We start from the raw sequence: 111,051 nt of genomic DNA on the forward strand, positions 1-111,051 counted from the left end.
AAAGCTACGACAGATATGACGCGGCCTTCATGCCGGTATTCGCCAAATTCCAAGGCAAGCTGCTGAGCGTCGATGAGAACCCCGACGTCCTCGAAGGCGCGTGGGAATTCACCCGTTCAGTGCTGATCGAATTCCCCGACAAGGCCGCAGCGACCGCATGGATGACCTCACCCGAATACCGCGCCATTGCCAAGGACCGGATCAGTGCCAGCGAAGGGCAGGTGATTATGGTCGAGGGCCTTACTCCGCCTCTTGCCCCGACGGGCGGGTGACCCACCCCACATAGGCGAAGCGCCTGTCGGCAAACGCGCCTGAGGGAACGCACACTTCGCGCACCTCGTGCATCGCATAAGACGGGAAAAACACCGCCATATTGTCCTGCGGCTCGATATCCACGCTGGCCTTCTGGTCGAGCGCATACAGCCGCAAATTGCCGCCGCTGAAGGCTTTGGGCTGGTTGTGGGCATACCACACGAGGCTGATCAGCCGGTGGTTGTTGCGCGCATCGCCGCGACGAATATCGCGATGGGCTCGGAAGAAATCGCCGTCACCATGCGCGACGCAGTGCCCTTCGGTGGCGTAATTTTCCGGTATGACGACGCCGAGCGTATCGAGCACGTGCGACATGTGCTCCGCCACGATGTCCCACAGCGCATCGGCGTGCGGACATGACCGCGAACTGCTCATCGAGCGCCGGGCCGCCGCATTCACCCTTCGATCGCGATCGGCATCTTCGGGCACACCGCCCCGCACGAGGCTCGGCTCCATCCCGGCTTCTTCGGACTGCATGAAGTCCAGCATCGCCTGATGCAGCTTCCCAGGCAGGAAATCGGGAATGCACAGATGCGCGGGGATGCGCGAAAAGGCGGACTGTTCGGATGCCATGGTGGGGTGAGATACGGGAAGTCGCCTCGGCGCGACAATGAAATTTTGCGCATTTGCCAATGACCTTGCTATGGGCGCTCGCAAAGCGCGCGTTCCGACGCGCTGTGCCATCCAGGGAAGTGCCAAGACGAATGACTGCACCTGTTCTCACTTCGACACTCGACCGCGAAGCACCCGATGTGAAGGCGCGGTTCGAGCATAATAAAGGCCTCGCTGACGAGCTGCGCGAGAAGGTTGCCGAGGCTGCGCTGGGCGGGCCCGAGCGGCATCGCGAGAAGCATGTTGCGCGCGGCAAGCTTCTGCCGCGTGAGCGGGTGGAGCGCTTGCTCGATCCGGGCTCTCCCTTCCTCGAGATCGGCCAGCTGGCGGCGAACGGCATGTATGGCGGGGACGTCAACGGCGCGAGCATGATTGCCGGGATCGGACGCGTGTCCGGCAGGCAGGTGATGATCGCCGCGAACGATCCGACGGTGAAGGGCGGCTCCTACTACCCGATGACGGTGAAGAAGCACCTGCGCGCGCAGGAGATTGCGCAGCAGAACCGCCTCCCTTGCGTTTATCTGGTGGACTCTGGCGGGGCGAACCTGCCGTTCCAGGCCGAGGTCTTCCCGGACAAGGAGCATTTCGGGCGCATCTTCTACAACCAGGCGCAGATGTCCTCGATGGGCATTCCGCAGATCGCCTGCGTCATGGGCAGCTGCACCGCGGGCGGCGCCTATGTCCCTGCGATGAGCGACGAGAGCGTCATCGTGAAGGAGCAGGGCACGATCTTCCTAGCAGGACCGCCGCTGGTGAAAGCCGCGACGGGCGAGGAGATTTCCGCCGAGGACCTTGGCGGCGGGGCGCTGCATGCGAAGAAATCGGGCGTGGTCGATCACCTGGCCGAGAATGACGAACACGCGCTCACCGTGGTGCGCGATATCGTCAGCCACCTCGGCCACAATGAAGGTGCGAAGCTGGACATACGCGAGCCGCGTGCGCCCAAATTCGATGCGGACGATCTCTACGCTATCGTGCCCGAGGATGTGCGCGCGCCTTATGATGTGCACGAGGTGATCGCGCGCATCGTCGACGGCAGCGAGTTCCACGAATTCAAGCGCGATTACGGCTCCACGCTGGTCTGCGGCTTCGCGCATATCTGGGGCATGCCGGTGGCGATCCTTGCCAACAATGGCGTGCTGTTTTCGGAGAGCGCGCAGAAGGGCGCGCATTTCATCGAGCTCGCCTGCCAGCGCGGCATACCGCTGCTGTTCCTGCAGAACATCTCCGGCTTCATGGTCGGCGGGAAATACGAGGCGGAAGGCATTGCCAAGCACGGCGCGAAGCTGGTGACCGCTGTCGCTACCGCGCAGGTGCCCAAGATCACCGTGGTGATCGGCGGCAGCTTCGGCGCGGGCAATTACGGCATGTGCGGGCGGGCATACTCGCCTCGCTTCCTGTTCACCTGGCCCAATGCGCGCATCTCCGTGATGGGCGGCGAACAGGCCGCATCGGTGCTCGCCACCGTCCACCGCGATGCCGACAGCTGGACCGAGGAACAGGCCGAGGAGTTCAAGGCCCCGATCCGCCAGAAATATGAGGATGAAGGCAACCCTTACTACGCGACCGCACGGCTGTGGGACGACGGCGTGATCGACCCGGTGCAGACCCGCGACGTGCTGGGGCTGAGCCTGGCCGCGTGTCTGGAAGCGCCGATACCGGAGCGCCCGCAATTCGGCGTGTTCCGGATGTGACGATGGTTACGCTTAATGAAATTCTGAACAATTTTCACGAAAGCGCGCCACAGTCGCTTGGCATGGCTGCGATAAGTGACCTCGAGAAGCAGGGCGGCATATCCCTGCCCCGGCCTTTGCGCGTCATGCTCCAGAATTTCAACGGCGGCCAATTGAACATCGGGTATACGATTCAGTGGCCAGACAGTGGCTTCGTCGGCGGCTTCGGCGCAGCACATCTTGTGCAATTCTACGGCATCGACAGGGCGGAACACCTCTCGATCAGGCCGCTGCAGGACTATTTCGATGCCACCGGACACGCTGTTTCTGGAGTGCCTGCCAGCAAGTACGTCTTCGCCGATGACTGGGGCGGCAATCCCATGACCTTTGATGCTATCGACGGTTCGATCGGTTCCGTCGATCATGAGACCTTTGGCGAGCGTTTCACCGATCCGGAAACCCACTGGACCATCGCCGAAGATTTTGCAGACCTCTTTCAGAAATTGTTCCCAGCCGAATGACCAAAGACACTCTCTTCATCCTCGAACGCAGCTACACATCGGACGATGGCGGCGAGTTCTTTTGCCGCGATTGTGTCGAGATCGACGGGCTGCTCGCGCTCTTCCCGGAGCTGGCGGAAAAACTGGATATTGTCCGCGTCCCCTGGGCGAAACCGCGCAAGGCGGTCGTCGAGGCTCTTGGCGAAGACAACCAGAATTGCCCCGCTTTGCTGTTCGCGGAAGGCGGCTTCGTGAATACGCAGGATGATCTGCTCGCCGCGCTTCACAAAAGGCACGGTTTTCCGCTGCGCAATTCCTGAAGCGCATCTGGCGCGTTTGTGTTCGCCCAATGCGCGATCCGTTTCGACCAGCGACATGACGCACCCTTGCAGCCTTGGCCCCGCTCTCCGATAAACGACTACAGATGTAGTCTTTCGGAGAGTGTCATGAAATCAGTTGTTAACACCGCCACCGCACTGGGCCTCGCATGCGTCGCAATCGGCTGTTCCAACGTCCAGGCGCAGGATGAAGGCGGCTGGCAGAGCGCCACCTATCAAGGCGGATCGGAGCAGATCGTCGGTTCCGGTAATGTCATTCAGGAAACGCGGGACATCGGAGCTTTCCGCAATCTCCGGACTGTCAGCGCCGTCGATGTGGTGATCCGCCAGGGCGCAACGGCAGACGCAGTGATCGAGGCGGAAGACAATCTCGTCGATCTGGTAGAGCTGCGGATGGAAAATGACGGGACGCTGGTCGTCGATACGTCGGGCAGCTTTCGCAGCCGCAGGGGGCTGACTGTCTACCTGACCGTGCCTGAAATCGAGAGCGTTGGCATCGCTGGCAGCGGAGACGTGAGCCTCGAAGACTGGTCGGCTGACCGGCTCACGCTCAACATCGGTGGCTCCGGCGATATCCGGCTCGATGGCGATGTGCGCGATGTCACTGCGTCGATTGCCGGTTCGGGCGATATCGACCTGCGCCGCGCGCGAATCGAAGATGCCAGCGCGCGCATTGCGGGATCCGGCGATATCCGCCTTGCTTCGCTGCGCAATCTGCAGGCCACCATCAACGGTTCGGGCGATGTCGATGTCGATGATGTCGACACCATCCAGGGAGTGGTGAACGGCACCGGCGAAATTGAATACCGCTCCGCACGCACCGTGACAGGCCAGTTCGGTCGGTAAGGTAATCTCACCGCTGCGCAATTCCTGATCGGCTTCCGGAAACAAGCGCCCGCTTCTTCGTTGGCAAGGTCAATGAAGGAGATATCACAATGAACAAACTGACAATTCTTGCCGCCGCAGCCCCGCTTGCCTTGCTGGCAGCCTGCGGAGACAGCGATACCGAAGAGAGCATGGCGGATGACGATGCCACCATGGGCGAGACGGCAGCGAACGATACCGCTCCGATGGAAGGCGAAAACGCCGACACCGCAACCGCAGTCGCCGATGCCGGCGATTATTCGGGCGTCTACAGCTACACCGGGGAAGACGGCAATCAGACCGCCTTCCGCGTCAATAGCACCGACATGACCTATGAATACGTAGGAAGCGATGGCGAAATGCGCAGCGGCACCTATTCGGTCGCCGAGGATGGATATCGCCTGCAAGTATCCGACTGGTATGGCGAGCCGGCAAATTTCGCCATTTCCAACAATGAACTTGTGCGCCTGCAGGGCGATCTGGAAATGACCAACAGCATGACGGCCGAAGGTGAACGGTATGCGCGCGCGCAGGAAGGCGATGCCGTGTTCTCACGCTTCCCCGAACCCGGCAGCCCGGTTGCCCCGCAGGACTGATGCGCCTCACCATTGTCGCTAACAGTAGTAATCCTCGCCCCGGCTGCTAGGCAGTCGGGGGGAGAGATTATGAAAGAAACGCGAAAGGCCAGCCTGCTGTCCCGCATCGTCTGGCGCCTGCTCAAGGCCCTGTATGACAGTCAGGGCTTCAAGCTGGAAAACCATCCGCCGAAGCTGAAGAAATTCATCCTCGCCGGATCGCCGCACACGACCAATTGGGATTTCATCTATTTCGCCGGCGCCGTGCAGGAAGTCGGCATCATGCCCAGCTTCATCGGCAAGCACACGCTGTTCAAATGGCCGATGACCAACTTCATGCTCGATATGGGCGGCATGCCCGTCGATCGCAGCGCGCCGCGCGGCTACGTCAATACAGTGGTCGACAAGATCAAGGCGGCAGACGAGATCGCGCTGGTTATTGCACCCGAAGGCAGCCGTACCTCCGACGGGCGCTGGCGCAGCGGATTTTACCACATCGCGCTGGGCGCGGGCATTCCGATCGTTCCTGCATGGGTGAATCATGAGACCAAGGCCGCAGGGTTCGGCGATCCGGTCATGCCCTCTGGCGATTTCCATGCGGACCTTGCCAAAATCGCTGCCTATCTGAAATCCCGCAGGCCTGATTGCGAGCGCTTCGATGTCCTCGCCGCCCAGGCGCGCGGAGAGCTCGAAGCACCGGGAAAGAAACGTGACTGAGCTTATTCCCAATGCCCTGGCGCTGCTCGCCGCGATGGCCGTTCTGTGGCTGATAGCTGCGACAATTGGCAAAGTCAGCTTTGTCGATTCGGTCTGGGGTTTCTCCATGGCCGCGCTGGCAGCACTCTCGCTTTGGCGCGCCGACGAGCCGGGGACGGCCGCCTATCTGCTCTGTGGCATGACCGTGCTGTGGGGAGTGCGGCTTGGCATTCACCTGTTGCGACGCTTCCTCGGTGGCGGGGAGGACAGCCGCTACCGCAAGATACTCCCCGATCCGGACGACCGGATGAAATATGCGCTGACGGCGCTGTGGAAGGTATGGCTGCTGCAGGCCGTGCTGATCATGCTGGTCAGCAGCCCTGCGCAGCTTGGCATCCTCGGCGCCGAAAACCCTCAGGACGTGAATGCGCTCACCATCATCGGCCTTGCGCTTTATGCTGTTGGCCTGTTCTTCGAATGGGTGGGCGATTGGCAGCTCGCACGGTTCAAGGCTGACCCGGCGAATGAAGGCAAGGTGATGAATCAGGGCCTGTGGCGCTACACCCGCCATCCCAATTACTTCGGCGATGCCTGCGTGTGGTGGGGCATCTGGATCGTCGCTGCCGGGGTGGATACCGGCATCGCGCTCTGGACGGTCGCCGGGCCGATCTTCCTCACTTTCACGCTCGTCAAATGGTCGGGCGCAGCGCTCACCGAAAAGGGCATGCGCAAGAAATATGGCGAGGAGTTTGTCACCTACGTTGAGCGAACATCCTCCTTCATCCCCATGCCGCCAAAATCGGAAAGCTGACGAATGCTCGTGACACCGATGCGCTCGCGTGAGACAGGCTGAGCCGTGACTATCTGGATCGCCCGCTTCGCCCGTCTGCTGATCATACTCGGCGTGATTGCGACGATCGTTGCACTGGTCGCGGCGGACAAATGGTGGATCCGCAGTTTCGATTTCCCGCGCTTGCAGATCGCTGTTCTGCTGGTGTTGGCGCTCGCCACGCTATTCGTGCTGCGCGCGAAGCGGCTGGTGATCTGGAGCGCAATCGGCGTGCTCGCGCTCGCCTTCCAGCTTTACCAGATATTTCCCTACAGCGCGCTCGCGTCCAAGCAGGCGGTCGATGCCGAGCGCTGCGATCCGGTCAACGCGCTGTCGATTGTTTCGCTCAATGTCCTGCAGAGCAATACCGATTACCAGCGCACGATCGATTACGTGCTCAGCGCCGATCCGGACATTTTCCTGGCGATGGAGAATGACCAGGCGTGGACTGACGCGCTCTCCGCCGCGCTTGACGAGCGCTATCCGCATTCGATGAAAATCCCGCTCGATAACACCTATGGCATGGCGCTGTGGTCCCGCTTCGAGCTGGTGGGTGCCGAGCGCAATCAGCTGGCGGGGGGAGGCACGCCTTCGATCCGCACGCGCCTGCGCCGCGAAGATGGCAGCCTGCCGACCCTGTTCGCGGTCCACCCGCGCCCGCCGAGCCCCGGGCAGGATAGCGGCCAGCGCGATGCCGAACTGGTGCTGCTCGCCGATCTCGTTCGCGAATCCGGTCGTCCGACCGTTGTGATCGGCGATTTCAACGATGTCGGCTGGTCACGCGTGACCGAGACGTTCCAGCGCATCGGCCAGGTCGTCGATCCGCGCATCGGCCGCGGCTTCCACGCCACTTTCAACGCCCGCAATCCGCTGATGCGCTGGCCGCTCGATCACGTATTTCACACCGATGATTTCGGCGTGATACGCTTTGCTGTCGGCCCCGATGTGGGATCGGACCATTTCCCGCTCGAAGTGGATTTGTGCCAGCAGCGCGCGCGCTTTTCCGGGCAGCAGGCAGCGCCCGAATTGACCGAAGAGGCGATTGATGATGCGCGTGAAGAACTGGAGGCAGCTTCAAAGGGCGGCGAAGGACCAGATGCGGAAAACCTCACGCTTCCCGATGGCGATGAAGATGAGGCTTTCAGCCCTGTCGATTGAGCGCGTATTTCAGGCTGAAACCTATCAGCGCGCCTGACATCGCGATAATCAGACCTGCCCATAACCAGTGCGGCAGGAATAGCGCCTGCTCCATGATCGCCGTGTCAGACGGCATGGCGCGTCCAGCGATCACCCCGCCTTCGGAGAACAGATAATCCCAATCGCGGAACATGCTGAGCGCGGCGAGCACGCCGAGGAATTGCAGCGAAAAGCGCTGCAGCCACGCTTTGCCCTTCAGCGCAATCCAGCCCAGCCCTGCGGCGAGAAGCGGCAGGACGACCAGCCCGGTCAGGCTGCGCACCCAAATGAGGACGGATAGGGCGATGATCGCTGCAAGGCCCAGCAGGGCCGGTTTCCACCACTCGCGCCGACTGCTGGCTATGATCAGGCCTGCGCCAAATACGCTCGGACCGATCGGGCCTCCCGCTGCAATCAGAGCCCGCGATGGGGCGGAGAGCGGACCGCTCGATGTGCTTTCGGCATAGCCGGAGCCGTTTGGCAGGAGCACCAGCCTTTCGAAATCGAGGCCCAGAAGCATGGCGGTCAGGCCATGGCCCATCTCGTGAAACCAGGTGGTGAGAATGGTGAAGGGGAAAAGCAGGTAATTGCCAAACGGCAGTGCCGGCAGGGCGACAACCAGCACTCCGGCAAGCACCAGCCTGCCGACCTGTTCTTCCTGACTGCCTTTGCGGACGCCGTAATTCATGGGCGCTATATCGGTATCTCACCTGCCAAGGTGCAAGGCCTGTTCTACGAAGTGGTCTCCACAGGCCGACCGGCGGCGGTTCCCTCTTCGGTGCGCATTTCGAGCAATATGCCCCATCCGGCGAGGAACAATCCGGCAGCCATCGGGCCGACCACGATCCCGGCAATGCCCATCGCCGCGATGCCGCCCAGCGTGGTGATCAGGATCATCCAGTCGGGGATGCCGGTATCGCGGCCGACCAGGATTGGGCGCAATACATTGTCGACCATGCCGATGATCGCGACACCCGAAATCAGCACGACCACGCCTTGCCAGATATCGCCCATCGCCAGCAAATATGCGGCCACAGGCACCCAGACTATGGCGGGGCCGATGGCGGGCACAAGCGAGAATAGCGCAGTCAGCAGGCCAAGCAGCACGACCGAGGGCATTCCCGCGATCCAATAGGTGATCGAGCCGAGCAGGCCCTGCACCAGCCCCACCACGACCGAACCCTTGATTGTCGCGCGTACGATGGAGAGGAAACGCTCTGCCAGGCGCTGGGCTACATTGTTGGCGAGGGGCAGGTGGGCAAGCACGCGCTCGCCGATATCCTTGCCATCGCGCAGCAGGAAATAAACGACATAGAGGCCCACACCGAAGGAAAGCACGAAGCCCACCGCGCTGCCGGTGATGGCAAGCGCCTCGCGCGCGATCAGGCCGGATGATTCAAGCGCCAATTCCTGTGCGCGTTGCTGGGCGAGTTCGGCAGTGCCCAGCCCCTCCATATCGAGATTTTCGCGCACCACGTCGGGCAGGGCTCCGTGCACGGCATTGAACCAGCCGATGAGGTCGATTTCGCCGCGCTGGAAAGCCAGCACCACCGCAGTCGCCTGCTCCACGACCACGCTGCCGATAAACAGCGCAGGCAGGATCACCGCGAAAGTGATGACCAGCAGGGTCGCAATAGCCGCACGATTGCCGCCGCCGCCAAGCTTCCTGAGGAACCATTGGTACAGCGGCTGGAACATGATCGCCGCCAGCGTTGCAAACAGCAGCGGCGACGCGAACGGCCATGAAACGAAAACAAAGCCGGCGGTTACCAGCAGCAGGAACAGCAGATAGCCGCCGGTTTCCAGATTTGCGCGACTGCCTGCCGAATTCACGAAGCGCTCCGCTTACACATCGAGGTTTGCGACATTCAGCGCGTTGTCCTGAATGAATTCGCGGCGGGGTTCGACGACATCGCCCATCAGGCGAGTAAAGATCTCGTCCGTTACATCGGCGTCTTCGACTTTCACCTGCAACAGCTCGCGATTGTCGGGATCGAGCGTGGTCTCCCACAGCTGTTCTGCATTCATTTCGCCCAGACCCTTGTAGCGGCTGACCGAGAGGCCCTTGCGCCCTGCGGCCAGCACCGCTTCGAGCAGCTGCGTCGGGCGCAGGATGGCGGTTTGCGGATCGAAGGCGGGCGCCTCTGCATCGGTTTCGTCCGCATCGGCGTCCACCGGCTGCGCATCGCCGGAGCCGATTTTCACGAGCCGAGCAGGGGACGCATAGGTTTCGGCCTGCTCCACCCCGCGGCGATGCAGCTTGCGCGCCTCCGCACTGTCGAGGAACTTCGCTTCGACCAGATGCACATCGGTGACGCCGCGCCATACGCGGTCGAACCGCACATCGCCCGCATCGTTGAGCTTGGCCGACCAGTCGGCTTCAGGGTCAGACTTCTGCATCTGGGCTGCGGCATCGGCAAGGCGCGCATTGCGCGTGTCGGTGCTGAGGTCCGGCTCGAGCGCGCCGGACATGGCCATCGCCTCGATCACAGCGGAATCATATTTGCGCGGCGCAAAGGCCAGCAGGTTCTTCAGCAGCAGCGCCTGCTCGACGAGATCGGCCAGATCGGCCCCCGAACGCGCGCCGCCAGCCGTTTCCAGCACACGGTCCTGTAAGCCGGCCTGCACCAGATAACGGTCGAGCGCTGGCTGATCTTTCAAATAGACCTCGCTCTTGCCTTTGCCGACTTTGAACAGCGGCGGCTGGGCGATGAAGAGGTGCCCGGCCTTGATTATTTCGGGCATCTGGCGGTGGAAGAAGGTCAGCAGCAGCGTGCGGATATGCGCCCCGTCGACGTCGGCGTCGGTCATGATCACGATCTTGTGATAGCGCAGCTTCTCAAGGTTGAACTCGTCGCGCAGGCCCGTGCCCATCGCCTGGATCAGCGTGCCGACTTCCTTCGATGAAATGATCCTGTCGAAGCGTGCGCGCTCCACATTCAGGATCTTGCCCTTCAGCGGCAGGATCGCCTGATATTTGGAATCGCGGCCCGACTTTGCGGAGCCACCGGCCGAGTCACCCTCGACCAGGAAGATTTCGGACTTCGCCGGATCGCGCTCACGGCAATCGGAGAGCTTGCCCGGCAGCGAGGCGACGGACATCGCACCCTTGCGGCTCATCTCGCGGGCCTTGCGCGCAGCTTCGCGCGCGGCGGCGGCATCGATAATCTTCTGGATGATCGTCTTCGCGTCGTTCGGGTTTTCTTCCAGCCACTCGGACATTTTCTCGCCAATCAGACTTTCCAACGGAGAGCGCACTTCGGAAGAGACCAGCTTGTCTTTCGTCTGGCTGGAAAACTTCGGATCGGGCAGCTTCACCGAAACGATCGCGGTCAAGCCTTCGCGCATGTCCTCGCCCGAAAGCGAGATCTTGCCGCTTTTCAGAAGGCCCGAGCTCGACGCGTAATTGTTGAGCGTACGCGTCAGCGCAGCGCGGAAGGCCGCAAGGTGCGTGCCGCCATCGCGCTGCGGGATGTTATTGGTGAAGGTAAGGACGTTCTCGTAATAGGAATCATTCCATTCGAGCGCGACGTCGATGCCGATGCCGTCCTTCTCGGCGGACACCGAAATCGGTTCGGGCACGAGCGGCTGCTTGTTTCGGTCGAGCCATTTGACGAAGGCTGCGATGCCGCCCTCGTAGAACAGATCGTGCTCCACCGCCTCTTCCGGGCGATTGTCGCGCAGCAGGATGCGAACGCCCGAGTTGAGGAAAGCCAGCTCACGGTAGCGGTGCTCCAGCTTCTCGAAATCGAATTCGGTGACGTTCTTGAACGTATCCGTGCTCGGCATGAAAGTGACGCGCGTGCCCTTTTTCAGGCCGTTCTCATCGCCGTTCGATGCAACCGGCGGCGCATCACCGACGATCTCCAGCGAATTGACCGCGTCGCCATGCTCGAAGCGCATCCAGTGCTCTTTGCCATTGCGCCACACGCGCAGCTCCAGCCATTCCGAGAGCGCATTCACGACCGAGACGCCCACGCCGTGGAGACCACCCGACACCTTGTAGGCGTTGTCGTCCGACGTGTTTTCGAACTTCCCGCCTGCGTGCAGCTGGGTCATGATGACCTCGGCAGCGGACACGCCTTCTTCCTTGTGGATGTCCACCGGGATGCCGCGACCGTTATCCTCGACCGAGACAGAGCCATCGGCGTTGAGTTCGATTAGCACCAGGTCGCAATGACCGGCCAGCGCTTCGTCGATCGCGTTATCCGAAACCTCGAACACCATGTGGTGCAGGCCTGACCCGTCATCGGTATCGCCGATATACATGCCGGGGCGCTTCCGGACGGCATCGAGGCCCTTCAGGACCTTGATGCTGTCAGAGCTATATTCGCCGTGACGTTTGTTGGGATTTTCTGCGGGAGTTTCCGGACCGGTTTCTGGTGTATCAGACATGGCTATTATATAGGCGCACGGGGGCGCTTTCGGAAGCTTTGCAGGGCATAACCCCCCGGTCTTTTCCACCGACCATCGCCAAATGGCCGCTGTTAAGCATTTTCGGGTGCAATTGATCCGATTTGAGACGCTCGGATTTCGTCCATGGCTTCCCAGGCCATCATCGGCCACCCCACCATCAGCGAATTGGAATCACGTCCGATGGGGGCAGAATAATGAAGACGAAACTTGCACTTTCCGGGGCTGCGCTGGCGATTTGCGCTGTTGCCACGCCCGCACAGGCCGATGTCCTGAACTACGGTGTCACCAATGCGACCGGCGGCTCATGCCCGCATGGTCTGTGGACCAACAGCCTCGATAGCGGCTGCTCGCGTTACTACTCCTTCCAGGAAGATGCGCGATTCTCGGTCGATACCGATGCTGGAACCGGTACCTTCACCGGCACTGCGATCAACCCTAACGGCGAAGTCGCAACGCTCGACCTCTCGCTCAGCGGTCTCCTCGATTCGCTCAACGGAACGGGCTTTGGATACAAGGCAGGCGGCGGAGCTTACGATCCTTCGGTCCAGGATTACTTCACCAATGCATCCGGTACGATCACCGTTGACGGCGTGACCTACACGCTGAACCCGAGCGATCCGTTCGCTGGCAACACCGTGTTCCAGTTCGGTACCGGCGCCAATGACAAGACCGGCGACTTCGGTGGGTCCTCCTGGCTCAACATGCTTGACCCGCACCTCAACAGCCTGCCGCATTTCGACATCAATTTCGATCTCGCACTGATCCCGGGCACGCCGGTTCCGGCACCTGCCGGCCTGCTGCTGTTCGGTCTCGGCCTTGCCGGTGCATGGGGCATGCGTCGCCGCAAGCAGCTCGCTGCAGCGTAACAAGACTTCAAACCAAACGATCAGGCGGCGGTGGCTCGAAAGAGCTGCCGCCGCTTTTGTTTGCGCCTCTCCTGCAAGCCATGCGCCTTTAGCGGCATTTTAAGACCCGGAAGCTACGGCGAGGGCATGAAAATCCGCCCATTCCTTCTCGCTTCAGCGCTTGCTGTGTCGGTTGCCGCTTGCGGTGTGCTCGACAATGCCGATCCGCTTGAAACAGGCCTCGCTGCCTTTGGAGAGCGGGACTATCAGACGGCGCGCGTTTCGCTCGCCAATGCGATGAACGCAGAGGGTGCCGATCCCCGCGCCGCCGAGTATTACGCCCGCACCTTGCTGGAACTGGGTGACGGCGAGTCGGCAGAGCGGATCATCGCCATGCTGCGGGATCGCAGCGATCCCCCTGCCGATCTGGACGGACTGTGGGCGCATGCTGCCCTGTTGCAGAACGATTATGATGCGGCGCTGGAGCGCGCTGAGGCGGCAGGCGACACGCCGCTGGCGCAATGGGTCGCCATCCAGTCGCTCGGCCAATCAGACCGGTTCGACGAAGCCCTGGCGCTCGCCGACAGCGCGATTGAAGCACATCCCGAGGATGCGCGCCTGCTCGCCCTGCGCGGAGCGATGGCGATTTCACAACGCCAGCCAGCCTTTGCCAAGGAAATGGCGGACCGCGCCCTCGCTGCCGATGACGAGAATCTGGAATCCTTGCTGCTCGCCGGACAATTGCGCCTGCTGCGTAGCGATTTCGCTGCCGCGCAGGAATACTACGAGCGCGCCGCAAGTGAGCATCCCTCCAGCATGCGCGCCCGCTTTGCCATCGCCGCGGTAGAAGCCGACCTTGGCGATTACGATGCCGCCGATGCGCATTTGCAGACCATCCTCGACACATCGCCCAACCACCCGCTCGCCCTGCTGCTGCAGGCGCGGCTGGCATTCGCGCAAGGCGAACTCGACGATGCCAACGACATCATCCAGAGCGCAGAGGCCGAGATTGGTGCGATCCCGCAGGGCCGCCTGCTGATGGGCGAGATTGCCTATCTGCGCGGTTTCCCGTCTTTGGCGATTGCCCATCTGCAGGACTTCCTCGGCCAGATGCCCGGGCACCAGCACGGCAGCACTTTGCTTGCGAGCGCCCTGGCGGAAGAGGGCGATGTGGATGAGGCATGGGACATCGCAGCCCCGCTTGCAGATAGCGCAACAGCAAGTCCGCAGCTGCTGGCGCTTGCGTCATCCCTCGCACAGGAGCGCGGGGTTGAGGATCGTTTCGCAGCGCGCCTTGCGCCCAATGATCTGCCCGACGACTTTGCGAATCGCGCGTCGGCTGCGCAGGCCGCGCTCAATGACGGGGATGATGCGGAGGCTGACCGGCTCTATTCCTCGCTGATCACAGACGGCGGCGATCGGATCGCCGTTATCATGAACAACGGTGCGCTGGCAGCGCTCGGGGCCGGACGCAATGCCGAGGCGCTGCAGCGTGCACGCGCCGCGCATGCCCTCGCTCCGCGCGATCCGCGGGTGCGCGACACGCTGGGCTGGGTTCTGCTGGAAAACGGTCAGGCCTCTGCCGGGCTGGAACATCTTTCCGCAGCCATCGACGGCGCGCCGGGCAATCTCCAGATCCGCTGGCACTACGCCAACGCCCTCGTCGCCAATGGCCGGAATGCGGAAGCGCGCGGGATTATTCGCGGCATTCGCGAATATGCGACGGCAGAACAACGCGCCGCGATGGACGCCCTGCTGGAGCGCATCTGATCTGTTGATTTTTCGGCTTGTCGGAGCCCCAAAGCAAAAATGGCCACCCCGAGGGGACGGGGATGGCCATTCTGCTTTGATCCGAAAAGCGGGAAGGGGGGAGAGAGAAGCCTTCCGGATCAGGGGTTCTGGTCCGACGCGCCGCTTACCCTTGGCGCGTCCGATGACCGCCAAATAGGCCGCGCAATAATATTGTGCAAATGCGAAATAAGCGACATGTGTTGCGTGTTTTGCAACAGATATGCTTGGAGCACCCAAAACTCTTATGTGACCAGTGCGGCAAAACGTTTTACATTTGCCCGCTGTGGTCCTTTAATTCTCACGATGGCGGTCGCTATCGGCGGCAGCCGCAGCTTTTTGCATGAGGCCGAATGTGGAAGGTGGCGTCGGTATTCTGATCTTTGGCGCGGCGCTGAGCGTCATCGCGATCATTGCGCTGATCGCCCTCTGGCGCCTGCCTTCCGAGCTTGCCGCGCTCCGCCGATCCAGCCAACGGACCAAAACCACCCTGCTTGCAGCCGAGCGGCTTGGCGGAATAGGCACATGGTCGATCGACTTGCAGACGCGCGAGGTCTTCTGGTCGAAACGTGTGTTCGACATTCATCGGCGTGATCCTGCCAAAGGCGCACCGGCAATCGATGCCGCCATTTCCTATTACCACCCTTTGGATCGCGACATGGTGAAGCGATCGGTCGATATGGCGCTGGCACATGGCGATGATTACGAATTTACCGCGCGGATCATTCGCGACGACGGCGTACAAAAGCGCGTCGTGTCGCGCGGTATGTGCCAGAAGAATGTTGCCGGCACGGTAGTCGCAGTCTTTGGCATTTTCATCGAAGCAGACAAAGTTCGCAGCCTTGAGGACGTGATCCGAAATGCGCCCGAGTCAGCCGGCACACCTCCAGCACAGCGGGGATAATGCGGCGCCTCGCCGGGCTTGGATGCTTGCCACTGCGGGCTTCGCGCCTTAACCCGCCGCAATGCAGCACGACCATCTCCCTGATTCCATCCTCATTGTCGATTTCGGCAGCCAGGTAACCCAGCTGATCGCGCGCCGCGTGCGCGAAGCGGGCGTCTATTCCGAAATCGCGCCCTTCAGCATGGCCGAAGAGGCGTTTCACCGGATGAAGCCCAAGGGGATCATCCTGTCCGGGTCGCCTGCCAGCGTTCCCGACGAAGGCAGCCCGCGCGCGCCGCAAGTGCTGTTTGACAGCGGCCTGCCGATCCTCGGCATTTGCTACGGTCAGCAGGTGATGAGCCACCAGCTCGGCGGCGAAGTGCGCCCCGGGCACGAGACGGGTGAAGGCGGCGAGTTTGGCCGGGCGTTTCTCACCGTCACCAAGGACTGTGCGCTGTTCGATGGTCTCTGGCAGGAGGGCGAGCGCCACCAGGTCTGGATGAGCCATGGTGACAAGGTGACGAAGTTTGCGCCCGGCTTCGAAATCGTCGCCACCAGCGATGGCGCGCCCTTCGCGGTGATCGCCGATGAGCGCCGCAAATATTACGGCACGCAGTTCCATCCCGAAGTCGTGCACACGCCCGACGGCGGCAAGCTCCTCGCCAATTTCGTGCACAAGGTGTGCGGCCTCGCCGGTGACTGGACCATGGCTGCCTACCGCGAGACCAAAGTCGCCGAAATCCGTGAACAGGTGGGTGATGGCAAAGTCATCTGCGGCCTGTCAGGCGGGGTCGATTCCTCGGTCGCAGCCATCCTCATCCACGAGGCCATCGGCGACCAGCTGACCTGCGTTTTCGTCGATCACGGACTGCTGCGATTGAACGAGCGCGAACAAGTCGAAACCATGTTCCGCGACCATTACAATATCCCGCTTGTCGTCGTGGACGCCGAGGAGCGCTTCATGAAGGGCCTCGCGGGCGAGACCGATCCCGAAAAGAAGCGCAAGTTCATCGGCGGCGAATTCATCAATGTGTTCGAGGAAGAGGCCAAAAAGATCGGCGGCGCGGATTTCCTGGCGCAGGGTACGCTCTATCCGGACGTGATCGAATCCGTCTCTTTCACTGGCGGGCCGAGCGTCACGATCAAAAGCCACCACAATGTCGGCGGCCTGCCCGAACGCATGAACATGAAACTGGTCGAGCCCTTGCGCGAGCTTTTCAAGGACGAGGTCCGCGAACTCGGCCGCGAGTTGGGGCTGCCCGATATCTTTGTCGGCCGCCACCCGTTCCCCGGCCCCGGCCTCGCGATCCGCATTCCGGGCGAAGTCACGAAAGAGCGCTGCGATATCCTGCGCAAGGCCGATGCGATCTATCTCGAGGAAATCCGCAACGCCGGATTGTATGACGCAATTTGGCAGGCCTTTGCCGTACTGCTCCCAATTCGCACGGTCGGCGTGATGGGCGACCACCGCACCTATGACAGCGTCTGCGGCCTTCGCGCCGTAACCAGCACCGACGGCATGACCGCGGATGTGTACCCCTTCGATGCGAGCTTCCTGACCGGCTGCGCCACCCGCATCGTAAACGAGGTGAAGGGCGTGAACCGCGTGGTCTACGACTATACGAGCAAGCCACCGGGAACGATCGAATGGGAGTGAGTTGGTGAACCGCCGCCAAACTCGACATTTTGGTAAAATTTACGCGCCAGAAACCGTTGACGAACTGCTTAAGCTTGTTCTGCAACCGGAGCACCGTGGCCGTGACAACGTATGGATGTGGCGTGGCCAAGCTAACATCGCTTGGCGCGTGGATAGCTCGGCCTATCGGAGGCTCAAGCTAACGAAGCGCAATCCATCTGACCGCGATCTCATTTCGTACGAAAAACAGCTTATAAAGAAGGCACGATATCGCGGCTATGATTTGCTCGAAGGTCAGCCGATGTCCGATTTCGACGTCTTGGCTCGTTTGCAGCATCACGGCGCGGCGACCCGACTGCTCGACGCGACTAGAAATGCGCTGATCGGATTGTATTTTGCCTCGGAAGCTCATGAGGACAAAGCCGGAGTTTTGCTTGGGTTTCATTGCTGGCACTTAGGCGGCTACGAGGATAACGGTGAGCCTCGAGGATACGACGAGGTGGTAGCAGAGTTGGGAGACCAACAGTATTCATGGACTTGGCAGCCACCAGACGTATCAAAGCGCATCGCTGCTCAGCATTCGCAGTTCCTGTATAGCTCAGTAAAAACCCAGGCGCATGGGAGCGTCGGGGTTGATGACGACAGCAACAGTATGGTGGCAATCGCTATTGAGCCGGATTTGAAGCATCAAGTTTTGAGCGTGCTCTCTGATACATTTGACATTCGATATCCAACCTTGTTCCCCGATCTTGAGGGCTTTTGTCAGTCAAATTCAGTTCGATATTCGGAATACCATTTCCATCGCTGGTAACGGATTTCAATCGCGCAAGAAACCTCTCAGTTACATGCCCACAATTATGACACACGCCATCGTCCCGCTCGCCATTGCAGCAGCGGCTGGGCCAACGCGCATTCCGGCGCGGGTGGCGTTGGCGGGCGCGGGGTTGGCGATGCTTCCCGATGCGGATGTCATCGGATTTGCGTTGGGTATCGAGTATGCCGATCCATGGGGTCATCGCGGGGCGAGCCATTCGCTGGTGTTTGCTGCGCTCACTGCTGCCGGGATTGCGCTCGTGTGGAAGCGGGCGCGCAAGGCATGGGCTTTTGCTTTTCTCGCGCTGGCGATGGCGAGCCACGGCCTGCTCGATACGCTAACCGATGGCGGACTGGGCGCGGCTCTCTGGTGGCCTTTCGACAATGCCCGCATCTTTGCGCCGGTCACCCCGGTGCGCGTTTCGCCGATCGGTGCGGGGTTCTTTTCAGCCCGCGGGCTCGAGACCATGCTGTCAGAGATAAAGTGGATCTGGCTGCCCTGCGCCCTGCTTGCGCTCGGCGGCTGGGCGCTGCGATCGCGGCGCGCGGCTGATCAGTCGGCTTCGCGGCGCACAAAAGTCTGATTGCCGTCGCTCGCGATCAGCGTGCCGTCTTCGCGATACTCGAAAGTGATCAGCTGCGCGTCGTTCGGATCGATCCAGCTGGCATTGCCGACGCGAACCATCGTCCAGCTCGCGCCGCTGGGTGCGGTGATGCGCAGCTCGCCATTCTCATCCGGGCGAATGGTCACGACGATGCTTTCATTGCCCTGCAATTCATACACGCCTGAGAATGCCTCCATCTCGGCCTCGCTTGCCGGAAGCCGGTCTCGCACAATCAGAGGCGTGGTCGGCCAATCGTAAGTGACATTCGCCGTCCGCCCGATATCGCCCATCAGCGGCCAGCCATTATCCGCCCCCGTCATAGTGACGATGACGCTGTCGGTGGCGGGATAGGCCATGAAATTGCTCTTGTACCCGCGATTGGAGCCCGAATGGCTGAGCCGCACGGCGCCGTCCATGTCGGAAACCCCGATGCCAAGGGCGTAGCCATCATCCACCACACGGGTCATCTCGCGGACCAGTTCCTCCGAAAGCACGGCATCGGGGTCGCCCTCCAGCGCATCCATCAGGCCGAGCGCAAACAGGCCGTATTCGCGCGGAGTGGTCCACAGGCTGGCCGCAGCGTGTTCGGGATAGACATTCCATCCGCCGGGAATTTCCGTGCCATCACCATTGTAACCCAGCGCGACATTCTCGCGCGGGAAGTCTCCCCGGCGCAAGGCTGCGAACAGGCTGCGCTCCATGCCCAAAGGCTCAAGGATGAGGCGATCCACGATTTCCGGAAAAGGCTCGCCCGTCACAGTTTCGGCCCAGTGCTGCGCAATGGTGTAGCCGCCGCCCGAATAGTTGAACGTGCCTTGCCGCTCGGATGAAATCACGACGCGCGCGGTATTGGTCGGCTCCTCGCCCATCACCACCTGCGCGGTGGTCGGCACATCGGTTCCATCGGCATAGCCGGGAAAACCCGATACGCCCGCGCCATTTGTGTGGGACAGCAGCTGCCGCAACGTGATCGGCAGGCCCGCGGGGTTGATCAGCTCCAGATCGAGTCCGGCAAGCTCGCCCGAAATATCCGCATCCAGCGACACACCGCGCTCCATTGCCAGCGCGATAATGCCGGCAGAGGCTACGGCCTTGGACAAGGATGCAGCCTGAAACAGCGTGTCGGGGTCGATGCCTTCGCCATAGCCGCGCGCCCATTCGAGCTCGCCATCGCGATAGACCGCGACGCTGGCATTGGCGATGCCGAGCTGCTCCATCCGCTCTTCAAGGCTGGGCCGCGCAGCTTCCTCCCCGCGGAATGTCACCAGCGGTGTCAGCGCGCTTTCGATCTCCACCTGTTCAGGCGGCGCATCCTGCGCATTCGCGGGCTGGGTCAGAACGAGCAGCGGAGCTGCGGCGAAGAGGATGGTATGTTTCGTCATGCGAGGATCATGGCGCAGCTGTATTGCCAATGCAAGACACCTGATGCGTAGCTGGCGGAGCATATTTGCAACTTTGGCTCGCCATCATCCGTATCTGCACCTACGCTCACAGACATTGAGGACGGAGAGGATCATGAGAAATCACATCGTTTCTGCGTTTGCGGCCATTGCCTGCACGCTTTCGCTGCCAGCACTCGCCCAGCCACTCGACGATGCGGAAAGCGCTGCAATCGACGAGGTGATGGGTGAACTGACCAGCGAAGGCGAGCCCGGCGTTGCAGTCGGCGTTGTGCGCGGCGGTGAAGTGATTCTGGAAGCCTACACGGGCGAAGCGGATCTCGCGCACGGCATCCCGCTCGGGCCGGAGACCCGGCTCAACATCGCTTCCAATGCCAAGCAATATGTCGCGCTGATGGCGCTCGATATGGCGAATCGCGGAATGGTGGATCTGGACGAGGATTTCCGCACCTACCTGCCCGGAGTGATGGAAGGAGTTGATCAGCGCATCACCGTTGCAGACCTGATCAGCCATACCAGCGGCATTCGCGACATTTACAATCTCTGGTCGCTCACCGGGGTTACCTGGTATGAACGCCCGTATCGCAATCGCGATGCGATGGAGCTGCTCAATCGCCAGACCGGGTTGAATTTCGATCCCGGCAGCGAGCATCTGTACAGCAATTCGAACTACATCCTGCTCGCCGAGCTGATTGCAGCAGTGAGTGGGCAGGACTTCCATGAATATGCGGGCGAATTTTTCGCCCGGATCGGCATGGAGGATACCGGCTGGCGGCGGCGATATGGCGCCTTCTTCCCGAATCAGGCGCGCGCTTATGGCCAGTGGAACGGTTGGCTGGAAGATCCCGCGATTGCCAATCTCTTCGGGGACGGTTTCCTCTTCACAACGCTCGGCGACCAATTGGCGTGGGAGCAGCAATTGCAGGGCGCGGCTTCTGCGCTCGATGCGGGCGTGATTGCGGCCAGCCAGGCCCGCGTGGATGATGCGCTGCCGGGCGCTTACGGCTATGGCCTGGAGCACGGCACCTATCGTGGCCTGCAGGAAATCTCGCATGTCGGCAGCACGGGCGGTTTCAACGCCTATGTGCGCCGTTTTCCCGAGCGCGATCTCGCCATCGTGGTGATGGGCAACACCACCCAGATCAGTGTGGTCGGCTTGGGCTATACGATCAGCGATATCCTGCTGGATGACAGCTATCCCGAGGAGCAGAGCTATGCCGCAGGGCCGGAGGCGGTGCTGGCGCGGCCCGCGACTGAGGTGATCCTCGGCCTTTACGAAGGCAGCAATACTCTCATCTGCATCACCGAACGAGACGGCGAGCTGTACCGCGAGATCGAGGGCCGTGACCCGGTTCGGTTGATTCACGAGGACGGCAATGTGTTCGCCTATGAGAGCAATGCCGATCTGAAGATGGTGTTCGAGCCTAGCGGTGATGGCGGCAGGCAATTCCGGATATTTCTCTCCAGCCAGCCGACCTCTAGCTACCGCATGCTCGCCCCGCTTCCCGAAAGTGATGCCAGCTTTGCCGAGCTGGAAGGGCGCTTCGTCAATCCAGAGACCGATACCGAAATCGTCATCGAACATGTGTCGGGTACGGATTTCGTCATGATCAAGAACGGCCGTCGCCGCGATGCGCAGATGGTGCAGGGTGATGAGCTGCGCTGGAATGACTATCGCCTGCGCTACCAGCGCGATGACGGCGGTCCGATCACCGGCATGCTGGTGGATAACGGCCGGATGCTGAATGTCGATTTCCCCCGCGTCGAGTAAACACAATTCGTGCAGCTTCCACTCGGCCCCGATCCGCGAACGCAAACGCTCGAGCGTATTCATGCGGCGCTGATCCGGGCTTTCGGGCGGATCGTCCGGCCTGACGATAAACGCCGCGATCCGGTGTGGGTGCTGGTGCAGGGCGTGATCGGCGCGCAGAGCAAGACCGCGATTTCCAACGCCTCCACCGATGCGATCAAGGCGCGCTATGGCAGCTGGGATGCGGTGGCCGATGCCGACCTCGGTGAGCTGGAAGAGCTGCTGCGGGGCCAGACTTTCCCATCCGTCGCGGCAGAGCGGCTGCGCGCCAGTTTTCGCAAGATCCGCCTTGAGCGCGGCGCGGTGGATTTGCGCCACCTCTCCAACCTGCCCGACGATATGGCAATGCAATGGCTGGAGGACCTGCCCGGGGTCGGCCGCAAGATTGCCGCTGGCGTCATGAACACCAGCATCTTTCGCCGCCGCGCGCTGGTGATCGATGGCCACCACCGCCGCGTGATGCAGCGTACAGGGCTTGTCCCGCCCAAGGCAGATACCGCGCGCGCCTATGACGCTCTGATGCCGCTGCTGCCGGAAGAGTGGAGCGCCGAGGATATCGATGAGCATCACCTGCTGGTGAAACGCCTTGGCCAGGTCCATTGCCGGCCGCGCGCACCGCGTTGCGAGGCCTGTCCGATCCGGCAAGATTGTGCCACCGGTCAGGAATGACGGAAAGCCGCCCACTGTCAGCGTCGCAAAAACACAGGGCGAGCGCGATCGCCTACCGGCCGGAGATTGACGGGCTGCGCGCCATCGCGGTCCTTGCCGTCATCCTGTTCCATGCGGGCATCCCCGGCTTTTCCGGCGGCTTCGTGGGGGTCGATGTATTCTTCGTCATCAGCGGCTTTCTGATCACCTCGATCATCGGGCGCGAAATTGCCGACGGGGAATTCTCGTTGTCGGGCTTTTACGAGCGGCGCGTGCGGCGGATCTTGCCCGCGCTGTTTTTTTACGCGGCCTTCGCTGCGGTGCTGACGATCTGGCTCTACCCGCCGCATTTCCTGAAGCAATTCGGGCAATCGCTCGCCGCGCTTGCGCTGCTGGCGTCGAACATACTGTTCATTCGCAAGACCGACTATTTCAACGACTTTCAGGAAACGGCGCCGCTCCTGCACACGTGGAGCCTGTCGGTCGAAGAGCAATATTATCTGATCGCGCCCTTGCTGCTGATGCTGCTGCTGAGGCGGTCGCGGATGTGGGCACTGGCGGGCTTGGCAGTGCTGGCGTTCGCCAGCCTCGTCCACGCGCAGGTCATGCTCGAATACAGCGCGACCTTTTCCTTCTATTCGGTCACCACGCGTTTCTGGGAGCTCGCGGTCGGCGGTTGTCTCGCTCTCGCAGCGCAGAATTGGCGGCTACCCGCGGCCAATCCGCTGGTGGCCCTTGCTGGTCTGATCATGATTGGGTGGGCCGTGGTTTCCTACGACCCGCTTATCCCGTTTCCCGGTCTTTCCGCCGCGCTCCCCGTGCTCGGCTGCGCTCTCATTATCGCATTCTCGCATGGGCGAAGCCTTTCGGCGCAGATCCTCGGGCTCCGCTGGCTCGTCTGGATCGGGCTCGTCAGCTACAGCTGGTACCTCTCGCACTACATGATTTTCGCGGTCGCGCGATCGCTCGGTTATGAGCTTGGCGCGAATGCGCTGACATTTGGCCTGATCGGGGTCAGCCTGGTCATGGCCATCGCGACATATGTGCTCATCGAGCAGCCCGCGAGAAAAGCCGTGGCGAGCCGTAAGACCGTATTCGGCCTCGCCCTCGCAGCGTCGGCAGGATTGGCCGCATTGGGCATGACAATCCACTTCACCGACGGCCTGCGCGATTTCAAGCACAGCCGCTTGTCGCCCGAAATGCGCGAGACGGTTCTGGATGTGGAAACCGCGCAGCGATCCCGGCGTGCTGACCGCAGCCGGATCATGTCCGGCGCGCGGCGCCCTTTTGCCGATGACGATCTCCGCAAGGTTGTGGTGCTTGGCGACTCCCTTGCCATCGACTTCTATGTCGCGACGCAATTCGGCGATTTTGCAGAAACGCAGTTCCGCTACACGCGCATGGATGATGAATGCATGGCGGCTTCATTCGAGGACGCGCCGATGAGACAGCGTTGCCAGAGGACCTGGGGAAAATTACGCGACCTCGGCTTCTTGGAATCTGCCGATGAGATCGTGCTGGTGGCGAACTGGAATGCGACCACCACCAGCAACGTTGCGGACTTCGCGCAGATGCTGGAGGAGCGCGGCAAGGCGGTGACCGTGGTCGGCCCGGCAGATTTCACCCATGCCTCCTCGCTTAGCTACAATATGGCACGCCGGGGGATCACCGGTGAGGAAACGGAGCGTGTCATGTTCGACAATATGCTCTTCAGCCGCGATCGCTTCTTCCGGACGCTCGAGGAGGAATTGCAGCGTCGCGGCGTTGCCTTCCGCACAATCGAGAAACGCGATGCATTCTGCGCAATGGCCGAGCAGCGTTGCGCCCTGATCGCTGACGGAGAGTGGCTCATTTTCGACAGGCATCATCTCACGGCGGCAGGGTATCGCCATGTCGGGCAGCGCATGCGCCCGCTCGGCTGGTTTCGCTGATGCGCGCTTTTGCGAACCGGAACCGGCAAGGCGACCAAACGCTCAATTGGCATGCTCGATAAAAAACAGGTTGAAGAAGTTTACCGCCGCCTGGCCGAGGCCATGCCGGGGCGCACGAAGGACGCGAAAGGGCCCAAGGGGCAACCCGATCCGTTCCGCAGCTGCATTTCCTGCATGCTGTCCGCGCAGTCGCTCGACAGCAATACGGCCAAGGCCAGCAAAGCGCTGTTCGCCCTCGCGCGCACGCCGCAGCAGATGCTGGAATTGAGCGATGAGGAGGTCGCGGCAGCGATCAAGCCGTGTGGGCTCTACAACAACAAGGCGCGCAATATTCGCAAGTTCTGTACCGCGCTGCTCGCCGATCACGATGGCGTGGTTCCGCGCACGCGAGAGGGGCTGCTCAGCCTGCCGGGCATTGGCCGCAAATGTGCCGATATCGTCATGAGCTTCGTCTTCGATGAGGACGTGATCGCGGTCGATACGCATGTCCACCGCGTGTGCAATCGCATCGGCCTGACAAAGGCGAAAACCGCCGACAAGACCGCTGAGCAGCTCGAAGAAAGAACCCCCGACTGGGCCTTGCGCGATGGGCACTTCTGGCTCATCCAGTTCGGCAAGCGCATCTGCACATCGCGCAGCCCCAAATGCGGGGAATGCCCGGTCAGCGAGATGTGCGAATATTATGCTGAAACGGGCGGGACCGATTGAATGAGCTGGGATGATTACTTTGCCGAAGATGCCGGTGCGGATGAGGCGGAGGCACGGGGCAAGCCGCGCACGGTAACCGTCGGCTGGACGGTGCGCTGGCCGGGCAATGGCGATGCCATCTGGGCGCCGCCCAAGACCTTCAGCCGCTCCGATGCCAAGGCGGCCAGCGCCAAGAGTATCCAGGCTTGCCCGGCTGCTATCGATTTCGACCGCCGCCATTTCGTCGTGCCGTGCCCCGTCGACCTGACACTCAAGTTCGAAAAGAACGCGCAGGGCAAAATCCAGCTGGTCGATGCCGACGGCGAACAATCGGCCATGCGCCCGCAAGGCCGCGCCAACCTGTTCATCGTCCAGCCGCCCAATGAATGGCGCGATCCCAACCGCCCGATTGTGCAGTTCACCGCGCCCTATGTCTTTGTGGCGGACCAGCCTTGCTACGTGGTGCAGACCGCGCCCTATCTGCACTGGTTTCCCACCCCGCGTCCCGGCGTGCAGATGGGCGGGCGTTTCCCGATCCATATCTGGCCCCGCCCGCTCGCATGGGCCTTCGAGTGGTACGATATTTCGCAGCCGCTGGTTCTCAAGCGCGGCGAGCCGTGGTTCTACGTCTCGTTCGAGACCGAGAACCCGTCTGCGCGCGTTCGGCTGGTCGAACAGGAAATGACCGAAGAGCTGGAAAGCTATGTCAATTCGATCACCGACGTGTCGAACTATGTGAACAAGACTTACGGCCTGTTCAGCGAAGCACAGCGCATGCGCCCCGCCAAGCTGGTGAAGCCCAAGGGCTGAGTTACCAGCTGAACCCGGCGTCGATTGCGCGTTGCTCTGCGGCTGTGGTTTTCCGGCCGAGGATATCGTTTCGGTGCGGGAAGCGGCCAAAGCGCGCGATCATGCGGTGATGGCTGCGCGCGAAGCTGAGATTGCGTCCGCCATTGATCCGCCGGAAAGCTTCCAGCGAACGCAATTGGTCTGCGATATCCTCACTATGCATCAATGGCATGGCGAGGAATTGCGCATGTCGCGATGGTAACGCCTGCTCGAAGCCGCAGTCCAGCGCGGTATGGGCGATGCCCCGGGCCAGCGGATCGAAAGCAAAGGCGTTTGGAGTACCGCGGAAGATATTCCGCGGCATCTGGTCGAACAACAGCACGCCAGCCAATGCCATTTGCGGATCGATGACGAAATTTTCGGGCCGCAAAGACGAAAGCGCCTCCAGCTCTCGCCGGAAGCGCTTTTCGCATTGTGCGTCTATGTGGTCGGAACCGCCCCACCAATCGGCGGGTGTGAGTTCGTAAAACCAGAAGTGGAGCAGGCTCGCGGCCCATCGCCTGTGTGCGAGTGCCACGGAGCGCGCGCTAAGCCTTAGCCTTCGGCGCTTTGCACTTCGGTATACGGCACCCAGTCCTCAAAGAAGACGACGCCCGAGAAAATGCCGCTCGTGCGGTCGATCGTGCGTGTCACATCGTGGCGGCAAAGCTGGCTGCCATACCGCTCGATGATGGGAACATCCCACGGGCCGATGGCGTCAGGCTGCGTCGTGCGCGCGACCCACAGCGTATCGCCGATGCGATAGGCAAGGCCTACATTCTCGACCACGCGCAGGCGATTGGAATTGAAAATGCTGATGCATGATTGCGCTTCACCGGAAACCTGGCGGTCTTCAACCAGTTCGGCAAAAGCTTCATCGGAGCGCTGCTGAATGCGCTCAGCGCGATCCTGCGCCATGGCCGGGGCGGAGAGCGCCAGCGCGGCGGTGGCTGCTGCTGCGAATGCGATTTTCATCAAAAGTCTCCTAAACGGTCCATGTGAGCGGCAATATGTAACACTCTATCACTGAACCTAAGCTGACAGGAGGCTTTTGTTCCTCAGTAAGCCGGGTTCTTGCGCGCCGTCTTGGCATCTGCGCCGGTGGCGGAGACATCGGGCACATTGCCATCATCGGCCGGGCCGCCCTTCAGCACGAAACGGCGATCGCAATAGCCGCAATCGGCAAATCCCGAAGCATCGATCTGCATCCACACGCGTGGATGGCCAAGGCTGGCGGGCAGATAGTTCTCGCCGCCGCGAATATCGCCGGCGCCATCGCACCAGACGCGGGCGGAATCGACAAGGGTGGTTTCGGGTGCGTCAGTCATGGCTTTGCCTCTATCGCTTTACGCCGCTCCGGAAAAGCCCCAAAGAGCGCAGCGATGTCAAACACCGAACCGTCAGCCGCAATCGAAATCCGCGACCTGAAAAAGGTCTATGCCGGGACCAAGAAATCCGGTCCGAAAGAAGCGCTGAAAGGCGTCAGCTTCGATGTGCCGGAAGGACAGGTTTTCGGGCTGCTCGGTCCCAACGGGGCGGGCAAGTCGACGCTCATCAACATCATGGCCGGGCTGGTGAACAAGACCGGCGGCAGCGTGAAAATCTGGGGTCACGATATCGATCGCGATCACCGCAATGCGAAGCTCAACATCGGCATCGTGCCGCAGGAAATCGTCTTCGATCCGTTCTTCACGCCATATGAAGTGCTGGAAAACCAGAGCGGCATGTATGGCGTTGCGAAAGCGCTGCGGCGTTCGGAAGAGCTACTCAAGGCCGTGCGGCTGGAAGACAAGCGCGATGCCTATGCCCGCACGCTGTCGGGCGGGATGAAACGGCGGCTGCTGATTGCCAAGGCCATGGTCCATTCGCCGCCTATCCTCGTGCTCGATGAACCCACCGCTGGCGTCGATGTCGAACTGCGCAAGCAGCTATGGGACTTGGTGGGCGAATTGAATGCAGAGGGCGTGACCGTGGTGCTCACCACGCACTATCTCGAAGAGGCCGAAGAGCTGTGCGAGCGCGTCGCCATCATCAATCACGGCGAGCTGATCGCCAACAAGCCGACGCGCGAGCTGATCGGCATGATGGGAGAGAAGATCGTCCGCGTGCAGGTGGACAAAGACCTTGGCGGCCCGATCATGGAAGAGGCTTTCATCAAGGCTGAAGTGGTCGAGCCGCGCGTCCTCGAAGTCACCTATGACAAGGGCGAAACGACCGCCGGGCAAGTCCTCGCCAAGGTGCAGGAGCACGGCTACGCAATCGAGGATGTGACAACCCGCGAGGCGGATCTGGAAGACGTGTTCGTGGAGTTGACGAAGGCGACGCAAACCCCTCAATAAGATGCGTATCACCTGTCAGTGTGGCAGAGGTCCAGGAGGGGGAAAGCCATGAAAACTCGCAGTATTGCCATAATTCCGATCATCGCCATGCTTGCTGCCTGCGGCGACACGGGCGCTGCCACCGAAGATGGTGACAACATGTTTGGAGCACTCGTAGAAGAGTCCGGTGAAGTAGGTTCGGAAGGCGATACGGCAAGCGAAGCGACAGGTGCTACAGAACCCGCCAGAGAAAGCGCGCCCGCACAATCGCGGCCCGAGCTTTCGGATGTTTTTTTCTATGTCGACCCTTCTGACTGCATGACCGATCCCAATCTGATCATGGCGAAAATGACCGTCATGCTCGATCCGGATGCCAACCCGATTGATCGGCTTCCCACCGTCGCCCGCAACGCCGCCACGGGCTATGATCGCGGATCCGAAGGGGAGGTGGCCTATGGCTACATTCGGTTCGACGCTACGTGGCACGGGCTCAAGCTGGATGCCATCGGCTGGAACAATGTGAACGGTGACTGGGGGCAACCGATTTTCGAATTTGACGAACCCTTCCAGCGCGTGGCCGAAGTGCTGGCCGCGGAGGGTTATTTGGTAGGGCCAAGCGGCACCGAATACGGAATGGAGCACCCGGCGCAAGGCTACCGCGCCATGATAACGGTCTCGTCAATGCCGATGGATGAAGAGATGTCCTTCTACGAGTGCCAATACGTGCCGATGCAGTAGGCTCTTGCGCCGCAGCCCCGGCGCGTGTTCAAGCGGGGCATGACAGCAATCCAATCAGACGTTCTCATCATCGGTTCGGGCGCGGCGGGGCTTACGGCGGCGCTGACGCTGGCGGAAAAGTGCAAGGTTCTGGTCCTCGCCAAGGGTACGCTTCACAGCGGCTCGACCGCCTGGGCGCAGGGCGGCATTGCGGCAGTGCTCGATGCGGGCGACACGTTCGAGGACCACATTCGCGATACCATGGTGGCAGGCGCCGGGCTGAATGATCGCGACACGGTCGAATTCGTTATCGAGGGCGCACCTGCCGCGATTGATCGCCTGTGCGAGCTTGGCGTGCCTTTCAATCGCGAGAGCGGCGATTTGCACCTGACGCGCGAGGGCGGCCATTCGCATCGCCGGATCGTCCATGTCGATGATGCGACCGGCTGGGCAGTTCAGGCGGCTCTCCTCAAGGCGGCAGAGGAAAATCCCAACATCACCCTGCTGCCCGATCGCACCTGCGTCGATCTCATCACCGGCCGCAATGCGGAAAAATATTCAGGATCGGGCCGCGTTTGGGGTGCCTATGCGCTCGATGTGACGACCGGAAAGGTGGAAACCTACACCGCCAAGGCCACGATCCTTGCGGCAGGCGGCGCGGGCCGCGTCTACCAGTTTTCGACCGCTCCGCGCGGCGCGACGGGAGACGGGATCGCGATGGCCTGGCGGGCAGGCGCGCGCGTGTCCAACATGGAAATGATGCAGTTCCACCCGACCTGCCTTTACAATCTGGAGGTGAAAAACTTCCTCATTACAGAGGCGGTGCGCGGCGAGGGCGGGCGGCTGTTCCACCCCGAAACCGGTCACCGCTTCATGGAGGATTACGACGCCGAGCGGATGGAGCTTGCTCCGCGCGATGTGGTTGCCCGCGCGATCGACGACCAGATCAAGCGCTACGGCCTCGATTACGTCCATCTCGACATCAGCCACATGCCCGCCGATTTCGTGACGCATCATTTCCCGACCATTCATGAAAAGCTGATGGGGCTGGGGATCGATATGACCAAGGGGCCGATCCCTGTCGTGCCCGCACAGCATTACACCTGCGGCGGCGTGGTGATCGATCTGGACGGACGCACCGATTTGCCCGGCCTCTATGCTGCGGGCGAAGTCACTGAAAGCGGCCTGCACGGCGCCAATCGCCTCGCGTCCAATTCCCTGCTCGAATGCTTCGTGTTCGGAGAAGCGGCGGGCAAGCATATCCTCGAAAACTGGGACGGGTTCGAAGCGCCGCCAGCGATCCGCGAATGGGATGAAAGCCGCGTCACCGATTCGGACGAGGAAGTCGTCATCAAGCAGAACTGGACCGAAATCCGCCGCATGATGTGGAACTATGTCGGCATCGTGCGCACCACCAAGCGGCTGGAACGCGCGGGCAACCGCATCGATCTGCTCGGCGAGGAAATCCGCGACTACTACGGCCACTTCCGCGTGACGACCGACCTCATCGAACTGCGCAACCTCCACCAATGCGCCGACCTGATCGTAAAGAGCGCCCTCAAACGCCACGAAAGCCGCGGGCTGCATTACACGCTCGACTATCCGGAGACAGCGGACGTGGTGGAGGATACGGTGCTGGTGCCTTAGGTTCGGACCGGCTTAACTAGTCCAATCTACAACGGATGAGACCAATCCGGAAGGCTCAACGCTGCGGGCTACATTCAAATACTGAGCACGATATCAGCGATTTCACCTTCGGGGCCGGCAAGAAGCCCACCCCAATCGAGGGTAATCTGCCCGTGGTCCGAAATGATTTGCATGGTGTGATAAGAGGTTTCGGTCGCTGGCGTCCCAGTTCTGTCTAGATACGCGTCATATACAGATGCACTCTGAAGTAGTGCCTCTAAGCGCTCGACAAGCGCAGTGTCGAGCATTTGACTATCATGACCCAGTAATTCGTATTCTGTACGGATCGACCCCCACGGATCCAACTGACGGATTTGCGCGAGCTGCCATAGGCCGTCGCCGTCTTGCCAAGCCAATGTGCTCGCGGTGCGGCTAATGTGGTGAGCTTCCGTGCTTGTGATGACTATCACCGGTTGCTCAGTGGGCATCTCAACGTTGAAGCGGGCCCAGATCTCCAACCCCCTCTCGATCTCCGCAATAGCCTCTGCGTCTGGCAAAACAGCGTCTTGCGCCACAATGGGAGCGATCGGGGCTGGTGTCGCCTGACAGCTAGCGAGAGCAACAAACAGAGTGCACGGGATAAGCCTGACTATCTGCAAATCCCTCAATCCCCCATCATCAGGATGAAGACGAAGGCAAGGAAGGTTCCGCCCAGGAACAGCATCCAGCTCCAGTAGAAATCGAAATCGATCCCGTATTCGGGCAAAACCACATCGACCTGGAAGATGTTCAGCATGCCGCCCGTCGCGCCGCCTGAGCCCATGAACAGGGCGACGATCAAGGCGAGCAATGCGCCGAAGGGTATGGCTTTCAGAAAGGCGATCATGACAAGGCTGGCTCCTGCCTGAAAATGATTGCCCAATGCTTAGCGGCTTCGCCCCTCGCGTCCAGCGCGGGGAGACGAGCGGTGGACAAATCGAACGAAAATTTCACGCCCGGATTCGATTGATTCACGGATCGCTCATTTTGAATCGCATTTGTGAAACTGCACAGATTTTTTTCCGCAGATTGATTTTACCCCTTGCGCATCGCGCGAGCCGTGGACTTTCCACGCGTCGCGGTGTCTTGTCGTTGCAACACACCGCAAATTCGCGGCACCAATTGGCGGTAAATCGCTTTTAACCCTCTTGCGTCTCACCCGCTGCCGATTCACTATGGGTTGTGGTCGTGACTGCGGGGCTACCCACTAGACCTTGTTTTTCCTCCCTACGTGCGGATTCGCACGAGGGGCCCGGATTCGGCGAATTCCGGCGGAGAGAACAGGGACATTGTGGACGATGCAGTGGGTGATCTGGTGATGGGCGGGGGATAAAGATTCCACGCCCATCCATGTGAAAAAGCGTTGTGAATGACTACATAGGGGTGACAACCCCGAGTCGAACACAAGCGGAACAAAAACGCAGGCGGCTGGGGATCATCCCCACGCCTGGCAGAAACGGGAACGGGGCAAATGGAATTTCGAAACGGAGACGATGCGGCAATGGGACTGGACGAAAACATGACGACCGACGCTCCTGAAAAGCCCGCATCTGAAAAAACAGCTCCGAAAAAGGCAAAGGCAGTAAGCATGGATAAGAAAGACGCCGGAAGCGAAGAGCTGGTGGCCGAAGCTGCCGCTGGCGCCATGGCCGAAGCGACCAAGGCTGCCATGACGGAAGCCGTCAAGCCCAAGAGCGATTCCAAGAGCATCCTGCCGCGCCGTTTCGACGTGAAGATCGACGAATCGCGCGATGCGAACCTGACCGAATTCGGCAAGGAAACGCTCACCGATCGTTACCTGTTGCCGGGTGAGAAATATCAGGACCTGTTCGCCCGCGTCGCCGATTATTATGCGGACGATGCCGAGCATGCGCAGCGCTTGTATGATTACATTTCCAACCTGTGGTTCATGCCCGCAACGCCCGTTCTCTCGAACGGCGGCACCACCCGCGGCCTGCCGATCAGCTGCTACCTGAACTCGGTTTCGGACAGCCTCGATGGCATCGTCGGCACGTGGAACGAGAATGTCTGGCTCGCTTCGAAGGGCGGTGGCATCGGCACCTATTGGGGCAATGTGCGCGGCATTGGTGAGCCGGTTGGCCTCAACGGCAAGACCAGCGGCATCATTCCCTTCGTGCGCGTGATGGACAGCCTCACGCTGGCGATTTCGCAGGGCTCGCTGCGGCGCGGCTCGGCGGCCTGCTATATCGACATCCACCACCCGGAAATCGAGGAATTCCTCGAAATCCGTAAGCCCTCGGGCGACTTCAACCGCAAGGCGCTGAACCTGCACCACGGGGTGCTGGTGACGGACGACTTCATGGAAGCCGTGCGCGCTGGCGAAAGCTACGATCTCGTCTCGCCCAAGGATGGCAGCGTCCGCAAGACGGTGGATGCCCGCTCGCTGTTCCAGAAGCTGGTCGAAACGCGTCTCGCCACGGGTGAGCCCTACATCGTCTTCTCCGACACGGTGAACCGCATGATGCCCAAGCATCACCGCGATCTCGGCCTCAAGGTCTCGACCTCGAACCTGTGTTCGGAAATCACCCTGCCGACAGGTGTCGACCACCTCGGCAACGATCGCACCGCCGTTTGCTGCCTGTCCTCGCTCAACCTCGAAAAGTGGGAAGAGTGGAATGGCGACAAGCAGTTCATCGAAGACGTGATGCGCTTCCTCGACAATGTCCTGCAGGACTATATCGACCGCGCGCCGGACGAGATGGCCCGCGCCAAATATTCCGCTGCGCGAGAGCGTTCGGTCGGCCTCGGCGTCATGGGCTTCCACTCCTTCCTGCAAGCCAAGCAAATCGGCTTCGAAAGCCCGATGGCGAAGGTGTGGAACCTGAAAATGTTCAAGCACATCAATGCCAAGGCGAACGAAGCATCGATGATGCTCGCCAAGGAACGCGGCCCGTGCCCCGATGCAGAGGAAATGGGCGCGATGGAACGCTTCAGCTGCAAGATGGCAATCGCGCCGACCGCGTCGATCTCCATCATCTGCGGCGGCACCAGTGCCTGTATCGAGCCGATCCCGGCGAACATCTACACCCACAAGACCCTGTCGGGCAGCTTCGTGGTGAAGAACCCGCATCTGGAAAAGATCCTCGACAAGAAGTCGAAGAACTCGACCAATGTGTGGAACTCCATCCTCGAGAAGAACGGCAGCGTCCAGCATCTCGACTTCCTGACCGACGAGGAAAAGGCCGCGTTCAAGACCAGCTTCGAAATCGACCAGCGCTGGCTGCTCGAATTCGCCGCCGATCGTGCGCCCTTCATCGATCAGGCGCAGAGCCTCAACCTCTTCATCCCCGCCGATGTCGACAAGTGGGACCTGATGATGCTGCACTTCCAGGCGTGGGAAAAGGGCATCAAGTCGCTCTATTACCTGCGCAGCAAGAGCGTGCAGCGCGCCGGTTTCGCCGGCGGCGTGGAAGCGGACAACACCGCCGATGCGCAGAAGTTCGAGCTGGCCGCAGAGCAGACCGATTACGAGGAATGTCTCGCCTGTCAGTAGGAGGTTTTCGATCCAGGCCGGATCGATACGGAAACACAATCGCCCTCCCGAGCTTAGGCCCGGGAGGGCGATTTGCTTTGTGATGAATTGGTCGTAGGCGGCGCAGCAGAGCTTCCCCGCGCCAGAAATCACCGTTAGGCTCTGCCGTTCCAGCTGACGGGGATGAGGGGACGCGCGTGGACGGGAATATACCGATGATTGTCGGGATCGTGGGCACGGTGCTTGCGGTGCTGGTGTTCGTGAATGGCTGGCGAATGCGCAAATCGGGGCGCTCGGGCGCCGCGCTGGGCTGCGCGCATATGGTGCTGGCGGTGATCTTCGTGCCGATGATCTGGTGGATCATCAACAACCTGCTCACCGCTGCATAGGGGGAGGCAATCATGGACAATGACACGCTGTTTATCTCCGCCATCGTCGTGGTTGGCGTGCTCGCCATTCTCAATGCTTGGCGCGGATCCGTATTGATGCGCGGCGGCGACGTGGCGGGCGCGCGCAAGTTCTTCATCATGGGGCTGACCATGCTGTTCATGGTCGCCTTCGCGATCTATATCAGGCCTGTGGGATGAAACGCCGGGAGGAGAATTCCGCCATGTTCCAGAGAATTGCCATCGCCGTGGGCCTCGCCCTGCTGCTGTCAGCCTGCGCGAGCCAGATCGATGCGGGCGTCTCTGCAGAGCCTGCCGCACCCGGCTTCTGGTGGGGCCTGCTGCACGGATTTATCTTCCCTTGGGCATGGATCGGCTCGCTCTTCAGTGACGACATCGCGGTCTATGCCGTGCCCAATTCGGGCGGCTGGTACGATTTCGGCTTCTTCCTCGGCATCACCGTGCTCGGCGGGGGCAGTTTCTTCGGGTCGAAGAGCAGGGGCTGACACCACAAACGCGAAGCCCGGCCTCGCCAGCCTCCTTGAGGCTTGGCGAGCGCCGGGCTCCTGTTGCTGCCGTCCTCGCGGACTGGCAGAAACTGTAGTTCTATCAGACGGTGGCGTCGGCCTTGTTGCCGAGACCCGTCGGGATGCGTGCGTCCTTTTTCAGGTATACGCGATTGTCGTCCACGCGGTCCACATCGTCCATGCTCAGGAAGTGGTGCATGTCATCCGAGCTGTCCGACTTGGTGAGCTTGATCTTGTCATTCTCCACCGCGTCCACGGTGCCGACATGCTCGCCTTCCGAATTGGTGACTTCCATGTGTTCACTGATGCGTAGCTTCTCAAACATAAAGTAATTAGCCTTTCAAATTAGCGTCTTACTTAACCAACGGAGGGGCGCGGGGCACGTTCCTCAACTCGTCGTTTCTGATGCACGCCTCGTTTTTCGTAAGGCCTTTTTAACCAATCCGGGCGTATGGAAATCGCATGGGTAGCAGAGCCAACAAACGCTTTCCGACGCACCATGGATACGGCGAGATCGGCGTGTCGCGGTTTTTCGTCCTTTACGTCGCGCAAGTGGCGTGGTTCGGGCTGGGCATCTACCTGTATGCGGACGCCTATTGGCCTTCGACCTGTCAGCCACAGAACCTGCTGGAGATCTACGGTTGCTCGATGCGGCTGCCCGAAAACGGCGGCTGGCGCGAGGCCGGTCTGCTGACCTGGCTGTGGGCGACACCGATCCTGATCGGTCTCGAAATCTCGCGCCGCATCAACAAGCCGGAACGTTGAGACTCCTTTAGCAGGGCGGGGTGAGTCGGCGAGCTGTCCCTACTTCACAAAACCATTGGCGAGCGAGCCATCCGCATGGCGAGCGCGCGTGCTCTGCTTGTGCTGCGGGCCCCGACGTACTTGTGGGGCATTTTCGGCCCGCACACCGACCTGATGCATCTGGGTGACCGATTGCGCAATTTGCGGCGGATCGATTTGCTGTGGGGGCGGCGGCAATGTGTCTCGGTTCGACTGATCGGCAGGCGATTTCGTAGTCATTCTCTCTCTCCAGCGCGCCGGAATTGTTCACGCATGGAGAAAACGTTCGACGGTAAAACCGCGTTCCCACGGCCGGTCGCAAAAACCCATCAATTCAAACGCAAAGGGGCGAGCCGAGGCCCGCCCCCTGTATCAGCGCCGCGAGGAGTCTTACTCGCTCGCGAACTTCTTCCTGATCGCATCGGTCAGGCCCTCGGCGCCGTCTTCGATCGCGCGTTCGATAATGTCGTCGTCCGGATTGTTCTCGATATCGGGACGCTCGCCCTCGGCGCGCTTGCGGGCTTCGTCTTCGCGCGCACCGGTGGCGACAAGGCCTGCGCCATCGGGCTCTTCCTGATGGGTAACGGCGCGGCTGTCTCCGGGTTCGTAATCGTACTTTTTCTCGGCCATGGCGGGGTGCTCCTGAATTTCAGCGGGTTCGTACCCCATCAACCCATCCGCAAGGCCGCCTGTTCCGGCACCTGACCTAAAGCATGCACCTTATCCGGCGAATTATCCCCGACACAAAGTCCATGCTTGCTATCGAATCACGCCTGTGATTCCCTATATGAGTCATTCGCACAAACACCGGAGACCACCACATGTCGTTGCTCGAAGCCCGCAAGACCTACAAGCCCTTTGAATATCCCTGGGCCTATGAGTTCTGGAAACGGCAGCAGCAGGTGCACTGGATGCCGGAAGAAGTGCCCTTGGGTGAGGACTGCCGCGATTGGGCGCAGAATCTCTCCGATCATGAGCGGAACCTGCTCACGCAGATCTTCCGTTTCTTCACTCAGGCCGATGTCGAGGTGCAGGATTGCTACCACGAGAAATACGGCCGCGTGTTCAAGCCGACCGAAGTGAAGATGATGCTCGCCGCCTTCTCCAACATGGAGACGGTGCATATCGCGGCATATTCCCACCTGCTCGATACGATCGGCATGCCCGAAAGCGAATACGGCATGTTCCTCGAATATGAGGAAATGAAGGACAAGCACGACTATTTGCAGGAATTCGGCGTCGACAATGACGAGGATATCGCCCGTACGCTGGCGATGTTCGGCGGCTTTACCGAAGGGCTGCAGCTCTTCGCCAGCTTCGCCATGCTGATGAACTTCCCGCGCTTCAACAAGATGAAGGGCATGGGTCAGATCGTCAGCTGGTCGGTGCGCGATGAAAGCCTGCACTGCGAAGGCATCACCCGCCTCTTCCACGCCTTCTGTCAGGAGCGTGACTGCCTGACCAAGGCGGTGAAGGAAGACATCATGGACATGTGCCAGAAAACGGTGCGCCTGGAAGATGCCTTCATCGATCTCGCTTTCGAGGACGGCCCCGTGCCCGGCATGACGGCGAAGGAAATCAAGAAGTATATCCGCTACATTGCGGACTGGCGCCTGCAGCAGCTCGGCCTGCCGACCATCTACATGGTCGAAGACCACCCGCTGCCCTGGCTCGCCCCGCTGCTGAACGGTGTGGAGCACGCCAACTTCTTCGAAACCCGCGCCACCGAATATTCCAAGGGCGCGACGACGGGCAATTGGCAGGACGTATGGTCGAGCTTCGACAAGCGCCGCACCGCCAAGGCCGCGAACGAAGAAGAAGTCGCGGACGAAGGCCCGGACATGTTTGGTGAGACCAGCGCTAAGGGTGTTGCTGCGGAGTGATTTGATCCGTTTCGGCGGTGTCGCCTTGACACCACCGTCTGAATGATTCAGATCTCGTTTTGTTCTACAAGCGGAGGATCAAATGCTCGACCCGAATGGCCATAGTTCTGCCGGAATGTCGCTGCTGGAGACCGCCGGTAGTCAGCAATTTGGAACGATCCTCGCCGATCCTCCTTGGCAATTTCAGAATCGCACCGGGAAGGTGGCGCCAGAGCACAAGCGCCTGAACCGCTATGGTACGATGACGCTTGACGAAATCTGCGAATTGCCGGTGTCAGAGATAGCTGATGATCCTGCGCATCTGTATCTTTGGGTGCCAAACGCCCTTCTCCCGGATGGTTTGCGCGTGATGGAAGAATGGGGTTTTCGCTACGTTTCCAACATCATTTGGGAGAAGGTCCGCAAGGATGGTGGGCCTGACGGGCGCGGTGTGGGTTTCTATTTCCGCAATGTTACCGAAGTTCTTTTATTTGGCGTTCGCGGGAAGAATGCACGGACCCTTGCACCCGGGCGTCGGCAAGTGAACATCATTCGCAGCCGCAAGCGTGAGCACTCGCGCAAACCTGACGAGCAGTATCCTATCATAGAGGGTTGCAGTTGGGGGCCGCGTATCGAACTTTTTAGTCGTGGGGCGCGTAAAGACTGGACGGTTTGGGGTAATCAGGCTGACGAAAGCTATGAGCCTAATTGGAAGACCTACGGCTACAATAGCGCCGCACCAGCTGAATAGGCCGCTATTTAGTGATCTGATTCCTCGTCGAAGAGATCGTCTGCCTTGATGCTGTCATCGACGACCGGGTTTTTCGCCCTCCATTGCTTGAGTTCCGTAAAGATGGGCTCTCGAAAGCCAAGCGCGAGAATCGGGCATCCTCCAGATCTCCCGGCATTCACTCGGTAGTCCAACTTACCCATCCAAGTAGTGCTCGCACCGTATTTGTCTTTGAACGATTTCTTTTTGTCAGCGTTGGTACTGATGCGTGAACCTATGTCAGCGAACATCGCAGATAAGTTAGTTGAACGAGTTAAAATTATTCCGACATCGATGATGCCGCACTCGTAGAACATGCGCATTGCATAAAGGTCACGATCAAAGGTCTGATCCTTGCTGTTCCATTCAAGATCAAATGCGACTCGCCCTTTCACGAAGTCGATTTGATGGCCGTCCAAAAAATTTTCTAGGACGGATTGGTCTTGAGACGTCAGAAACTTTGATTTGCTATTCTTCTTGTTGAGGACCTTGGCCGATTTCTTAACGAGAAGATCGGCTGATATTCTTGTTTCATTCCAGCCTAGTGGATGCAGGAGCCCTTCCAATTTTTTAGCTATACGCGATTTATTTCCCCCGCCTTCCAAGATATCCCGCATTTCAATTTCAAATGGAAGCAGGACATCCAACAACTCTTGAAAGAGTACAGGGTGTGCTGACCGTGCAAGCGTAGCGGCATTGCGGAAACTTCGGAATTCGTATTTGTCGGTAAACCCATCTGGAAGCGTGTTTTCTATGATTTTGTCTTCAACCTTGATCTTTTGGAGCGGTCGAAGTGCGGCTTGCAGGTTTTCGTCGTCCATAAGATCTCCGTAGTCGATTGGAATCGAATTAGAATTACACTTTTGCTTTCTTTCCTTCCTAACCCCTTTCCTACATCCCAAACAAGCTCCCACCCTCCGGCGCATGAGCAGCGCCACATCACCTCGCCACCCGAAACCCCGCCGCCGCATTCCGGCGTTCCACCCCGTGCCCGTGCGCGCACGCAAGGACGGGTGGACGCCCGACAGGCAGGGCGCGTTTATCGGTTATCTTGCGCAGACGCTCTGTGTGGCGGAGGCCGCGCGGCGGGTCGGGATGGACGTGACCAGTGCCTATCGACTGCGCCGCCGGGCAGGCGCGGCGGGGTTTGCCAATGCCTGGGATGTGGCGCTGGGCAAGCGGGTGAGCGGGGTCAATCGCGCCTCGGCAAAGTCCACGGGTCTCTCGGCCGCCTATCGCTTCCACACGGGGCTGGTGCAGGTCGTGATGCGGCGCGGGAAATTCCGCAGGATTCTGCGCAAGAATGACGACAATGCGATGCTGCAATTGCTCGCCCAATGCGACAGGCCGGGGGTGCATTATGGCTGAGGGACGCGTGTCTTACACTTGCGATCTGTGTTCCACCCTCGCGCACCGCCCACGCCAGTTTGATCCAGCGCAAAGAGCGCCGCGCGCTATCGCCCTACACTTGGCATCATCAACCACAGGAAGGATGCCAAATGTCGCAGCACACACCCAACGAACTGACCACGATCTTCAAGCGCGATCGCGATCTCGTCACCCGGCTCAAAACCGAGGATGGCCATTTCGCGCGGCTGGCGGAGGACTATCACGCGGTCAATCGCGAGGTGCACCGGATCGAGGCGGAAACCGAAGCGGCGAGCGACGAGCGGGCCGAAAGCCTGAAGAAGCAGCGTCTCAAACTGCTCGACGAGCTGACCGCCATGGTGACCGCGGCGCGCTCGAACGCCTGACGTGCTCAGGTGGGTGCGGGCTACCAGCCCCCAAGTCACCAGCCCCCAGTTTACCAACCCCAGGCGGGCGGGGGCGGCTCTACCGGGTCGCTTGCATCGAACTCCACGCGGAACAGGCGGGTGGGATCGTTGCGGCGGGTGAGCTGGTAGGTGAAGCGGGCGCCGGGCGCGTCTGCATCGTCGACCTCGATCCGCCAGACATTGGTGAGCGAGGCGGTGAGGCCCTCGCGCTCGAACAGGGCGATGGAGTAGGCATCGACGGGGAAGTCCTGCACCCGCGCCGTGCCGGTGGACAGCGTGTCGCCGCCATACTGGGTCAGCACGTCCTCGCTGCCGTCCTCATGCCGGTGATCGTGCTTGAGGCGCAGGCCCTCTTCGGTGCGGGTGACGAGCCAGGTGCGGCTGCGGTTCCAGCCACCGGGATAGGCATCGTCCTCCACATGGAAGGCAATGGCGATGCGGGTGTCCGAACACTCAGCCCAATGCGCGATCATCCGCTTGCCTTCCCAGTCGGCATCGCGCTCGTCACTGCTGGCAAGGCCGCCTTCGTAAGCGCTGCCGCAATGGCTGGAGAGCGCATTCCAGAACGCCTCCTGCGAAGCGGGAAGGGCGGGGACATCCGAAGTGCTCGCACAGCTGCTCAGCGCAAGCGCGGCGGGGGCGAGGAGGAGTGCAGAGGTGCGCATCAGAACAACAGGGCCTTGGGGTTGGGCATCGGGCGGCGCTCGCCTGCCTTTACCAGGGAGAGGATGCTGCGGATGGCGAACCATGCCGACATCGCGAAAAAGAGGAGCATGCCGAACAGCATCAGGAGGAAGAACCCGCCACGCGGCGCACCGGTCGTCGGCCCTCCATCGAATGCCCATGTCGTGGCGAAGATCGTAAAGAACATCCCGAAGAAGAACACGAGGGTGACGACAAATCCGATCCAGAACGTGCGGATGAGATAGGTGAAATGGGTCTTTTCCCATTCGCTCGTCCGCTCTTCCCCGCGCCAGACATAGGCGAGGATCACGCCGATGAAGACGGAGAACCCCAGCACGAAATTGGCAAGATACAGGATCGAAATGATCACCGGCCGCTGCATGTTGAGCGAGTTGTCCTGCGGCGTGCTGGCCGTCTGCGATTGCGAAGTCTCGTCCATGGTATCCCCTTCCAAGAAAAGCTGTTTCAGCAAGTCTACGCGGTGGCAAGGCGGGTGGAAAGGGGCATCGCAACTGCATCCGAATGCAAAAAATGCGATTCTGCTTGAAACCAATCGCGATGATATACATTTACATCATGCGGACCGGGCCCCTCTGGCAAGCGTCTCATTTGCGCTTGTGATGTCGGACCGCATCGGACAGCCGATGCGTGTTTGAACGGAGAGCCGGGCGCTTCTCCCCACACAACACGGCAAAAGCTGACCGATCATCTTCAACCCGTATTTTGGGAGAATTTGGATGACGGCCCGTTTCTACAAACTCACCGAGCTTCACCAGAAGCTGGATGCAGCGCTGCGCATGGAGACCATGCGGCGATTGCCCGATCAGCTGAAAGTGATGGCGCTCAAACGCCGCAAGCTGCGCGTGAAAGACCATCTGGTCCGCCTGACGCCAAGCCACGTGCTGGCCACTTCTCGAGGCTGAGCCTCGGCGAGGGGCGGGGCGGAAGCGGCGTGTCCACTTCCCCTCCCCATCCAACGGCTGCGACCGTTCCGCTCCTCGCACCTGTCATCTGCTGCCACCCGCCACCCGATCCGCTGACGAGACGAAACCATGATTAGCAAAGTCGCTCCCATGCTCACCGATTTCCTGAAGAAGGAAAGCGCCGGCGGCATAACCCTGATCGTTGCGGCTGCACTCGCGCTGGTGATTGCCAATTCGGCGCTGGCCGAGGGCTATTTCAGCGCGCTGCAAATCCCCGTGGTGGCAGGCATTGGCTCGGCAATGATCGACAAGCCTTTGCTGCTGTGGATCAATGACGGGCTGATGGCGGTGTTCTTCTTCCTGGTCGGGCTGGAGGTGAAGCGCGAGGCGCTGGTCGGCCAGCTCAACAGCTGGAACAAGGCCAGCCTGCCGCTTGCCGCTGCCGTGGGCGGCATGGCGATCCCGGCAGCCATCTTCATCGCTTTCAATACGGGTAGCCCTGAAAACCTCTCCGGCTGGGCGATCCCGGCGGCGACCGATATCGCCTTTGCGCTGGGCATCCTCTCGCTACTCGGCCCGCGCGTGCCGGTTGCGCTGAAAGCGCTTTTGTTGGCGATTGCAGTGATCGACGACATTGGCGCGATCGCGATCATCGCCCTGTTCTATACTGCCGAAACCGACATTAATATGCTGATCGGCGGAGCGATTACGCTCGCAGTGCTCGCCGCATTCGGTCGCGCGAAAGTCGGCTCCAGCATTCCCTACGTCATTCTTGGTATTGTTCTCTGGGTCTTCGTGTTGAAGTCGGGCGTCCATGCGACACTGGCGGGGGTTGCTGCGGCGATGTGCGTCCCGGTGCAGGCGAAAGACGGCTCGCGCCCGCTGGAGCGGATGGAGCATGCCCTGCACCCCTATGTCGCATTCCTGGTGATCCCGATCTTCGGCTTCGCCAATGCTGGCGTCTCGCTCAGCGGTGTCGGCCTCGACACTCTGCTCGCGCCGCTGCCGCTCGGCATTGCGCTCGGCCTGCTGATCGGCAAGCAGATCGGCATTGTGGGATTTGCCTGGGCCGCGGTGAAAACCGGTATCGCAACGCTGCCCGAGAATGTCGGGTGGAAGCAGGTGCACGCGGTTTCGCTGCTCGCCGCCATCGGCTTCACCATGAGCCTGTTTATCGGCAACCTTGCTTTTGCTGACCCTGCGCAGATTGACGCGGTGAAGATCGGTGTCCTGTCCGGATCTCTGATTGCAGCCATTGCAGGCTTCCTCCTGCTTAAGGCCACGCTGCCATCTGCACCGGCGGAGCCTCGCCGGGAAGAAGTTGCGGGAACTGACGAGGGCTGAATCTGCTTTTATCGGCAAGAGTGCTATGCCCTTGCGCATTGCGATCCGTTAAAAAAGGAGAAGGTAGAATGACCAGCTTGAGCAAAAGTGCAATCGCCCTCGCGGCCCTTGCGCTGCCTCTGGCAGCTTGCGGTGAGGCGGAAGAAGAAACCACTTATGAGGCCGATGCAGAAGATCTGAGCGGCAGCGAATTGCAGGTGGCGGACCCCGATCCTGACGCGGTTCCGGTCAATATTCCCGAGACCGAAATGACCAATGTCCCGCAGGATGAAGTGCCCGAAGATATCGAAGGCGGCGCTGCGGAAGAGTAATCGCCTCAGGGCTCAGGATTCGCTCGCGCACCAGTCCCTGTCAAAGCCGCTGCGCCGGGCGAGATTGCGTGCCACCATGTAATCGGCCACATCCTCGCCTGCGCGGCGTGCGCTGCGCAGTTCGCGGCCATATTGATCGCGTGGCGGCTCTGCTCCGCCGTCCATTTCGAAGGGGCCGCGATTGAGCCAACGTGTCAGCTCGTAGCGCGCAACGGACGCGAGTTGCCGTTCGGCTTCGCAGGCACCGTCGCGTTCGGGGGTGTCGAAGCCCGTCAGGCGAATACGCCTGTCGCCAATCATCAGCGTATCGCCATCGATGACGCAGGCGGCCCCGCTTCCACTGCCGCATTCGCTCCAATCGTAATCGACCGTGTCCCAGTCCGCTGACCGATATCCAAATCGATCGTAGGCCCAGGCTGCGGCGACTATGATCACGATAAGCAATGGCCAGCGCAACCGCCGCCAGAAGTGCTTCCTGCGCCGCCGATCCTGCCATTTCGCATCGAAGCGCGGAGGTGTGCCCGCTTTGCGGAACAGCGCTCAGTCCTCCAGCGGAAATGGAGCGATGGGGTGAAGCAGGCCATGCTCTTCGCCGAGAGGTTCGTGGCCGAGGTCGGGCCACTCCAGCTCCTCGTCCGGCACATGGGTATCGGGGAGCCTGTCCAGCAGATTGCGGATCAGTGTCAGCCGCCCGTGCTTCTGGTCGTTGTAATCGACGACGGTCCACGGCGCATGCTCGGTATGCGTGGCGGCAAACATCGATTCGCGCGCTGCGGTGTATTCGGCAAACTTGGTGCGGCTCGCCACATCGATGGGGGAAAGCTTCCAGCGCTTGAGCGGGTCTTCTAGCCGCTCGGCGAAGCGTTCTTCCTGATGCTCCTGATCGGCGGAGAGCCAATATTTGAACAGTCGGATCCCATCGTCGACCAGCAGTTTTTCAAAAGTCGGCACTTCGCGCAGGAACTTTGCCACCTGCGCTTCATCGGCAAACCCCATCACTTTCTCGACGCCTGCACGGTTATACCAGCTGCGATCGAACAGCACGATTTCTCCGGCGGCTGGCAGATGCGGAACATAGCGCTGGAAGTACCACTGCGTGCGCTCGACATCGCTCGGCTTGGGCAGGGCGACTACGCGGCACTGGCGTGGATTGAGGCGAGCGGAAATCGCCTTGATCGTGCCGCCTTTGCCTGCTGTATCGCGGCCTTCCAGCAACACGCAGATGCGCTCGCCATTGGCTTTCGCCCAGCGCGCCATGCGCACCAGCTCATGCTCGAGCGGTTCGAGCAGCGAATTGTAGAGTTTGCGTTTCATGCTGGCCAATCTGCCGCAGCTTGGCGGCCTTGGCCAGATCAATAAGCGCCCAGATCAATCTGCAATTAGATCAATCACCGCGAATAGACGCGCGGCGTGGCGCGGCGGTCTTCGCCGCTGCGACGATCACGGCCTTTGCGCCGGTCCGGCCCTTCGAACGGGAGTTGCGCTTTGCGCCGATCTCCGCTTTTGCGGCGGTCTCCGCGTCCTTCTTTTGGCTCACCCATGATGCCCCCAAAGGCTGTGAATACGATCTACGGCGAGCCGTGTTTGGCGCTCACCTCAGGGAAAATTCGCAGAGGTGGGTTAGTATACCGTTAAAATCCACAGGCGCGGACCGGGATCGGAAAAGCTGGCCCTCTGCGCAGATGCGGCTTATGCGGTGGCGGCATGAGCGAGACACTATCCGATCCCATGCTGGCCAAAGCCGAAACGCTGATCGAGGCGCTGCCCTATTTCCAACGCTACGCCGGGCGCAGCTTTGTGGTGAAATATGGCGGCCACGCGATGGGCGATCCCGCTGCGGCAGAGGATTTTGCGCAGGACATCGTTCTGTTGAAAGCTGTCGGCATCAACCCGGTGGTTGTGCACGGCGGCGGCCCGCAGATCGGCGCGATGCTCGCAAAACTGGGAGTTGAAAGCACTTTCGTGGATGGCCTGCGCGTTACCGACAAGGCGACTGCCGAAGTGGCCGAAATGGTCTTGTCGGGCGCGATCAACAAGGAATTGGTCGGCTGGGTCAATCAGGCAGGCGGCAAGGCGATCGGCCTCAGCGGCAAGGACGGCAAGATGGTCCTCGCCGAGAAAGTCAGCCGGACGGTGAAAGATCCTGATAGCCAGATCGAGCAAGCAGTCGATCTGGGTTTTGTCGGTGAGCCCAAGGCTGTAGATACGACCATCCTCAAGACCGCGAGCGATGCGGGCATGATCCCGATTGTCGCGCCGATCGCCAGCGATGGGGAAGGGCAGACCTACAATATCAACGCCGATACGATGGCGGGCGCGCTCGCGGCAGCGCTGGGAGCCGCACGGCTGTTCCTGCTGACCGATGTACCCGGCGTGCTCGATAAAGAAGGCGCGCTGATGACTGATCTCACCCCTGCCGACATTGCCCGCCTGCGCGAAGATGGCACGGTCAGCGGCGGCATGATCCCGAAGCTGCAAACCTGCGTCGATGCAGTGGAGGCTGGCTGTGAGGCGGCGGTGGTGCTCGATGGGCGCGTGCCGCATGCGATGCTGCTTGAATTCTTCACCAGCCGCGGCGCAGGCACGCTCGTCAGCGCGGGTTGAGCCTTCGCTTCGCGATCCCTAGATAAAGCGACAGGGACATCATCAGGGCGGCGCTTCTCGCGTCCCTGCCCCATAGGTCGAAACAGGAAACTCATGGCGCCTCTCATCGAAATTATCAGCATCATCACCAGCGCGGTTATCATGCTGATCATCGTGCAATTCATCATTGGGCTGCTGTTTGCGTTCAACGTGGTGAGCCCGAGCAATGACTTCCTCATGCAAGTCTATCGCTCGATCAACGCTTTGCTCGATCCGATCCTGCGACCGATCCGGCGTATCCTGCCTGACACCGGCGCAATCGACTTTTCGCCGCTTGTGCTGATCATCGGCCTGCAGATTCTCGACACGATTATTCGCAGCCTTGCCTAGGGGCTTTGACAAACGCTTCGCACCCGCGCAGGGGCGAATCATGAACGCAAAAATCCTTGTTTCTGCTGTCGCGCTCGCCGCCATGCTGGGGGCGTGCACGTCTCCGCGCGAACAGGCGCTCAACCGCCAATCCCGCGCTGCTGAACGCACTCTGGAGCGCATCGGTTCGATCGGCGACCCGGGCCGCGTGGCCGCCGCCGATTTCGCGTTCGCCCGGCAGGCAAGAGAGAGGGGCCAGTGGACTGCCTTTGCCGCCACCGCCGCACCCGGCGCGATGCTGCATGGCCGGAACGGCCTGATCGAAGCCGCACCATGGCTCGCCGCGCAGGATGATCCGGAAGAATCTGTCGTGTGGGGCCCGAATACGGTCTGGTCCAGCTGCGATGGCACGCTGGCGGTGACCTTCGGCCGGTTCCAGGACCCCGAAGGTCTGGTCGGCAGCTATGTCACCGTGTGGGAATTGCAGGGCGATGGCAGCTACAAGTGGATTTACGACATGGGCGCGCAGGATAACCCGCAGCCGCCTCCGCCAGAGGACCCCGACATTCCCGAAGGTGCCATCGTGGTGCCAGGGCTGACTGCGATCAATGGCATGGTTGCGGATTGCCCGCGCGCTGGTGAGGAGCAGCCCGAAGTCTACGTCCCGCTCATGCCGATGGCCGAAAGCGGCGGGCGCTTTTCCGAAGATCGCACTTTGCGCTGGGACTGGTTCCAGACGGCCAGCGGACAGCGCAGCGTGATCGTGAACTGGATCAGGGACGGTGAAGTGCAACGCGCTCTGGGCTGGACCGCGCCGCTCCCGTTGGAGAATTAGGCATGACACCGGCCATGACCGAACTCTTCCTGTCCGCTTTCATCACCCTTTTCGTGGTGATCGATCCGCCCGGCTGCGCGCCGATCTACGCCGGACTGACCAAGGCCGCCACCGCCGCGCAGGCGCGAAACATGGCGATCCGCGCGTGTTTTATCGCGCTCATCATCCTGCTGGTTTTCGCGCTGTTCGGGCAGGATTTGCTCGGCGCGCTGCATATTGAACTCGACGCTTTCCGCATCGCAGGCGGGCTGATGCTGTTCTGGATCGCGTGGGAAATGGTCTTCGAAAAGCGCACCCAGCGCCGCGAGGAGCGTGCTGAGAAAGTCGCCTCCTCCCCGCAGGTGGAGGATGTCTCCGTCTTCCCCATGGCCATGCCGATGCTCGCCGGCCCCGGCGCCATCGCCGCGATCATGCTGCTGCAGAACGAAGCGGAAGGTATCGAGGAAAGCCTCGTAGTCCTCGGCGCCCTTGTCGCGGTGCTGTTCATCACAATGCTCGCGCTCATCGCCGCCGGACCGCTTATCCGCCTGCTGGGCGACAAGGTGGAGGCGGTAATTACCCGCCTGCTCGGCGTGCTGCTGGCCGCGCTCGCCGCGCAATATGTGATCGACGGCTTGCGCGGTAGTTTTGGTATTTAGGGTAGCTTGTTTTGCGAAGCCGCATACGCGGCTTCGTCCTCGGCAAATGTTTATTTCCTGCGGCCACATCCGTGGCCGCGTCCTTGGCGCTATTCGCTCCGGCGGGCTTCGTCCGCCTGCGCGGCGCCTGCGGGCTTCGCGTTCGCTCGCTGTCGCTGACCTTCGGCCCGCGAGCCCAGCGCTCCATTCAATCGGTGTCGTGGAGCACGCTCGGCGACAAGCCGAGGGCAAGGCCGAAAGGCCGCCCGCAGCGAGCGCAGCTTGCCTGCGCGTCTAGCGAGGACGAAGCCGCGGATGCGGCTTCGCAAAACAAACTACTGAAGCGTCACCGAGCTCTCATCGGGATCGCCCTTGCCGAAGAATTCCAGCAGGCTCGCGAGCAGGTCGCATCGCTCGCGCAAATCCTTGGCTTCGAGCAGGCCCTGCTTGGCGGCGGCGTCGAATGGTGCGATCTGGGAAATGCCGTTTACCAGCGTCACATCGTCGAGCTGAGCCACCGAATCCCAGTCGATCGCGTAGCCCTGGCTATCGGCAAATTTGCGCGCTTCGTATTCGAGGCTGGCCCGCTCGCCGAGCGAGAGGAACTCGTCCGCTGGCTCTTCGATCAGTTCTGCTTCCACCTGGCGGAAGGGCGTTGCCACTTCCAGCTCATGCTTGATGCGGAAACGCGATTCGCCGAGCAGGATGACGTTGTAGCGCCCATCTTCGCTCGTCTCGACATCTTCGATCTTGCCCACGCAACCGACCGAATAGAGCGGCGCATCGTCGACAGGATCGGTGGGCTGGATCATCGCGATGCGGCGATCGCGCGCTAGCGCATCGCCCACCATGGCGCGGTATCGCGGCTCAAAGATGTGCAGCGGCAATTGCAGCCCGGGGAAGAGGATCGCCCCGGTCAGCGGGAAAATGGAAAGGCGTTTTGTCTCGCTCATCCGAACAGGATCAATGACAGTTTGCGGCGCTGGGCCGAGACCCACGGATCTTCCAGTCCGACCGCTTCGAAAATCTGCAGCAGCTTGGCCTTGGCCGCTTCATTGCCCTCTTCGCCGCCACCTTCAATGGCGCGCAGCAGTACTTCGGCCGCTTCATCGCGCTCGCCAGCGGCAAATGCGGCTTCGGCAAAGGCCAGCTGCGCATCTGTATCGGCGGGGCGCTCTGCCGCGGCAGCGCGCAAGTTTTGCAATTCGGTATCATCGACCTGCTGCCCGGCAAGTTCGATCGCCGAATAGGCCTGCTTTACAGCGGCATCGTTTTGGACCTCTTCGGGCAGTGCGTCATGCGCCGCTTTGGCGGCATCAGCCTGATCATTGGCCACCAGCGCGCGGATGTATCCCGACTGGACATCGGGCCGCTGCGCGATTGGCGGTGGCGCCTGCGTGGCGAGCTGGGTGAACAGCTCCAGCGCCCTGTCTTTCTCTTCGCCGGCCAGCATCGCTTCGCCCGCCTCGATCATTTGCGCGACTTGCGCTTCCATCTGCGCCATCTGATCCGCACCTTCGCCATCATGCGCGCCTGCCTGCACCGGCAGCTGCTCAAGCAATTGGTCGAGCGCCTGCTTCAGCTGCGATTCGCTGCGCATCGGCGTCAGGTCGGCAACCGGCTGACCCTGGAACATGGCATAGATTGTGGGGATCGACTGGACCTGGAACTGGCTGGCGATGAACTTCTCTTCATCGACATCGACTTTCGCGAGCATGACGCCCTTGTCGGCATATTCTGCCGCGACTTTCTCCAGCATCGGGGCAATCGCCTTGCACGGCCCGCACCATTCCGCCAAGAAATCAAGGATGACAAGCTTGGTCTGGCTTGGCTCGACAACCTGCTTGCGAAAGCGGTCGACTGCCTTCTGTTCGTCCATATTGAGGCCCATGCTTGCCAAGGTGATGCTCCTGTAAGTCTTGTGATCGCGTAAGCATGCAATGTGGCGTTTCTGTGCGCTTTGTGAAGGGGGCAGGGCGCAGGCGGGCCGACTTTTCGCAAAAGCGCAAGATTCCCTCTTGCAGGGCGTGATAACCGTTGCTAACTGCGCCGCTCCCCACCCGGAGCGTGTCTTCGGGTAGAGCGCCAGTGAGCGGGCGTAGCTCAGGGGTAGAGCACAACCTTGCCAAGGTTGGGGTCGGGCGTTCGAATCGCCTCGCCCGCTCCATTTTCCCATATGTGAAAGCGTTATGGCCACCCGCCCGCGGGTGCTGTAGCCTTGCGCTATGCTGATTTCCCTCGCGTCTCTCGCCCTGTTTGCAGCCGCGCCGCCGCAGGACTTTGTCCCGCGCGACTACAATCCTTTCATGACTTTCACGCGCAATCCATCACAGGTGGGTGACGATGTGACGGTGGAAGTCGGCGTATTGCGCGGAGAAGGGCGGCTGCAATTCTGGTTTCGCCGCGTATCGATTGCGCAGGATGACCGGACGAGCACGATCCAGTGGACGGATACGCAGCGCTGCCCCGCCGCGCGCGATGCTGTGGTCGCCTCGACCCAGATCGCGCCGCCGCGCGTACTGGTGCCCGGCATACCCGTGCGCCCCGATGGGTCAGTGATCCTGAGTCTCGACGGCGTCCAATACAGCCTGCGAACGAGCGCGCATTACGATAGCTACGGCGGGAATGAACTGTACTTCACGTCGAATATCGACACGCCGCTTGCCAATTGGGTGGAAGGCAGCCTGGCGATACTGGAAGAGTGCTGGTCAGATGATGCGCCGCTCCATCAGGATGATGACAGCGCGACACCTTGAGACTGGCAGCTGAATGCGCTGCGTGCTTGGCGCTTTCCCTGTCCTATAGCTGCGAGCAAGAGCCGCTCTGCGAAAGCACTTGAAGCGATTCCACAAGTCGGGCGCTTGGTGGCAGGACGAAAAGCGACAGATCATTCGACAGGGTGCAAAGTGCCCGCGAAGCCTCGGGCGATCCTGCGAGAATGGCTGGAGTAAATGTCGTTTCGATAAGGACTTCTCGTCCTTCAATTATAGCGCGCCCCGGTTCAGGGAGCTTTTCTCCGTCGGAAGATGATATGCGAATTGCTCCGGTGTCCTGATCAACGAGCACAGGCGGAGTATCATCGCCCAGATACAGGGCGACAACGATGATGGCCGCAATCGCTATCGTGACGAGTGCCAGCAGAAGTCTTGCCTGGGACTTCGTCTTGGTTGGCGTATTTGTGTCCGATGCGACCTCAATAATCCGCACTCCCGTAAGAGCATAGCCCCGGCCCCTGTCATTGCGCAGTTCGGCTTGGGCCAGTCCGGATTCTGCCAGCGCTTTGCGAAGCATTGAGACGCGCTGGGTCAGCCGCTCATCCGAGACCACTTCTCCGGGCCAGATTCTTTGCGCCAGATCGGTTTTGGATGCGAAGTCGGGTGCGCTTTCGCCAATCGCGACAAGAAGGTCGAAGGTCCGGTCCCCCATCGAGATCGCCTTCCCATGGACCGTTGCCGAACGCTCCAAACGGTCAATTTCAATAATGGGAGGATTATTGGACATTTGGGGGCGCACCTGTCGCAATCTTCAGTCTTCTTTGGTGTTCTTCACATGCCTGCATGCAGCAACTCTGGGAGAAGCCCGCACATCTGACAAGTGAAAGAAGGACAATCCAATGATGCGCATCACGATGATGGGGGCGACAGTGTTGGCAGCGGCTGGCTCTGTCCCAGTTCAGGCAAATTCCGGCCCGGTTGTGGCCGTGCATCCGGTCAGCGGACTGGCCGAGCTGGTGGAGCGCAGTGAGGATTGCGAACCGCTCCGCCAATTCGATCCAGACCTGCCGCAGCCTGTCTCCCATTCGGATATCTCCGCCTGTTTCGTCGCTGGCTACTCGGTCGATTTGCAGGCGCTCTTTGTCGTGGTCGATGTCGCAGATGATTTGTGCGTAAGCGACAGAAGCGCGTTTTCACTGCCAAATGGATTGGGTCAAAATCCAGATGGAGCATTGCTTTACTTCGACTTCGAACACCGTTCCTCATTTGCAGAGAAAATGGAATTTTCTCTGGTGGAGCGACCGATTGCAGCAGTCGACGATCGCTTGCTGCCGGAGGGGGCCGTGCAGGTCTCGCGCGAGCAGACAGGCGGAATGACGAGCCGCTACATCTGGGAGATCGATCTTGCAGCGATTTGGCGGGACCAGAATCTGCCGCAGGAATGGCTTACTTCTGGAGCACTGATCTTCGGCTTTGATATCGTGATTTTCGATCGAGATGCTGAACGCGATGGGTCCATCCTCAAATGGACTTCTGGACCGAATGACGGCGCAGAGAACCGCGATCTTGGCGATCTGGTGATCTGGCCAGAGCCGTTCGCGCCCGTAGCGATCTCAGGCCGTACACATTGGCCTGAGGCGATGGGGGAAACAGAGCCGCCGCGCTTCGCTCATTTTCGATCTGAGCAATTTCCACATGTCACTTTTCGCACCCTGACCGATCCGCAGGGCAACTTCGCTCTTGATCTGCCGCGCGGTTCCTATCGCGCCTTCACTTCGGACAGTCGATCGCTCGGGCGAGCTGCGGAGCTGCAGGGTGAGGATGTACAGGTGAGTGGTGCCCAACAGGATCTCTCACTGACAGGCCCTCAGCCAGAGCGCGAGCTCTCCGATTTGATGTCCGGCATTGCCATGGAGCACAATATTCCCGCTCTGGGCATCGGCTGGGCGGTGAATGGTGAGGAGCAGTTTGTCCGCACCTTCGGCACACAGGCGAATGGCGAACTTGCGGATAACCACACAGTGTTTCGCACCGCCTCGATCACAAAACTCGTCACGACCATGACGGTGCTCTCTCTAGTGGACGAGGGGAGCTGGGACCTAGACCGGCCCCTGGCAGATTTCCGGATGGAACCCGCGTTATCCAATGATCCGCGTTCTGCCGAACTGACGACTCGTATGGTGTTGCGGCACCTTACCGGTCTTCCAAACTGGCGGATGGGAGATCCACTTCGATTTCAGTCGGATCCCGGTGAAATGCAGGGCTATTCTGGCGAGGCCTTCGAGCAACTGCGTCTCGCTGTGGAAGCCCACACCGGCGAAAGCCTCGAGGCGCTCGCCCAGCGCTACGTTTTCGGGCCAGCAGAGATGCACGACACATCGTTTCGCTGGTCCCCCTACGTCGCAGACAGGTTTGCCGGCGAGCATTGGGCGACTGGTACGCCTCTTCCACATTATCGCGGTGACAGTGTGAATGCCGCGGCCAACATGCTTTCAACGCCCCAAGATCTGCTTCGCTTTGGGCTCTGGTTTCTCGACTGGCGCGAAGCTCACCCAGAGCTGGCAGAAAGCCTGGCGCGTCCGAATGAGATTGAATTGATGCCGGAGGACATGCCAGGCCTTGCGCCACACGGTCTTGGCTGGATCGTGCAGGATCGTGACGGGCGGACACTGCTTGAGCACAGTGGCGGCCAAACGGGCATCAATACCCATCTGATCGTCGATCCCGAGACGCGGTCAGTGTTGGTTGTTCTTACCAATAGCTCGGCCGGCTGGCCCGCCATCCGCGCGGCTTTTCAAGCGACGCTCAACCGTAATCGCGATCTGCCTGAAACACTTGAAAGCCTCTATGGCGATATTCGCTTTTAGGAGTTTAGTCCCAACCCTCAAGCTCGTCGCCCTGAACCGTCACCACATGCACGAGGTTCGTCGCGCCGGATTGGCCGAAGGGGACGCCCGCCATCACGGCGAGGCGAGAGCCGCTTTCGGCAAAGCCATGGCGCAGAGCCATACGTTTGCCCTTGGCGACCATTTCTTCAAAGCTGCCGATGTCCTTGGTCGCCACCGGATGCGCGCCCCACAGGAGAGCCACGCGGCGGGCGACGGCCATACTGGGAGTAAGCACCATGACGGGCACAGCCGGGCGTTCACGCGCCACGCGCCGGGCGCTGCTGCCCGATGACGTAAACACACCGATCGCGCCGAGCGTCACTGTGTCGCCGATGGTCATGCAGGCATGCGCCATCGCATCGGCAGTGGTTGGATCGGGCGGCGTATCGAGCATGCGGACGCGGTCCTTATAGGCCTCGTCATTCTCGACCTGGCGGGCGATGCTCGCCATCATCAGCACGGCTTCTTCGGGCCAGTCGCCCGCAGCGGTCTCGGCTGAGAGCATGACGCAATCCGCACCATCGTAGACGGCATTGGCAACGTCGGACACTTCGGCGCGGGTGGGTGCTGGGCTTTCGATCATGCTTTCCAGCATTTGCGTCGCCACGATCACGGGCTTGCCCGTCAGGCGGGTTTTGTTGACGATCTTCTTCTGCAGCGGCGGCACTTCTTCGGGATTGAGCTCCACGCCCAGGTCGCCGCGTGCCACCATGATCGCGTCCGACTGCTCGATGATTTCATCAAGGCGACGCACGGCTGAAGGCTTCTCGATCTTGGCACACAGCGCACCGCGCGGTTCGCCATTGGGGCCGCGCATCAGGCGGCGGGCTTCGGCAAGGTCATCGGGGCGCTGGACGAAGGATAGTCCGATCCAGTCCGCACCCTGATCCATGGCAAAGGCGAGATCCTTGCGATCCTTCTCGGTCAGCGCGGGAATGGGAATTTCGGCATCAGGCACGTTCACGCCCTTGCGATCGGAAATGACACCGCCGACTTCGGCCTTGCAGGTGATGGCCTCTTCGGAAGCCGACAGGACGCGGAAACGCATCTTGCCATCATTGACCAGCAGGCGCTGGCCTTCCTCGATCACGGCAAAAATTTCCGGATGCGGCAGCTCGACGCGGGTGGCATCGCCCGGCTCGCTCGACCGGTCGAAGGTGAACTTCGCCCCGTGCGAGATGGTCGCTTTGCCGTCGGCAAATTTGCCCACACGCAGTTTCGGCCCCTGCAGGTCTGCAAGGATAGCGATGGGGCGGTGAAATTCCTTCTCCAGCGCGCGGATATTGGCGATGGTCTTGGCGTGCATCTCATGCTCGCCATGGCTCATATTCACGCGAAAGGCGTCGGCCCCGGCCTTGAATAGGCTGCGCAGTACGTCCGGATCTGCGGTGGACGGGCCGGTGGTTGCGAGGATCTTGACCTTGCGGCCTCTCGGATCGAGCTTTGCGCGTGTTTCATTTGCCATATGCCCAGCCTATGGCACGCTAATGTGACAAGACAAGAGCACTTTGGATGAGGCATTGCTATGCATGACACAACTGACCCGCTGGATGCGCTCCCCGATGACGTGGCAGCGGCCGCCTTCCGCCGGCTGGTGCGCCATTTGCGCCATCGCCACGACGCGCAGAATATCGAGCTGATGGGGCTGGCAGGCTTCTGCCGCAATTGCCTCGCCGACTGGATTCGCGATGCCGGATATGAAGGCGACAAGGCCGAAGCCCGTGCGCTCATCCACGGCATGCCCATTGAAGAATGGAAAGCTACGCGCCAGAGCGAGGCGAGCGAAGAACAGATCGCCCGTATGCAGGCGAGCATCGCGAAAAACGCGGCAGACCTTCGTTGATTTCTTGGCGCTGACCTTTCGGCGCTAAAGTTTTCCCGACCAAATTTCGGGCCTTGTGGATTGCACTCTTCACCGCGCCATGATGCGCGGCTAACCAGCGCGGCAACTGATTCTCATTCCAACCGGAGTAAACCCACATGGCTGAAGCCACCGACGACCGCCTGCGCCTGCTGATCGAGCGTATCGAGCGCCTTGAAGAGGAAAAGAAGGGCATCGCCGACGACATTCGCGACGTTTACGCGGAGGCCAAGGCAGTCGGTTACGATGTGAAGATCATGCGCCAGATCGTGCGCCTGCGGAAGATGGACACCAATGACCGCAGCGAAATGGAAATGATCCTCGACACCTACAAGGCCGCGCTCGGCATGGGCTGATCGCCCTTTGTCTTGCCCCTTCGCCGGTGATGTGCCAGCCTTTGTAGTGAAGGGGATAGGGTCATGATTTCACGTATTTGTTTCGCAGCAGCGCTCGCCTTGTCTGGCGCGATGCTCAGCGTGCCTGCGGCCGCGCAGCAGTCCATTTCCTTGGCTGCGGACGAGGCCTACGTACACCCGCACAGCGAGATTACGGTACCGCCGTCGCTGGGCGGGCTGCAGCGCACCCGGATCAATGAATATGCCGAGAATGCGCTCGATCTCGGCATGAATTTCGCAAGTGCCGACAATGGGCAGGTGCTCAGCGTCTACATCTTCCGCAATACCAATGGCTCACTACCGCTGTGGTTCGCGCAAGCGGAGTCGGTGATCGCCATGCACCCCAATTTCGACGAGCCCGATGTCAGCATTGCGCCGCGCAGCTTTGCCTTGCCTGGGAGCGACACGGCGTCCGGCCTTCTCGCCGTTTTTGAGCCCGGCGCGGGCAGCCCGATGCGCAGCACGGGCGTGGCCATGTTTGCCGTCGGTGATTGGTATGTGAAATTGCGCGCAAGCTCTGTCATGCGGACCAGCGATGGCCTGCTGCACTGGATGGAGAGCGCGCTGGCGGAGCTGCAATTGCCGGCTCACGAAGCGGTCGCGGCCACTCCCATTGCAGATTGCGAGAACGAGCTGCGCTTCCGCGGTCGTTCGCGCGATGTTCGCGGTGATGCAGCGGACAATGTCGTGAACAGCCTGCTTGGCGGGCTGCTTCAAGGGCTCGTCGCGGAACGGCAAGCCGAAGCCGGGCCCGTCGCCTGGTGCCGCGATTCTCAGCTCGAGATCGGCCAGGCCGTATATCGCGCGAACGAAAGCGAAAACAGCTATCTCCTGGCGCTGGGTGACAATGGCAATGCCGTCCATGTAGCGCCGCAATTGCGGGTCGAGGGAATTTCGCCCGATAGTGAAAATGACGAGGCCTTTTCTCTCACGCTGCACCGTGCGGCGGAGGATGTGATGCTGGTGTCGCAGGATCGCCTGCCGTCGCCACGGCGCGTCATCGATCTGCTCGACAACAACCGGATCACCTCGAGCCGCAACACTTGGGGCGATGATCGCACAGTCACAGTGCGATCCGGTGAGCTGGGCAAGTAGGCCAAGCCGCGAACAATAACCTCTCGAGCTTGCGTCTTGCTTCGCCATCGGAGTAAGGCGCTCGCATACCGACAACTTAGAGTAGTACGATGGCAGGCCATTCCAAATTCAAGAACATCATGCACCGCAAGGGTGCGCAGGATAAGAAGCGTTCCAACCTATTTTCCAAGCTGAGCCGCGAAATCACCGTTGCGGCGAAGATGGGAACGCCCGATCCGGACATGAACCCGCGCCTTCGGCTCGCGGTGAATACCGCCAAGGCCCAGTCCATGCCGAAGGACAATATCCAGCGCGCCATCGACAAGGCGAGCGCGGCTGACGGCGAGAACTACGAAGAAGTCCGCTACGAAGGCTATGGCCCCGGCGGCAGCGCGATCATCGTCGAGGCGCTGACCGACAATCGCAACCGTACCGCCACTGCCGTGCGCACCGCGTTCAGCAAGAACGGCGGCAATCTCGGAACCGAAGGCAGCGTGCAGCACGGGTTCGAGCGGCGCGGCCTGATCGAATACCCGGCCTCTGCCGGGGATGAGGAAACCGTACTGATGGCAGCGATGGAAGCTGGCGCGGACGACATCGAAAGCTCCGAAGACGGCCACACCATCTGGACCGAGCCCGAAGCGCTCCACCAGGTCGCCACCGACATGGAAAAGGCTTTGGGCGAAGCAGAGAACGTAAAACTCGCGTGGAAGCCCAACATCACGGTCGATATGGACGAGAAGGCGGCGGGCACGCTGCTGAAGCTGGTCGATGCGCTGGACGATGACGACGATGTGCAGACCGTCTGGGGCAATTACGAAATCTCCGATGAGATCATGGAGAAGCTGGAAGCGTGAAGGAATGGGTCGGCGGATTTTTCGTTGGCCTTCTTTGCTTCGCATTCCTGCTTGCCCTTACATGCCGGCTCGGCTGGCGGATTGGCCTAGGGTGAGATCGCGCGCGTGATCATTCTCGGCCTCGATCCATCGCTGAGCTGCACCGGCTGGGGCGTAATCCGGGCTGAGGGCAGTCGCATCTCGCATATCGCCAATGGACAGGTGAAAACGGACTCCAAGACACCAATCGCCGCGCGGCTGACGCAGCTGCATGCGGCGATCGCCGAGGTGATCGCGCTCCACACGCCTGATCGCGCGGCGGCGGAGGAAATCTTTGCCAACAAGAACGCACAATCGACAATCAAGCTGGCGCAGGCGCGCGGCGCAGTAATTGCGGCATGCGGAGGGGCCGGGCTGGAGGTGCGCGAACATGCCGCGCGCCTCGTTAAGAAAGCGGTGGTTGGCACCGGCGGCGCGGAAAAGGCGCAGGTGCAGGCCATGCTGAAAGTCCTGCTGCCCGGCGTGCAACTTGCTGGTGCCGATGCAGCGGATGCGCTTGCTGTCGCGATTGCCGACGCCAATCTGGGATGAAATATCCGGTAGTCTCGCCATGAATGCTTTTCGGAACAAGCGCTTGCCAGTCTCGTAGTGAATACAAACCTTGAGCGGGGACGGGTGTGTCGAGGCAATTGGAGAGACTCGACATGCGCAACAAATCCCTGATCGCCCTTGCAGCATCGGCCCTCGCATTGAGCGGCTGTGCCAATACCTATGGTGGCAATCCGCTCGGAGACCTGCTGGGCGGGATCCTGGGCGGCAGCGGTGGCTACAATGATCGCAACCTCAGCGATTTCCAGCGTGCCGCTGTTCGCGAATGCGGTCAGGAAGCCAGCCGGATTGGCCGGGTCCAGATCACTGACGTGCGGCAGGATGATCGCGATATCGTGGTGGTTTATGGTCGCATCGATACCCGCGATTCGCGCCGCGACGAATTCGCCTGCGCCTTCCGCAGCGATGGCCGCATCGTCGAATTTGACCTGGGTTAATTCCGTATCGCGCGCAGCGCGCGCTAGTCTATAGCTTTAGAATGTTCACGAGGTCGGGGGCACAGTTCGCGCCCGACCTCAATTTGTCATAGCTGAAGGTTAGTGCGAAGAGACCATGATGATCCACATTTACGGCATCCCCAATTGCGACACGGTGAAGAAAGCGCGCAAATGGATGGACGCGCAGAGCATCGATTACACCTTCCACGATTACAAGAAGGAAGGCGTGTCTGAAGATGACCTCTCACGCTGGGCGGACCGCTGCGGCTGGGAGGTCCTGCTAAACCGCCGCGGCACTACATTCCGCAAATTGGACGAAGACCAGAAAGCCGACATGACCCGCGAAAAGGCGATCGCGCTGATGGTCGAACACCCGAGCATGATCAAGCGCCCGGTCATGGAACGCGAGGGCGATGAGCACGTGCTTGTGGGCTTCGCAGAGAGCGAATGGGAGAACGCGCTTTGCTGACACGTTTTATCGTGTTTACAGCACTTTGCTGCGCAGCATTGGGTGCAGCATTTTCTCCTGCTTCTGGGCAGGAAGAGGGGGAGGGTGGCATGCTGATAATTGCCCATCGCGGCGCGAGCGGAGAGCGGCCCGAACACACGCTGGAAGCCTACGATCTCGCCATCGATTTCGGTGCGGATTTCATCGAGCCCGATCTGGTGGTGACAGCCGATGGCGTGCTCGTCGCGAGACATGAGAATGAAATCTCCGGCACAACCGACGTGGCAGATCGGCCCGAATTTGCAGAGCGGCGGACGACCAAGGTGATCGATGGTGAAGAGGTGACCGGCTGGTTCACCGAGGATTTCACTCTGGCTGAACTGCGCACGCTACGCGCTCGCGAGCGATTGCCCGAAATTCGACCGGACAATACGCGCTTCGATGGGCTTTACCAGGTGCCGACGCTTGCAGAAATCAACCAGCTCGTGCGTGCGCGTGAGGCCGAATTCGGCCGCGTGATCGGCATTTATCCCGAGATCAAGCATCCAGCCTATTTCGCGACACTTGGCCATGACGTTGCCACGCTGCTGGTCGAGCAATTGCATGCCGCCGCATATGAGGGCGCCGATGCGCCGGTCTTCATTCAATGTTTCGAGATCGAGCCGCTGCGCCGCTTGAACGCGATGACCGATCTGCGGCTGGTCCAGCTCGTTTCAGACGAAGGCGGACCAGCCGACGATCCTGCAATCGATTATGCGGGCATGGTATCGCGGCAGGGGCTTGCCGAGATTGCCACCTATGCGGATGGCATCGGTGCAGCGATACCCTTGCTGGTGGACGAGCGGGCAAACTCCACCGGCGTTGTTGAGAATGCACATGAGCAGGGCCTGCTTGTCCATGCGTGGACGGTACGCAAGGAAAACGCTTTTCTACCCCCTTCTTTGCAGCGCGGAGACGACCCGCAAGGGCTTGGAAGCATGCGCGATCTCGTCGCAGTGCTCGTCGGCATCGGCGTCGACGGGATTTTCACCGACGATCCCTATTACGCGCTCGATGCGCTGGGCAGAGCGTGGCGCGTCAGGCCGAACGAGCAGTAAGAATATAATTCAGCGACCTATCATCGCTCACATGCAGGCCCTTCAGCGGTGAAAAGGCGATGCCTTTGGTGCGCGTGACCTTGAGACACGCCACGCCAAGCAAATCCTCGAGCTCTTCGGGTGTCACGAAATCTTCCCAATGATGCGTGCCCTTTGGCACTGCGCCCAGCGCTTCCGCGCCTTCGACGAGGAAGGCCTTGCTTATCAAGGTGCGATTGGGTGTCGAGAGGACCATCAGCCCGTCCGGCGCCAGATGCGCGGCCAGCTGTGCAAGGAAAGCCGCCTTGTCCGCCACATGTTCGATCACTTCCATGCAGGTCACGAGATCGAACTTGCCGAGCCCGAGTGAACCGAGTTCTCCCGGCACGTAGCGAATATCCAGCCCTGCACCTTCTGCATGCAGCGCGGCGACTTGCGTATTTTCCGGCGCGGCATCCACGCCAGTCACTTCGGCTCCCATCCGCGCCAGCGGCTCGCACAGCAGCCCAGCACCGCAGCCGACATCGAGCGCGCTCTTGCCAGCCAGCGGTTTTATGCTCTCCACATCGCCTGCCCAATGCATGTCGATCGCTTCACGAATGAAGCCGAGGCGCACAGGGTTGAGCTTGTGCAGCATGGCGGATGATCCCTTGGGATCCCACCACTCTCGCGCCAGCTTGCCAAAGTGTTTTGCCTCTTCCGGGCGGATAGTTGCAGATGTGACAGTTGCGTCGGTCATGCTCTGCCCTTAACAGCCCCGGGGGCATTCAACCATACCGACGAGAGTTACCGTGGCACGCATTGTGATGAAATTCGGGGGGACATCGGTCGCAGGGACCGAGCGCATCCGCCGTGTCGCCAATATCGTGCGCGCGCAAGCGGCTGCCGGGAATGAGGTTGCCGTCGTCGTCTCCGCCATGGCGGGCGAGACCGATCGGCTGGTGAATTTCTGCCGCGAAGCGAATCCGCTCTACGATCCGGCAGAATACGATGTAGTCGTCTCAAGCGGCGAACAGGTGACGAGCGGATTGCTCGCGCTCACCCTGCAAAGCATGGGGTGCAAGGCGCGCAGCTGGCTCGGCTGGCAGGTGCCGGTCAAGACTTTCGCCAATCACGCCAATGCCCGCGTCGGCGACATCGAAGCTGCGCAGATGATCGAAGCGATGCAGGGCGGCGAGATCGCCATCATTCCGGGTTTCCAGGGCGTATCCGACAATGGCCGGATTACGACGATGGGGCGCGGGGGATCGGATACCTCGGCTGTCGCCGTGGCCGCCGCTATCGAGGCTGACCGCTGCGACATCTACACCGATGTGGACGGCGTCTACACCACCGATCCGCGCATCGTGGCGCGCGCGCGCAAGATCAAGCACATCGCCTTTGAAGAAATGCTGGAGCTGGCATCGGTCGGTGCCAAGGTGCTGCAGACCCGCAGCGTCAGCATGGCGATGAAATACAACGTCCGGGTGCAGGTGCTTTCATCCTTCGTGGATGAGAATTCGCCTGCGGCAGACAATCTGCCCGGCACCATGATCGTCTCCGAAGAGGAGATGGGAAAACTTCTGGAGGAAGGCCAAGTGGAACGCCAATCCGTTACCGGTATCGCGCATGACAAGAATGAAGCGCGCGTTGTGCTCACCCGCGTGCCGGACAAGCCGGGCGCCGTCGCCGATATTTTCACCCCGCTGGGTGAGGCGGGCATCAATGTCGATATGATCATCCAGAACGTCGGCCGCGACAAGGGTGAGACCGACGTGACTTTCACTGTCCCGCAGGCAGAGCTCGCCCGAGCGCAGGCAATGCTGGAAGACCGGCAGGAGGCTCTCGGTTTCAATCGCCTGATCACCGACAGCAAGGTCGCCAAGATCAGCGTTGTCGGCATGGGCATGAAGAGCCATGCGGGCGTCGCCGCAACCATGTTCAAGGCGCTCGCCGATCGCGGCATCAACGTGCAGGCGATCTCGACGTCCGAGATCAAGGTTTCGGTATTGATCGACGAAGATGAGACCGAGCTTGCGGTCCGCGTGCTGCACACGGCCTATGGTCTCGATGCTGAAGACGATGCGGCGTAAGGCATGAGCCACACCGCGAAAATCCTGTTGCTTGGCTCGGGCGAGCTGGGCCGTGAATTCGTGATTTCGGCCAAGCGGCTGGGCGCTTATGTCGTGGCCTGCGATGCCTATGACAATGCGCCTGCCATGCAGCTGGCAGACGCTCGCGAAGTCTTTTCCATGCTCGACGGCAGTGCCTTGCGCGAAGTGGTCGAGGCGCATCAGCCCGATTATATCGTGCCGGAAATCGAGGCGATCCGCACCGAAGTGCTCGCCGAACTGGAAGAGGATGGCTTTACCGTCGTCCCCTCCGCGCGCGCCACGCAGCTGACGATGAACCGCGATGCGATCCGCGATCTTGCGGCGCAGGAATTGGGCCTGACGACTTCGCGCTATCGTTACGCGGAAAGTCTTGCCGAAGTACAGGCGGGGGCGGAGCACACCGGCTTCCCGCTTGTCATCAAGCCGGTCATGTCATCATCGGGCAAAGGCCAGAGCAAAGTCGACAGCGCGGCTGACTTGGAGGCTGCATGGAATTACGCGGTCGAGAACATGCGCGGCGATCGCCAGCGCGTCATCGTCGAGCAATTTATCGCTTTCGATTACGAAATCACGCTGCTCACCGTGCGTCATTCGGGCGGTTTCACTTTCTGCGAGCCCATCGGCCACCGGCAGGAGCGCGGCGATTACCAGGAAAGCTGGCAGCCCGCCGCGATGAGCGAAGCTGCTCTCGCCAAAGCGCAGGACATGGCCGAAAAGGTCGTGACCGCGCTGGAAGGCGAGGGCCGCGGCTGGGGTCTCTACGGCGTCGAATTCTTCGTGAAGGGAGAGGAAGTGATCTTTTCCGAACTCAGTCCGCGCCCGCACGATACCGGCATGGTGACGCTGATTTCACAGGGTCTGTCCGAATTCGACCTGCACGCCCGCGCAGTGATGGGCCTGCCGATCTTTGCCGACGAGCCCGCGATTCCCGCCGCCTCCGCCGTGATCCTCGCCGATCGCGAGAGTGCGGATTTCGGTTTCGAAGGCGTGGCCGATGCGCTCGGCCTTGGCCCCGATATCGATGTCCGCATTTTCAGCAAGCCCACCACACGCCCTTACCGCCGCATGGGCGTGGCGCTCGCTGTGGGTGAGACGACAGACGATGCCCGCTCCCTTGCCGCAGAAGCTGCGGGCAAGGTGCGGATCGACTATCGCGACTAATTCGTCCTAGCCCAGATCGTCCGCGCTGAAAGGCAGCTGGCGCTTTTCATGCTGCACACTGATCCAGCGTGTGGTGGTGAAGGCATCGATGGCCCAGCGACCGTTGAAGCGACCGATGCCCGAATTCTTCACGCCGCCAAAGGGTGACATCGGACTGTCGTTCACCGGCGCATCGTTGATGTGGCACATGCCGGACTGAATTTGCTTGGCAACGCGAAGCGCGCGGCCTTCATTCTCCGAAAAGACCGAAGCGGACAGGCCGTAGCTTGTCGCATTGGCGAGGCGGATCGCGTCGTCCTCATCCTTCGCGCGTGTGATCGGGCAAAGCGGGCCGAAAATCTCATTATCGACCAGGCAATTGTCCTCTCCCACATTGGTGAAGACATGCGGCGGGATGACAAGGCCGTCGGGCTCTCCGCCAAGAGCACAGGTCGCGCCCTGTTCCTTCGCCTTGGCGATCATGTCGGTTATCCCGTCGAACTGGTCGCGATTGACGATGGGGCCGATGAAACAATCGGCGGCATCGCGCTTGCCCACGGGCAGTTTCTTCACTCGTTCGACGAATGCCTCGACGAAGGCATCGTAAATGCCGTCTTCCACCACGATGCGATTGGCAATCATGCAAATCTGGCCCTGGTGCATGAACTTGCCCCACACGCTCGCCTCGACCGCGTAATCGAGGTCGGCATCGTCCAGCACAACGATGGGCGAATTGCCGCCCAGTTCCAGCTCGACCGACTTGATGAGATCGGCATCGAGCGCCGCCTTGCCCACGCCGCGCCCCACGCCGGTGGAGCCGGTGAAGGAAACGACCGAGGGGATATCATGCGCAATCAGCGGGTCGCCGATGTCGGAGCCGCCGCCCGGCAGCACGGAAACAAGTCCCTTGGGCACTTCGGCTTCTTCGCAGATCGCGGCGAAAATGGTGCCGCCAGTGACGATGGAATCGCTCGACGGCTTCAGCACCACGGCATTGCCAAGCGCCAGCGCGGGCAGCAGCGTGCGCCCAGTCAGCTGCAGCGGGAAATTCCACGGGCTGATGAGTGCCACGACGCCAGCGGGTTGGCGATAGGCGCGGCTCTCCTTGCCAGGAATATCCTCCGGCAGGATCAATCCTTCGACCATGAAAGGCAGCACCGCGCCCTTGCGCGCCACATCGGTGCACAGCTTGTGTTCGAGCGCGGCCTTCACCTGCGTGCCGCCGATTTCGCGCACGATCCATTCGGCAATCTCGTCCTTGCGCGAGTCCATCACCTCGGCGATGCGCGAGAGGACGGCAGCGCGCGCGGCGGGCGGCATTGCGCCCCATTCCTTTTGGGCTTCGGCAGCGGCCTTGCAGGCCTCATCCACATCATCTGCCGTGGCGCCTTTCATCGTGAAGATGGTGCTTTCGTCCCACGGACAGATATTGTGCATCTCCTTGCCGGAGCCTGTGCGCCATTCACCGGCGACGAAGATGCGATCGAGTTTTTCGTAAGCTTTGTTCATGACAGGCAAACGGCATGCGGCAGGTGCAGTTCCGCTTGCGGGCCGAAAGCCCGTATCATAGGGAGCGGCCATGACTGATTATCCCAAGACATCTGCGCTGATGGCGCGCGGCCGCGAATTCCTTGGCACCGAGCATGCGATCATGTGCGGTGCCATGAGCTGGGTATCGGAGCGCAATCTCGTCTCCGCGATCAGCAATGGCGGCGGCTTTGGCGTGATTGCCTGCGGAGCGATGACGCCCGATCTGCTCGATGCCGAAATCGCCGCGACGAAAGAGATGACGGACAAGCCCTTCGGCGTGAACCTCATCACCATGCATCCCGACCTGTTCGAGCTCATCGCGGTCTGCGAGAAGCACGCCGTCGGCCATGTCGTGCTGGCAGGGGGCATCCCGCCAAAGGGCAGTGTGGAAGCCATCAAGGGCGGCAAGAACCCCGCCAAGGTTATCGTCTTTGCGCCGACACTGGCGCTCGCGAAGAAACTGCTGCGATCGGGCGCGGACGCCTTGGTGATCGAAGGCAGCGAGGCGGGTGGCCATATCGGCCCTGTTTCCACCAGCGTCCTGGCGCAGGAATTCCTGCCCGAACTGGCGAAGGAATTCGTGGTGTTCGTCGCCGGCGGCATCGGCACTGGCGACATGATCGCCGCCTATCTGGAAATGGGTGCGAGCGGCGTGCAGCTCGGCACGCGTTTTGCCTGCGCCACCGAAAGCATCGCCCACCCCGATTTCAAGAAGGCCTTCTTCCGCGCCAAGGCCCGCGATGCGGAAATGAGCGTGCAGGTCGATCCGCGCCTGCCGGTTATTCCGGTGCGCGCGCTGAAGAACAAGGGCACCGACGCCTTCACTGCCAAGCAGCGCGAAGTCGCCAAGATTCTCGATTCAGGCGAGATCGAAATGGCCGAGGCGCAATTGCAGATCGAACATTATTGGGCAGGCGCGCTGCGCCGCGCAGTAGTGGATGGCGATATCGAAAACGGTTCGCTGATGGCCGGGCAAAGCGTGAGCCTCGTCACCGAGGAAGAGCCTGCTGCGGACATCATCACGAAGCTGATGGAGCAGAGCGAAGCCGCGCTGAAGCGCCCCTCGCGCGCAGCATAAGCGGGGCGGGATCCTGGGATCACGCCCCGCGGTGTGTTGCACGGGCTGTCAAGCTATCTGCTTCTCGATCAGCCAATGCGGTGATGCCCTGGCATCACAGCGCGCCCTCCGCAGCCAGACGGCCGCGATGCCAAGGCAAACTGCGACTGGCTGCGTCAGTGACGCGATGCCGGCACGACGTTCAGCGCCAGGATATGTGGCTCGTAAGTCCGTTCGCTTTCCTCGGCTTCGAGACGACGGGTCAGGCGCCCGAGCTCATACTCCGAATTGGCGAAAATGATATTGGCCTGGACTTGCTGGCCGTCTTCACTGCCCCACGGAGCTGGCCCCACGCTATCCATACGACTGACGGCCTGCACGGCGGCTCGGTCAAGAAAACGGCTGCCCGAGCTTTCGTAGATATAGGCTTCACCCGGCGTTCCATCGTCATCGGTGACGAAGCGAACCCGGACTATGCCGGTATCTTCGACCCGCAGCGGAAACCGGACCCGTGCAAGTTGCTGATCAAGCTCCTGCGTCAGCCGTCCGGCAAAAACGGCTTCGCTGGATGCCGGTTGCACGATGATGGTGTCTTGCGCCTGGTCCTGCGCGTGTAGCGGCACGGAAAGGCCGCCGGCGACCAGAGCGATTGCGAATGTTGCGTTGAGTAGTTTTGTCATGTGATCATCCTTCTTGTTACAAAAGATGATCGGCCACAGAAAAAAGCGCGCCTCCCCGCGTCCCGATAGTTTCGGCGTGTTCGATCCAAGGTCGATCACATCCAGCGGTGTCTGCGGAACACTGCGGACGGCTTCTCTTAGCGCAATTCAGAATAAATGGAATTTGGTCCGCGAAATTCGCAAGGATCAATCCGGGCGGCTCTCATTCATTTCTGATCGAAGCAGGGATTCGACGCTGTCACAGCAGGGACACATCGCGTGACTGAACAAAAATTGCGGCGTCTTTTTTTCGCCATTTTCCGACTCGCATGTTGGAGAGTTGGACGGATCAGCCGTACTTTTCCCAGAACCGCTCATCATCCATCGTCAGGTAGATAATGCCCTCGATCAGGCCGAGCAGTCCGGGAATGCCGGTCCAGAAGAACAGCGTATAGAGAATGCCTTGGCCGACACGACCAAGATAATATTTGTGCACGCCGATCCAGCCCAGCAGAATGCCGAAGATTGCTGCCGCCACCTTGCTCTTGTTGCGGGTGTAGGCACGGCCGCCGCCGGCGCGACGTTCGGACATTTTCTCGCGGCGCATATCGGGATCGAGCACTTCACCGCAGTGACGGCACTTCTTGGCCCTTGCGGAGATATCCTCGTCGCAAACCGGGCAGTTGATGCGCCCGTCCCGCTCCGCGATATTTGCCGGGCGCGTGATGTCCGCGCGCGGTAGATTGCCGCCATCGTAGGAGCCGCGATCCAGCTGGATCGGCCCCTTCTGGCTCATTTTACGAATTTCTTCCGCCCTCTTGTCCATGACTGTAAAATGCCGATTGCGGCGGAATAATCAAGGAAATGATCGACAAGCGACATATGCGCCGGACGAGGGGCAAATCGCGCCAAGCCCGCCACATCCATTGGTCCGCTTTGCACAAGTGACTGACAATGCTACGCCCACTGCGGACGGGAAAACAGGAGAGTATCTGCCATGTGCGAACGCGATCAGTTTTCCGCGATCAATCGACCCGTGAATCGCCGCCAGTTCGGCGCCCTGGGCGCAGCAGGGGCAGTTGCTGCCTGTGCTCCCATGGAGCCGATGGATACCGAGGCGACCGGCCTGGTCGAGCGGCAAGTGACCTTCGCCGCCGATGGCGGGACGATGGACGGCGTGTTTATTCATGCGACAAGCGGCTCTGCCCCCGCCGCAATCCTGTGGCCCGATATCGCAGGCCTGCGACCAGCCAAGATCCAAATGGGGCGACGGCTGGCCGAATCCGGATACAGCGTGCTGGTGCCGAACCCTTATTACCGATCAGTCGCAGGTCAGCAGTTCGAGGACTTCAGCGACTGGCGCAACAACAATGGCTGGGAACGCGTGACCCCGTGGCGCGAAGTGAACACGCCCGCTGCAGTCATGGCGACCGCACGCAGTGTGGCTGCATGGCTGGATGATCAGCATGCCGTCGATTCTAGCAAAGGGATCGGCAATCTGGGCCATTGCATGACGGGCAGCTGGACGATTTATTGTGCCCACGCCGTGCCTGATCGCATCAAGGCGGCGGCCAGTTTCCATAGCGGCGGGCTGACCCGCGGTGAGGATATGGCGCCTGTTAACCTCCTAGGCGATCTGCCTGCAGATAGCGGCGTTCACATCGGCATCGCCCGTGATGACAATGCTAGCAGCGAAGGCATGAAAGCCGAATTGGAAGCTGCCGCCGCTGCCGCCAGCGCTGACGTGTCGGTCGAGCTATATGACGGCGATCACGGCTGGACCGTCCTCGATAGCCCCGCCTATGCCCGCGAACCCGCGGAACGCGCGTGGAGCAACCTTCTGGCGCTGTTCTCCCGAACACTCTGATTCGCTGGGCATTCCGACCGACAGAGACCGCTGAGCGGCGAAGCGATTTCGCGAATGGCGCTTATGCGCGACATTCCCAACGTTTCGTCGCGAGCAGCGCACAGCTTTCTCTGATGATCGGCTTTCGCGCCCTATTCGGCGCGGGCGCAGTTGTGATGCCGCGGCGCCAGGCGCAGCTTTCCTCTCGGGGGCGTGACAAACGCTACTGAAGGACGATCAAATGAAATACTGGATAATCAGCGCGGCGGCAGCGGGGTTGCTGGCGGGCGGGAGCGCGGCTGCGCAGGACATCTCACCCATTCCGCCCGTACAAACGCCCGAACCCATGCAGGAAACACCCATCCCGCCTGCCGACCCTGAAACTGATATGGAGCTGACCGGCGAAGACATCACCGATGCCGAAATCGCAAGCTTCGCCGCAGCGGGCATCCGCATGCGCCAGGAGCGCGATCCGGGAATGACGGATGAAGCGCGTCTCGCGCAGGCTGAGGGCATCGTCGTGGAAGAAGGCCTCGATCCCGCAAGATACGCCGCCATCGGCCGCGCCGCGCAGGCTGACCCTGCGGTCGCCATGCGCATACGCCAGGCAATAGAAGCGATGATGAACGAGACGCCCGAAACGCCCGAACCATAGACCGGCACAAAAGCCGGCGTGGCCGGACGTGACGATCGGCCACCACAGCAGCAGGCCCGGTCCATGCCTGCACATCCGAGCCCTGGCCCCGCCATCCACTTGCTGGCGGGGCCATTTTTATGGGCTTTCCTCAAGGCCAAAACATTGCTTCACTGTCTCTTGGTCGAGATCAGCCCATACCTATATGGATTCGACATAAGTCGGCGCGAATGACCGGCACACAGATGGAGAGAATGACATGGTCGAGCAGCGCCTCGAAAAGGCTCATTGCGATTGGTACGCCGATGAGGAAATCCTCGATACCACGATAGGCGGATTGCTGCGCGAACAGGCCGCGAAGAACGGCGACGCAGAAGCGCTGGTCGAAGGGCTGATGGATGGCAGCACCGGCCGTCGCTGGACCTATTCCGAATTGCTCGCCGATGCGGAGCGGATGGCCAAGGGCCTTGCCGCGCGCTTCCAGCCGGGCGAACGCATCGCCGTGTGGGGCCCGAACATCCCCGAATGGGTCCTCGTCGAATATGCCTGCGCGCTCGCTGGCCTCACTCTGGTCACTGTCAATCCCGCCTATCAGAAGCGCGAGCTCGACTATGTGCTGCGCCAGTCCGGCAGCGTTGCCCTGTTCCTGATCAAGGAAGTGCGCGGCAATCCGATGGCTGAAATCGGCAAGGCTGTGTGCGAGGAAATCCCTGCCGTCCGCGAAGTCGTCGACATGCACGATGAAGCGGCCATGTTCACCGATCCGAGTGGCACTCTGCCAGAGGTCGAGACGAACGATCCCGCGCAGATCCAGTATACTTCGGGCACGACCGGCTTCCCGAAGGGAGTCGTCCTGTCCCACCGAAACATCACCAACAATGCGCGCATCTTTGCCAAGACGGGCAATCTGGAGGACCGCCAGTCGACCATCGGCCTCACCCCGCTGTTTCACACGATGGGCTGCTCCATGGGCGTCCTCGGCTCGCTCCAGACCGCTTCCAAATATGTGCCGCTGCCTTTCTTCGAGCCCAACGCAGCGCTCGACATCATCGAGCGTGATAAGGTCACCTGGACGCTCACCGTGCCGACTATGGCCGTTGCGATGATCGCGATGCAAAAGGCCAATGAGCGCGATCTGTCTTCACTCAAAGTGCTCGGCATGGGCGGGGCAATGGTTGCCCCGGAACTCGCCCGCGCCGCAGAAGCCGTGCTGGGCGCGCAGGCGCTGGTCGCCTATGGGCAGACCGAAAGTTCGCCGGTCATCACCAGTGCGCGGCCATCGGACTCGGTGGAGGATATCACCACTAGCATCGGTCGCCCGGCGCTCGGCTGCGAAGTCGGCATTTTCGATCCGGCGACGGATGAGATCGTCGATTGCGGCGTGGTCGGCGAAATCCGCTCACGCAGCTATGCGACCATGCTCGGCTATCACGAGAACCCGGAAGCCACCGCTGAAGCAATCGATGCCGATGGCTGGCTGCACACCGGTGACCTCGGCACGATGGACGAGCGCGGTTTCGTTCGCATCACGGGCCGGGTGAAGGAAATGATCATTCGCGGCGGCGAGAACCTGTTTCCGGCGGAAATCGAGAACGTCCTCGCCGAACATGAGGGCGTCGCCGAATGCGCCGTCTTCGGCGTGCCGGACGATGTCCTGGGTGAAGCCGTCGCCGCCTATGTGCGGATGGAAGACGGACACACCTTCGATCCCGAAGAACTGCGTGCCTATTGCCGTTCCGAGATCGCGCCGCAGAAATGCCCGGCCTATTGGGAAGTGGTAAGCGAATGGCCGCTCACCGGTTCGGGCAAGATCCAGAAGTTCAAACTGCGCGATCAGTGGATCGCCAAGAACGTGAGCGCAAAGGCCGAAGGCGTTCTCGGCGGATAAAGATGCTCTTTGGCAGTCGCCCCCTGCTCAGGCGGGGGCGACACCTCGCTTTCCGTATCGCGATTACAGGATCGATTGCCCGGTGGTTTCCCAGTCCTTGAGGAAGCCCTCGATGCCCTTGTCTGTCAGCACGTGCTTGAACAGCGCATGGATCACTTTGGGCGGCGCGGTCATGACGTCTGCGCCGATGCGCGCGCTTTCGAGAACATGGACCACATGCCGCACGCTCGCAACGAGGATTTCCGTGTGGAAATCGTAATTGTCGTAGATCAGGCGGATGTCGCGGATCAGGTCCATGCCATCCGTGCCATTGTCATCATGGCGGCCGACGAAAGGTGAAACGAAAGTCGCGCCAGCCTTGGCAGCCAGCAGCGCCTGATTGGCCGAGAAGCACAGGGTGACATTCACCATCGTGCCGTCATCGGTCAGCGCCTTGCAGGTTTTCAGGCCATCGACCGTCAGCGGCACCTTGATGCAGACATTGTCGGCAATCTTGCGCAGCTTTTCGGCCTCTTTCATCATCGTCTCGTGATCGAGGGCGACGACTTCGGCGCTCACCGGGCCATCGGTGATGCCGCAGATTTCCTTGGTCACTTCCATGAAATCGCGGCCCGACTTGGCGATCAGTGACGGATTGGTGGTGACGCCGTCCAGCAGGCCAGTGGCCGCCAGTTCGCGGATGTCATCGAGTTCGGCGGTGTCGGCGAAGAATTTCATGGTCGTATGTTTCCCGAAGTTGGCGCTGTCTGGAAGGTTCGAATCGTTGGCGCGACTATAGGCGTGGCAAAGCCCGGCGCGCTACCGATGCGCACAGGATTTCCTCACTTGGCTAACGGTACGCCGCGTTCAACCGGCCTTGCGCTTGCTGCCGAAACGCCCGTGCTTGCGATAGCGGACCATCCAGCGATCGAGGAACAGCGACAGAGGCTTGGGATCGATGCCGAGTTTGTCGAGCTGCGGCACACCCGTGGTTGCCGTGCTACCTTCTTCCAGCATCGCCAGCTGATCCGAATTGATCGGTGTGAGCGGCAATGCGGCGAAGCCCTTCGCCAGCGGAGTGGGCATGGGGAAGAACACACGCTCGCGGTTTTGCCCGTCCGCAATCATCTCATGGATTTGCATCATGGAAAGCTCTTCGGGGCCCGCAGCTTCATAGGTCCTACCGCCGTGCTTGCCGACATTCTCCAGAGCCGCCGCAACAGCTGCCGCAACATCATCGACCCACACGACCTGAAACTTTGAATCGGCACCGAACACCGGCATCACCGGCATCATTTGCACCATGTCGGCGAACATCGGAACGAGCCCTGCGTCCTCACCGAACACGACCGAGGGACGAATGACTGTCGCCTTGGGGAAAGCTGCCAGCACCTGCAGCTCACCGTCACCCTTTGTGCGATAATAGCCGGTTTCCTTCTCCGGGTCGGCGCCAATCGCGGAGATGTAGACGAAACCCATCGCGCCTTCTTCGGCGGCGATTTTCGCGGCGTGCCCGGCGCTGTCTGCCTGCAGCTTTTGCTGATTGCCTTCAAACGTGCCGATCAGATAGACCACCGCATCCGATCCGCGCACGCATGCCTCGACGCTGGCCTTGTCAGCCGCATTGCAACGGGCGAACTGGATCTGCCCGAGATTGGCGAGCGGCTTCAGCTTGAAGGCTTTCTCAGGCTCGCGCGCAGCGATGCGCACACGCGCGCCGCGCTCGAGCAAATCCTGCGCAACATGCGATCCGATAAATCCGCTGCCGCCGATCAGGGTGACGAGCTTGCCTTCGAGCGGAGATGATTTGGCCATGAGAGGCATGTCCTTCGAGCAGAATGGATGTGTCGCAACGCCCTATGCACAGCCAGCGGGCGGCGGGCAATGCTTCTATTACGCGTAAAACACTCAGGCCGTTCCGCCGTTGCTCGGCGATCGCGGCAGAAAACCGTACGCGCGATGCAAAACCCGCGTTGACTCAATCGCAGCCCTGCCTTAGAGGCGCGCTCCTACCACACGGCGGAGCCACGCTTCGCCCTACAATGTGTGCCCAGATGGCGGAATTGGTAGACGCGCCGTCTTCAGGTGGCGGTGGGGGCAACCCCGTGGAGGTTCGAGTCCTCTTCTGGGCACCATTTCTCGAAAAATTCGCTGCTAGCGTTCGACGCGATTCTCGCGGCGGTGGCTAGTCTGCTTGCAGTGCCTCGAACACCGCATCTGCGTGGCCTTTCCGGCAGATCAGCAGGTCTGGCAGATAGGTGTCGCGCTGGTTGTAGAGCAAGGGTGAACCATCGACGCGGCTGATGTGGAGGCCGTGGGCGGCGGCGACTGCGGCTGGGGCGCAGCTGTCCCATTCGTATTGGCCGCCGGTGTGCAGATAAATGTCGGCCTCTCCGCGGATGATCGACATGGCCTTGGCGCCCGCACTGCCCATGGGGACAAGTTCAGCATCCAGCGCTTCGGCGACTTTGACAGCCTCGGGAGCAGGGCGGGTGCGGCTGACGACCATGCGCAGCTTTTCGGGCGCGCCGGGCAAAGCGCAAGGCTGATCGGTTCTCAGCACTTCGCCAAGGCCGGGCAGGGCGACTGCGGCGATCTCGGGCCTGCCATCGACAGCAAGCGCAACGTGAACCGCCCAATCGGTCCGCTCCTCACCATATTCGCGCGTGCCATCGACGGGGTCGACGATCCATACGCGGCTCTTATCAAGCCGCTCCATTGTGTCCTTGCTCTCTTCGGACAGCAGGCCGTCTTCGGGGCGCTGCGCACGCAGGGCATGGACGAGGAACTGGTTTGCCGTCTCATCGCCAGCTTTGCCGAGAGCCTTGCCGGCGATCATGCCAGAGGCGCGGACTTCCAGAAGGATGCGCCCGGCGCATTCGGCAAGGTGGGCGGCGAGTTCGGCGTCGGTCATAGGTGTGGCACTCACTTCAGCGGAAGGATCTGGCCGATGATGTAATCGGCGGCTTCTTCGGGCGTCATTTCCACCGTGTTGACGGTGATTTCCGGCTTTTGCGGAGGCTCATACGGGCTGTCGATCCCGGTGAAGTTCTTCAGCTCTCCGGCGCGCGCCTTTTTGTATAGGCCCTTTACGTCCCGCTCTTCGGCAACTTCCAGCGGAGTGTCGACGAAGATCTCGATGAACTCGTGATCCTCCAGCATGTCGCGCACCATTTGCCGTTCCGCGCGGAAGGGCGAGATGAAGGCGGTGAGCACGATCAGGCCCGCATCGGTCATCAGCTTCGCCACTTCGCCGATGCGGCGGATGTTCTCGATCCGGTCGGCCTCGGTAAAGCCCAAATCCTTGTTCAGGCCGTGGCGGACATTGTCGCCGTCGAGCAGGAAGGTGTGGCGGTTCATCAGCGCCAGCTTCTTCTCGACTTCATTGGCGATGGTCGACTTGCCGCTTCCCGAAAGCCCGGTGAACCAGAGCACGCGCGGCGTCTGGTTCTTCATGCCCGCATGATGCTCGCGGCTGATGTCGGTCGCCTGCCAATGCACGTTCTGGCTGCGCCGCAGGCTGAAGTTGAGCATGCCCGCACCAACGGTCGCATTGGTGATCTTGTCGATCAGGATGAAGCCGCCCAGCGTACGGCTGTCGGCATAGGGCTCGAACACGATGTTCTTGTCGGCATAGACTTCCGCCACGCCGATATCGTTGAGGCTGAGCGTCTTTGCCGCCATGTGATCCATCGTGTTGACGTCCACACGATACTTGGGCTGCTGCACCGTGGCTGAAACTGTCTGCGTGCCGATCTTCAGCCAATAGCTGCGCCCGACATGCAGGTCTTCATCGTTAAGCCACACTAGCGTCGCTTCGAACTGGTCGGCTGTTTCGGGTGGATTGTCCGCCACGCACAGCACGTCGCCACGCGAACAGTCGATCTCGTCTTCCAGCGTGATGGTGACCGACTGGCCGGCCACGGCCTCGTCCAGCTCGCCATCATAAGTGACGATCGATTTTACGGTGCAGGTCTTGCCCGATGGTAGCGCGCGCACCGCATCGCCCGGCTTGACGGAGCCCGTGGCGATCAGGCCAGAGAACCCGCGGAAGTCGAGATTGGGGCGATTGACCCACTGCACCGGCATGCGGAAAGGCTTTTCCGCCGCCACTTCCGACAGGACTTCGACGCTTTCGAGGTGGTCGACAAGGCTCGGCCCGTCGTACCACGGCGTCTTGTCGCTCGGCGCCGAGGTGATGTTGTCGCCCTTGAAGCCCGAAATGGGCAGCGCGGTGAAACTCTCGATGCCGATTTCCTCGGCAAAGGCGCGATAGTCGGCCACGATGTCGTCGAAGACCTGCTGGTCGTAATCGACCAGGTCCATCTTGTTCACCGCCAGCACGATGTTGCGGATGCCGATCCGGTGGCAGAGGTAGCTGTGCCGCCGCGTCTGAACGAGCACGCCCTTGCGCGCATCGACGAGGATGACCGCAAGGTCGGCGGTGGAGGCGCCGGTCACCATGTTGCGCGTATACTGTTCGTGCCCCGGGCAATCGGCGACGATGAACTTGCGCTTTTCGGTGTTGAAGAAGCGATAGGCGACATCGATGGTGATGCCCTGCTCGCGCTCTGCGGCGAGGCCATCCACCAACAGCGCAAAGTCGATCTCCTGCCCCTGCGTGCCGACCTTCTTGCTGTCGTTGCTCAACGCTTCGAGCTGGTCCTCGAAGATCATCTTGCTGTCGTAGAGCAGGCGGCCGATCAGCGTCGACTTGCCGTCATCCACGCTGCCGCATGTGATGAAGCGCAGCATGGTCTTGTGCTGGTGCGTGTCGAGATAGGCGTCGATATCCTCGGCGATGAGGGCGTCGGTTTGGTAGATCGTGTCTTGCGACATCAGAAATAGCCCTCCTGCTTCTTCTTCTCCATGCCGGCACCGCCCGCATCCTTGTCGATCACGCGGCCCTGCCTTTCGCTGGTGGTGGTGAGCAGCGTTTCCTGAATGACTTCGCTGAGCGTCGAGGCTTCGCTTTCGACTGCGCCCGTCAGCGGAAAACAGCCGAGCGTGCGAAAGCGCACGGACCGGGTGGTGATCTCGGGGCGCTTACCCATGACCTTCTCAAGACGCTCGATATCGTCGGCCATGAACAGGCCGCCTTCATATTCGAAAGTCGGGCGCGGCGCGCTGAAATAGAGCGGTACGATCTCGATATTCTCGAGCTGGATATACTGCCATACATCGAGCTCGGTCCAGTTGGAGATCGGGAAGACGCGGATGCTTTCGCCCTTGCGCTTCTTCGCGTTGTAGAGGTTCCACAGCTCCGGCCGCTGGTTCTTCGGGTCCCAGCCGTGGCTCGCGGTGCGGAAAGAAAAGATGCGCTCCTTCGCGCGGCTCTTTTCCTCGTCGCGGCGGGCACCGCCAAAGGCCGCGTCGAAACCATGCATGGTCAGCGCCTGCTTCAGCCCCTCGGTCTTCCACATGTCGGTGTGCAGCGGGCCGTGATCGAACGGGTTGATGCCGCGTTCCTGTGCCTCGGGGTTCTGGTGCACGATCAGCTCCATGCCCGCTTCTTCGGCAGACCGCTTGCGCAGATCGTACATATCCTTGAACTTCCAGGTCGTATCGACGTGGAGCAGCGGGAAAGGCGGCGGCGAAGGGTAGAAGGCCTTCTTCGCCAGATGCAGCATCACGGCAGAATCCTTGCCGATCGAATACATCATCACTGGCTTGTCGGCTTCGGCAGCGACTTCGCGGATGATGTGAATGGCCTCTGCCTCGAGGCGCTGGAGATGGGTGAGCGGTGCAGTCATGGCGCGGGATGTAGCAAGCTCGCGACAATGTGGACCTCCCAAATGGGAGGTGGTATGACGCGTGCATGCGTATTCCCAATCTGGGCGAGATAGAACTGCTTGTGCCGCTGCATGATGGCATGTTCGAGCAACCGATGTGGCAGACCTTCCTCTCGCGGCTGCAGTCGGCCGCGAATGCAGAGGGAGCGGCGATCATCCTGCAGTCGGGCGGCGATGTGGTGCGGCTCTCAGCCGGCGAGGTGGAGGAGGCAAACGACCTCTCCGAGCTTCGTCCCGGGAGGCCCTATGCGCCCGAGGAACTGGGCGCTCAGCAACATGCGATCCGGCTCACTGGCGAAGGAGGATTGGTGGCAACGCTGGTGGTGCAGCGCGGTGAGGGGGGCACTTCATCGCTGCTTGCGGCGCTGGCCCCGCATTTTGGCGCTGCCCTGCGCGTGCTCTCCGGTCTGGAGCGCGAGCGCGCCCGATCCGCCATGAGCGCGCAGGCCTTTGCCCGGCTCGATTTCGGTTGGATCAGCCTCGATGCGAAGGGGCGCATTGTTGACAGCGACCAGCAGGCCGAGCGGTTGCTGCGCGAAAGTGGGCTATTGGCGCGCGGCGCCTATGACAGGCTCGTCCCCTCCGACCCGGCAGTGGACCGCCAGCTCACTGGGCTGGTGAAGGCCTTTGCCGCGAACCCCAGGGCTCGACCTCGCGCAATCAATCTGAGCCACGATCCGTGGATCGACATTCTGGTATCCCCCCTGCGCCTCGCCGCACTGGCGGGGGGCAAGGATGCCGTAGCCGTGGTTTACCTGCGCGGTGACCGATCTTCCTCCGAAACGCGCGCCGAACAGCTAGTCGACCTCTTCAACCTGACGCCGAGCGAGGCGCGCATGGCGTGGTCCATGGCGCAGGGCCTTTCGATTGCCGAGGCGGCGGAAGAGCACGGCCTGACCATCGAGACCGCGCGCAATTACTCGAAGAAAATCTATGCCAAGACTGGCGCGCGCGGGCAGGTCGACCTTGTTCGCCACGTGCTCACCGGAGTGCTTGCGTTGGCGTGATCTGGCCCTTGCATAGTTTCATCTGAAATGAGAAGCGCAGGCCCAAGGAGAGAATCGCCATGAAAATCGCATTTATCGGTCTTGGAAACATGGGCGGCGGCATGGCCGCGAACCTGGCGAAGGCGGGGCACGATGTGCGCGCTTTCGACCTTAGCGGGGCGGCGCTCGCGGCGGCAAAGGAAAAGGGCTGCGAGACTTTCACATCGGCCAGCGAGGCATGCAAAGGCGTGGATGCCGTGGTCTCCATGCTGCCCAATGGCGAGATCGTGAAAGCAGTCTACACCAGCGACGTGATCGGCCACGCACCGGAAGGTGCAGTGCTGATAGATTGCTCCACCATCGACGTTGCGACCGCGCGCGAAGTGGCCGATGCCGCTTCCGCCGCTGGTTATCCCATGGTCGATGCGCCGGTATCGGGCGGGATCGCGGCAGCCGATGCGGGCACGCTGACTTTCATGGTTGGGGGCAGCGAAGAAGGGTTCAGGGGCGCTGAAGAAGTGCTGAAAGACATGGGCAAGGCGGTGATCCACGCCGGAGATGCGGGTAACGGTCAGGCGGCAAAAATCTGCAACAACATGCTGCTCGCCGTCCAGATGATCGGCACGGCAGAAGCCTTTGCCATGGCGCAAAGGCTCGGCCTGGATCCGCAGACCTTTTACGACATTTCCAGCGTCAGTTCGGGCCAGTGCTGGTCCATGACGAGCTATTGCCCGGTCCCGGGTGTCGGTCCGAAGTCGCCTTCGGATAATGATTATCAGGGCGGGTTCGCGACAGGCCTGATGCTGAAGGATCTGAAGCTCGCCATGGAAGCTGCCGAGACTGCGGGCATGAACACCCGCATCGGTGCCAAGGCGAAAGAGCTTTACGAAGCGTTCGACGCAGAGGGCAACGGCGCGCGGGATTTCAGCGCGATCATCACCGAATACGACTGATGCGGGGTCGGGGGGCGGCTTAACGCACCACCGGTATCGTGCCATCCCCGACCACGGCGAAAGCGGCCCAGTAAAACGGGTGCGATGTCTGCGCCTCGTCCATCAGACCGAGCTGCGCGCGGCGTAAGGCCTCGCCGGTCGTATCGCCCGGCGCTGCGGAGAATACGCCCGTCACCAGTCGCTGGGTCGCGTTGAAATCGTCTGGCACCGGCCAGTGGCTGGCCATCACCGTGCGTCCGCCAGCGCCCACAAAGGCACGGACAAGACCGTCCAGCGCGAAATCGCCAGCACCGCTGATACCGGCTTCGCGGCTCGCCACCAGACCGCCTTCACTTGCCGTATTGCAGGCCGAAAGGATGACCAGGTCGGCGTCGATCTGCAGGTCGAAGATTTCTGAAAAGCTCAGCAATCCGTCCGAATTCTCACCGCCGAAGCTGGTTAGCAATGCGGGGCGCGGCGGGCATTCCGACGCGGGGGCCGTCACCAGACCGTGCGTGGCGAAATGCAGGATGCGATATTCGTCGAGCTGGTCCATGCCCAGCAGCGCACTGTCATTGAACGCCGCATCGGTTAGCAATCGCGCCTCGGCGCCATTGGCTTGCAAGGCATCTTGCGCAGCACGCAGCTCGGTCGCTGCAATCGGGTCGTTCCAGGCCGACGCGCCCCAGCGGCACCGATCGCTGACCATGCCGAGCGAACCCCTTGCAAGCGCTGGCAACGGCGATGCCCCAAGCGGCTGGTTTTGCCCAAGACCCAGGTAATCGAGCCGAGCGTCCGAAGCTCTCGCCGCGCGCACGTCTCGGAAGGAGCTTGGCGAAACCGATGTGGTGATGGGCATGTCGCGGCCCATCCATGCGGTGCCGCGATAGTCGAATTCGTCCCCTCCATTCGCCATCCGCGCGCCATGGGCGGCCACGCTGGCGTCATCGGTGACGAGGAGATTGACCGGCAACCGCAGCATCGCGCCGTCAGGCTCAAAAACGAGGTGCCGCGCATCGTTCAGATCGCTCGCCACTGGACCGAACAGCTGGGCATGCAGCGTGCGCGCGGTTTGGATCTCGAAGGGATACGTGATGGTCTGGCCGGCCAGGTCGACCGCGATGGAGTCCCGCAGCGTATCGACCATGCTGCCGATTTCATCACTGTCGGCGTCAATGCGGAAGGCGCGAGCCATGTCGGCTTCGGCATAGATGGCGTAGCTCGCCTCATCGAGCATCACCAGCTTGTAATAGGCTTCACCCGGTTGCAGCGTCGCCTGCAGGCTTGCCAGATCCATGCGGCTGTCTTCGACTACGCGGTAGCGCGGATATTCTGCCAATTGCTGCTGCATTTCCAACTGGCGAATTTGCAGAGTGTCCAGCTGCTGGCGCAAGTCTCCGATTTGCGAATCCGGCGCTGCACCCTCGACATTCGCGTCCAGCTCGGCCTGGGCGATGCGGACACGCAGCTGCTCGATCCCGCGCGAGACGTTGAGCGACTGGCGGAATAGCTGCGCTGCCTCGTCACTGCCAGCAGACAGTTCGCGCGCCAGCACCGCCTGCGTCTGCGCAAGGCCGGGGCGTAACATCAGCTGGCTCGCAGCGAACATCTCCTCTGCAACGCCTTGCCCATCGCGCTCTGCAAGCAGCGCAAAATAGGGCGCGAGCAATTGTCGCAGGCTTGCGGCAGGCTTGCTGTCGGCGGATTGGACGAGCGTGCGATAGACGGACAGGGCCTGTTCCTCACGTCCGTTGCGCGCCAGAAAACCGGCATATTGCGCCTGCGCGCTGACGAGTGCGGGTGAGCCGGGATAGAAGGATTCGAGTAGCGCGATGGCCTGCTGGTGGAGCGCTTCTGCGCCGCCGAGATCACCTGCGCGTTCATCGATTTCGGCGATTTCGCCCAGCACTTGCGCGCGCAGCCATAGAACCGTCACCACCCGTCCATCGCGCACGGTGAGCAATTGCTCGCGCGCCTGAACCAGCGCGGCGCGTGCATCCTGCGGGCGGCCCTGTGCCCTCAATGCAGTCGCGCGGATCTGCAGCGCCTGCGCATCGAGCAATTGGGCGTGTTCAAGCTCCGTCAGAGCGCCCGTCGCTCCGCTAATGGCATTGCCGTTTTCCGCGGCGAGGCGCTCTGCCAGTGGTATGGAGAGTTCCATCCGTGACAGCGCATCGAGGTCCGCTGCATCTCCGGGCAGGGGAACGTCGAGCGTCATGATCGCTTCTGCCGGACGTTCGCGATTGAGCGCGTCCAGCGCTTCAAAATTGCGCGCCATGCGGGTGAGGATCGGGTCTTCTCCGATCAACGATCGGATATCGATAAAGAGGAGCGCGGCTTCGAGATAATTGCCCAAATTGCTTTGTTGCAGCGCCGTGTTGAGCAGCGCTTCGGTGGCTTCTTCCCCTTCAAGCCCGTCTGCCGATGCGGAAAAAAACTCGGCGGCCTCTGCATAATTGCCCGCATTGGCGCGGCGATAGGCCTCTTCCAACGCGCTGTCCGGGCCGATGGCTTCGGCCTGCGCGCGGGCAAAAGCGCTGGCATCCGCGGCGAGCGTCAGCGGAATTTCAACGGTGCCCGCAATTTCGCGATCGCTTGCCAGCGTGGCCATGCCGAGCCGCAAGGCGTCCTGATAAATGGATATGCCCTCCGCCACATATGTGTAGCCATTGGCGCTGCCGACAATCAGCAGGCGGTTGAGTTCGTTTCCTTCCTCCCGGCAAGCAAAGGCGCGCGCGCTTTCGATGCCCTGGGGCAGATTTGAAAGCTCGCCCTCCCGGCAGGTCCTGCCATCATCGGAAAGCGCAGAGAGAGCGGCTTCTGGACCGGTTGAAGGGAGCACAGCCAGGCTGCCAACGGCGATGGATGCATCTTGGCAAATTACCGCATAGCGGCGGTAGAACAGGCCATCCTGCGCTGTCGGGGACTGGATCTGCATTTCGCACAATCCGTCCGATCCGATAGGCACGCTGTCGCGCAGCGATACCGGCACTTCCTGCGCGCTGGCCGGAAGGGCGAGGACGAGTCCGGCGAGACCCGCAAGCGCGAGCATCAGCCGCCCTGTGAGAGACCGTGACTGCTGCGCCATCATTCGTCTCCCTCATCATCGTCAGCCGATCCGCTGAGCGCGTGAAGCGCGCTGTCCGAACCGCTTGTCACGGGTTCGCGCACCAGTTCGTCTTCGCTGATGAGCGGGGCATCCATCAGGCCCGGGAAGTCAAAGCCGAACCCGAAATCGAACGCCGTTCCTTCATCGATGACGAACTTGGGTGCGAGTGGTTGTTCGATCAGGATCTGGTTGGGAACCGGAACCTCGATCTCCTCTTCCACCGGGTCTTCCGGACAGGTCGAGGTGACGATGATGCAATTGTTGAACGTGGCATCGGGCGTGTAGGTGCCCACTCGATCGGTCGCGAATTCGACCACGAAGAAGAAATCATTATTGGTCAGCTGGCCGGTACCATCGTCCTGCGTACCAAAGGCGATTACTCGAAGCTGGCCGGGGAAGGCGGACGCTTGGGTGATCAGTAACCCGCCAGGACCAACTTCGATGCCGCCATAGATGCCGTTTGCTCCGGTGTTCTGCCCGTAAACAAGGCCAAGCGCGTTGATCTCGACACGGTCGGCCGAGATATAGCTCGATGCCTCGGCAGCGCCGCCATCATCGAGCAGCGCTTCTACCACCGCAGCGCTCGCGGGATCAGCGAGGATGTCGGCGATCAGATCGGCATCTGCGGCGATGAAATCGGTGGCGGAAATCTGCAGCGTGCCGGCCAGCGCGGACCCGCTATCGAGGCGGATGCTGCCTGTCGGCAGGGTCAGGAACAAAGTCCCTTCCGCCCCAATGGAAAGCGTGTCTCCGGACCCTGTCGAGGTGTAATTGAACGCGCCGAAAATATCGAGCGATCCGTCCACGAAGAGGTCGATGCTTGCAAAGCGCTGATCGCCGCTGCCAAGCAGGGTCAGATCATCGATCACCGCATCGACATCGGTGCCGCCGACATTGGGCAAGAAAATCGAAAGGCTGGTCGCATCTATCGCGGCCGCCTCGTCCGCTAGCAGCGAATAGCCGCTGCCAGCGCTGGTGCCACCAAGCACGGCCTGCGCGTCGACATTGGTCGAAGTCAGCGCAACTGCATCGCCGCCGAACAGAGTATCGGCGCCGACTTCGATGTCATGGGATGTAAGAAGGGTGTTCAGCGCGGCGATATTGCGCGCTGCGCCGTCATCGCCATCCAGTGTGATCGTCCCGCCTGCGGTGACATCGAAAGTGGCGGTCAGGTTCGCGCTGTCCGGCCCGCCGATGATCGTGCCGCCGGTGAGATATTGCAGCAGGATATCGCCCGTCACATCTGCGGAGAGCGTATCGAGCACATTGAGCGCGCCGCCATCGGCGAGGATCTGAGCCTGCGGGCCGGGATCGCTGCCTAGCGCCGAAATCGTCAGCGTGTCTGCGGTGACGCTGCCAGTGTTGCGGAACAGCGCAAGTCCCGGCGTCCCGGTTCCTACGCCAAGCGCATCTGTGTCGAGCAGGATATCGCCGATAGTGATCGGCCCCAGATCATTGTCGAACTCTGCCGAGCCGGAATTGGCAATTGCTCCCGCGCCCGCTTCGGCATTGGATATCAGCGAGAGAACGACGAGGTCGACCTGGCTCGTGCTGCCGAGGCTGAAGAACCGGGCGAGGGCGGAAGTTGCATCGCCATTTGCCGCCGTGCCCGTTCCGCCCAGCGCGCTCGATCGCACGGTGACGTTGCCGCCGGAAAGCGTGCTGTCGCCATTGGATAGCAGCGCGTCTCCGCTGGTAGCACTGCCGCCGTCCACCCCGTCACCGCCAACTGCTTCCGAAGCAAGCAGCGTATTCGTGCCAAGGTCGATATCGGAGAAGCCTGCCTGCAAGGTCACTGCCCCACCGCTTGCGTTACCGCCTGTCCCGGTCGCGGTGCTGCCGCCAGTTGCCGTGCTTACCGCGTCGATCGCGATGTCGAGAGTGCTGCCGGTGAGGGCCGTAATCAGGATTTCGCCGGTTTCGGCTGCGCCGCCATCCACTGTATTTGCCCCCACGGCGTTGCCGCCGTTGGCGATGCCGGTCAGCGTGATCGAGGTGCCTGTGAGCGTGCCGTTGGCAATGTCGATATCGATCAAGCCGCTCGATGCAGATCCACCCTCTCCCCCGGTCACCGAACTGTCTCCGCCGGAACCCGCGCTCACCAATTGTGCCGCCGCGCCGGTCAGGTCGACCACCCCGCCGCGAAGGATGGCCAGTCCGACATCACCGCCATCGCCGATGCCACCAATCCCGCTGCCACCATTGGTCAAACCGCCGACGCCTAGCGATTGGAGCGATAGCTGGCCGGTAAGTGTCAGGCTGCTTGGCGCATCCGCTACGGCGATACCGGAGAAACCGCCGCTTGCATTGCCGCCGACAGCTGACGCGCCGCCGTCTCCCGCAAGCGCATTGCTGTTCGCCAGCAGGCTGGTGAGGCTCGCGCTACCGCCGTTGACGATGTCCAGCGTGGCGCTGCCTCCGCTCGCCGATCCTGCGGTGAAACCGGCACCCGCGACGTTCCCACCCTGGGCCGGTGCAATCAGGCTCACTCCTGCACTTGGTCCATCAAGTGTGCCGCCATCGATGGTGATCGCCGCCGATCCGCCAGAGGCTGAGCTTCCATCGCCGCCGTTGGCAGTGGATACCGAACCATTGGCAGTGGCGGCCATTGTCAGGCTGTTGGCCAGGGTGAGAGTCGAGCCGGTGCCTATGAGAAGGCTGGTTTCTCCGCCGATGACATCGCCGCCAGCGCCGCCCGTCGCATTAGCACCGAGGCCGATGGCGTCGCTCGAAATCGTCGATGCGCTCCAGCTACCGCCATTGAGCAGGTTGATTGTAGTCGAACCGCCAGCTGCATCGCCGCTATTCGCGCCGCTTCCAGCCTGCGCATTGGCAGAGAGCGAAGTCGCGCCGGTATTGATGAGATCGCCGCCATCGAGCAAGATATTCGCACCGCCGCCGAGCGCATTGCCGCCATCGCCCGAGCCGCTGGAGGATCCGGCGACGGCATTTGTGCTGATCGACAAGCTCCCGCCGGCATCGAGCGATCCATTGGTCACCGACAATCCCGCCGATCCCCCCACCGCATCGCCGCCGCTTTCCCCTGCACCAGCGTTCCCCAACAGGTCCATCGTAATGCCTGTCGCGACCGTCATGTCCCCGTCCGTCACCGTGATGCTGGCGCTGCCTCCTGTCGCATTGCCCGCCGCCGCACCGCCGGCCGTCGTCGATGTCTGGGCAGAGGCATCGCCAGTCAGGCTGCCGCCGATATCGACCGCCGAGAAATCGATCGACTGCACATCTATCGTACCACCAAAGGCCGAGCGATCGACGCCCAATCCGATAGTTGAGGAGGTGATCAGTGCGCTCGCATCAAGTGTCACGTCACCCGCAATCGAGACCGATCCGCCGCCCACACCCGTGCCGATGGAGATGCCTCCTCCGGTCGCGTCTCCAGCCACAGGTGCCACTGAAGAGACAAGCTCTGGCGCGGTCGCACTGGCGTCTACAGAAAGCGTGCCAAGCGTGCTCAGCGATCCGCCCTGCGTGGCGAGGAACTGCACTTGTCCGCCCTGCATCGCGCCATTGCCATCGAAGGTACCAAAGGTTTGATCTGTGCGGGCATAGGATTCCATCCGCACATTGCCGCGCAGGTCGATCGTTCCGCCTTCTGACAGGATTTGCGCCTGTCCGCCGGTACCCGAACCGATGTTGTTGAAGATGAAATCGAGCCCCGGAACGGCGCTTGCCGCAACCATGGTTTCGCCCAGCACAGTCAGCAACGCGTCACTAGCCACGCGAATTGATGCGAGGCCGCCGGTCGCGTCTTCCTGGCCAGTCGCTTGGGTGTTCAGTCCGAAATTTCGCGCCGAGACAAACAGGTCGCCGTCCACCAATACTTGCGGGCCGCTGCCGACATCGATGACGGCCTGCTCCCGCCCGACAAGCGACAGATCGCCAGCAAAGGTGGACGTTGCCGTGGTAGCATCGAGGTTCGTCTGATGCGTTGAAATGGCGAGCAGATTGCTGGTGGCGACGATGCCGCTCAGCAGAATATCGCCGCGCTCGCCGGGCACCTGGCTGCGCCCGTCGAAGAAAGAATCGGCCCCTTGCCGACTGTCATCGCCATCCACAGTGCGACCGCTGACATTATAATTGGCGGACAGGATAACGTCGCCGTTCACAATGGTGGCGCTGGCGGCGGGCTGGAAACCCAAATTGCCGCTGAACAGCATGGAAACGGGACCGCCGCTAAAGGCAGAGGCCTGAGTGACGCCGTAAATCACATGCTCGTCACCCGCGCCCGTGCTCGACGGTCCGCCTGATGAACCGGTGTGTGTGATCGTCTGCCCGCCAGCCGTCACACCTTGGGTAATGATGATGTCGAACAGGCCAGAGGAATGGTTGAGGAATACTGCCTCGGACGCGACATAGGCAATCGAACCATTATAAAAGGCGCTTCCCGCCATGCTGATCTGCGGCGACGCAACGATCAGGAAGCTGTCCTCCGGCCCGCCAGTGCCGGGCGCTCCTGTCAGAACCGCGCCTGCCTGGATGTCGATGGCCCCTGATGCGCCACTCATAAAAAGTGATCCGGTGCCATTGGCGAAACCGCTGATGGTAGTGATGTCGACCGCCTGCGTGGTCAGCATCAATTGCGGAACTTCGAATCGTCCGGTCGGCCCGACAATGATGCCGGTGGGCGAATAGAAAGCGACGAAACCGCCCGGTGTGGTGACGCCGAAAGGATCGGTCAGAAAAGACTGCACCAGGCCTTCGAAAAGCGCAGGGGCGTTATCCGGCCCGGGAATAATCCGGTTGAGCACAGCAAAATTGAAGTTGTTGGCGCCGTTCTGGAAAATCGCGGTGTTACCCGCCGGTAGGAAGGTTTCGGTGGTCAACAGCGACGGATCGAAATCGGCTCGCCAGTCGATGACGGTGTCGAGCGTGTCGACCGTAATGCGCGTGGTCCCCATGACGCTTTCGTCGATTTGTGCGGAACCTTGAACGACGGCAGGTGTCGCCTGGATGCCCTGTGCAGAGGCTTCGGTCGCACCGAAGGCAAGACCCGCCAACATCGCCGCTCCGGCACACGAATGCAGCAGGCGTGATCGGATCATGGATGGCTTCGTCATGATGTTTGTCATGATTATCTCCAGGGCAGCAGGCGGGCCGTTATCGAGAACAGGATGCGCCAACCGGGGCGCTCACCGGTGGAATCCAGACGCTGCAGCGGGATCGCCACATTCACATCGCCTTGGATGTTGGCGCCGCGCACAAAGCGCATGCCGGCACCGGCGGACCACAGTTCGTCCGTCGGATCGAACAGCCCTGGGTCTTCATTGTCGGTCCAGGCGGCATCGGTGAAAGCGTATGCCTGAAAGCGCAGCGAGTCCGTCGAGGTCGGGATAAGCGAGCCGAAGCGCAGCTCAAGGCTGGTCGCCAAAGCGGAATCGCCGAGGATAGAGCTTGGATCGTAGCCACGCCCGATGCCGTAATTGCCCGCGCCATATTCCTCGAATGCCGGAAGCGGGCTGCCGCTCAACTGGCCTTCCAGATCGAAAGCGATCGCGAGCAGCGGAACAGGGCGGAACTCGGTATTGATGGATCCGCGAAGAAACAGCGGGGTGGGGTCCTGCTCAATCCGGGCAGGGCCAATGCCGCCATTGATCAGGCAGTCGGCCGGATTGTCCCGGCAATCGTCAGATGCACCGAAGATCCCAAGGCCCTGTCGCACTTCGCCGGTCGCGGAAAAGCGGAATTTGGGCTCGTACGGCGAATATCCATCGCGCCGCGCAATGCTGTCCGCATCGACATGCAGATAGGTGCCGCGCAGATAGACGGCGCGCACGCGATCTTCGGTGAAGGGATTGCCGTTGAGCGTGACATCCTGATTAACGAAATCGAACCCTGCCGCGCCCCAGACGGAATCGGTCTGCGTGCGCAGGAAAGGATAGCTCGCCTCCACGCTGGCGAAGACCGTTTCGGATTCGATGGTGAAGCCGGGCAGGGCATCGGGCTGCGTCCAGCCCAGCGTTACCTGGCCGGACAGCACAAGCCCATCGCTTCCGAGCGGCATATCGTGGCTGAGTTGTAGCGTCTGCTGCTCTTCGAATTCCAGCGTGGAGAAGGCAGCGATGGCGGTGCGATCACCCATGCCGAAGACATTATAGGCCTCAGCCCGCAGCAATCCGCCGAAACGGCCAAGCGCGCGGCTGCCCCAGTTCTGGATATTGGCATCAATGGCAAAACTGTCACGCAGGACGGCGACTTCGCCGATCAGGTCTCCCGGCGCGCCTTCGGGCGCGGGGCGCAGCGACAGGCGCACTTCCATGCCCGGCACATCATTGGCCAGCAGCAGATAGCGCTCCGCCTCCCCGATGTTGAAAACCTCCTGCCCGACGAGCCGCTGGAGATACCCAGCAATCAGGCTTTCGGCACCTTGCGTATCGCCGCGCGCACGTACCGCGACGAGCCGCCCCAGCACGACGCGCATTTCCGCGCGGCCATCACCCAGCGATTGCGCCGGGATTTCGACGGCGGCGAGATAGCCAGCGTCCTCCAGCAAGGCCGCAGCGCGATCGCGAATGTCGCACAACGCGCGGATCGGCAGTTCGCGGTTCAGATAGCCATCATGTGCACGGGCGAGCGCGACGTCGGATGCGCGCTCCGCTCCGGTGTAATCGACGCCGCTTAGCGTTACGGTCAGATCGGCGTATTCAGGGGCATCGAGCGCACAGGCGCGGCGTTCCATTTGCCCGTCGACCGTGAGCGTGAGCCCATCGCGAACCTCGGGCCGTTCCTGCGGGCTTGTCAGCTCCCCGCGAGTCGGTGGCGCGGTATCCTGCGCCAGCGCGGGCACAGCGCATGCCGTGAGCGAGCCGGCAAGCAAAACTGCCGCGCTTTTCCGTGACTTGATTGTATGCACCGCACTCGCAAAAGCGTGCTGGTGCCCCACCCTTTTCATTCGGCCGCCTCCCTTCGCCCCCTCATGGGTCAGCCTGCATGGCACGGATCATGCGCCCATTACGGACCTGAGTCCAATTTCCGCCTCCGTGCCCGTGCAATACCGCAAGCTAGATCGATGCGATTGTGCAAAGGCGACACGCCCAAGCCAATTTCAATCGATGCCGAGCGTTGCTGCCATGCCTTCGATCTGCTCGCGGGCGTCCGGATGCGCAGCGATCGCCGCGGCCTTGGCCCGGCGTGCATCGCCGGTGCGGCCCAACTGGTTGTAGCTGCGCATCAGCATGATCCATTCCTCCACGCTGCCGCCCTCTGCATCGATGCGGGCGGCAAGCCGCGCCACCATGCCTTCCGCCATGGCCTGCTGCTCGCCCGGAGGCATGGAGGAAGCTGCGGCCATCTGCTCCGGCGATGGACCCGGCTGGGCATTTACAAGGCCCTGTGGGAGCAAATCGCGTGTGCCGGCAGCTTCTGCAATCCGGTCCGTCACGTCGATTTCATTGATCGCGCCGACCTGCTGGATCGTACGCACCAGATCATTTTCCCACGGCGCGCTGGGCGGCGTATCGGCCAGCAGCGCCAGCCAATCGCGAATCGCGCCTTCGTGATCGCCGGTGAGATCGCGCGCGACAGCCAGAAAGTATCGCGCGCGCGGATCGGTCGGGTCGAGCTCCAGCGCGCGGCGGAATGCCTGCTCTGCGGCATCGGGCATCGGATCATCCTCGCTCGCCATCACCCGCGCTTCGCCAAGTGAAGACCACAAAGTCGCCGTCTCCGGATCGAGTGCCACTGCGCGTTCATAGGCATCGGCGGCTTCGGCAAAGCGATTGGCGAGGAACAGGTTCACCGCAAGCTCCTGCCACGACTGCGGATTATCGGCATCGGCCTCTGCGCGGGCGGCAAGATCATCCAGTGTTGGTGGCACGCTTATCCCGGCGCTTTCGGGAGCATCGCCTGCATCCGCACCGGCCTCGCCATCGACAACGCGCCAGCCGATAACGCCCGCCAGCAGCGCGCAGCCCGCCAAAGTTGCGATCGTACCCTTGCCAATTTTCGCCATACAAGACGCCCCCTCAACGCCGCTTTGGCCAAGCCTAGCGAAGCCCTGCAAAGGCGCAAGCGCAAGACACGGTTTCCTTTCGGCCCGCTTTTATGCATAACTGCAAGCAGGGGGGAAAGTGATGGGGGAACCTCTACAGGTTCAAATTGCCATTGTCGGCTCCGGTCCGGCGGGCATGAGCGCTGCGGCCCATGCGGCGGCGCTCGGTCTTTCCCATGTCCTCATCGAAAAGACCGATCACCTCTCCGATACGATTTTCAAATACCAGAAGGGCAAGCACGTGATGGCGACGCCCAGCAATCTGGTGCTGCGCAGCGATCTCGATTTCGATGCGGGCAAGCGTGAAGCCATTCTGGAAACATGGGACCGGCAGATCGAGGAGGGCAAGGTCAAGGTCCTCTACAATGCCGAAGTGACCGAGATTACCGGGACAAGCGGCGATTTCACCGTGACGGCCAAAGGTGGCCAGGTGGTGAAAGCGCAGGCCGTGGTGCTCGCCATCGGGACGCAGGGGAACCCCAATTTGCTGCGCATTCCCGGCGCAGACTTGCCGCATATCCAGTACCAGCTCGATGATCCGGGAGAGTATTTCGACGAGCACATTACCGTGGTCGGATCGGGTGATGCGGGGATCGAGAACGCGCTTGGCCTCGCCGCCGATCCAGCGCAAGCGAACACCGTAACCATCCTCAACCGGCGAGACAGCTTCGCCCGCGCCAAGGGTGCAAATGTCAAACTGCTGGAAGAGGCGGAGGCGGATGGACGGATCGTCGTGCGGCGAGAGACCTCTCCCATCGAAGTCCGACCGGGCGAATTGGTGCTGGAAACGCGCGATGGCGAGGTAACGATCCCCTGCGATCGCATCATCGCGCGCACCGGCTCCAAACCGCCGCGCGGCTTTGTCGAGGCGATCGGCGTTGAATTCACAAGCGAAGAGCGCGACGCCTATCCGACGCTCAGCCAGACATTCGAGACCACCAAAAACGGCGTCCATGTTATCGGCGCGCTGGCGGGCTATCCGCTGATCAAGCACTGCATGAACCAGGGCTATGACGTGATCGAATTCCTCAACGGGAATACCGATTTGAAGCCCGCCGACCAGCCGATCTTGGAAGAGAAACTCGCCGGCCTGCCGGGGCGCCGCAGCGTCGAGGAGTGGCTCGATGTGTTCGGCGAGAACGTCGTCATCTTCGAAGAGCTCTCACCGCTGCAACTGCGCGAGCTGATGCTCGATTCGACAGTGCATTACTTCGAGCGGGGCGAAACGGTGTTCACCAAGAATGAGCCGGGCAGCTCCATGTTCGCTATCGCCGAAGGATCGGTGGCGGTGCAGGTGAGCGAGGATGATCCCTCCATCACCGTGCCCATCGAGCAAGGCTCCATCTTCGGCGAGGTCGGGCTGATTTCGGGCCGTCGCCGCGGCGCGACGATTCAGGCGGCAGAGCCGCTCGTGGCCATCGAATTGTCCCGCAATGCCGCATTGAAGCTGATCGCCACCGTGCCGAGCGCCGGTCGTGCGGTAAACCGCATCTCCATCGAACGGCAATTCCTGCAAATGTTCGGCAGCGGCCTGACGCGCGAGGATGTCGCCGAAATCGTCGAGGCGGGCGAAGTGATGGACGTTCGCGCAGGCGAAGTCGTTGTCGAAGAGGGCGCGGACGACAAGGACATCTTCGTCATCCGTCGCGGCTCGATGATCGTCGAGAAGAACATTGGCGGCCATCCGGTCTTTCTCTCCTACCTGCCGGCAGGCTCCTATTTCGGGGAAATGGCGGTGATCGACGGATCGGCGCGCACCGCAACGGTCAAGGCCGCGATCAAGAGCGAGGTCGTGCGCTTTCCGGGCGAGAAATTCCTCGCGCTGATGGAAGCCAAGCCGGAGCTGAAAGGCCGCGCGCTCGAAGACATGCGCTCGCGGCGCGAGGTCAACGCTTTCGTCGAAGCGCGCAAGGACAGCTTCGGCAGCGCGGCGGACATGTATTCCGAAACCGCGCAATTCCTCGTCGACAACGGCATCGGCGAAGCGACCGACGTATTGCTGATCGACGAGAAGCTATGCGTAGCCTGTGACAATTGCGAACGCGCCTGCGCGGACAGTCATGATGGCCTCAGCCGCCTCGACCGTGAGGCCGGGCGATCCTACGCGCATCTCCACGTGCCCACATCCTGCCGCCATTGCGAGCATCCGCATTGCATGGCCGACTGCCCGCCCAATGCCATCCAGCGCGGCCCCGATGGCGAGGTATTCATCGACGACACTTGCATCGGCTGCGGCAATTGCCAGCGCAATTGCCCCTACGGTGTGATCCGCATGGATGCGGTGCCGCCTAAGAAGCCTTCGCTGCTGAGCTGGCTGCTGTTCGGAGCCGGACCCGGCCCGGGCGAGGCAAGCTATGGCTGGCGCAAGAAACACGCCGATCCGGAAAAGCCCAAGCAGGCGATCAAATGTGACATGTGTGCAGGGATTGACGGTGGCCCTGCCTGCGTTCGCGCCTGCCCCACCGGCGCGGCGATCCGTGTGTCGCCCGACAAATTCCTGACAGTCACCAAGCTGACGGAGGATGTCGAATAATGGCGACGGCTCCGGACAATCGCTATGCTCTCGACGAGGCGCGGCGGGACAGTGATCACGTCAGCTTCCTGAAGCATCGTCGCTGGCGTTGGGCAAAACTGGCCACGATAATCAGCGTGGTTGCGATCCTCAGCCATTTGCTGGTCGATGTAGAGCCACGCCACAATGGCGGCAGCTGGTATGGCTATACGCTCGGCACGATCGGCGCGGGCCTGATCGTCTGGCTCAGCCTGCTCGGCGTACGCAAGCGGAACATGAGCGAAGGCAAATGGAGCCTGAAGGCGTGGACCAGCGCTCATGTCTACCTTGGCCTTGCGCTGATCGTGATCGGCACGCTGCACACCGGCTTCCAGCTCGGCTGGAATGTCCATACGCTCGCTTGGGGGCTGATGATGGTGGTCATCGTTTCGGGGCTTTACGGCGTCTTCGCCTACGCCACGATCCCTTCGGAAATTAACGCCAACCGTCGGCAGATGACCAAGCGCGAAATGCTCGATGCACTTGCCGCCATCGACCGCCAGCTCGAAAGAGCTGCGCAGCCGCTGGGGCGCGAGGATGCCGACCTCGTTATCGCCGCGCTGGAGCAGGACCCCTTCGATTTCGGTGTCGGCACAAGGCTTTCGGGCCATTATCGCAAGTGCCGCACGATTGCCGCGCTCGATCAATTTGGCGTGTCCGGCCACGATGACGCGCTCGACAAAGTCGTAAGCCTGCTGCGCAAGCGCCGCGCCCAGCTTGAACAAATCCGCCGCCAGATGCGCCTTCGCGCGCTGCTAGATATCTGGCTTTATGTTCATGTGCCCGTCACCATCGCGCTACTCGCAGCGCTGACGGCGCACGTGATTTCCGTTTTCTATTACTGGTGAAGGGGGCTGTGATGGAATTACGCATTCGCAGTATCGACTTCACCGAAAGCGGCCGGGAAATCGTGCGCGAGCGCGAGGTCGGCACCGATGCGATTACCATTGGCCGCGCGAGCGAGAACACCATCCACCTGCCCGACCTTGCAATCGAGCAGACGCATATTGTCGTCACACAAAATGCGAGCGGAATGCTTGAGGCAAAAGCCGCCGGGACGCTCGGCTTCACGCATGACGGCGTGCACACTGAAGCTGCCAGCCTCGATCCTGCAAAGGGTGGGGAGCTGGGCCTCGGTTCCTATCTGCTGGCATTCGGCCAGGGTGATGATGGCAAGCTTACGATCACGCAGCGCAAGGCCGCAAAGGACGATGGCGAAGCGAAAGACCGGCTCGCCGGCTTCGGGCTGAGCGGGGCGCTGCCCGGTAAACGTCCGATGGCCTGGGCGGCGCTCGTCGCCATACTCGTCGTCTTCCTTGCGATCCCGATTGTCTCCCATCTTTCGCGCGACCGCGTGGCGGAGCCCAGCGTGGAGGATGAAGGCAGTGTGATGATGGACGCCAGCTGGTCCACCGGTTCGCTTTCCAGCGTGCATCACGGATTGGAAGACAATTGCGAGGCTTGCCACACCACCCCCTTTGTCGCCGTTCGCGATGAGTCGTGTCTGACCTGTCACGAAGGGCTGGGCGATCATGCCGAGCTTGACCGGCTGCGCACCGGAATGCCCGAGTTCACTGGCGGCGAAGCCTTCCTCTGGTCCGTGGCAGAGGCCTTCAACAAGCCGGGTCCGGGTGCCTGTACCGATTGCCACACCGAGCATGAAGGCGCCGGCCAGATGGAGCCGACCAGCGAGCGTTTCTGCGCCGATTGCCACGAAACGATGGACGTGCGCCTCACCGATACCTCGCTTGGGAATGCGCATGATTTCGGCACCGGGCACCCGCAATTCCAGGCGCTGATCACACCAGCGCGCGGTGAAGAGGAGCGCCGCACGGAACTCTCGGCCGATGGGGCGCATTTCAACGGGCTGAAATTCCCGCATGACGAGCATCTCTCGACCACCAACGGCGTCGCCCGCATGGCTGGCCGCCTCCGCAAATGGGAAATGACAGACGATGGCGCGCTCGCGTGCAGTGCCTGTCACACACCGACAGCCGATGGCGTACGCTTCATGCCGGTGGATATGGAGCAAAGCTGCGAGAGCTGCCACAGCCTTGTCTACGATCAGGTGGGCAGCACTTTCCGCTCGCTCAGCCATGGTGACCTCGATCAGGTGCGCGCCGATCTTCTCGCCGCAGACCGCGCGCCGCGTCGTCCCGTCCAGACCGGTCGGCGTCGTCCCGGTCAATATGCCGAGGGTGGCATCTATTTCGGTAATTTCAGCCGGGTGATTGTTCCGACTCTCGGCAATGCGCTGAGCGATGACGGGGTGTGCGGCGAATGCCATTACCGCGATACGAGTGCGAGCGGCGCATTGGCAGTACATCCGGTCGTGCAGCAAACCCGCTTCTTCCAGAATGGCTGGTTCGATCACGATGCGCATACACAGGAAACCTGCGTCAGCTGCCATGCCGCCGATACATCGGGCGATGCGGCAGACCTGCTGCTGCCCGACCTTGAAAGCTGCCGCGATTGCCATTTGGGAGAGACCGCGCTGGAGGCCGACGTGCCGTCGAGCTGCGCCATGTGCCATTCCTACCATCCGCGAGACAGCACCGGTGCCGCCGCGCCTCCGCGCATCGCCAGACGGGAGAGGTAGCGCACATGCTGATCGCGCAGATGACCGATATCCATATCGGGTTCGAGCCCGACGCAAAGCCGGAGGAGCTTAATCGCACGCGCTTTCGCGCAACGCTAGACCGGCTGCTCGCGCAACCCAATCCGGTCGATATGCTGCTGGTCACAGGTGACATCACCGACCGCGGGGACCGGGAGAGTTTTACCCGCACGGCAGAATTGCTCGCCGCATGCCCGTTTCCGGTGAAAGCGCTGATCGGCAATCATGACACGCGCGAGGAATTGCTGCGCGCCTTTCCCGACACCGAGACCGATGCGGATGGCTTCATCCAGTCCGCGTTTGTGCAGGATGGACTGCTGGTGGTGATGCTCGATACGCTCGAGCCGGGGCGCCACGGCGGCGCTTTTTGCGAACGGCGGCGCGACTGGCTGAAAGCGACGCTCGCTGCGCATGCGGGCACGCCCACGGTCATTTTCATGCACCACCCGCCGGTGGTTTCCGGCATCGAGTGGATGGACCCCGATCCGTCGGAACAATGGATCGCCAATCTGGCCGATGCGCTGGAAGGCCATGCCGATCAGGTGCTCGCCATCCATTGCGGCCATCTGCATCGCCAGCTGGTCAGCCGGTTTTGCGGCATTCCGGTGTCCGTCACTCCGTCAGTCGCGCCGCTGGTGAGCATGGATATGCGGGCAATCAGCGGGGACACTCCCGACAGCCGCGCGCTCATTACGACCGAGCCGCCCACCTATGCGCTGCACCGTTGGAATGGGACTTCGCTGGCGAGCCACTATGAGCGCGTCAGCGATTGGGATGTCATCGCGTACTATGGCCCCCATCTGCAGCCGATGATCCGCGAAATGGAGCGAGAGAAGGGGACGGGTTGAAAGCCTAAACTCCGTTCGTCCTGAGCCTATCGAAGTACTGCTTTTCTTTTGTTGTGGCGCCGAAAGGAAGTACTATCCTACGACAAGCTTAGGATTAGCGGGCTTTTTGGTCTTCGCTGACATCCTCTTCGCCGCAATTCACTTCAGGATGATGGAGAAATTGGCCATCAGCGCCAATCTCCACGATCGCCACACATGGTGCATGATTGACCTCGATCATCTCTTGGCTATCGCCATAGACGGTCCTGCTGGGCGTCTGGCTCGACAGATAAATTCCAATAATCGCTTTGTCGGCTGGAATGTCTCCAATCCCAAAAAAATTTTCGATTTCTTGCTCTTCGAAGAGAGCGTAGTGGCGTTCGTAATTGCCGAGGTCGATCCGACCTTCTTCAATGATTGTAGCCTCTAGCCGCTCGACGAGCTCATTGGTGTCCGGCTGTTGCTGGCAGGACGTCAGAGCAAGGGCTCCAAACAGCATTGCAAGCCCGAATCTCATTCTCCCGGCCTCCGTCGCCCAGCCACTGGCCCCGCACCCGGAACCCAGGCTTCTATATCTGCCTCGTCACTGACGCGCCATGGGATGCCTGCGCCGGTGAGGAACAGGTTTTCCATTTCCTGCCGGTTGAAGGGCCGCGATCCGAGCCTGCCGAACACCGCCATCTGTCCGCCCGTCTCGTCCACCGCGCGGTCACGGTCGAGGCCCTTGCTGAGCGAGATCGCGGGGCTGGGGGTACGGCGAAAAGCGATGAGTTCGGGCACGGGGGCAGGGCTGAAACCGTAGAAATTGGGCTGGCTCGATGGGCTGGTGAGCTGGACGACTTTCATCCCGTTCACTCCGTCCGCGACATAGGCGAAGAGGCTGGCATTCGTCGATCCGACGATCACGTCCTCGACATCGTTCATCGTGCCGCCAAAGGTCTCTCGCCGGTAGATTTCAGGTGCCAGTGGACGCGTCACATCGGCGATCACCAGTCCTTCGCTCTTCCCGGCAATGTAGAGATAGGTGCGCGCGATATACATGCGCTGCGCATTGGCGAGTGGGATCGTGCCTTCGGGCCGCGCGACCGGATTGCGCAGGTCTGTCACGTCGAAGAGCTTCACGCCCTCGGCATCGGAAACCCAGAGATAGCGGAACTGGATCGTGCTCGCGCGCGCATCGGTGATCGGACGCACTGCGGCGAGCTGCGGATTGGATGGATCGGCGAGGTCGACCACCACAAGGCCTCGATCGGCGGTGATGTAAGCCACTTCACCCGCAAGATGCACATGCCGCGCGCCGTTCAGCACGCCATCGGGGTTCCACGCATCAGCGCCGGTGCCGAAGGTCAGGCGATCGAGGCGGTTGTTGCGCAGCTCTCCATCGGCGAGAGTATCGACATTGACGAGGATCAGCCCTTCCTCGGCATCGGTGACCACGGCGTAGGAATAGATCGGCAGGAAGGCCTGCTCCTGGTTCATCTCGCGCATTTCGGCTGTATTGCGATGCGGAGCGATGGGCTGGTTGGTAGCGAGCGCCATGCATGACGCGTTTTCGCTGCTCACGTGGGTGTCATGGCCCAGCGGCGAGAAAGGCGCGGTAATGATGCGCTCGGAGAAGCCTTTGTTCGCCACGCTGGCGATATCGTAGACGCGGAAGCCGCCCGATCCTTCCGCCACGAACATATATTCGCCGCGCATCTGCAGGCAGCCGACGCGGTCCGCCGTGCCTTCGTGGACATTGGCGAATTCTTCCAGCGCGCGGGTTTCGCCCGATAAATCCTCATCGAAAATCTCGCCACGCGTCCAGTTGATCAGCTCGCGGCCATTGTCCTCGACATGGTAGCGGTAATAATCGGGGTAGGCGTAGCGATGGAGGTAGCTGCCGAGTACCGCCTGCGGCTCTTCCCATTCGGTGACGCGCACGGCTTCGAAACCGCCCTCAAGCCCGGTCCAGGCGTGCATGCCGACAAAGTTCACGTAATTGGTGCCGAGCAACAGCAGCTGGCTCATGATTGCATTATTGTCCTCGGCCTCGGAGAGATGGCAATCGCTGCATTGCTTGGTCTCGGTCAGGCGGACGGTGTGCGGGAAATGCGGCGCGAAGGCCTGCGAGGAGAATCCCGAGGCGCTGACGGGCGGTTGCTGAATGTAGATCCGTTCGCGGTTGATATTGGTGGAGCTGAGTACGAGCGCGCTGGTCGAGCGGATCGGCGCAATCTGGTTGCCCTTGGTCGACTGGTGGATGCCCAGCTGGAACATCTGGTCGCGCGCGACCTGCGGGTTGTAGGTCGCGAAGTTACGCGTCGTTTCGCCGTCATAGCGATGGACTTCGCTCTGCCAGTTGGCCTCGATCGGCAGATGGCACCCGCCGCACGAAGTGGTCCACGAAAGGTGGCAGGTGAAACACGCCATTTCCTGCTCGCCATGCGCGCGGTCTTCCACCGCGACGCCGGGACCGAATTCGAAATTGCCGGTTTCTGCGCCATCCGCGCTCATCAGCTTGGAGCGGGCGGAAAGCGCGTTGAAATTGGGTGAGGCGGGATCGACGCTGTCGCGCACAAGGCTGACTTCCCATTCGAGGTTGGGGTCGACGATGCTCCGCTGGATCAGCGTGCGGCTGCCATTGGCGTTCTCGGTCCATTCGAAACGGCGGCGGCCATCGGGATTGCGCAGCAGCGTGAGGTCATGCCCCTCGGGCGGCGCGGCGGGGCCGGAGGTGCGCAGCGCGGGATAGGCATCGGCGGTGCCGTGGCAATCCTTGCAGCCGATCTCGATAGCGTTTGCGACTTCACCATAGATCAGCCCGTTGCCATGACTGTCCTGCGCGTAGTGGCAATCGGCGCACTGCATGCCGTTCTCTGCATGGATGCTCATCATGTGGACGGCTTCGCCCGGATTGGTCCCCGGCTCGACGAATTGCTCTTCCCCGTCGCGGCGGAAGCGCTGGCGCCAGCGATCATCGTGGCGTGCAGCCTCTTCGGGCGTGTCGCTTTCGTCGGCAGGTCGAATGATTTCGCCATCGGCATCGAGCAGATTGCCCTCGCGGTCGCGGCGGAAGATGCCGCGGAAATTCCAGCCGTGACCGTGATAGTCGGCCATCTGCGTATCCTGCAGCTCACTGTTCAAATCATAGACATTGCGCAGGAAATCGAGATCCGCCCACAGCCCGCGCGGGGCCGCGCCTTCGGGGTTGCGATCGAGCACTTCGCGCACCTGCTCTGCCGTGGGATAGCGCTGCTGGAGATACATCTCCCGATATTCCTCGTCGCTCATGCCCGGCGGTCGCGGCGCGGTGTTTTCCGGGCCAGGCCACATCATCGGCGCATCGCTCTCGTAATCCCACATGGTGTAGCCGAGGTAGGAATTGAGGAAGATATTGGGCTGGTGCATGTGGCAATTCATGCATTGCGCGGTCGGGATGGCGCGGGTGAAAACATGGCGCAGCGGGTGGCCGCGCTCGCGCTCATCGGGGCCGTAGCCGTCATCCTCTTCGGCATGATCATCATCAGGCCCGATCAGATCGCCGTGGCCGCTTGGCTCATCGGCGTGGCTCTCATCCCCGTGATCGTCATGAAGGCGATTGATCTGCGCAGCGATAGTCGGATCGGAGGTGACCGTCTGCCCGTCACGCCCGTATTGCGCGTAGACCAGCGAGTGGCGCGGTTCGCGATCGTTGGCGTAGATCACATGGCAGCTGGCGCAGCCCGAATGGCGATAATCGCCCGGCTGATCATTGGTGCCCATGAACCAGGTGAAGGGATCGTTGAGCCGCGTCTTGTGGATGTTGAGCACCGGAATGGCGGCGCGAAGGCCGGTGCCCGGGCCGCGGTTCGACTGGCGCAGGTCTGGCCGGCCGGGCTCCTCCAGCCGCTGGATCTGGCCCGTCGGATTGGGAATGCCGATTTCGGGGAATTGCGTGTTGATCGTGCGCCCGCCACGCTCGAACACGCGGAACACGTCTGCCGGAGGAACAACTTGCCAAGTGGGGAGCGGATAGAGAGCCGCGAGCGCGCCGCGTTCCTCTTCTTCCGGAGTGACCGTGCCCGGCTCGGTATCGCTCGGGCTGAGGATCATCGCGGCCTCGCCATCGCGCGTATAGGCCTCGCCGACAACGTAATTCTTATAGGGCAGGATGCCGTTGTTATAGGCCGCACCGCCCCACAGCATGGCGCCCGTTGCCATGAGTGAGCGTTCCGCCGCCTCGATCACCGGCATGTGGCAGGCCCCGCAGGCCTCGCGCGCAACGCGGTAATCCGACGGGTTCACAAAGCGGATGAAGATCGGATCTTCGCGGTTGAGCAGCGAATAGCTGCGCTCTGGATTGGCGCTGCTGGGGTAATGCCAGCTGTCCGGATAGGTCGGCAGGACATGTGCTGCCTCGCGCGCGGCAACATAGTCCTCATGTTCGAATCCGAGTGTGGGATCGCCATAGATTTCCGCATTGCCGCCGTGGCAATCGATACAGCCGAGCACTACCGCATCGGAAACATGCATGGTCGGCGCATCGGTCTGCACGTGGCAGCTGTTGCACCCGGCGGATTTCTCGTCTGCCTCCAGCTGCGTCTGGTTCTGCGGAGCGGGAGGAGCGATTACGCCTGCCGCCTCGTAATCGCGGTCGACCGCGGTTTCATAGCCTTCCGCCGCCAGCAGCGACCCACCACCAAGCAGCGCTGCCCCGACCGCGAATATGCCGGTCACGAGATTGGTGGGGGAAAGGCGTTTCAGCATCAGTAGCTCAGCGTCGCATTGGCGAGGATGGAGTAATAGACATTGTCGCCCCCGCGATTGTCGAACAGGTCCTGAAAGCCGTCGCCCGCCACCAGCGCCGCGCCGGAGAGGCGGAAGACGAGGTTCTGATTGGCCCGCGGCCGCCAGATGGCCGAAACCGACACGTCATAGCCGATGTCTTCGGGGATCGACCCTTCCACGCGCAGCGCTTCGAGGACGCTGGTATCTTCGAACCACAGGTGATTGGCATTGCCGGAGACGCGCAATTCCGGTGTCAGGTCGAAATCCGCGCCGACGCCCGTCAGGATGAGGCCGGGATTGTTGAAATTGCTCTGCCCCTGCTCCTTGGAACTGCGCAATGAATTGAGCAGGCCATTGCGGCCATTCAGGCTGACCGCCCGCCCGCCGCCCGCGAAGGGAATGGTCTGGCGCATCCAGTATGAGGTGTCCGCGCCTGCAAAGATGGGATTTTCAAAAATCGCGTCGAACCCGCCTTCGACATTGTTGAACGGATCGCTGTCTCCGCTGGCGAACAGGCCGGAGAGGCGGAAGCGCATCCAGTCGCGGTCATAGCTCAGCTCCGCCGCGCCGAAGAAAGCGCGGATTTCGGCAGGTTCGCTGGTGAAGATCGAATTGCGGTCTTCGCCAAACGCGCCGTAGAGGCTGGCGGTCACATTGATCCGCCCGATGCGGCCATCGGCGTTGTAGCCGACATAGAGCACATCGTAGTCGCGCCCGCGCAAATCGCCGAGCAGGGCGGGGCGCACAGGGAAGCCGTTGTCGTCGATCTCCACGTCACCGCCTTCGCGGTTCATATTGTAGACGAGCGTGAACTGGCTGGTGAGCGCGGGGATCAGGAAGTCCTGGCGATAGGCATTGGCGACGAACACGAAATCGCTGCGCGGCGTTTGCGTGATGTCGTTGAGGCCCGAATTGGTGTCTTTCTCCAGCCGCCAGAAGGCACCGAGATTGTACTGGAAACGATTGTTGTCCCGCGTGCCGAAAAAGCGCAGGCCCAGCTGGCTATCCTGAAACAGGAATCCGCGGAAATCGGCCTGGAACGGCTGGATGCCGATGCGGAAGCTGTCGAAATCGTACCGCTCGCTGGTGTTGCGGATGTGGTAGTCGAAAAAGGCTTCCTGCACGCCGAGAAAGTCGTCGGTGCGATTGCTCGCGCGGCTGGGTTCGACCAGCAGCACGCGCCGCTCGGGAACATCGACATGGTTGATATTGTAGGCGAGCGTCAGGCGGTATTCGACATCGGGCGGCTTGTACGCGGTCGAGCCCTTGATCAGGGCAGCACCGAAGATGAAGGTCTGCGAAAAGACAGGCGAATAATCATTGCCGAACACATCCAGCCGGTCCGGGTCTTCGGTCGTCTGCACGCCGACGGGTATCGGGAAAGTGCGCGGCTCGATCACCGTGTCGGAAATGGCGTTGATGACAAAGAACCAGTCATTGCCCTCGAGTCCAAGGAAGCGCGGTGTCCAGCACTCGTCCGACCCATAGGGATATTCGACGCGCGTGGGATCGTAGGGCCTGCCTTCCGCAAGGGCGCGGCTGCGTTCGGCCTCTTCCGCAGCCCGGCGCAGGCCGGCGCGATATTCGCGCTCCTCATCCGAATTGATGCAGATCGGGCGATCGCCCTTGTAGGTGTTCTGGCGGTAGGGATCGAAGGGGTCTTCGGTCACGAGCCCCAGGTTCTGGATCAGCCGCCAGCGATCGGGAATGGGGATCTGCTCGGTCGGAAAAGCTTGCGGCGGCGGCGCGCGAATGGCTCCGGCGTTCTCCTGCGTCACAGGATCGGGAAGTTCCCCCACAAAGCCGGGACGGCGGCGTCCTTCGATGATCTCGGGATCGACCGGTTCTGCCGGATCGACCTGGGTCCCCAGACCGCCATCGGGCCGCTCCTGATCCTCGACCTGCTCCTGCTGTTCCTCGGTTTCCGGATCGCCCGGCACATCCTGTGCCTGCAGCGCGAGGATCAAGGCGAGCGCGGTTTCCATCACAGGCCCTGACACACATTTTGCGCGTCCGTATCGAGGAACGGCGCGAAGGGACAATTGATGTAGCGAAGGCGCGTGTTGCGGCCATTCACATTCACAACGATCCGGTCTGCGCGGATCGCCGGATCGGCATTGTTCACACTGCCTGTCCGCACGCCCGCATTATGCAGGCCGAGGAAGCTGACCATGTCATCCTGGTCGATCCCGTCGCCCGACACGCCGATACCGCCGACCAGCACGTTGCCGCGATAGATCGGGACAGAACCGGGAAAGATCTGGACGCCATTGGCGATGCGCGGGCTTCCAGAGGGCGAGTTCGGCGCAAGCGTACAACCGCGCGGCGTATCGCTCGCCGCAGTGCCGCTCACAAAGGCGAGATGCGCGCCGATATTGGGCACCACCAGATCGGTCTGCAGGCCCACTGCAAAGGGACTGAAAGTGGCGGGCACCTGCACCGACAATGGGCCGGCCACGGCGCTGACTTCACCATCGGGGAAATAGGGCCGCGAAAGGTTGCCGCCGGAGCGATCGGCAAAGGCGAAATTGCCGGTCAGTGCGGCAGGATCGCCGAGGAATGTGCGCACGCGGTTCACGTAATCCGCGCCGGCCAAGCCGCCGGGCGGGGCAGGGATCGGAGCAAGGTCTGCGGCAGCAACAGGATTGGAGAAGAAAGCGGCCGTACGCGCCTTCTGCAAGCTGACATCGACGCCGAAAATCGGCCCGTCGGGGGAGCGTACGATGCCGAGAACTTCGCCATGCGTATCGACCAGGCTGATGCTCGCCTGCATGCGGCTGTCGGTGGGGCGGCGAATTTGCGCACGGGCGCGGCTGAGGATGGTGAAAGCCTCCTCCAGGATCGTGCGCACTTCGTCTGCGGTCAGAGGCTGCGCGACGCTTCCACCATCGGTCCCGGAACGGATCGGGTAGCGCGGAATGCCCGCACCATCGGTGAGCACCCAGGCATCGCGATTGGAGAATTCGGCCGCTGTCGAGGCGCGAATGCCCGAGGCCTCGCTGCCATAGGCTGTCCCTGAGCGCAGCGTACCGTCCGTGTAGCCGGTGACCGGGACCAGATTGCCTGCGGTGCCATTGATCGCCGCAAAGCTGCCGCCCCCGCCGGTGATCTGGCTTTCGCTGACATCGGTGAAGCGTAGCGAGGTGCCGTCCACGAAAATGCGGTTTGCGCGAATATTGGTGGGCGGCATGAAGCCCTGCGCCCCCGCAATAGCGATAGCTTCCTCGGCATCGTTTTCGACATCGAGGATATTGGGATCGAAGCCATAATCGCCATCGCCCATCACGCCAATGCCGCCGACCACGACCCCGTTCTTGTACAGCGGCAATCCGCCCGGATCGGCCGCGAGGCCCAGCGGCGAACGCTTGGGTCCGATCAGCCCGTCGTCCGCACGTGCGGAAAGGTCGGAACACGGCAGCTGGCTGAATTGCACGCCGAACAGCGGCCCGCTTTCGAGCCCTACTGTAGTGGGCGCGGGCGGGAAATGCTCCTGCACGATCATGCTGGCGGTGCGGCTGGTGAAGGCATTGCCGCTGCTCGAAAGATAGGCTCCGGTCAGGGCCTTGGCGATGGCCGCCGCCGTGCTTGGCACCATCGCGCCTTGCAGGCCGATCTCGCTGCCGCTGGCCGCCATTCCGCCGATCTGTCGGCGGCTGAGCGCGGCCATGTCGGGCGCGCCGTTCATGTCGAATACGGCGAGCACATTGCCGACGCGGTCCGTCACGGCGATGACCGATGGCAGATTGCGGCTCTGCGCCTCCGCCACGGCCTGTGCGATCACTGCCTGCACGTCGGTGATAGACAGGGCTTCCTGTGCGGGCGGAGTGAACAGCTGGCCCGACGGCGGAGGCGTGGGTGACGGTGTCGGGACGACAGCATTGCCGCTGCCATTCTGTCCGCCATCACCGCCTCCGCCGCACCCCGCAAGCACCAGCGCGCTCGCGGACAGCAATGCGGTGGCCCCCCTCCAGCGCATTACCGCAGCCTTCCGATCGCACTGACCGCATCGCCCAGCGCCGTCCGGAACGCAGCGGGGCGATACTCGCCGGGGCTGCTCACTGCCGAATAGGCGCGGTTGATATTGGCGCGAATGCCCGCGGCGGCTCCGGTTGTCACGCGGCCATCGCTCACCAGCGCATTGAGCAGCGTATCGATCGCCATCACCGCCTGCACGCTGCCCGCATAATCGGTGAAGCGGGGCGAGACGGCACGGCTGCCAATCCGTTCTACAATGGTGAAGGCATCATTCGATCCATAGCCGCGCGAAGAGAGGGCAGCAGAGAGCGACTGCGCTTCGCTGCGCAAGGCAATCGCGGCGCGCTGCGCATCGGCGCGGCCATCGTCCATGGCATCGTGGAAGTCGCGGCTGGCGGCGCGGAAGGCATCGCTGCGGCCCGGCGCCAGCACATCGGCCACGGCGGACAGCATGATGATATTCTCATCGTTGAAAGGCGGTTGGCCGAAAGTGATCGGTCGGCCCGGATTGGTTTCGAATGTCAGTCGTCTCTCGTCGCCATCGGTGATGGGCCGGTGGCACGAATGGCAATCGTAGAAATAGAGCTGCGGGAAGACCCCCTCGGTCCCATAGGCAGGCCGCGCAAACAGATCGGTCGCGCGCGCGACGGCTTCGGCCTGCCCCACTGCCCAAAGCTGCACGCTGTCAGGCTGGCCTTTGCGCTGCACATAATCGGCATCGACATCGTGATGCTGCTGGAATGCGCTGAACAGGTCGAGCTCGAATGTGAGGCGCGGGTGGCCTGCCGCCATCATGGCGTGGGTGACGAATTGACCGCGATCGGTGCTGCCATAATGGCAATCGAGGCAGACCCGCGCGCGGACCTGCGGATCCTCCAGCGGGGTAAGGCCATTGCGCACATTCGCAGGATGTGTGCCGCGCACTTCGTAATGGCTCGACAGCCAGCCAATGGCCGCTCCGTGGCAGCTTTCACAGCCGACACCATCGTCCAGCTGGAAGCGCGGGCCGCGCTCGCTGGCGGGGACGTAGGTCGCATGACAGCCGAGGCATGATCCTGCCGAACGCGCGTCACCCAGGCCGAGCGAGCTGGAAATCTGCTGCCCGCGCCGCCCGCCCAGCAAAGCAAAGGCGCGGCTGTGCGCTCCGCTGACCGCGCTGGGTGATTGCCATGTGGCGATTTCGTCCTGCCGCACGATGGCACCATTGCCCTCGCTACGCCCGTGGCAGGTGGACCCCGCGCAGGAAGCAACACCGGTGTAGGAATAGCCGCTTTGCGCATTCAATGGCTGGCCTGCGGAAAGTCCGGCGAACAGGGCAATCGCCAGCGTCAACGCGGCAGTCGGCAGGAGAGTGAGAGGTCGCGCAAAGCCAAACGCAGCACGGACCCCGGCAATCAACCGGCGTATCGCGGAACCGCGTTGAGCCATCGCTTTCCCCCCTTCATCGGCACCCTTGGGTGCGATTGGCAACTCCCCAGCTGCCGTCCCTCCATTCGGACACTAACCCATCACCCGCCGTTTGGCGAGACCGCTATGGCACCCGATCACTCAGCCAGCGCGCGGGCCATCTGATCGAGCTGGACGGTGCAGTTGTTGGCGAGCAGTGTCAGCGCCAGTTCCTCGCCGTCCTCAGGGATATCCTGCAGGAAGACGAAATTGACTTCGGTCGGCGTGGTGCCGCCGGAAATGACATAGGTCTCGCCTTCGCGCAGCTGCACCGCTCCATCCCAGATGCCCAGCATTTCACGCTCCGGGAAAGTGACGGCAATCGCCTCACCTTCGGAACCAGCCCGGCTGACCGAATAGGTCGCTGCTTCGGAGGTATCGGCGCGCCACAATTGCAAGGGATCGGGATTGGCGAGGCAGATCGTCCCGCTCTGGCTGATGTCGACATACCAGAGGTTGGGATTGGTCACATTTTCGCCGTCGCCGCGTACGGCACCGGTGCGAGCCCGGTCAGACGAGCGGCGCGTGGTGAGCGCAGCCAGCGTGCGATTGTCCGATCGCGCGCCGCGCCGGGCGAGGACGAAGGTGCCCGGTCCGCGAAATGTCCGGGTGCGTCCGCCATCCAGTACAGTCAGAACATCGCCGTTTCGCAGGGTGATGCGCTGGGTATCGCCGATCTGTGTACCGACAGGATATTGCTCGGAAGATGGTCCGCTTGAAGCGACAACAGTGCCGGCATGCGCCGCTTCCGGCACCAGCATCAGCGCCGCTGCGGCTCCGGCGATTGCCAGCAAAGTCTTGTTTGGCAAACCCATGGTTCCCTCCTCACACCTTCGGTTTCGTCTTCCATACCAGATTTGCACCCGCTTGTGCGCGCTGAATAGGAAATTTGCGAAATCGCCGTCACTTGCCCGCCATGACATAGGCACCATCCGCATTCAGATCGCGGCAGCGCTCGAGCAGCGCGGCAAGGCCCGTATCCTCGGGATATTTCGCCGCCATCGCCCCAATCGTTCGGATTGCTCCCTCTCGAGCGGTATCGAGCATCTCCACCGCCGTGTTCAGCGTGCGGCGATCGTGCTCGGCAAAGTCGGGCGCGGGCTCATACAATTCGACCGGTCGCGAGCGACCGGACAAGATTACGCGGCCCATCCGCCGCCACCATTTGAGGCCGGACCGGCTGGCAAATTCCTCGCTCGCCATCACCGATGTGCGGAACGTCTTGTTTCCCGACTCGAGCCGGGCGGCTGTATTCATGCTGTCGCCCAGCGCGGTATACTGGATGCGGTTTTCGCCGCCGAAATTGCCCACGACCGCTTCGCCGAAATGCAGTCCCACGCGGGTTTTGCCGATCGGGGGCAGGCTGGGGTCCATGCGCGCCACTTCTTCGCGAAATGCCTCGCCCGCCTGCCAGATGGCATAGCCACATTGCGCCGCGCGCGTCGCATCATCGGGCCGTGCGATCGGTGCGCCCCAGAAGGCCACCACTGCATCGCCGATGAATTTGTCGAGGATGCCGCCATGGGCCAGTACCACGTCGGAAAGCATTTCGAGATAGCGGTTGAGCAGTTTGGCGACCATCTCCGGGGCAATGGCGTGGCTCATCTTGGTGAAGCCCTCAAGGTCCGAAAACAGCACGTAGATTTCGCGCTTCTCGCCGCCAAGGCGCAGCAGTTCGGGTTTTTCGATGATCTCTTCGGCAATGCTTTGCGGCAAATATTTGCCCAGCGCGCCTTGCGCGAATTTTCGCTGCACCGCGCCCGATGCCCGCGCCGCGCTGGTGACAGCGGTAAAGGCCAGGATCCAGCCGAGCGCCGGCCCGACGGCGGGGAAGCCGTGGGTGTCGACGCCGCGTTCATGCAGGAAGAATGGCAGTCCGATAAACAGCAGCACCTGCGCCACCAGCAGCGGGATGAACTTCCAATTGCGCAGCTCCAGCAGGGCGGTCAGCGTGGCGGCGATGACGACCAGCATGGCAAGCGCCCAGAGATACCATGGGGATGGCTGGCGCAGCCGATCACCATCGAGCATTTGGGCGATGGTCGCCGCGTGAATGGCGATACCCGGTGGCCGTACGCTGCGCCCGCCCTGTTCCACTGCGGCGTCGGTGAAGCCCGAAAGCGGCGTCAGCGCGCGGTCGTAATCGGTAATATCGCCGCCGATCAGGACATAGGAATCGCGGACAGCCGTTTCGAATTCGGCGCGCGCCTCCGGGATCGCAAAGATCTCATCCATGCTGAAGACCATGATCGAGAGGCTGGGAACCACCGGCTCATCGGCAAAGGCGGGCCGGCGGAAGCGGATCGCACCTTCATACCCCGCAAAGCGCTCTGCTGCCGGATCGCCCGCCATTTCCAGCATGACTCGCCCCAGAAGCGGCGGGCTGCCGTCGATAATGTCCGGCCACAGCCGCGTGACACCTTCGTTCTCGGCCAGGCGGATGCTCGCGCGTCGCACATTGGGCCCTTCCACAGCGGCCATGAACTCGTCGAGATAGAGCTGCTGCTCATATTCGATATCGAGCGCATTGGTATCGACGCTGGCATAGCCGACCGCCGTGGGTGTTTGCATGGCTCGCAATGTCTCGATCAGCTCGGCATCCTCGGCCTGCGGCTGGTCGAACAATATATCGACGCCGATCGCTTTCGCGCCCAGCGTGTCGATATTGCGAAGCGCGGCGGCGATGGTGTCGCGCGGCAAGGGGGATCTCTTCTGCAGCTCGATCAGCGCCTGATCGTCAAACGCAATGATCACCACCCGCATGTCCGGTTCGACCAGTTCGGACAGGTAATATTCCCGCGCATCATACAGCGCCCGCTCGGCCGTATCGGTGAACCAGATCTGCCAGCTGAAGCGCGCGAGCAGCAAAGCAAGGATGAGCATGAGGCCAGTCAGCACAAGCCGTCTGGGACCCGCCTCGCGCACGCTGCGCCAGCCGGTGGCAAAGATCCGCATTGGTCCTGCTTGTGCCAAATCAGCCCCCCTTGGCGGGAACAATGGCACAGGCGACGGATTCGTCAAACATCCAAAAAGCAGGCATACATACGCCGATGACTCGCGTGGTCGCGGGTCTGCAGAAGGGGGGAGGGCCAGAGCATGGCATCAGTTTACGACCGTCACGTCGATCTCGATAAATTCATGGAAGGCGTGAAAAAGCGCAATCCCGGGCAGACCGAATTCATCCAGGCCGTCCACGAAGTTTCGCAGGACGTTTTCGAATTCATCGAGGACAAGGAAGAATATCACGAAGCGCAGATCCTGCGCCGGATTGCAGAGCCCGACCGGGTCGTTTCCTTCCGCGTGTGCTGGGAGGACGACAATCACAACATCCGCGTACAGCGCGGCTGGCGGGTGCAGAACAACAATGCCATCGGCCCTTACAAGGGCGGCATCCGCTTCCATCCCAGCGTGAATGAAAGCGTGCTGAAATTCCTCGCTTTCGAACAGACGTTCAAGAATTCGCTCACCGGCCTGCCCATGGGTGGCGGCAAGGGCGGCTCCAATTTCAACCCCAAGGGCAAGAGCGACAGCGAAGTGATGCGCTTCTGCCAGAGCTTCATGACCGAACTCTACCGCCATATCGGCCCCGACACCGATGTGCCGGCTGGCGATATCGGCGTAGGCGGGCGTGAAATCGGCTATATGTTCGGCCAATACAAGCGGATCACCAATCGCTGGGAAGGCGTGCTGACCGGCAAGGCCACCGAATATGGCGGCAGCGCCATGCGTCCCGAAGCGACAGGCTACGGCGCGGTCTATTTCCTCAGCAACATGCTCAAACATGCAGGCGAAGACATAGAAGGCAAAACGGCGGTCATTTCCGGCTCGGGAAATGTCGCAACGCATGCGGCGGAGAAAATCTGTCAGATGGGTGGCAAGGTGCTCACCCTGTCAGACAGCGGCGGCTTCATCCACGATCCGGACGGTATCGATCAGGAGAAGATCGACTGGGTCAAACATCTGAAGAATGTGAAGCGCGGGCGCATCTCCGAATATGCCGATCACTTCACCAATGCGAGCTACCACGACGGCAAGCGCCCGTGGAACGTCGAAACCGATCTTGCTCTGCCCTGCGCAACGCAGAACGAACTGAACGAGGACGAGGCGAAAGCGCTGGTCGACAATGGCTGCATCGCAGTGAGCGAAGGCGCGAATATGCCGACCACGCTGGAGGGTGTGAAAGTCTTCCACGATGCCAAGATCATGTACGGTCCGGGCAAGGCTGCGAACGCTGGCGGCGTCGCTGTCTCAGGCCTCGAAATGAGCCAGAACTCGGAACGCATCAGCTGGAACCAGGAAAAGCTCGGCGACATGCTGACCGAGCTGATGCAAGGCATTCACGAGAAATGCGTCGAATACGGCAAATGCGAAGACAGTGACTATGTCGACTACGTAAAAGGCGCGAATATCGCGGGTTTCAAGAAAGTGGCCGATGCAATGCTGGCGTTTGGGGTGGTGTGAAGCAGGCTAGCGCTAATTTCGCGCTCCTTTTCAGCGCGCTTGTTATATCCGGCTGTCAGCAAGATAATTGCCAGCGCGGCGATGCAAGCTGCAACGAGTTGGCCAATAAGCACGAGTATTCCATTTTACAGGCCGCTCATTTCCAAGTGGGGCAGAGCTCGGAAAATGAGCAGCTGATTATCCTCCGGGACGTCGGCGGAACCGGCAAGGCCGTGCTGGCCTTCCCATCGCGAGAAGGCGGTGGTTACGTAGTCATGCTTGCCGATGCAGAAGTTTCGCCGAGAGACAAAACCATCGGACTTGAGGATTTCTATGTAACAGCTGAGGCTATCGCCGGGCTAGAAGCGAGCGGTCTCGTACTTACGCCTGAGATCGATCGTTTGATTAGCGAAATGGCCGAAAAAAGTGGCGAAGTCAGCTGACGCAAGGCGCCGTCACCAGTGCCTTGCCATGCGGGGCGAAGGTGACGCTGGCGAGGCTCGGGGCATAGGCGCATTCGCCGGGCTTCACCACTTCGCCTGTCACCAGGACCTCTCCTGACAGCGGGACCACCAGCAGCTTTTCCGAATAGGCGTAGAGCAGCGCGTCATCCGCGACGCCGTCGACATAAT

General features: G+C 61.4%; 107 protein-coding genes and 2 tRNA genes (2 of these 109 cut by a window edge). 65 read left to right on the forward strand and 44 right to left on the reverse strand.

All coding sequences use genetic code 11. From position 1 onward, the window contains the following. Nucleotides 1-272 carry the 3' portion of a DUF1330 domain-containing protein gene (locus O2N64_RS05710; RefSeq protein ID WP_271079316.1) on the forward strand. The gene continues 43 nt to the left of window position 1, outside the view, so 272 of the gene's 315 nt are visible here — the last part of the coding sequence; its start codon lies beyond the left edge, outside the window; its stop codon occupies nt 270-272. On the opposite strand, the gene O2N64_RS05715 is transcribed toward O2N64_RS05710, so the two are convergent. Further along, entirely contained in the window at nt 241-885 is a 645-nt protein-coding gene (locus O2N64_RS05715) for a 2OG-Fe(II) oxygenase (protein ID WP_271079317.1), read from the reverse strand. The genes O2N64_RS05710 and O2N64_RS05715 overlap by 32 nt on opposite strands. 131 nt (nt 886-1,016) lie before the next feature. On the opposite strand from O2N64_RS05715, the gene O2N64_RS05720 reads away from it, so the two are divergent. The 8 genes from O2N64_RS05720 to O2N64_RS05755 all read left to right on the forward strand — a co-directional run bounded on the left by O2N64_RS05720 (nt 1,017) and on the right by O2N64_RS05755 (nt 7,557). After that, nucleotides 1,017-2,618, forward strand: coding sequence for a carboxyl transferase domain-containing protein (locus O2N64_RS05720; protein ID WP_271079318.1), 1,602 nt, complete (start codon nt 1,017-1,019; stop codon nt 2,616-2,618). A gap of 2 nt (nt 2,619-2,620) precedes the next feature. Then, entirely contained in the window at nt 2,621-3,118 is a 498-nt protein-coding gene (locus O2N64_RS05725; protein WP_271079319.1) for an SMI1/KNR4 family protein, read from the forward strand. After that, on the forward strand, nt 3,115-3,417 hold the full coding sequence (locus O2N64_RS05730) for a DUF3088 family protein (RefSeq protein WP_271079320.1): 303 nt from the start codon (nt 3,115-3,117) through the stop codon (nt 3,415-3,417). The genes O2N64_RS05725 and O2N64_RS05730 overlap by 4 nt, the downstream gene beginning before the upstream one ends. A 126-nt stretch (nt 3,418-3,543) precedes the next feature. After that, entirely contained in the window at nt 3,544-4,281 is a 738-nt protein-coding gene (locus O2N64_RS05735) for a GIN domain-containing protein (protein WP_271079321.1), read from the forward strand. Nucleotides 4,282-4,370: 89 nt separating this feature from the next. Beyond that, nucleotides 4,371-4,895 (forward strand): hypothetical protein, encoded by a 525-nt coding sequence (locus O2N64_RS05740; RefSeq protein ID WP_271079322.1) that lies wholly within the window; start codon nt 4,371-4,373, stop codon nt 4,893-4,895. 69 nt (nt 4,896-4,964) lie between these two features. Further along, on the forward strand, nt 4,965-5,591 hold the full coding sequence (locus O2N64_RS05745; protein WP_271079323.1) for a 1-acyl-sn-glycerol-3-phosphate acyltransferase: 627 nt from the start codon (nt 4,965-4,967) through the stop codon (nt 5,589-5,591). Further along, nucleotides 5,584-6,381, forward strand: coding sequence for a DUF1295 domain-containing protein (locus O2N64_RS05750; RefSeq protein WP_271079324.1), 798 nt, complete (start codon nt 5,584-5,586; stop codon nt 6,379-6,381). Before O2N64_RS05745 ends, O2N64_RS05750 begins: the two co-directional genes overlap by 8 nt. A gap of 45 nt (nt 6,382-6,426) precedes the next feature. Further along, complete coding sequence (locus tag O2N64_RS05755) at nt 6,427-7,557, forward strand: endonuclease/exonuclease/phosphatase family protein (RefSeq protein WP_271079325.1); 1,131 nt, start codon at nt 6,427-6,429, stop codon at nt 7,555-7,557. On the opposite strand, the gene O2N64_RS05760 is transcribed toward O2N64_RS05755, so the two are convergent. The 3 genes from O2N64_RS05760 to gyrB are packed head-to-tail and all read right to left on the reverse strand — an operon-like array spanning nt 7,541 to nt 11,970. Beyond that, nucleotides 7,541-8,263: a M50 family metallopeptidase gene (locus O2N64_RS05760; RefSeq protein WP_271079326.1), complete on the reverse strand. Its 723-nt coding sequence runs from the start codon at nt 8,261-8,263 to the stop codon at nt 7,541-7,543. The genes O2N64_RS05755 and O2N64_RS05760 overlap by 17 nt on opposite strands. A 44-nt stretch (nt 8,264-8,307) precedes the next feature. Beyond that, a complete protein-coding gene (locus O2N64_RS05765; RefSeq protein ID WP_271079327.1) occupies nt 8,308-9,408 on the reverse strand; it encodes an AI-2E family transporter in 1,101 nt (366 codons plus the stop codon). A gap of 12 nt (nt 9,409-9,420) precedes the next feature. Next, complete coding sequence (gene gyrB, locus O2N64_RS05770) at nt 9,421-11,970, reverse strand: DNA topoisomerase (ATP-hydrolyzing) subunit B (RefSeq protein WP_271079328.1); 2,550 nt, start codon at nt 11,968-11,970, stop codon at nt 9,421-9,423. A gap of 215 nt (nt 11,971-12,185) precedes the next feature. On the opposite strand from gyrB, the gene O2N64_RS05775 reads away from it, so the two are divergent. From O2N64_RS05775 to O2N64_RS05800, 6 genes are all read left to right on the forward strand, one after another. Then, on the forward strand, nt 12,186-12,857 hold the full coding sequence (locus tag O2N64_RS05775; RefSeq protein ID WP_271079329.1) for a PEP-CTERM sorting domain-containing protein: 672 nt from the start codon (nt 12,186-12,188) through the stop codon (nt 12,855-12,857). 126 nt (nt 12,858-12,983) lie between these two features. Then, entirely contained in the window at nt 12,984-14,606 is a 1,623-nt protein-coding gene (locus O2N64_RS05780) for a tetratricopeptide repeat protein (protein WP_271079330.1), read from the forward strand. Between the two features lie 361 nt (nt 14,607-14,967). Then, complete coding sequence (locus O2N64_RS05785; protein ID WP_271079331.1) at nt 14,968-15,528, forward strand: PAS domain-containing protein; 561 nt, start codon at nt 14,968-14,970, stop codon at nt 15,526-15,528. A 61-nt stretch (nt 15,529-15,589) separates the two neighbouring features. After that, nucleotides 15,590-17,164, forward strand: a complete 1,575-nt coding sequence (gene guaA / locus O2N64_RS05790; protein WP_271079332.1) for a glutamine-hydrolyzing GMP synthase — start codon at nt 15,590-15,592, stop codon at nt 17,162-17,164. Between the two features lie 4 nt (nt 17,165-17,168). Next, complete coding sequence (locus O2N64_RS05795) at nt 17,169-17,954, forward strand: FRG domain-containing protein (RefSeq protein ID WP_271079333.1); 786 nt, start codon at nt 17,169-17,171, stop codon at nt 17,952-17,954. A gap of 46 nt (nt 17,955-18,000) precedes the next feature. Further along, nucleotides 18,001-18,540 carry a metal-dependent hydrolase gene (locus O2N64_RS05800; protein ID WP_271079334.1) on the forward strand — a complete coding sequence of 180 codons (540 nt, stop codon included), beginning with the start codon at nt 18,001-18,003 and terminating at the stop codon, nt 18,538-18,540. On the opposite strand, the gene O2N64_RS05805 is transcribed toward O2N64_RS05800, so the two are convergent. Beyond that, nucleotides 18,510-19,943 carry a serine hydrolase domain-containing protein gene (locus O2N64_RS05805; protein WP_271079335.1) on the reverse strand — a complete coding sequence of 478 codons (1,434 nt, stop codon included), beginning with the start codon at nt 19,941-19,943 and terminating at the stop codon, nt 18,510-18,512. The genes O2N64_RS05800 and O2N64_RS05805 overlap by 31 nt on opposite strands. Nucleotides 19,944-20,076: 133 nt before the next feature. Here O2N64_RS05805 and O2N64_RS05810 point away from each other — a divergent pair, with 133 nt between their 5' ends. Genes O2N64_RS05810 through O2N64_RS05830 form a run of 5 tightly spaced genes read left to right on the forward strand, consistent with a single transcriptional unit; the run spans nt 20,077 to nt 25,847 of the window. Further along, on the forward strand, nt 20,077-21,732 hold the full coding sequence (locus tag O2N64_RS05810) for a serine hydrolase domain-containing protein (RefSeq protein ID WP_271079336.1): 1,656 nt from the start codon (nt 20,077-20,079) through the stop codon (nt 21,730-21,732). Nucleotides 21,733-21,741: 9 nt separating this feature from the next. Beyond that, nucleotides 21,742-22,440 carry an endonuclease III domain-containing protein gene (locus O2N64_RS05815; protein WP_271079337.1) on the forward strand — a complete coding sequence of 233 codons (699 nt, stop codon included), beginning with the start codon at nt 21,742-21,744 and terminating at the stop codon, nt 22,438-22,440. After that, entirely contained in the window at nt 22,437-24,350 is a 1,914-nt protein-coding gene (locus O2N64_RS05820; RefSeq protein ID WP_271079338.1) for an acyltransferase family protein, read from the forward strand. The genes O2N64_RS05815 and O2N64_RS05820 overlap by 4 nt, the downstream gene beginning before the upstream one ends. Before the next feature lie 51 nt (nt 24,351-24,401). Continuing rightward, complete coding sequence (locus O2N64_RS05825; RefSeq protein WP_271079339.1) at nt 24,402-25,058, forward strand: endonuclease III domain-containing protein; 657 nt, start codon at nt 24,402-24,404, stop codon at nt 25,056-25,058. Continuing rightward, nucleotides 25,059-25,847: a hypothetical protein gene (locus tag O2N64_RS05830; protein WP_271079340.1), complete on the forward strand. Its 789-nt coding sequence runs from the start codon at nt 25,059-25,061 to the stop codon at nt 25,845-25,847. It abuts the gene before it with no gap. 1 nt (nt 25,848) lies between these two features. Here the strand turns inward: O2N64_RS05830 and O2N64_RS05835 are convergent, their stop codons facing one another. From O2N64_RS05835 to O2N64_RS05845, 3 genes are all read right to left on the reverse strand, one after another. Continuing rightward, nucleotides 25,849-26,403, reverse strand: a complete 555-nt coding sequence (locus O2N64_RS05835) for a DUF924 family protein (protein ID WP_271079341.1) — start codon at nt 26,401-26,403, stop codon at nt 25,849-25,851. Between the two features lie 17 nt (nt 26,404-26,420). Further along, complete coding sequence (locus O2N64_RS05840; protein WP_271079342.1) at nt 26,421-26,840, reverse strand: hypothetical protein; 420 nt, start codon at nt 26,838-26,840, stop codon at nt 26,421-26,423. An 83-nt stretch (nt 26,841-26,923) separates the two neighbouring features. After that, complete coding sequence (locus tag O2N64_RS05845; RefSeq protein ID WP_271079343.1) at nt 26,924-27,193, reverse strand: zinc-finger domain-containing protein; 270 nt, start codon at nt 27,191-27,193, stop codon at nt 26,924-26,926. A gap of 54 nt (nt 27,194-27,247) precedes the next feature. Between O2N64_RS05845 and O2N64_RS05850 the strand changes: the two genes are divergently transcribed. The 3 genes from O2N64_RS05850 to nadB are packed head-to-tail and all read left to right on the forward strand — an operon-like array spanning nt 27,248 to nt 30,547. Continuing rightward, on the forward strand, nt 27,248-28,204 hold the full coding sequence (locus tag O2N64_RS05850) for an ABC transporter ATP-binding protein (RefSeq protein WP_271079344.1): 957 nt from the start codon (nt 27,248-27,250) through the stop codon (nt 28,202-28,204). A 48-nt stretch (nt 28,205-28,252) separates the two neighbouring features. Next, entirely contained in the window at nt 28,253-28,921 is a 669-nt protein-coding gene (locus O2N64_RS05855) for a hypothetical protein (RefSeq protein ID WP_271079345.1), read from the forward strand. A 39-nt stretch (nt 28,922-28,960) separates the two neighbouring features. Then, nucleotides 28,961-30,547 (forward strand): L-aspartate oxidase, encoded by a 1,587-nt coding sequence (gene nadB, locus O2N64_RS05860; protein ID WP_271079346.1) that lies wholly within the window; start codon nt 28,961-28,963, stop codon nt 30,545-30,547. Nucleotides 30,548-30,621: 74 nt separating this feature from the next. On the opposite strand, the gene O2N64_RS05865 is transcribed toward nadB, so the two are convergent. After that, entirely contained in the window at nt 30,622-31,101 is a 480-nt protein-coding gene (locus tag O2N64_RS05865; RefSeq protein WP_271079347.1) for a hypothetical protein, read from the reverse strand. Nucleotides 31,102-31,190: 89 nt separating this feature from the next. Next, nucleotides 31,191-31,412: a hypothetical protein gene (locus O2N64_RS05870; RefSeq protein WP_271079348.1), complete on the reverse strand. Its 222-nt coding sequence runs from the start codon at nt 31,410-31,412 to the stop codon at nt 31,191-31,193. Between the two features lie 624 nt (nt 31,413-32,036). Between O2N64_RS05870 and O2N64_RS05875 the strand changes: the two genes are divergently transcribed. The 4 genes from O2N64_RS05875 (at nt 32,037) to O2N64_RS05890 (ending at nt 34,950) form a co-directional block, all read left to right on the forward strand. Continuing rightward, a complete protein-coding gene (locus tag O2N64_RS05875) occupies nt 32,037-34,079 on the forward strand; it encodes a ribonucleoside-diphosphate reductase subunit alpha (RefSeq protein ID WP_442866745.1) in 2,043 nt (680 codons plus the stop codon). A 176-nt stretch (nt 34,080-34,255) separates the two neighbouring features. Continuing rightward, complete coding sequence (locus O2N64_RS05880) at nt 34,256-34,447, forward strand: hypothetical protein (RefSeq protein ID WP_197919826.1); 192 nt, start codon at nt 34,256-34,258, stop codon at nt 34,445-34,447. Nucleotides 34,448-34,459: 12 nt separating this feature from the next. Continuing rightward, entirely contained in the window at nt 34,460-34,645 is a 186-nt protein-coding gene (locus O2N64_RS05885) for a hypothetical protein (protein WP_271079349.1), read from the forward strand. A gap of 23 nt (nt 34,646-34,668) precedes the next feature. Next, entirely contained in the window at nt 34,669-34,950 is a 282-nt protein-coding gene (locus tag O2N64_RS05890) for a hypothetical protein (RefSeq protein WP_271079350.1), read from the forward strand. A gap of 103 nt (nt 34,951-35,053) precedes the next feature. Here O2N64_RS05890 and O2N64_RS05895 read toward each other — a convergent pair whose 3' ends face one another. Then, on the reverse strand, nt 35,054-35,296 hold the full coding sequence (locus O2N64_RS05895; protein ID WP_271079351.1) for a DUF2171 domain-containing protein: 243 nt from the start codon (nt 35,294-35,296) through the stop codon (nt 35,054-35,056). Between the two features lie 137 nt (nt 35,297-35,433). On the opposite strand from O2N64_RS05895, the gene O2N64_RS05900 reads away from it, so the two are divergent. Continuing rightward, a complete protein-coding gene (locus O2N64_RS05900; RefSeq protein ID WP_271079352.1) occupies nt 35,434-35,736 on the forward strand; it encodes a hypothetical protein in 303 nt (100 codons plus the stop codon). A 39-nt stretch (nt 35,737-35,775) separates the two neighbouring features. Here the strand turns inward: O2N64_RS05900 and O2N64_RS05905 are convergent, their stop codons facing one another. Together O2N64_RS05905 and O2N64_RS05910 are read right to left on the reverse strand one after the other, a co-directional pair. Continuing rightward, nucleotides 35,776-35,994 (reverse strand): hypothetical protein, encoded by a 219-nt coding sequence (locus tag O2N64_RS05905; protein ID WP_271079353.1) that lies wholly within the window; start codon nt 35,992-35,994, stop codon nt 35,776-35,778. A gap of 150 nt (nt 35,995-36,144) precedes the next feature. Next, nucleotides 36,145-36,384, reverse strand: coding sequence for a hypothetical protein (locus tag O2N64_RS05910; protein ID WP_271079354.1), 240 nt, complete (start codon nt 36,382-36,384; stop codon nt 36,145-36,147). A gap of 191 nt (nt 36,385-36,575) precedes the next feature. On the opposite strand from O2N64_RS05910, the gene O2N64_RS05915 reads away from it, so the two are divergent. Together O2N64_RS05915 and O2N64_RS05920 are read left to right on the forward strand one after the other, a co-directional pair. Beyond that, entirely contained in the window at nt 36,576-37,637 is a 1,062-nt protein-coding gene (locus tag O2N64_RS05915; RefSeq protein WP_197919819.1) for a ribonucleotide-diphosphate reductase subunit beta, read from the forward strand. Between the two features lie 82 nt (nt 37,638-37,719). Beyond that, complete coding sequence (locus O2N64_RS05920) at nt 37,720-38,367, forward strand: MT-A70 family methyltransferase (protein WP_271079355.1); 648 nt, start codon at nt 37,720-37,722, stop codon at nt 38,365-38,367. An 8-nt stretch (nt 38,368-38,375) separates the two neighbouring features. Here the strand turns inward: O2N64_RS05920 and O2N64_RS05925 are convergent, their stop codons facing one another. Then, nucleotides 38,376-39,206: a BglII/BstYI family type II restriction endonuclease gene (locus tag O2N64_RS05925; RefSeq protein ID WP_271079356.1), complete on the reverse strand. Its 831-nt coding sequence runs from the start codon at nt 39,204-39,206 to the stop codon at nt 38,376-38,378. A gap of 103 nt (nt 39,207-39,309) precedes the next feature. On the opposite strand from O2N64_RS05925, the gene O2N64_RS05930 reads away from it, so the two are divergent. Next, the gene (locus O2N64_RS05930) at nt 39,310-39,753 is read left to right on the forward strand and encodes a hypothetical protein (RefSeq protein WP_271079357.1); all 444 of its coding nucleotides are present in this window, start codon (nt 39,310-39,312) and stop codon (nt 39,751-39,753) included. 131 nt (nt 39,754-39,884) lie between these two features. Continuing rightward, complete coding sequence (locus O2N64_RS05935) at nt 39,885-40,139, forward strand: YdcH family protein (RefSeq protein ID WP_271079358.1); 255 nt, start codon at nt 39,885-39,887, stop codon at nt 40,137-40,139. A 50-nt stretch (nt 40,140-40,189) separates the two neighbouring features. Here O2N64_RS05935 and O2N64_RS05940 read toward each other — a convergent pair whose 3' ends face one another. Then, complete coding sequence (locus tag O2N64_RS05940) at nt 40,190-40,825, reverse strand: hypothetical protein (protein WP_271079359.1); 636 nt, start codon at nt 40,823-40,825, stop codon at nt 40,190-40,192. Then, complete coding sequence (locus O2N64_RS05945; RefSeq protein ID WP_271079360.1) at nt 40,825-41,283, reverse strand: DUF4870 family protein; 459 nt, start codon at nt 41,281-41,283, stop codon at nt 40,825-40,827. The genes O2N64_RS05940 and O2N64_RS05945 overlap by 1 nt, the downstream gene beginning before the upstream one ends. 298 nt (nt 41,284-41,581) lie before the next feature. On the opposite strand from O2N64_RS05945, the gene O2N64_RS05950 reads away from it, so the two are divergent. The 3 genes from O2N64_RS05950 to O2N64_RS05960 all read left to right on the forward strand — a co-directional run bounded on the left by O2N64_RS05950 (nt 41,582) and on the right by O2N64_RS05960 (nt 43,422). After that, nucleotides 41,582-41,767 (forward strand): YdcH family protein, encoded by a 186-nt coding sequence (locus O2N64_RS05950; protein ID WP_271079361.1) that lies wholly within the window; start codon nt 41,582-41,584, stop codon nt 41,765-41,767. 129 nt (nt 41,768-41,896) lie between these two features. Continuing rightward, nucleotides 41,897-43,111, forward strand: coding sequence for a Na+/H+ antiporter NhaA (nhaA, locus tag O2N64_RS05955; RefSeq protein ID WP_271079362.1), 1,215 nt, complete (start codon nt 41,897-41,899; stop codon nt 43,109-43,111). A 68-nt stretch (nt 43,112-43,179) separates the two neighbouring features. Further along, complete coding sequence (locus O2N64_RS05960) at nt 43,180-43,422, forward strand: hypothetical protein (RefSeq protein WP_271079363.1); 243 nt, start codon at nt 43,180-43,182, stop codon at nt 43,420-43,422. Nucleotides 43,423-43,434: 12 nt separating this feature from the next. On the opposite strand, the gene O2N64_RS05965 is transcribed toward O2N64_RS05960, so the two are convergent. The 3 genes from O2N64_RS05965 to O2N64_RS05975 all read right to left on the reverse strand — a co-directional run bounded on the left by O2N64_RS05965 (nt 43,435) and on the right by O2N64_RS05975 (nt 44,963). Beyond that, a complete protein-coding gene (locus O2N64_RS05965; RefSeq protein ID WP_271079364.1) occupies nt 43,435-43,857 on the reverse strand; it encodes a thermonuclease family protein in 423 nt (140 codons plus the stop codon). Between the two features lie 105 nt (nt 43,858-43,962). Continuing rightward, entirely contained in the window at nt 43,963-44,736 is a 774-nt protein-coding gene (gene ppk2 / locus O2N64_RS05970) for a polyphosphate kinase 2 (RefSeq protein ID WP_271079365.1), read from the reverse strand. Between the two features lie 74 nt (nt 44,737-44,810). Next, nucleotides 44,811-44,963 (reverse strand): hypothetical protein, encoded by a 153-nt coding sequence (locus O2N64_RS05975; RefSeq protein ID WP_271079366.1) that lies wholly within the window; start codon nt 44,961-44,963, stop codon nt 44,811-44,813. Nucleotides 44,964-45,126: 163 nt separating this feature from the next. Between O2N64_RS05975 and argB the strand changes: the two genes are divergently transcribed. From argB to O2N64_RS05995, 4 genes are all read left to right on the forward strand, one after another. After that, nucleotides 45,127-46,026, forward strand: coding sequence for an acetylglutamate kinase (argB, locus tag O2N64_RS05980; RefSeq protein WP_271079367.1), 900 nt, complete (start codon nt 45,127-45,129; stop codon nt 46,024-46,026). 93 nt (nt 46,027-46,119) lie between these two features. Continuing rightward, a complete protein-coding gene (locus O2N64_RS05985; RefSeq protein ID WP_271079368.1) occupies nt 46,120-46,395 on the forward strand; it encodes a YggT family protein in 276 nt (91 codons plus the stop codon). A 40-nt stretch (nt 46,396-46,435) separates the two neighbouring features. Then, a complete protein-coding gene (locus O2N64_RS05990) occupies nt 46,436-47,209 on the forward strand; it encodes a hypothetical protein (protein ID WP_271079369.1) in 774 nt (257 codons plus the stop codon). Between the two features lie 14 nt (nt 47,210-47,223). Next, on the forward strand, nt 47,224-47,847 hold the full coding sequence (locus O2N64_RS05995) for a MarC family protein (protein WP_271079370.1): 624 nt from the start codon (nt 47,224-47,226) through the stop codon (nt 47,845-47,847). Between the two features lie 314 nt (nt 47,848-48,161). On the opposite strand, the gene O2N64_RS06000 is transcribed toward O2N64_RS05995, so the two are convergent. Both O2N64_RS06000 and O2N64_RS06005 read right to left on the reverse strand, forming a co-directional pair. Then, nucleotides 48,162-48,779, reverse strand: a complete 618-nt coding sequence (locus tag O2N64_RS06000; protein WP_271079371.1) for an LON peptidase substrate-binding domain-containing protein — start codon at nt 48,777-48,779, stop codon at nt 48,162-48,164. Then, nucleotides 48,776-49,705: a tetratricopeptide repeat protein gene (locus O2N64_RS06005; protein WP_271079372.1), complete on the reverse strand. Its 930-nt coding sequence runs from the start codon at nt 49,703-49,705 to the stop codon at nt 48,776-48,778. The genes O2N64_RS06000 and O2N64_RS06005 overlap by 4 nt, the downstream gene beginning before the upstream one ends. Nucleotides 49,706-49,918: 213 nt before the next feature. Here O2N64_RS06005 and O2N64_RS06010 point away from each other — a divergent pair. Together O2N64_RS06010 and O2N64_RS06015 are read left to right on the forward strand one after the other, a co-directional pair. Continuing rightward, nucleotides 49,919-49,993 (forward strand) — tRNA-Gly (locus O2N64_RS06010). 58 nt (nt 49,994-50,051) lie between these two features. Next, on the forward strand, nt 50,052-50,582 hold the full coding sequence (locus O2N64_RS06015; RefSeq protein ID WP_271079373.1) for a hypothetical protein: 531 nt from the start codon (nt 50,052-50,054) through the stop codon (nt 50,580-50,582). Between the two features lie 43 nt (nt 50,583-50,625). Here O2N64_RS06015 and O2N64_RS06020 read toward each other — a convergent pair whose 3' ends face one another. Then, nucleotides 50,626-51,327, reverse strand: coding sequence for a winged helix-turn-helix domain-containing protein (locus tag O2N64_RS06020; RefSeq protein ID WP_271079374.1), 702 nt, complete (start codon nt 51,325-51,327; stop codon nt 50,626-50,628). A 112-nt stretch (nt 51,328-51,439) separates the two neighbouring features. On the opposite strand from O2N64_RS06020, the gene O2N64_RS06025 reads away from it, so the two are divergent. Continuing rightward, nucleotides 51,440-53,407: a serine hydrolase domain-containing protein gene (locus O2N64_RS06025; RefSeq protein ID WP_271079375.1), complete on the forward strand. Its 1,968-nt coding sequence runs from the start codon at nt 51,440-51,442 to the stop codon at nt 53,405-53,407. A 4-nt stretch (nt 53,408-53,411) separates the two neighbouring features. Here the strand turns inward: O2N64_RS06025 and pyk are convergent, their stop codons facing one another. After that, nucleotides 53,412-54,893 carry a pyruvate kinase gene (gene pyk / locus O2N64_RS06030; RefSeq protein ID WP_271079376.1) on the reverse strand — a complete coding sequence of 494 codons (1,482 nt, stop codon included), beginning with the start codon at nt 54,891-54,893 and terminating at the stop codon, nt 53,412-53,414. A 60-nt stretch (nt 54,894-54,953) separates the two neighbouring features. Here pyk and O2N64_RS06035 point away from each other — a divergent pair, with 60 nt between their 5' ends. The 8 genes from O2N64_RS06035 (at nt 54,954) to O2N64_RS06070 (ending at nt 60,185) form a co-directional block, all read left to right on the forward strand. Next, on the forward strand, nt 54,954-55,271 hold the full coding sequence (locus tag O2N64_RS06035; RefSeq protein ID WP_271079377.1) for a DUF1244 domain-containing protein: 318 nt from the start codon (nt 54,954-54,956) through the stop codon (nt 55,269-55,271). 137 nt (nt 55,272-55,408) lie between these two features. Then, nucleotides 55,409-55,645, forward strand: coding sequence for a DUF2312 domain-containing protein (locus O2N64_RS06040; RefSeq protein WP_197919798.1), 237 nt, complete (start codon nt 55,409-55,411; stop codon nt 55,643-55,645). A gap of 63 nt (nt 55,646-55,708) precedes the next feature. Next, nucleotides 55,709-56,779: a hypothetical protein gene (locus O2N64_RS06045; protein WP_271079378.1), complete on the forward strand. Its 1,071-nt coding sequence runs from the start codon at nt 55,709-55,711 to the stop codon at nt 56,777-56,779. Nucleotides 56,780-56,868: 89 nt separating this feature from the next. Continuing rightward, nucleotides 56,869-57,615: a YebC/PmpR family DNA-binding transcriptional regulator gene (locus O2N64_RS06050; protein ID WP_271079379.1), complete on the forward strand. Its 747-nt coding sequence runs from the start codon at nt 56,869-56,871 to the stop codon at nt 57,613-57,615. Nucleotides 57,616-57,720: 105 nt separating this feature from the next. Next, entirely contained in the window at nt 57,721-58,185 is a 465-nt protein-coding gene (gene ruvC, locus O2N64_RS06055) for a crossover junction endodeoxyribonuclease RuvC (RefSeq protein ID WP_271079380.1), read from the forward strand. A gap of 113 nt (nt 58,186-58,298) precedes the next feature. After that, entirely contained in the window at nt 58,299-58,640 is a 342-nt protein-coding gene (locus O2N64_RS06060) for a hypothetical protein (protein ID WP_271079381.1), read from the forward strand. 115 nt (nt 58,641-58,755) lie between these two features. After that, nucleotides 58,756-59,109: an ArsC family reductase gene (locus tag O2N64_RS06065; protein WP_271079382.1), complete on the forward strand. Its 354-nt coding sequence runs from the start codon at nt 58,756-58,758 to the stop codon at nt 59,107-59,109. Nucleotides 59,110-59,198: 89 nt separating this feature from the next. Next, nucleotides 59,199-60,185, forward strand: coding sequence for a glycerophosphodiester phosphodiesterase (locus O2N64_RS06070; RefSeq protein ID WP_271079383.1), 987 nt, complete (start codon nt 59,199-59,201; stop codon nt 60,183-60,185). Here O2N64_RS06070 and ubiG read toward each other — a convergent pair. Next, nucleotides 60,166-60,903, reverse strand: coding sequence for a bifunctional 2-polyprenyl-6-hydroxyphenol methylase/3-demethylubiquinol 3-O-methyltransferase UbiG (ubiG, locus tag O2N64_RS06075; protein WP_271079384.1), 738 nt, complete (start codon nt 60,901-60,903; stop codon nt 60,166-60,168). The genes O2N64_RS06070 and ubiG overlap by 20 nt on opposite strands. A gap of 52 nt (nt 60,904-60,955) precedes the next feature. On the opposite strand from ubiG, the gene O2N64_RS06080 reads away from it, so the two are divergent. Together O2N64_RS06080 and purT are read left to right on the forward strand one after the other, a co-directional pair. Then, a complete protein-coding gene (locus O2N64_RS06080; RefSeq protein ID WP_271079385.1) occupies nt 60,956-62,236 on the forward strand; it encodes an aspartate kinase in 1,281 nt (426 codons plus the stop codon). A 3-nt stretch (nt 62,237-62,239) separates the two neighbouring features. Next, nucleotides 62,240-63,418, forward strand: coding sequence for a formate-dependent phosphoribosylglycinamide formyltransferase (gene purT / locus O2N64_RS06085; protein ID WP_271079386.1), 1,179 nt, complete (start codon nt 62,240-62,242; stop codon nt 63,416-63,418). A gap of 6 nt (nt 63,419-63,424) precedes the next feature. On the opposite strand, the gene O2N64_RS06090 is transcribed toward purT, so the two are convergent. After that, complete coding sequence (locus O2N64_RS06090; RefSeq protein WP_271079387.1) at nt 63,425-64,906, reverse strand: aldehyde dehydrogenase family protein; 1,482 nt, start codon at nt 64,904-64,906, stop codon at nt 63,425-63,427. Between the two features lie 70 nt (nt 64,907-64,976). Between O2N64_RS06090 and O2N64_RS06095 the strand changes: the two genes are divergently transcribed. Next, nucleotides 64,977-66,005, forward strand: a complete 1,029-nt coding sequence (locus O2N64_RS06095) for an NAD(P)H-dependent flavin oxidoreductase (protein ID WP_271079388.1) — start codon at nt 64,977-64,979, stop codon at nt 66,003-66,005. A 155-nt stretch (nt 66,006-66,160) separates the two neighbouring features. On the opposite strand, the gene O2N64_RS06100 is transcribed toward O2N64_RS06095, so the two are convergent. Further along, on the reverse strand, nt 66,161-66,664 hold the full coding sequence (locus tag O2N64_RS06100; RefSeq protein WP_271079389.1) for an energy transducer TonB family protein: 504 nt from the start codon (nt 66,662-66,664) through the stop codon (nt 66,161-66,163). Nucleotides 66,665-66,992: 328 nt separating this feature from the next. Next, nucleotides 66,993-67,469 carry an NINE protein gene (locus O2N64_RS06105; protein WP_271079390.1) on the reverse strand — a complete coding sequence of 159 codons (477 nt, stop codon included), beginning with the start codon at nt 67,467-67,469 and terminating at the stop codon, nt 66,993-66,995. 171 nt (nt 67,470-67,640) lie between these two features. Here O2N64_RS06105 and O2N64_RS06110 point away from each other — a divergent pair, with 171 nt between their 5' ends. The 3 genes from O2N64_RS06110 to O2N64_RS06120 all read left to right on the forward strand — a co-directional run bounded on the left by O2N64_RS06110 (nt 67,641) and on the right by O2N64_RS06120 (nt 71,011). Then, the gene (locus O2N64_RS06110; RefSeq protein WP_271079391.1) at nt 67,641-68,510 is read left to right on the forward strand and encodes a dienelactone hydrolase family protein; all 870 of its coding nucleotides are present in this window, start codon (nt 67,641-67,643) and stop codon (nt 68,508-68,510) included. A gap of 220 nt (nt 68,511-68,730) precedes the next feature. Beyond that, a complete protein-coding gene (locus O2N64_RS06115; RefSeq protein ID WP_271079392.1) occupies nt 68,731-69,144 on the forward strand; it encodes a hypothetical protein in 414 nt (137 codons plus the stop codon). Nucleotides 69,145-69,382: 238 nt separating this feature from the next. After that, nucleotides 69,383-71,011, forward strand: coding sequence for an AMP-binding protein (locus O2N64_RS06120; RefSeq protein ID WP_271079393.1), 1,629 nt, complete (start codon nt 69,383-69,385; stop codon nt 71,009-71,011). Nucleotides 71,012-71,074: 63 nt separating this feature from the next. Here the strand turns inward: O2N64_RS06120 and fsa are convergent, their stop codons facing one another. Continuing rightward, a complete protein-coding gene (gene fsa / locus O2N64_RS06125; protein WP_271079394.1) occupies nt 71,075-71,728 on the reverse strand; it encodes a fructose-6-phosphate aldolase in 654 nt (217 codons plus the stop codon). 129 nt (nt 71,729-71,857) lie between these two features. Continuing rightward, the gene (locus tag O2N64_RS06130; RefSeq protein WP_271079395.1) at nt 71,858-72,805 is read right to left on the reverse strand and encodes a complex I NDUFA9 subunit family protein; all 948 of its coding nucleotides are present in this window, start codon (nt 72,803-72,805) and stop codon (nt 71,858-71,860) included. Between the two features lie 233 nt (nt 72,806-73,038). Between O2N64_RS06130 and O2N64_RS06135 the strand changes: the two genes are divergently transcribed. Continuing rightward, nucleotides 73,039-73,125: transfer RNA gene (locus tag O2N64_RS06135), tRNA-Leu, on the forward strand. A gap of 50 nt (nt 73,126-73,175) precedes the next feature. On the opposite strand, the gene O2N64_RS06140 is transcribed toward O2N64_RS06135, so the two are convergent. From O2N64_RS06140 to cysD, 3 genes are read right to left on the reverse strand one after another with little or no spacing between them, the layout of a single operon-like run. Then, entirely contained in the window at nt 73,176-73,904 is a 729-nt protein-coding gene (locus O2N64_RS06140) for a 3'(2'),5'-bisphosphate nucleotidase CysQ (protein WP_271079396.1), read from the reverse strand. An 11-nt stretch (nt 73,905-73,915) separates the two neighbouring features. Beyond that, nucleotides 73,916-75,829 (reverse strand): sulfate adenylyltransferase subunit CysN, encoded by a 1,914-nt coding sequence (gene cysN, locus O2N64_RS06145; RefSeq protein ID WP_271079397.1) that lies wholly within the window; start codon nt 75,827-75,829, stop codon nt 73,916-73,918. Next, on the reverse strand, nt 75,829-76,743 hold the full coding sequence (gene cysD / locus O2N64_RS06150; RefSeq protein WP_271079398.1) for a sulfate adenylyltransferase subunit CysD: 915 nt from the start codon (nt 76,741-76,743) through the stop codon (nt 75,829-75,831). The genes cysN and cysD overlap by 1 nt, the downstream gene beginning before the upstream one ends. A gap of 65 nt (nt 76,744-76,808) precedes the next feature. Between cysD and O2N64_RS06155 the strand changes: the two genes are divergently transcribed. Together O2N64_RS06155 and mmsB are read left to right on the forward strand one after the other, a co-directional pair. Continuing rightward, nucleotides 76,809-77,789, forward strand: coding sequence for a helix-turn-helix transcriptional regulator (locus O2N64_RS06155; protein WP_271079399.1), 981 nt, complete (start codon nt 76,809-76,811; stop codon nt 77,787-77,789). A 59-nt stretch (nt 77,790-77,848) separates the two neighbouring features. After that, entirely contained in the window at nt 77,849-78,721 is an 873-nt protein-coding gene (gene mmsB / locus O2N64_RS06160) for a 3-hydroxyisobutyrate dehydrogenase (RefSeq protein WP_271079400.1), read from the forward strand. A 19-nt stretch (nt 78,722-78,740) separates the two neighbouring features. On the opposite strand, the gene O2N64_RS06165 is transcribed toward mmsB, so the two are convergent. From O2N64_RS06165 to O2N64_RS06180, 4 genes are all read right to left on the reverse strand, one after another. After that, on the reverse strand, nt 78,741-81,752 hold the full coding sequence (locus O2N64_RS06165) for a CHAT domain-containing protein (protein ID WP_271079401.1): 3,012 nt from the start codon (nt 81,750-81,752) through the stop codon (nt 78,741-78,743). 35 nt (nt 81,753-81,787) lie between these two features. Beyond that, nucleotides 81,788-86,896, reverse strand: a complete 5,109-nt coding sequence (locus O2N64_RS06170; RefSeq protein ID WP_271079402.1) for a beta strand repeat-containing protein — start codon at nt 86,894-86,896, stop codon at nt 81,788-81,790. A 2-nt stretch (nt 86,897-86,898) separates the two neighbouring features. Continuing rightward, nucleotides 86,899-88,611 carry a ShlB/FhaC/HecB family hemolysin secretion/activation protein gene (locus O2N64_RS06175; protein ID WP_271079403.1) on the reverse strand — a complete coding sequence of 571 codons (1,713 nt, stop codon included), beginning with the start codon at nt 88,609-88,611 and terminating at the stop codon, nt 86,899-86,901. 258 nt (nt 88,612-88,869) lie between these two features. Next, the gene (locus tag O2N64_RS06180; RefSeq protein WP_271079404.1) at nt 88,870-89,775 is read right to left on the reverse strand and encodes a tetratricopeptide repeat protein; all 906 of its coding nucleotides are present in this window, start codon (nt 89,773-89,775) and stop codon (nt 88,870-88,872) included. A gap of 175 nt (nt 89,776-89,950) precedes the next feature. Between O2N64_RS06180 and O2N64_RS06185 the strand changes: the two genes are divergently transcribed. The 4 genes from O2N64_RS06185 to O2N64_RS06200 are packed head-to-tail and all read left to right on the forward strand — an operon-like array spanning nt 89,951 to nt 95,830. Then, entirely contained in the window at nt 89,951-92,347 is a 2,397-nt protein-coding gene (locus O2N64_RS06185) for a cyclic nucleotide-binding domain-containing protein (RefSeq protein ID WP_271079405.1), read from the forward strand. Then, nucleotides 92,347-93,213, forward strand: a complete 867-nt coding sequence (locus O2N64_RS06190) for a hypothetical protein (protein WP_271079406.1) — start codon at nt 92,347-92,349, stop codon at nt 93,211-93,213. The genes O2N64_RS06185 and O2N64_RS06190 overlap by 1 nt, the downstream gene beginning before the upstream one ends. 11 nt (nt 93,214-93,224) lie before the next feature. Continuing rightward, a complete protein-coding gene (locus tag O2N64_RS06195; RefSeq protein WP_271079407.1) occupies nt 93,225-94,964 on the forward strand; it encodes a cytochrome c3 family protein in 1,740 nt (579 codons plus the stop codon). Between the two features lie 5 nt (nt 94,965-94,969). Then, nucleotides 94,970-95,830 (forward strand): phosphodiesterase, encoded by an 861-nt coding sequence (locus tag O2N64_RS06200; RefSeq protein WP_271079408.1) that lies wholly within the window; start codon nt 94,970-94,972, stop codon nt 95,828-95,830. Nucleotides 95,831-95,924: 94 nt separating this feature from the next. Here the strand turns inward: O2N64_RS06200 and O2N64_RS06205 are convergent, their stop codons facing one another. The 7 genes from O2N64_RS06205 to O2N64_RS06235 form a co-directional block, all read right to left on the reverse strand. Further along, nucleotides 95,925-96,326, reverse strand: coding sequence for a hypothetical protein (locus O2N64_RS06205; protein ID WP_271079409.1), 402 nt, complete (start codon nt 96,324-96,326; stop codon nt 95,925-95,927). Then, complete coding sequence (locus tag O2N64_RS06210; RefSeq protein WP_271079410.1) at nt 96,323-100,537, reverse strand: multiheme c-type cytochrome; 4,215 nt, start codon at nt 100,535-100,537, stop codon at nt 96,323-96,325. The genes O2N64_RS06205 and O2N64_RS06210 overlap by 4 nt, the downstream gene beginning before the upstream one ends. Further along, nucleotides 100,537-102,543 carry a hypothetical protein gene (locus tag O2N64_RS06215; RefSeq protein ID WP_271079411.1) on the reverse strand — a complete coding sequence of 669 codons (2,007 nt, stop codon included), beginning with the start codon at nt 102,541-102,543 and terminating at the stop codon, nt 100,537-100,539. The genes O2N64_RS06210 and O2N64_RS06215 overlap by 1 nt, the downstream gene beginning before the upstream one ends. Further along, on the reverse strand, nt 102,543-104,534 hold the full coding sequence (locus O2N64_RS06220; RefSeq protein WP_271079412.1) for a heme-binding protein: 1,992 nt from the start codon (nt 104,532-104,534) through the stop codon (nt 102,543-102,545). The genes O2N64_RS06215 and O2N64_RS06220 overlap by 1 nt, the downstream gene beginning before the upstream one ends. Further along, the gene (locus O2N64_RS06225; RefSeq protein WP_271079413.1) at nt 104,534-105,961 is read right to left on the reverse strand and encodes a multiheme c-type cytochrome; all 1,428 of its coding nucleotides are present in this window, start codon (nt 105,959-105,961) and stop codon (nt 104,534-104,536) included. Before O2N64_RS06225 ends, O2N64_RS06220 begins: the two co-directional genes overlap by 1 nt. A 116-nt stretch (nt 105,962-106,077) precedes the next feature. After that, nucleotides 106,078-106,794 (reverse strand): hypothetical protein, encoded by a 717-nt coding sequence (locus O2N64_RS06230; protein WP_271079414.1) that lies wholly within the window; start codon nt 106,792-106,794, stop codon nt 106,078-106,080. Between the two features lie 88 nt (nt 106,795-106,882). Next, entirely contained in the window at nt 106,883-108,934 is a 2,052-nt protein-coding gene (locus O2N64_RS06235) for an adenylate/guanylate cyclase domain-containing protein (RefSeq protein WP_271079415.1), read from the reverse strand. Between the two features lie 141 nt (nt 108,935-109,075). Between O2N64_RS06235 and gdhA the strand changes: the two genes are divergently transcribed. Together gdhA and O2N64_RS06245 are read left to right on the forward strand one after the other, a co-directional pair. Beyond that, nucleotides 109,076-110,440: an NADP-specific glutamate dehydrogenase gene (gdhA, locus tag O2N64_RS06240; RefSeq protein WP_271079416.1), complete on the forward strand. Its 1,365-nt coding sequence runs from the start codon at nt 109,076-109,078 to the stop codon at nt 110,438-110,440. Beyond that, complete coding sequence (locus tag O2N64_RS06245; protein ID WP_271079417.1) at nt 110,437-110,862, forward strand: hypothetical protein; 426 nt, start codon at nt 110,437-110,439, stop codon at nt 110,860-110,862. The genes gdhA and O2N64_RS06245 overlap by 4 nt, the downstream gene beginning before the upstream one ends. On the opposite strand, the gene O2N64_RS06250 is transcribed toward O2N64_RS06245, so the two are convergent. Next, nucleotides 110,855-111,051 carry the 3' end of a class I mannose-6-phosphate isomerase gene (locus O2N64_RS06250; protein ID WP_271079418.1) on the reverse strand. 610 nt of this gene lie beyond the right edge of the window, so the window shows 197 of its 807 coding nt (coding positions 611-807); its start codon lies beyond the right edge, outside the window; its stop codon occupies nt 110,855-110,857. The genes O2N64_RS06245 and O2N64_RS06250 overlap by 8 nt on opposite strands.

It is taken from the genome of Aurantiacibacter sp. MUD61 (assembly GCF_027912455.1).
Classification (GTDB): domain Bacteria; phylum Pseudomonadota; class Alphaproteobacteria; order Sphingomonadales; family Sphingomonadaceae; genus Alteraurantiacibacter.

What these genes read in the sequence shown, in the direction of transcription:
- O2N64_RS05715 (WP_271079317.1), bottom strand. Translation starts at nt 885, where the DNA reads ATGGCATCCGAACAGTCCGCCTTTTCGCGCATCCCCGCGCATCTGTGC.
- O2N64_RS05720 (WP_271079318.1), top strand. Translation starts at nt 1,017, where the DNA reads ATGACTGCACCTGTTCTCACTTCGACACTCGACCGCGAAGCACCCGAT.
- O2N64_RS05725 (WP_271079319.1), top strand. Translation starts at nt 2,621, where the DNA reads ATGGTTACGCTTAATGAAATTCTGAACAATTTTCACGAAAGCGCGCCA.
- O2N64_RS05730 (WP_271079320.1), top strand. Translation starts at nt 3,115, where the DNA reads ATGACCAAAGACACTCTCTTCATCCTCGAACGCAGCTACACATCGGAC.
- O2N64_RS05735 (WP_271079321.1), top strand. Translation starts at nt 3,544, where the DNA reads ATGAAATCAGTTGTTAACACCGCCACCGCACTGGGCCTCGCATGCGTC.
- O2N64_RS05740 (WP_271079322.1), top strand. Translation starts at nt 4,371, where the DNA reads ATGAACAAACTGACAATTCTTGCCGCCGCAGCCCCGCTTGCCTTGCTG.
- O2N64_RS05745 (WP_271079323.1), top strand. Translation starts at nt 4,965, where the DNA reads ATGAAAGAAACGCGAAAGGCCAGCCTGCTGTCCCGCATCGTCTGGCGC.
- O2N64_RS05760 (WP_271079326.1), bottom strand. Translation starts at nt 8,263, where the DNA reads ATGAATTACGGCGTCCGCAAAGGCAGTCAGGAAGAACAGGTCGGCAGG.
- gyrB (WP_271079328.1), bottom strand. Translation starts at nt 11,970, where the DNA reads ATGTCTGATACACCAGAAACCGGTCCGGAAACTCCCGCAGAAAATCCC.
- O2N64_RS05775 (WP_271079329.1), top strand. Translation starts at nt 12,186, where the DNA reads ATGAAGACGAAACTTGCACTTTCCGGGGCTGCGCTGGCGATTTGCGCT.
- O2N64_RS05780 (WP_271079330.1), top strand. Translation starts at nt 12,984, where the DNA reads ATGAAAATCCGCCCATTCCTTCTCGCTTCAGCGCTTGCTGTGTCGGTT.
- O2N64_RS05785 (WP_271079331.1), top strand. Translation starts at nt 14,968, where the DNA reads ATGAGGCCGAATGTGGAAGGTGGCGTCGGTATTCTGATCTTTGGCGCG.
- guaA (WP_271079332.1), top strand. Translation starts at nt 15,590, where the DNA reads ATGCAGCACGACCATCTCCCTGATTCCATCCTCATTGTCGATTTCGGC.
- O2N64_RS05800 (WP_271079334.1), top strand. Translation starts at nt 18,001, where the DNA reads ATGACACACGCCATCGTCCCGCTCGCCATTGCAGCAGCGGCTGGGCCA.
- O2N64_RS05805 (WP_271079335.1), bottom strand. Translation starts at nt 19,943, where the DNA reads ATGACGAAACATACCATCCTCTTCGCCGCAGCTCCGCTGCTCGTTCTG.
- O2N64_RS05810 (WP_271079336.1), top strand. Translation starts at nt 20,077, where the DNA reads ATGAGAAATCACATCGTTTCTGCGTTTGCGGCCATTGCCTGCACGCTT.
- O2N64_RS05820 (WP_271079338.1), top strand. Translation starts at nt 22,437, where the DNA reads ATGACGGAAAGCCGCCCACTGTCAGCGTCGCAAAAACACAGGGCGAGC.
- O2N64_RS05825 (WP_271079339.1), top strand. Translation starts at nt 24,402, where the DNA reads ATGCTCGATAAAAAACAGGTTGAAGAAGTTTACCGCCGCCTGGCCGAG.
- O2N64_RS05830 (WP_271079340.1), top strand. Translation starts at nt 25,059, where the DNA reads ATGAGCTGGGATGATTACTTTGCCGAAGATGCCGGTGCGGATGAGGCG.
- O2N64_RS05840 (WP_271079342.1), bottom strand. Translation starts at nt 26,840, where the DNA reads ATGAAAATCGCATTCGCAGCAGCAGCCACCGCCGCGCTGGCGCTCTCC.
- O2N64_RS05845 (WP_271079343.1), bottom strand. Translation starts at nt 27,193, where the DNA reads ATGACTGACGCACCCGAAACCACCCTTGTCGATTCCGCCCGCGTCTGG.
- O2N64_RS05850 (WP_271079344.1), top strand. Translation starts at nt 27,248, where the DNA reads ATGTCAAACACCGAACCGTCAGCCGCAATCGAAATCCGCGACCTGAAA.
- O2N64_RS05855 (WP_271079345.1), top strand. Translation starts at nt 28,253, where the DNA reads ATGAAAACTCGCAGTATTGCCATAATTCCGATCATCGCCATGCTTGCT.
- nadB (WP_271079346.1), top strand. Translation starts at nt 28,961, where the DNA reads ATGACAGCAATCCAATCAGACGTTCTCATCATCGGTTCGGGCGCGGCG.
- O2N64_RS05870 (WP_271079348.1), bottom strand. Translation starts at nt 31,412, where the DNA reads ATGATCGCCTTTCTGAAAGCCATACCCTTCGGCGCATTGCTCGCCTTG.
- O2N64_RS05875 (WP_442866745.1), top strand. Translation starts at nt 32,037, where the DNA reads ATGGAATTTCGAAACGGAGACGATGCGGCAATGGGACTGGACGAAAAC.
- O2N64_RS05885 (WP_271079349.1), top strand. Translation starts at nt 34,460, where the DNA reads ATGGACAATGACACGCTGTTTATCTCCGCCATCGTCGTGGTTGGCGTG.
- O2N64_RS05890 (WP_271079350.1), top strand. Translation starts at nt 34,669, where the DNA reads ATGTTCCAGAGAATTGCCATCGCCGTGGGCCTCGCCCTGCTGCTGTCA.
- O2N64_RS05895 (WP_271079351.1), bottom strand. Translation starts at nt 35,296, where the DNA reads ATGTTTGAGAAGCTACGCATCAGTGAACACATGGAAGTCACCAATTCG.
- O2N64_RS05900 (WP_271079352.1), top strand. Translation starts at nt 35,434, where the DNA reads ATGGGTAGCAGAGCCAACAAACGCTTTCCGACGCACCATGGATACGGC.
- O2N64_RS05905 (WP_271079353.1), bottom strand. Translation starts at nt 35,994, where the DNA reads ATGACTACGAAATCGCCTGCCGATCAGTCGAACCGAGACACATTGCCG.
- O2N64_RS05910 (WP_271079354.1), bottom strand. Translation starts at nt 36,384, where the DNA reads ATGGCCGAGAAAAAGTACGATTACGAACCCGGAGACAGCCGCGCCGTT.
- O2N64_RS05915 (WP_197919819.1), top strand. Translation starts at nt 36,576, where the DNA reads ATGTCGTTGCTCGAAGCCCGCAAGACCTACAAGCCCTTTGAATATCCC.
- O2N64_RS05920 (WP_271079355.1), top strand. Translation starts at nt 37,720, where the DNA reads ATGCTCGACCCGAATGGCCATAGTTCTGCCGGAATGTCGCTGCTGGAG.
- O2N64_RS05925 (WP_271079356.1), bottom strand. Translation starts at nt 39,206, where the DNA reads ATGGACGACGAAAACCTGCAAGCCGCACTTCGACCGCTCCAAAAGATC.
- O2N64_RS05930 (WP_271079357.1), top strand. Translation starts at nt 39,310, where the DNA reads ATGAGCAGCGCCACATCACCTCGCCACCCGAAACCCCGCCGCCGCATT.
- O2N64_RS05935 (WP_271079358.1), top strand. Translation starts at nt 39,885, where the DNA reads ATGTCGCAGCACACACCCAACGAACTGACCACGATCTTCAAGCGCGAT.
- O2N64_RS05940 (WP_271079359.1), bottom strand. Translation starts at nt 40,825, where the DNA reads ATGCGCACCTCTGCACTCCTCCTCGCCCCCGCCGCGCTTGCGCTGAGC.
- O2N64_RS05945 (WP_271079360.1), bottom strand. Translation starts at nt 41,283, where the DNA reads ATGGACGAGACTTCGCAATCGCAGACGGCCAGCACGCCGCAGGACAAC.
- O2N64_RS05950 (WP_271079361.1), top strand. Translation starts at nt 41,582, where the DNA reads ATGACGGCCCGTTTCTACAAACTCACCGAGCTTCACCAGAAGCTGGAT.
- nhaA (WP_271079362.1), top strand. Translation starts at nt 41,897, where the DNA reads ATGATTAGCAAAGTCGCTCCCATGCTCACCGATTTCCTGAAGAAGGAA.
- O2N64_RS05960 (WP_271079363.1), top strand. Translation starts at nt 43,180, where the DNA reads ATGACCAGCTTGAGCAAAAGTGCAATCGCCCTCGCGGCCCTTGCGCTG.
- ppk2 (WP_271079365.1), bottom strand. Translation starts at nt 44,736, where the DNA reads ATGAAACGCAAACTCTACAATTCGCTGCTCGAACCGCTCGAGCATGAG.
- O2N64_RS05975 (WP_271079366.1), bottom strand. Translation starts at nt 44,963, where the DNA reads ATGGGTGAGCCAAAAGAAGGACGCGGAGACCGCCGCAAAAGCGGAGAT.
- argB (WP_271079367.1), top strand. Translation starts at nt 45,127, where the DNA reads ATGAGCGAGACACTATCCGATCCCATGCTGGCCAAAGCCGAAACGCTG.
- O2N64_RS05985 (WP_271079368.1), top strand. Translation starts at nt 46,120, where the DNA reads ATGGCGCCTCTCATCGAAATTATCAGCATCATCACCAGCGCGGTTATC.
- O2N64_RS05990 (WP_271079369.1), top strand. Translation starts at nt 46,436, where the DNA reads ATGAACGCAAAAATCCTTGTTTCTGCTGTCGCGCTCGCCGCCATGCTG.
- O2N64_RS05995 (WP_271079370.1), top strand. Translation starts at nt 47,224, where the DNA reads ATGACCGAACTCTTCCTGTCCGCTTTCATCACCCTTTTCGTGGTGATC.
- O2N64_RS06000 (WP_271079371.1), bottom strand. Translation starts at nt 48,779, where the DNA reads ATGAGCGAGACAAAACGCCTTTCCATTTTCCCGCTGACCGGGGCGATC.
- O2N64_RS06005 (WP_271079372.1), bottom strand. Translation starts at nt 49,705, where the DNA reads ATGGACGAACAGAAGGCAGTCGACCGCTTTCGCAAGCAGGTTGTCGAG.
- O2N64_RS06015 (WP_271079373.1), top strand. Translation starts at nt 50,052, where the DNA reads ATGCTGATTTCCCTCGCGTCTCTCGCCCTGTTTGCAGCCGCGCCGCCG.
- O2N64_RS06020 (WP_271079374.1), bottom strand. Translation starts at nt 51,327, where the DNA reads ATGTCCAATAATCCTCCCATTATTGAAATTGACCGTTTGGAGCGTTCG.
- O2N64_RS06025 (WP_271079375.1), top strand. Translation starts at nt 51,440, where the DNA reads ATGATGCGCATCACGATGATGGGGGCGACAGTGTTGGCAGCGGCTGGC.
- pyk (WP_271079376.1), bottom strand. Translation starts at nt 54,893, where the DNA reads ATGGCAAATGAAACACGCGCAAAGCTCGATCCGAGAGGCCGCAAGGTC.
- O2N64_RS06035 (WP_271079377.1), top strand. Translation starts at nt 54,954, where the DNA reads ATGCATGACACAACTGACCCGCTGGATGCGCTCCCCGATGACGTGGCA.
- O2N64_RS06040 (WP_197919798.1), top strand. Translation starts at nt 55,409, where the DNA reads ATGGCTGAAGCCACCGACGACCGCCTGCGCCTGCTGATCGAGCGTATC.
- O2N64_RS06045 (WP_271079378.1), top strand. Translation starts at nt 55,709, where the DNA reads ATGATTTCACGTATTTGTTTCGCAGCAGCGCTCGCCTTGTCTGGCGCG.
- O2N64_RS06050 (WP_271079379.1), top strand. Translation starts at nt 56,869, where the DNA reads ATGGCAGGCCATTCCAAATTCAAGAACATCATGCACCGCAAGGGTGCG.
- O2N64_RS06060 (WP_271079381.1), top strand. Translation starts at nt 58,299, where the DNA reads ATGCGCAACAAATCCCTGATCGCCCTTGCAGCATCGGCCCTCGCATTG.
- O2N64_RS06065 (WP_271079382.1), top strand. Translation starts at nt 58,756, where the DNA reads ATGATGATCCACATTTACGGCATCCCCAATTGCGACACGGTGAAGAAA.
- O2N64_RS06070 (WP_271079383.1), top strand. Translation starts at nt 59,199, where the DNA reads ATGCTGATAATTGCCCATCGCGGCGCGAGCGGAGAGCGGCCCGAACAC.
- ubiG (WP_271079384.1), bottom strand. Translation starts at nt 60,903, where the DNA reads ATGACCGACGCAACTGTCACATCTGCAACTATCCGCCCGGAAGAGGCA.
- purT (WP_271079386.1), top strand. Translation starts at nt 62,240, where the DNA reads ATGAGCCACACCGCGAAAATCCTGTTGCTTGGCTCGGGCGAGCTGGGC.
- O2N64_RS06090 (WP_271079387.1), bottom strand. Translation starts at nt 64,906, where the DNA reads ATGAACAAAGCTTACGAAAAACTCGATCGCATCTTCGTCGCCGGTGAA.
- O2N64_RS06095 (WP_271079388.1), top strand. Translation starts at nt 64,977, where the DNA reads ATGACTGATTATCCCAAGACATCTGCGCTGATGGCGCGCGGCCGCGAA.
- O2N64_RS06100 (WP_271079389.1), bottom strand. Translation starts at nt 66,664, where the DNA reads ATGACAAAACTACTCAACGCAACATTCGCAATCGCTCTGGTCGCCGGC.
- O2N64_RS06105 (WP_271079390.1), bottom strand. Translation starts at nt 67,469, where the DNA reads ATGGACAAGAGGGCGGAAGAAATTCGTAAAATGAGCCAGAAGGGGCCG.
- O2N64_RS06110 (WP_271079391.1), top strand. Translation starts at nt 67,641, where the DNA reads ATGTGCGAACGCGATCAGTTTTCCGCGATCAATCGACCCGTGAATCGC.
- O2N64_RS06115 (WP_271079392.1), top strand. Translation starts at nt 68,731, where the DNA reads ATGAAATACTGGATAATCAGCGCGGCGGCAGCGGGGTTGCTGGCGGGC.
- O2N64_RS06120 (WP_271079393.1), top strand. Translation starts at nt 69,383, where the DNA reads ATGGTCGAGCAGCGCCTCGAAAAGGCTCATTGCGATTGGTACGCCGAT.
- fsa (WP_271079394.1), bottom strand. Translation starts at nt 71,728, where the DNA reads ATGAAATTCTTCGCCGACACCGCCGAACTCGATGACATCCGCGAACTG.
- O2N64_RS06130 (WP_271079395.1), bottom strand. Translation starts at nt 72,805, where the DNA reads ATGGCCAAATCATCTCCGCTCGAAGGCAAGCTCGTCACCCTGATCGGC.
- O2N64_RS06140 (WP_271079396.1), bottom strand. Translation starts at nt 73,904, where the DNA reads ATGACCGACGCCGAACTCGCCGCCCACCTTGCCGAATGCGCCGGGCGC.
- cysN (WP_271079397.1), bottom strand. Translation starts at nt 75,829, where the DNA reads ATGTCGCAAGACACGATCTACCAAACCGACGCCCTCATCGCCGAGGAT.
- cysD (WP_271079398.1), bottom strand. Translation starts at nt 76,743, where the DNA reads ATGACTGCACCGCTCACCCATCTCCAGCGCCTCGAGGCAGAGGCCATT.
- O2N64_RS06155 (WP_271079399.1), top strand. Translation starts at nt 76,809, where the DNA reads ATGCGTATTCCCAATCTGGGCGAGATAGAACTGCTTGTGCCGCTGCAT.
- mmsB (WP_271079400.1), top strand. Translation starts at nt 77,849, where the DNA reads ATGAAAATCGCATTTATCGGTCTTGGAAACATGGGCGGCGGCATGGCC.
- O2N64_RS06165 (WP_271079401.1), bottom strand. Translation starts at nt 81,752, where the DNA reads ATGCTCGCGCTTGCGGGTCTCGCCGGACTCGTCCTCGCCCTTCCGGCC.
- O2N64_RS06170 (WP_271079402.1), bottom strand. Translation starts at nt 86,896, where the DNA reads ATGACAAACATCATGACGAAGCCATCCATGATCCGATCACGCCTGCTG.
- O2N64_RS06180 (WP_271079404.1), bottom strand. Translation starts at nt 89,775, where the DNA reads ATGGCGAAAATTGGCAAGGGTACGATCGCAACTTTGGCGGGCTGCGCG.
- O2N64_RS06185 (WP_271079405.1), top strand. Translation starts at nt 89,951, where the DNA reads ATGAGCGCTGCGGCCCATGCGGCGGCGCTCGGTCTTTCCCATGTCCTC.
- O2N64_RS06190 (WP_271079406.1), top strand. Translation starts at nt 92,347, where the DNA reads ATGGCGACGGCTCCGGACAATCGCTATGCTCTCGACGAGGCGCGGCGG.
- O2N64_RS06195 (WP_271079407.1), top strand. Translation starts at nt 93,225, where the DNA reads ATGGAATTACGCATTCGCAGTATCGACTTCACCGAAAGCGGCCGGGAA.
- O2N64_RS06200 (WP_271079408.1), top strand. Translation starts at nt 94,970, where the DNA reads ATGCTGATCGCGCAGATGACCGATATCCATATCGGGTTCGAGCCCGAC.
- O2N64_RS06205 (WP_271079409.1), bottom strand. Translation starts at nt 96,326, where the DNA reads ATGAGATTCGGGCTTGCAATGCTGTTTGGAGCCCTTGCTCTGACGTCC.
- O2N64_RS06210 (WP_271079410.1), bottom strand. Translation starts at nt 100,537, where the DNA reads ATGCTGAAACGCCTTTCCCCCACCAATCTCGTGACCGGCATATTCGCG.
- O2N64_RS06215 (WP_271079411.1), bottom strand. Translation starts at nt 102,543, where the DNA reads ATGGAAACCGCGCTCGCCTTGATCCTCGCGCTGCAGGCACAGGATGTG.
- O2N64_RS06220 (WP_271079412.1), bottom strand. Translation starts at nt 104,534, where the DNA reads ATGCGCTGGAGGGGGGCCACCGCATTGCTGTCCGCGAGCGCGCTGGTG.
- O2N64_RS06225 (WP_271079413.1), bottom strand. Translation starts at nt 105,961, where the DNA reads ATGGCTCAACGCGGTTCCGCGATACGCCGGTTGATTGCCGGGGTCCGT.
- O2N64_RS06230 (WP_271079414.1), bottom strand. Translation starts at nt 106,794, where the DNA reads ATGGGTTTGCCAAACAAGACTTTGCTGGCAATCGCCGGAGCCGCAGCG.
- O2N64_RS06235 (WP_271079415.1), bottom strand. Translation starts at nt 108,934, where the DNA reads ATGCGGATCTTTGCCACCGGCTGGCGCAGCGTGCGCGAGGCGGGTCCC.
- gdhA (WP_271079416.1), top strand. Translation starts at nt 109,076, where the DNA reads ATGGCATCAGTTTACGACCGTCACGTCGATCTCGATAAATTCATGGAA.